At 46.1% G+C, this 104,161-nt stretch carries 96 protein-coding genes, 1 tRNA gene and 4 pseudogenes; 57 read left to right on the plus strand and 44 right to left on the minus strand.

Annotated elements, in window-relative coordinates; all coding sequences use genetic code 11:
* Positions 1–298: 298 nt before the first annotated feature.
* Positions 299–715 carry a MarR family winged helix-turn-helix transcriptional regulator gene (locus tag LEP1GSC061_RS12605; RefSeq protein ID WP_040508734.1) on the minus strand — a complete coding sequence of 139 codons (417 nt, stop codon included), beginning with the start codon at positions 713–715 and terminating at the stop codon, positions 299–301.
* A gap of 385 nt (positions 716–1,100) precedes the next feature.
* On the opposite strand from LEP1GSC061_RS12605, the gene LEP1GSC061_RS12610 reads away from it, so the two are divergent.
* Both LEP1GSC061_RS12610 and LEP1GSC061_RS12615 read left to right on the plus strand, forming a co-directional pair.
* Positions 1,101–1,688 carry a methyltransferase family protein gene (locus tag LEP1GSC061_RS12610; protein ID WP_269571859.1) on the plus strand — a complete coding sequence of 196 codons (588 nt, stop codon included), beginning with the start codon at positions 1,101–1,103 and terminating at the stop codon, positions 1,686–1,688.
* A 5-nt stretch (positions 1,689–1,693) separates the two neighbouring features.
* Positions 1,694–1,954 carry a hypothetical protein gene (locus tag LEP1GSC061_RS12615; protein ID WP_040508737.1) on the plus strand — a complete coding sequence of 87 codons (261 nt, stop codon included), beginning with the start codon at positions 1,694–1,696 and terminating at the stop codon, positions 1,952–1,954.
* On the opposite strand, the gene LEP1GSC061_RS12620 is transcribed toward LEP1GSC061_RS12615, so the two are convergent.
* Positions 1,925–2,998: an SH3 domain-containing protein gene (locus LEP1GSC061_RS12620; protein WP_016545839.1), complete on the minus strand. Its 1,074-nt coding sequence runs from the start codon at positions 2,996–2,998 to the stop codon at positions 1,925–1,927. The genes LEP1GSC061_RS12615 and LEP1GSC061_RS12620 overlap by 30 nt on opposite strands.
* Before the next feature lie 338 nt (positions 2,999–3,336).
* Positions 3,337–3,861 (minus strand): LIC10415 family protein, encoded by a 525-nt coding sequence (locus LEP1GSC061_RS12625; protein WP_040508739.1) that lies wholly within the window; start codon positions 3,859–3,861, stop codon positions 3,337–3,339.
* Between the two features lie 498 nt (positions 3,862–4,359).
* Between LEP1GSC061_RS12625 and LEP1GSC061_RS12630 the strand changes: the two genes are divergently transcribed.
* Positions 4,360–4,884 (plus strand): hypothetical protein, encoded by a 525-nt coding sequence (locus tag LEP1GSC061_RS12630; protein ID WP_016545837.1) that lies wholly within the window; start codon positions 4,360–4,362, stop codon positions 4,882–4,884.
* A 71-nt stretch (positions 4,885–4,955) separates the two neighbouring features.
* On the opposite strand, the gene LEP1GSC061_RS12635 is transcribed toward LEP1GSC061_RS12630, so the two are convergent.
* Positions 4,956–6,116 (minus strand): LptF/LptG family permease, encoded by a 1,161-nt coding sequence (locus tag LEP1GSC061_RS12635; RefSeq protein ID WP_052006548.1) that lies wholly within the window; start codon positions 6,114–6,116, stop codon positions 4,956–4,958.
* 147 nt (positions 6,117–6,263) lie between these two features.
* Between LEP1GSC061_RS12635 and LEP1GSC061_RS12640 the strand changes: the two genes are divergently transcribed.
* Positions 6,264–6,737, plus strand: coding sequence for a HEAT repeat domain-containing protein (locus LEP1GSC061_RS12640; RefSeq protein WP_016545902.1), 474 nt, complete (start codon positions 6,264–6,266; stop codon positions 6,735–6,737).
* A gap of 12 nt (positions 6,738–6,749) precedes the next feature.
* Positions 6,750–7,529, plus strand: a complete 780-nt coding sequence (locus LEP1GSC061_RS12645; RefSeq protein ID WP_016545871.1) for a HesA/MoeB/ThiF family protein — start codon at positions 6,750–6,752, stop codon at positions 7,527–7,529.
* A gap of 40 nt (positions 7,530–7,569) precedes the next feature.
* On the opposite strand, the gene LEP1GSC061_RS12650 is transcribed toward LEP1GSC061_RS12645, so the two are convergent.
* The 3 genes from LEP1GSC061_RS12650 to LEP1GSC061_RS12660 all read right to left on the minus strand — a co-directional run bounded on the left by LEP1GSC061_RS12650 (position 7,570) and on the right by LEP1GSC061_RS12660 (position 12,227).
* Entirely contained in the window at positions 7,570–8,877 is a 1,308-nt protein-coding gene (locus tag LEP1GSC061_RS12650; RefSeq protein ID WP_016545882.1) for a cell envelope integrity TolA family protein, read from the minus strand.
* A gap of 414 nt (positions 8,878–9,291) precedes the next feature.
* A complete protein-coding gene (lpxK, locus tag LEP1GSC061_RS12655; RefSeq protein WP_016545883.1) occupies positions 9,292–10,335 on the minus strand; it encodes a tetraacyldisaccharide 4'-kinase in 1,044 nt (347 codons plus the stop codon).
* A gap of 8 nt (positions 10,336–10,343) precedes the next feature.
* Positions 10,344–12,227, minus strand: a complete 1,884-nt coding sequence (locus tag LEP1GSC061_RS12660) for an ABC transporter ATP-binding protein (protein WP_016545887.1) — start codon at positions 12,225–12,227, stop codon at positions 10,344–10,346.
* Positions 12,228–12,236: 9 nt separating this feature from the next.
* Between LEP1GSC061_RS12660 and LEP1GSC061_RS12665 the strand changes: the two genes are divergently transcribed.
* On the plus strand, positions 12,237–13,739 hold the full coding sequence (locus tag LEP1GSC061_RS12665; RefSeq protein ID WP_016545856.1) for an ABC transporter substrate-binding protein: 1,503 nt from the start codon (positions 12,237–12,239) through the stop codon (positions 13,737–13,739).
* Here the strand turns inward: LEP1GSC061_RS12665 and LEP1GSC061_RS12670 are convergent.
* Positions 13,714–16,101: a transglycosylase domain-containing protein gene (locus LEP1GSC061_RS12670; RefSeq protein WP_016545878.1), complete on the minus strand. Its 2,388-nt coding sequence runs from the start codon at positions 16,099–16,101 to the stop codon at positions 13,714–13,716. The genes LEP1GSC061_RS12665 and LEP1GSC061_RS12670 overlap by 26 nt on opposite strands.
* 211 nt (positions 16,102–16,312) lie before the next feature.
* Between LEP1GSC061_RS12670 and LEP1GSC061_RS12675 the strand changes: the two genes are divergently transcribed.
* Entirely contained in the window at positions 16,313–17,230 is a 918-nt protein-coding gene (locus LEP1GSC061_RS12675; protein WP_016545863.1) for a class I SAM-dependent methyltransferase, read from the plus strand.
* A gap of 11 nt (positions 17,231–17,241) precedes the next feature.
* Here LEP1GSC061_RS12675 and LEP1GSC061_RS12680 read toward each other — a convergent pair whose 3' ends face one another.
* From LEP1GSC061_RS12680 to LEP1GSC061_RS12690, 3 genes are all read right to left on the minus strand, one after another.
* Positions 17,242–18,492: an NAD(P)-binding protein gene (locus tag LEP1GSC061_RS12680; RefSeq protein WP_016545891.1), complete on the minus strand. Its 1,251-nt coding sequence runs from the start codon at positions 18,490–18,492 to the stop codon at positions 17,242–17,244.
* Positions 18,493–18,582: 90 nt separating this feature from the next.
* Positions 18,583–20,421, minus strand: coding sequence for an OmpA family protein (locus tag LEP1GSC061_RS12685; protein WP_040508762.1), 1,839 nt, complete (start codon positions 20,419–20,421; stop codon positions 18,583–18,585).
* 122 nt (positions 20,422–20,543) lie between these two features.
* Positions 20,544–20,909: a DoxX family protein gene (locus LEP1GSC061_RS12690; RefSeq protein WP_016545869.1), complete on the minus strand. Its 366-nt coding sequence runs from the start codon at positions 20,907–20,909 to the stop codon at positions 20,544–20,546.
* A 663-nt stretch (positions 20,910–21,572) separates the two neighbouring features.
* On the opposite strand from LEP1GSC061_RS12690, the gene LEP1GSC061_RS12695 reads away from it, so the two are divergent.
* On the plus strand, positions 21,573–22,529 hold the full coding sequence (locus tag LEP1GSC061_RS12695; RefSeq protein WP_016545855.1) for a class I SAM-dependent methyltransferase: 957 nt from the start codon (positions 21,573–21,575) through the stop codon (positions 22,527–22,529).
* Positions 22,526–24,847, plus strand: a complete 2,322-nt coding sequence (locus LEP1GSC061_RS12700; protein WP_016545918.1) for an FAD-binding protein — start codon at positions 22,526–22,528, stop codon at positions 24,845–24,847. The genes LEP1GSC061_RS12695 and LEP1GSC061_RS12700 overlap by 4 nt, the downstream gene beginning before the upstream one ends.
* Positions 24,848–24,897: 50 nt before the next feature.
* Here the strand turns inward: LEP1GSC061_RS12700 and LEP1GSC061_RS12705 are convergent, their stop codons facing one another.
* From LEP1GSC061_RS12705 to LEP1GSC061_RS12720, 4 genes are all read right to left on the minus strand, one after another.
* Positions 24,898–26,037 (minus strand): glycosyltransferase family 4 protein, encoded by a 1,140-nt coding sequence (locus LEP1GSC061_RS12705; RefSeq protein ID WP_232218451.1) that lies wholly within the window; start codon positions 26,035–26,037, stop codon positions 24,898–24,900.
* Positions 26,038–26,213: 176 nt separating this feature from the next.
* Positions 26,214–27,287 carry a serine hydrolase gene (locus LEP1GSC061_RS12710; RefSeq protein ID WP_016545860.1) on the minus strand — a complete coding sequence of 358 codons (1,074 nt, stop codon included), beginning with the start codon at positions 27,285–27,287 and terminating at the stop codon, positions 26,214–26,216.
* Between the two features lie 83 nt (positions 27,288–27,370).
* On the minus strand, positions 27,371–27,727 hold the full coding sequence (locus tag LEP1GSC061_RS12715; RefSeq protein WP_016545912.1) for a DUF5329 family protein: 357 nt from the start codon (positions 27,725–27,727) through the stop codon (positions 27,371–27,373).
* Between the two features lie 83 nt (positions 27,728–27,810).
* Positions 27,811–28,587 (minus strand): class II glutamine amidotransferase, encoded by a 777-nt coding sequence (locus LEP1GSC061_RS12720; protein WP_016545838.1) that lies wholly within the window; start codon positions 28,585–28,587, stop codon positions 27,811–27,813.
* A 124-nt stretch (positions 28,588–28,711) separates the two neighbouring features.
* Here LEP1GSC061_RS12720 and LEP1GSC061_RS12725 point away from each other — a divergent pair, with 124 nt between their 5' ends.
* The 9 genes from LEP1GSC061_RS12725 to LEP1GSC061_RS12765 all read left to right on the plus strand — a co-directional run bounded on the left by LEP1GSC061_RS12725 (position 28,712) and on the right by LEP1GSC061_RS12765 (position 39,307).
* Positions 28,712–29,839, plus strand: coding sequence for a glycosyltransferase (locus LEP1GSC061_RS12725; protein ID WP_016545859.1), 1,128 nt, complete (start codon positions 28,712–28,714; stop codon positions 29,837–29,839).
* The gene (gene polA, locus LEP1GSC061_RS12730; protein WP_016545924.1) at positions 29,836–32,580 is read left to right on the plus strand and encodes a DNA polymerase I; all 2,745 of its coding nucleotides are present in this window, start codon (positions 29,836–29,838) and stop codon (positions 32,578–32,580) included. The genes LEP1GSC061_RS12725 and polA overlap by 4 nt, the downstream gene beginning before the upstream one ends.
* A 62-nt stretch (positions 32,581–32,642) precedes the next feature.
* A complete protein-coding gene (locus tag LEP1GSC061_RS12735; protein ID WP_016545934.1) occupies positions 32,643–33,602 on the plus strand; it encodes an aldo/keto reductase in 960 nt (319 codons plus the stop codon).
* A gap of 71 nt (positions 33,603–33,673) precedes the next feature.
* Positions 33,674–34,573 (plus strand): alpha/beta fold hydrolase, encoded by a 900-nt coding sequence (locus LEP1GSC061_RS12740; RefSeq protein WP_016545851.1) that lies wholly within the window; start codon positions 33,674–33,676, stop codon positions 34,571–34,573.
* A 107-nt stretch (positions 34,574–34,680) separates the two neighbouring features.
* Positions 34,681–35,502 carry a hypothetical protein gene (locus LEP1GSC061_RS12745; protein ID WP_016545920.1) on the plus strand — a complete coding sequence of 274 codons (822 nt, stop codon included), beginning with the start codon at positions 34,681–34,683 and terminating at the stop codon, positions 35,500–35,502.
* A gap of 117 nt (positions 35,503–35,619) precedes the next feature.
* Positions 35,620–35,976 carry a PilZ domain-containing protein gene (locus LEP1GSC061_RS12750; protein ID WP_040508743.1) on the plus strand — a complete coding sequence of 119 codons (357 nt, stop codon included), beginning with the start codon at positions 35,620–35,622 and terminating at the stop codon, positions 35,974–35,976.
* A 114-nt stretch (positions 35,977–36,090) separates the two neighbouring features.
* Positions 36,091–36,870: a GNAT family N-acetyltransferase gene (locus LEP1GSC061_RS12755; protein WP_016545905.1), complete on the plus strand. Its 780-nt coding sequence runs from the start codon at positions 36,091–36,093 to the stop codon at positions 36,868–36,870.
* A 170-nt stretch (positions 36,871–37,040) separates the two neighbouring features.
* On the plus strand, positions 37,041–38,135 hold the full coding sequence (locus tag LEP1GSC061_RS12760; protein WP_016545917.1) for a hypothetical protein: 1,095 nt from the start codon (positions 37,041–37,043) through the stop codon (positions 38,133–38,135).
* A gap of 131 nt (positions 38,136–38,266) precedes the next feature.
* Complete coding sequence (locus tag LEP1GSC061_RS12765) at positions 38,267–39,307, plus strand: DsbA family protein (RefSeq protein ID WP_016545893.1); 1,041 nt, start codon at positions 38,267–38,269, stop codon at positions 39,305–39,307.
* A gap of 23 nt (positions 39,308–39,330) precedes the next feature.
* On the opposite strand, the gene LEP1GSC061_RS12770 is transcribed toward LEP1GSC061_RS12765, so the two are convergent.
* The gene (locus tag LEP1GSC061_RS12770) at positions 39,331–40,788 is read right to left on the minus strand and encodes a flavin-containing monooxygenase (protein ID WP_016545876.1); all 1,458 of its coding nucleotides are present in this window, start codon (positions 40,786–40,788) and stop codon (positions 39,331–39,333) included.
* A 189-nt stretch (positions 40,789–40,977) separates the two neighbouring features.
* Here LEP1GSC061_RS12770 and LEP1GSC061_RS12775 point away from each other — a divergent pair, with 189 nt between their 5' ends.
* Positions 40,978–41,994, plus strand: coding sequence for a hypothetical protein (locus LEP1GSC061_RS12775; protein ID WP_016545884.1), 1,017 nt, complete (start codon positions 40,978–40,980; stop codon positions 41,992–41,994).
* A 3-nt stretch (positions 41,995–41,997) separates the two neighbouring features.
* Here LEP1GSC061_RS12775 and LEP1GSC061_RS12780 read toward each other — a convergent pair whose 3' ends face one another.
* Both LEP1GSC061_RS12780 and LEP1GSC061_RS12785 read right to left on the minus strand, forming a co-directional pair.
* A complete protein-coding gene (locus LEP1GSC061_RS12780; RefSeq protein ID WP_016545900.1) occupies positions 41,998–44,007 on the minus strand; it encodes a sensor histidine kinase in 2,010 nt (669 codons plus the stop codon).
* On the minus strand, positions 43,997–44,758 hold the full coding sequence (locus LEP1GSC061_RS12785; RefSeq protein ID WP_016545927.1) for a response regulator transcription factor: 762 nt from the start codon (positions 44,756–44,758) through the stop codon (positions 43,997–43,999). Before LEP1GSC061_RS12785 ends, LEP1GSC061_RS12780 begins: the two co-directional genes overlap by 11 nt.
* A gap of 130 nt (positions 44,759–44,888) precedes the next feature.
* Here LEP1GSC061_RS12785 and LEP1GSC061_RS12790 point away from each other — a divergent pair.
* Positions 44,889–45,611: pseudogene (locus LEP1GSC061_RS12790) on the plus strand (hypothetical protein); the annotation flags it as partial.
* 10 nt (positions 45,612–45,621) lie between these two features.
* The gene (locus LEP1GSC061_RS12795) at positions 45,622–46,038 is read left to right on the plus strand and encodes a hypothetical protein (RefSeq protein WP_016545865.1); all 417 of its coding nucleotides are present in this window, start codon (positions 45,622–45,624) and stop codon (positions 46,036–46,038) included.
* 124 nt (positions 46,039–46,162) lie between these two features.
* Here LEP1GSC061_RS12795 and LEP1GSC061_RS12800 read toward each other — a convergent pair whose 3' ends face one another.
* The 4 genes and pseudogenes from LEP1GSC061_RS12800 to LEP1GSC061_RS12815 all read right to left on the minus strand — a co-directional run bounded on the left by LEP1GSC061_RS12800 (position 46,163) and on the right by LEP1GSC061_RS12815 (position 52,832).
* Positions 46,163–47,188 (minus strand): LEA type 2 family protein, encoded by a 1,026-nt coding sequence (locus tag LEP1GSC061_RS12800; protein WP_016545908.1) that lies wholly within the window; start codon positions 47,186–47,188, stop codon positions 46,163–46,165.
* Between the two features lie 550 nt (positions 47,189–47,738).
* Positions 47,739–50,973 (minus strand): annotated as a pseudogene (locus tag LEP1GSC061_RS12805) (efflux RND transporter permease subunit); the annotation flags it as partial.
* A 366-nt stretch (positions 50,974–51,339) separates the two neighbouring features.
* A complete protein-coding gene (locus LEP1GSC061_RS12810) occupies positions 51,340–52,440 on the minus strand; it encodes a DegT/DnrJ/EryC1/StrS family aminotransferase (protein WP_016545921.1) in 1,101 nt (366 codons plus the stop codon).
* 176 nt (positions 52,441–52,616) lie between these two features.
* Positions 52,617–52,832, minus strand: coding sequence for a hypothetical protein (locus tag LEP1GSC061_RS12815; RefSeq protein ID WP_016545841.1), 216 nt, complete (start codon positions 52,830–52,832; stop codon positions 52,617–52,619).
* Positions 52,833–53,018: 186 nt separating this feature from the next.
* Here LEP1GSC061_RS12815 and LEP1GSC061_RS12820 point away from each other — a divergent pair, with 186 nt between their 5' ends.
* On the plus strand, positions 53,019–54,038 hold the full coding sequence (locus LEP1GSC061_RS12820; RefSeq protein WP_016545946.1) for a helix-turn-helix transcriptional regulator: 1,020 nt from the start codon (positions 53,019–53,021) through the stop codon (positions 54,036–54,038).
* 141 nt (positions 54,039–54,179) lie between these two features.
* On the plus strand, positions 54,180–55,442 hold the full coding sequence (locus tag LEP1GSC061_RS12825) for a M48 family metallopeptidase (protein ID WP_016545936.1): 1,263 nt from the start codon (positions 54,180–54,182) through the stop codon (positions 55,440–55,442).
* A 17-nt stretch (positions 55,443–55,459) separates the two neighbouring features.
* Here the strand turns inward: LEP1GSC061_RS12825 and LEP1GSC061_RS12830 are convergent, their stop codons facing one another.
* Positions 55,460–56,707 carry a DJ-1/PfpI family protein gene (locus LEP1GSC061_RS12830; RefSeq protein ID WP_016545849.1) on the minus strand — a complete coding sequence of 416 codons (1,248 nt, stop codon included), beginning with the start codon at positions 56,705–56,707 and terminating at the stop codon, positions 55,460–55,462.
* Positions 56,708–56,733: 26 nt separating this feature from the next.
* Between LEP1GSC061_RS12830 and LEP1GSC061_RS12835 the strand changes: the two genes are divergently transcribed.
* Entirely contained in the window at positions 56,734–57,840 is a 1,107-nt protein-coding gene (locus LEP1GSC061_RS12835) for an AraC family transcriptional regulator (protein ID WP_016545867.1), read from the plus strand.
* A gap of 16 nt (positions 57,841–57,856) precedes the next feature.
* On the opposite strand, the gene LEP1GSC061_RS12840 is transcribed toward LEP1GSC061_RS12835, so the two are convergent.
* Positions 57,857–58,288, minus strand: coding sequence for a VOC family protein (locus tag LEP1GSC061_RS12840; protein ID WP_016545931.1), 432 nt, complete (start codon positions 58,286–58,288; stop codon positions 57,857–57,859).
* A gap of 565 nt (positions 58,289–58,853) precedes the next feature.
* Between LEP1GSC061_RS12840 and LEP1GSC061_RS12845 the strand changes: the two genes are divergently transcribed.
* Positions 58,854–59,189 (plus strand): LIC10421/LIC12816 family protein, encoded by a 336-nt coding sequence (locus tag LEP1GSC061_RS12845; protein ID WP_016545932.1) that lies wholly within the window; start codon positions 58,854–58,856, stop codon positions 59,187–59,189.
* A 113-nt stretch (positions 59,190–59,302) separates the two neighbouring features.
* Here the strand turns inward: LEP1GSC061_RS12845 and LEP1GSC061_RS12850 are convergent, their stop codons facing one another.
* Positions 59,303–59,545: a hypothetical protein gene (locus LEP1GSC061_RS12850; protein ID WP_016545901.1), complete on the minus strand. Its 243-nt coding sequence runs from the start codon at positions 59,543–59,545 to the stop codon at positions 59,303–59,305.
* Positions 59,546–59,674: 129 nt separating this feature from the next.
* Here LEP1GSC061_RS12850 and LEP1GSC061_RS12855 point away from each other — a divergent pair, with 129 nt between their 5' ends.
* Complete coding sequence (locus tag LEP1GSC061_RS12855) at positions 59,675–61,228, plus strand: LA_3751/LA_3752 family putative glycosyltransferase (RefSeq protein WP_016545919.1); 1,554 nt, start codon at positions 59,675–59,677, stop codon at positions 61,226–61,228.
* A 222-nt stretch (positions 61,229–61,450) separates the two neighbouring features.
* Here the strand turns inward: LEP1GSC061_RS12855 and LEP1GSC061_RS22150 are convergent.
* Positions 61,451–62,095 (minus strand): annotated as a pseudogene (locus tag LEP1GSC061_RS22150) (Fic family protein); the annotation flags it as partial.
* 158 nt (positions 62,096–62,253) lie between these two features.
* Complete coding sequence (locus LEP1GSC061_RS21515) at positions 62,254–62,802, minus strand: hypothetical protein (RefSeq protein WP_198014269.1); 549 nt, start codon at positions 62,800–62,802, stop codon at positions 62,254–62,256.
* Between LEP1GSC061_RS21515 and LEP1GSC061_RS12870 the strand changes: the two genes are divergently transcribed.
* The 10 genes from LEP1GSC061_RS12870 (at position 62,711) to LEP1GSC061_RS12920 (ending at position 72,445) form a co-directional block, all read left to right on the plus strand.
* Positions 62,711–63,658, plus strand: a complete 948-nt coding sequence (locus LEP1GSC061_RS12870) for a helix-turn-helix transcriptional regulator (protein WP_016545930.1) — start codon at positions 62,711–62,713, stop codon at positions 63,656–63,658. The two genes, LEP1GSC061_RS21515 and LEP1GSC061_RS12870, sit on opposite strands and share 92 nt — an antisense overlap.
* A gap of 50 nt (positions 63,659–63,708) precedes the next feature.
* Positions 63,709–64,602 carry a 4-(cytidine 5'-diphospho)-2-C-methyl-D-erythritol kinase gene (locus tag LEP1GSC061_RS12875; RefSeq protein ID WP_016545898.1) on the plus strand — a complete coding sequence of 298 codons (894 nt, stop codon included), beginning with the start codon at positions 63,709–63,711 and terminating at the stop codon, positions 64,600–64,602.
* A gap of 10 nt (positions 64,603–64,612) precedes the next feature.
* A tRNA-Gln gene (locus LEP1GSC061_RS12880) sits at positions 64,613–64,688 on the plus strand.
* Positions 64,689–64,716: 28 nt separating this feature from the next.
* Positions 64,717–65,475, plus strand: coding sequence for a sugar phosphate nucleotidyltransferase (locus tag LEP1GSC061_RS12885; protein ID WP_016545886.1), 759 nt, complete (start codon positions 64,717–64,719; stop codon positions 65,473–65,475).
* Positions 65,472–66,410, plus strand: a complete 939-nt coding sequence (locus LEP1GSC061_RS12890) for a ribose-phosphate diphosphokinase (RefSeq protein ID WP_016545874.1) — start codon at positions 65,472–65,474, stop codon at positions 66,408–66,410. The genes LEP1GSC061_RS12885 and LEP1GSC061_RS12890 overlap by 4 nt, the downstream gene beginning before the upstream one ends.
* 19 nt (positions 66,411–66,429) lie before the next feature.
* Entirely contained in the window at positions 66,430–67,056 is a 627-nt protein-coding gene (locus tag LEP1GSC061_RS12895) for a 50S ribosomal protein L25/general stress protein Ctc (RefSeq protein WP_016545940.1), read from the plus strand.
* A gap of 42 nt (positions 67,057–67,098) precedes the next feature.
* On the plus strand, positions 67,099–67,662 hold the full coding sequence (gene pth / locus LEP1GSC061_RS12900; protein ID WP_016545840.1) for an aminoacyl-tRNA hydrolase: 564 nt from the start codon (positions 67,099–67,101) through the stop codon (positions 67,660–67,662).
* Between the two features lie 293 nt (positions 67,663–67,955).
* The gene (gene ftsH, locus LEP1GSC061_RS12910) at positions 67,956–69,929 is read left to right on the plus strand and encodes an ATP-dependent zinc metalloprotease FtsH (RefSeq protein ID WP_016545899.1); all 1,974 of its coding nucleotides are present in this window, start codon (positions 67,956–67,958) and stop codon (positions 69,927–69,929) included.
* Positions 69,926–70,405: an EVE domain-containing protein gene (locus LEP1GSC061_RS12915; protein WP_016545854.1), complete on the plus strand. Its 480-nt coding sequence runs from the start codon at positions 69,926–69,928 to the stop codon at positions 70,403–70,405. Before ftsH ends, LEP1GSC061_RS12915 begins: the two co-directional genes overlap by 4 nt.
* Before the next feature lie 129 nt (positions 70,406–70,534).
* Positions 70,535–72,445 carry a PP2C family protein-serine/threonine phosphatase gene (locus LEP1GSC061_RS12920; RefSeq protein WP_232218456.1) on the plus strand — a complete coding sequence of 637 codons (1,911 nt, stop codon included), beginning with the start codon at positions 70,535–70,537 and terminating at the stop codon, positions 72,443–72,445.
* On the opposite strand, the gene LEP1GSC061_RS12925 is transcribed toward LEP1GSC061_RS12920, so the two are convergent.
* The 8 genes from LEP1GSC061_RS12925 to LEP1GSC061_RS12960 all read right to left on the minus strand — a co-directional run bounded on the left by LEP1GSC061_RS12925 (position 72,420) and on the right by LEP1GSC061_RS12960 (position 80,544).
* Positions 72,420–72,797: a hypothetical protein gene (locus tag LEP1GSC061_RS12925; RefSeq protein ID WP_016545904.1), complete on the minus strand. Its 378-nt coding sequence runs from the start codon at positions 72,795–72,797 to the stop codon at positions 72,420–72,422. The two genes, LEP1GSC061_RS12920 and LEP1GSC061_RS12925, sit on opposite strands and share 26 nt — an antisense overlap.
* Before the next feature lie 150 nt (positions 72,798–72,947).
* On the minus strand, positions 72,948–74,447 hold the full coding sequence (locus LEP1GSC061_RS12930) for a polyamine aminopropyltransferase (RefSeq protein WP_040508750.1): 1,500 nt from the start codon (positions 74,445–74,447) through the stop codon (positions 72,948–72,950).
* 1 nt (position 74,448) lies between these two features.
* Positions 74,449–74,649, minus strand: coding sequence for a hypothetical protein (locus LEP1GSC061_RS12935; protein ID WP_016545937.1), 201 nt, complete (start codon positions 74,647–74,649; stop codon positions 74,449–74,451).
* A gap of 9 nt (positions 74,650–74,658) precedes the next feature.
* Complete coding sequence (locus LEP1GSC061_RS12940) at positions 74,659–76,632, minus strand: DUF4178 domain-containing protein (protein WP_040508752.1); 1,974 nt, start codon at positions 76,630–76,632, stop codon at positions 74,659–74,661.
* Positions 76,633–76,708: 76 nt separating this feature from the next.
* On the minus strand, positions 76,709–77,554 hold the full coding sequence (locus tag LEP1GSC061_RS12945; RefSeq protein ID WP_016545885.1) for an adhesin OmpL37 family surface protein: 846 nt from the start codon (positions 77,552–77,554) through the stop codon (positions 76,709–76,711).
* A 76-nt stretch (positions 77,555–77,630) separates the two neighbouring features.
* Positions 77,631–79,904, minus strand: coding sequence for a heavy metal translocating P-type ATPase (locus tag LEP1GSC061_RS12950; RefSeq protein ID WP_016545877.1), 2,274 nt, complete (start codon positions 79,902–79,904; stop codon positions 77,631–77,633).
* Positions 79,894–80,331, minus strand: a complete 438-nt coding sequence (locus tag LEP1GSC061_RS12955; RefSeq protein WP_016545858.1) for a hypothetical protein — start codon at positions 80,329–80,331, stop codon at positions 79,894–79,896. Before LEP1GSC061_RS12955 ends, LEP1GSC061_RS12950 begins: the two co-directional genes overlap by 11 nt.
* Before the next feature lie 9 nt (positions 80,332–80,340).
* Positions 80,341–80,544, minus strand: coding sequence for a heavy-metal-associated domain-containing protein (locus LEP1GSC061_RS12960; RefSeq protein WP_016545857.1), 204 nt, complete (start codon positions 80,542–80,544; stop codon positions 80,341–80,343).
* Between the two features lie 140 nt (positions 80,545–80,684).
* Here LEP1GSC061_RS12960 and cueR point away from each other — a divergent pair, with 140 nt between their 5' ends.
* The 13 genes from cueR (at position 80,685) to LEP1GSC061_RS13025 (ending at position 90,215) form a co-directional block, all read left to right on the plus strand.
* Complete coding sequence (gene cueR / locus LEP1GSC061_RS12965) at positions 80,685–81,095, plus strand: Cu(I)-responsive transcriptional regulator (RefSeq protein WP_016545875.1); 411 nt, start codon at positions 80,685–80,687, stop codon at positions 81,093–81,095.
* A gap of 87 nt (positions 81,096–81,182) precedes the next feature.
* Positions 81,183–81,569 (plus strand): MORN repeat-containing protein, encoded by a 387-nt coding sequence (locus LEP1GSC061_RS12970; RefSeq protein WP_016545850.1) that lies wholly within the window; start codon positions 81,183–81,185, stop codon positions 81,567–81,569.
* Complete coding sequence (locus LEP1GSC061_RS12975; RefSeq protein ID WP_016545843.1) at positions 81,566–81,844, plus strand: MBL fold metallo-hydrolase; 279 nt, start codon at positions 81,566–81,568, stop codon at positions 81,842–81,844. Before LEP1GSC061_RS12970 ends, LEP1GSC061_RS12975 begins: the two co-directional genes overlap by 4 nt.
* A 1-nt stretch (position 81,845) precedes the next feature.
* A complete protein-coding gene (locus LEP1GSC061_RS12980) occupies positions 81,846–82,949 on the plus strand; it encodes a TFIIB-type zinc ribbon-containing protein (RefSeq protein WP_016545842.1) in 1,104 nt (367 codons plus the stop codon).
* Positions 82,950–83,155: 206 nt separating this feature from the next.
* Positions 83,156–84,019: a hypothetical protein gene (locus tag LEP1GSC061_RS12985; protein WP_016545915.1), complete on the plus strand. Its 864-nt coding sequence runs from the start codon at positions 83,156–83,158 to the stop codon at positions 84,017–84,019.
* A gap of 303 nt (positions 84,020–84,322) precedes the next feature.
* A complete protein-coding gene (locus tag LEP1GSC061_RS21520) occupies positions 84,323–84,610 on the plus strand; it encodes a hypothetical protein (RefSeq protein ID WP_156844561.1) in 288 nt (95 codons plus the stop codon).
* A gap of 8 nt (positions 84,611–84,618) precedes the next feature.
* A complete protein-coding gene (locus LEP1GSC061_RS12995; protein WP_016545923.1) occupies positions 84,619–85,242 on the plus strand; it encodes an RDD family protein in 624 nt (207 codons plus the stop codon).
* Between the two features lie 88 nt (positions 85,243–85,330).
* The gene (locus LEP1GSC061_RS13000; protein ID WP_016545911.1) at positions 85,331–86,089 is read left to right on the plus strand and encodes an amidohydrolase family protein; all 759 of its coding nucleotides are present in this window, start codon (positions 85,331–85,333) and stop codon (positions 86,087–86,089) included.
* Between the two features lie 145 nt (positions 86,090–86,234).
* Entirely contained in the window at positions 86,235–86,867 is a 633-nt protein-coding gene (locus LEP1GSC061_RS13005; protein WP_040508756.1) for a low molecular weight phosphatase family protein, read from the plus strand.
* 63 nt (positions 86,868–86,930) lie between these two features.
* Positions 86,931–87,677 carry a type I methionyl aminopeptidase gene (gene map / locus LEP1GSC061_RS13010; protein ID WP_016545925.1) on the plus strand — a complete coding sequence of 249 codons (747 nt, stop codon included), beginning with the start codon at positions 86,931–86,933 and terminating at the stop codon, positions 87,675–87,677.
* A gap of 19 nt (positions 87,678–87,696) precedes the next feature.
* A complete protein-coding gene (locus LEP1GSC061_RS13015) occupies positions 87,697–88,230 on the plus strand; it encodes a hypothetical protein (RefSeq protein ID WP_016545945.1) in 534 nt (177 codons plus the stop codon).
* A 3-nt stretch (positions 88,231–88,233) separates the two neighbouring features.
* Positions 88,234–89,064 (plus strand): bile acid:sodium symporter family protein, encoded by an 831-nt coding sequence (locus LEP1GSC061_RS13020; RefSeq protein WP_016545913.1) that lies wholly within the window; start codon positions 88,234–88,236, stop codon positions 89,062–89,064.
* 83 nt (positions 89,065–89,147) lie between these two features.
* The gene (locus LEP1GSC061_RS13025; RefSeq protein ID WP_016545935.1) at positions 89,148–90,215 is read left to right on the plus strand and encodes a lipoprotein LipL41; all 1,068 of its coding nucleotides are present in this window, start codon (positions 89,148–89,150) and stop codon (positions 90,213–90,215) included.
* A 72-nt stretch (positions 90,216–90,287) separates the two neighbouring features.
* Here the strand turns inward: LEP1GSC061_RS13025 and ftsZ are convergent, their stop codons facing one another.
* The 3 genes from ftsZ to LEP1GSC061_RS13040 are packed head-to-tail and all read right to left on the minus strand — an operon-like array spanning position 90,288 to position 93,452.
* The gene (ftsZ, locus tag LEP1GSC061_RS13030) at positions 90,288–91,466 is read right to left on the minus strand and encodes a cell division protein FtsZ (protein WP_016545846.1); all 1,179 of its coding nucleotides are present in this window, start codon (positions 91,464–91,466) and stop codon (positions 90,288–90,290) included.
* An 11-nt stretch (positions 91,467–91,477) separates the two neighbouring features.
* Complete coding sequence (gene ftsA / locus LEP1GSC061_RS13035) at positions 91,478–92,704, minus strand: cell division protein FtsA (RefSeq protein ID WP_016545889.1); 1,227 nt, start codon at positions 92,702–92,704, stop codon at positions 91,478–91,480.
* A 4-nt stretch (positions 92,705–92,708) separates the two neighbouring features.
* On the minus strand, positions 92,709–93,452 hold the full coding sequence (locus tag LEP1GSC061_RS13040; protein ID WP_016545866.1) for a cell division protein FtsQ/DivIB: 744 nt from the start codon (positions 93,450–93,452) through the stop codon (positions 92,709–92,711).
* A gap of 138 nt (positions 93,453–93,590) precedes the next feature.
* Between LEP1GSC061_RS13040 and LEP1GSC061_RS13045 the strand changes: the two genes are divergently transcribed.
* The 7 genes from LEP1GSC061_RS13045 (at position 93,591) to kdsB (ending at position 98,703) form a co-directional block, all read left to right on the plus strand.
* Positions 93,591–94,394: an MlaD family protein gene (locus LEP1GSC061_RS13045; RefSeq protein ID WP_016545870.1), complete on the plus strand. Its 804-nt coding sequence runs from the start codon at positions 93,591–93,593 to the stop codon at positions 94,392–94,394.
* A gap of 63 nt (positions 94,395–94,457) precedes the next feature.
* On the plus strand, positions 94,458–95,561 hold the full coding sequence (locus LEP1GSC061_RS13050; protein ID WP_016545922.1) for a glycosyltransferase: 1,104 nt from the start codon (positions 94,458–94,460) through the stop codon (positions 95,559–95,561).
* Positions 95,558–95,782 (plus strand): flagellar FlbD family protein, encoded by a 225-nt coding sequence (locus tag LEP1GSC061_RS13055; RefSeq protein ID WP_016545853.1) that lies wholly within the window; start codon positions 95,558–95,560, stop codon positions 95,780–95,782. The genes LEP1GSC061_RS13050 and LEP1GSC061_RS13055 overlap by 4 nt, the downstream gene beginning before the upstream one ends.
* A 6-nt stretch (positions 95,783–95,788) precedes the next feature.
* Positions 95,789–96,571 (plus strand): motility protein A, encoded by a 783-nt coding sequence (locus tag LEP1GSC061_RS13060; protein ID WP_040508758.1) that lies wholly within the window; start codon positions 95,789–95,791, stop codon positions 96,569–96,571.
* A gap of 21 nt (positions 96,572–96,592) precedes the next feature.
* The gene (gene motB, locus LEP1GSC061_RS13065) at positions 96,593–97,420 is read left to right on the plus strand and encodes a flagellar motor protein MotB (protein WP_016545942.1); all 828 of its coding nucleotides are present in this window, start codon (positions 96,593–96,595) and stop codon (positions 97,418–97,420) included.
* A gap of 18 nt (positions 97,421–97,438) precedes the next feature.
* Positions 97,439–97,963 carry a flagellar basal body-associated FliL family protein gene (locus tag LEP1GSC061_RS13070; protein WP_016545906.1) on the plus strand — a complete coding sequence of 175 codons (525 nt, stop codon included), beginning with the start codon at positions 97,439–97,441 and terminating at the stop codon, positions 97,961–97,963.
* Positions 97,963–98,703 (plus strand): 3-deoxy-manno-octulosonate cytidylyltransferase, encoded by a 741-nt coding sequence (kdsB, locus tag LEP1GSC061_RS13075; protein ID WP_016545929.1) that lies wholly within the window; start codon positions 97,963–97,965, stop codon positions 98,701–98,703. The genes LEP1GSC061_RS13070 and kdsB overlap by 1 nt, the downstream gene beginning before the upstream one ends.
* Positions 98,704–99,417: 714 nt before the next feature.
* Here the strand turns inward: kdsB and LEP1GSC061_RS13085 are convergent.
* The 6 genes from LEP1GSC061_RS13085 to LEP1GSC061_RS13110 form a co-directional block, all read right to left on the minus strand.
* Complete coding sequence (locus LEP1GSC061_RS13085) at positions 99,418–99,756, minus strand: STAS domain-containing protein (RefSeq protein ID WP_016545844.1); 339 nt, start codon at positions 99,754–99,756, stop codon at positions 99,418–99,420.
* An 85-nt stretch (positions 99,757–99,841) separates the two neighbouring features.
* Entirely contained in the window at positions 99,842–100,048 is a 207-nt protein-coding gene (locus tag LEP1GSC061_RS13090) for a hypothetical protein (RefSeq protein WP_016545845.1), read from the minus strand.
* A 132-nt stretch (positions 100,049–100,180) separates the two neighbouring features.
* Positions 100,181–100,594 carry a c-type cytochrome gene (locus LEP1GSC061_RS13095; protein ID WP_016545909.1) on the minus strand — a complete coding sequence of 138 codons (414 nt, stop codon included), beginning with the start codon at positions 100,592–100,594 and terminating at the stop codon, positions 100,181–100,183.
* Positions 100,595–100,893: 299 nt separating this feature from the next.
* Positions 100,894–101,250: a Zn-ribbon domain-containing OB-fold protein gene (locus LEP1GSC061_RS13100; protein WP_016545861.1), complete on the minus strand. Its 357-nt coding sequence runs from the start codon at positions 101,248–101,250 to the stop codon at positions 100,894–100,896.
* 2 nt (positions 101,251–101,252) lie between these two features.
* Positions 101,253–102,416, minus strand: coding sequence for a thiolase domain-containing protein (locus tag LEP1GSC061_RS13105; RefSeq protein WP_016545910.1), 1,164 nt, complete (start codon positions 102,414–102,416; stop codon positions 101,253–101,255).
* A gap of 11 nt (positions 102,417–102,427) precedes the next feature.
* Positions 102,428–103,195: a glucose 1-dehydrogenase gene (locus LEP1GSC061_RS13110; RefSeq protein WP_016545941.1), complete on the minus strand. Its 768-nt coding sequence runs from the start codon at positions 103,193–103,195 to the stop codon at positions 102,428–102,430.
* 291 nt (positions 103,196–103,486) lie between these two features.
* On the opposite strand from LEP1GSC061_RS13110, the pseudogene LEP1GSC061_RS13115 reads away from it, so the two are divergent.
* A pseudogene (locus LEP1GSC061_RS13115) lies at positions 103,487–104,161 on the plus strand (RHS repeat domain-containing protein); the annotation flags it as partial.

The following is a 104,161-nucleotide window of genomic DNA, read 5'->3' on the forward strand; positions in this document are numbered from 1 at the left end:
ACACGCTTTTGCAAAATTCTCTGCCAAAACTGCGAAAACATGTCCTGGAACGGACGTTCCCAAAAAAATAGAGAATCTGTCGATTTTTTTCAGCTGCGCACAATAAAAATTTGTAGAGAGTTTGTAAGAAATGCCCCTTTAGGGATGTGCTTCGTTAAGCGAATTCGTTTTTTTGGGAACCTTAGGAGGGCAAATGGGTTCTTCGTTTATCTCAAATGGGATATACGAAAGAGAGATAAAAATACTTCGATCGGGAGAGTTAAACTTAGCAAGCAATCGAATTCCGGAGGTCGATCGCTTATTTTTTTAGCTGGGCTAATAGCGAAATGAGATATTTTCGATCTGCGGCCGACATGCCTCGATACAAGCGGGCGTTCATTTTTCTGCCTGCCCGAATTATTTTCAAACGCGTATTTTTTCCGGACGTCGTTAGTCGGACCTGGGATTCCCTTGCGTCAAGGGATGAACGTTCCTGAATCGCTAGATTTAAATCGACTAACTTTTGCACTAACGGAGTAACGCTAGACTGGTCTCTAAAAATCTGTTTCGCAATTTCCTTCATGGATTGCGGGCGATCGTTTTTGAGGGCACAAAGAACTGCGCCCATCGCAGGAGTTATATTCGTCAGCCCGAAGCGCAAATAATCTTTCTTCACTTCGTCGAGAATTTGATCTCGTAATCCCGTGATCAGGACTAGCAGCCTATCTTGTTTCATTCTCTTTCGGCTCCTCTACCGCTTTTTTAAGAGCAAGTTTTATACATACTATAATTACTTTGAATACCAAGCAATATTCTCGATTGGAGAGGAAGTTTTCGCGATTTATTATTTACGCCGACGATTTACGAAATTCTACCTTAACTGAGAATTTTTAAAAAGCTTTGGATGCCAAGCATCTTGGGAGGGAATTTTGTCTGTAGATAATATGTTTACGCGAATCGCTTATCTGATATTCGCCTTGATTTCTTATGTAATCTACCTCTTTGCAATGACGTTTTTCGTTTTCCGTTTACTCGATATCGAGCGATTCCTAAAGGTTATGACATTCGAGTTTCAAATAGGGATAGTCGGATCGATTTGTTTGGACGTTATGTTGGTGGCTATGTTCGGTATTCCTCATAGCGTCATGGCTAGGGCCGGTTTTAAGGAGTATTGTCGCCGAATCGTGCCGTCGCAGATGGAAAGGAGTCTTTATGTTCTTATAGCTAGTATTTCTTTGATCGTTCTCTCTTTTCTATGGCAGCCTATTTATTTTGAGATTTGGAGTATGAAAACGAATTTCGGAATATGCGCAGTATATTCAATTTTTTCAATAGGGTTTATTTTGGTCGTCGTCTCCACATTTTTGATAGACCACTTCGGATTTTTCGGATTACGACAGGCCTGGAATTTTTTTACAGGAACCGAATCGAGTAAGGGAGAATTCGTTACGCCTTCGCTGTATAGATTCGTGCGTCATCCGATGATGCTTGGAATAATTTTGGTTCTATGGAGTACGCCGTTTATGAATGTCGGTCATCTCATTCTCTCCGCTGGCATGACATTTTATATCATCATAGGAACATTATTCGAAGAAAGAGATTTGGCGCGTACTTTCGGGGAAAAGTATCTGCAGTATAAACGTGTCGTCCCTATGTTTTGGCCTACTTTACGCGGAAGCAAAGGATCGCAAAAGATTAAACTAGAGTAGACAATATGAAAGTAGATAATATGGTACTGTCCCAGAGATTCTGCGGCCCGCCAAAAACGGGCAATGGCGGTTTTACCGCCGGTATTTTGGTTGAGGCTATGGGAACTAATATGGCTGAAATACGTTTACTGGGGCCGACTCCTGTCGAGACATCCATTATTCTGGAATCGGAAAAGGGAGAACGGGGAACGATTTACGACGACTCGAAGAAAGTACTTGCAACGTTGAAATCGATCTTAACAAGCGTCTCCGGCACCGCGCAGTAATAATTGTAGCGTTCCGCTTCGGAGTTCGTAAAGACTTCTAATAGAGGAATCGTAACCTATATCCGTGAAAATCAAGATAGGAACCTGGTCTTCTTCCCTATAAATCGCTCCCGTCAAGTGGAAGCCGCCGCCGTACATTCCCAATTCCTCCGTCAATTTTTCCGACTTCTCGAAGGAAACGAGAACACGATCCGAACCGGATCTTCTGGAAAGAAGATATAAATACCGTCTTTCGGAGTTACCTTTTTTATATGCGATTCGACCGGATAAAAAAGTTTCCTTTTTAGGAGTTTTGAATAGATAGAGTTCGTCGATTTGGGAATGTAGCCATTCCGTTTCCGGGTATCCCCTGGCTTTCCAAATCGTTTCCGCAAGATTTTTGAATTGGCTGTATTCGATACTTGCCTTATCGATTTCGCTTAACGGGATCGATTTGATGGCTAGTTCCGGAGAGTAGACTAACAGTTCTCTTTTGGTGGATAAGGTAGAAGAAGGTTTCACTTTCAGAGCGGGAAATTCCTGGCATCCGTAAGTGGTACTCGCCGAGGCGGAGAAGGAAGGACCGTTTTGGCCTTCGATCAAAGAGACCGACGGGAGTGTCGCGTTGACGCCGCTTCTGAATTTATAATCGAATTCGTATTCGTCCTTGGCTTCCTGCCAACCGTTCTTGCTGAAGAATGCGAGAGGAACGAAAACGGGCAGGTCTTTCGGGTCGTAACTAGACCATACGAATCCGATCAATTTGTATTCGTCCAGAGTATCGGGAGGGGTCTGTCCAAGATATTTTCTCGAAACGTAACCTTGCTTTCCGTCTTCCGATTTGATTTTAGTCCAGTCGATAGCTCCGGACGCCGCGTCGGGAAGAATACGGACCTTAGCCCCTCTGTTCAAAGTGAATAGGATTTTGCCGTTTTCCGGAGTTTCTCTCACATTGAGAACGCCCGAGGTAATTAGAACATAATAAGAACCTTCTCCGGTCTGGCCGATAAGCGAAGTGCCGAGAAATAGGAAAAGAAGGGCGTTTAACAAATATCTGGCGGGCATCGATTGCCAAAGAATCGTCTCGAAACGGAGGTCGGCAAGCCTTTTTAGTCGATTCTAAAATTGACTCATTACCGATTCTTCCTGGGAGGTATCGAAAAAACTCCGTTGCGATTTGTGAGTTATAGATCTTTAAGTTATAGAAAAAATAAGATTAAGGCAAAGACTTTCAAAGCGTGCAAGATATTCGCGAAGCTTAAGTGATGTCAAACGGATAGGATAATTCCGGACCCCGCGATTTTATATTCTTCTTATAAAATGTGATCGGATGGGACGGGACAAAAGAGGACTCTCCCGGGAAGACCCCGGGAGTTTAAAATAGATTGGAATATGGATCCAAATTAGTCTTGGATCAATCGTTCGATGGTCTTCTCAGAAAGCTGCTTCATACGAATATCTTTTGCGGAAAGATCTTCGATGGATTTCCGGAAATTTTCCGGACTCTTGAGCATTCCGACGGAAAGTACGTTTTCGGATTCGACTTCGAATTTGCGGATCGAATCCGTCAATTGGTCCTTTTTAACTTGGACCTGTTCGCGTACTTGATTCAAGTCTTGGTTCGGGTTTTCCAGCAATTCGCGGAAAAGAGGCGTTTCTCCGAAAAGGATATGAATCAGATCCTCTTTCGGGGTATTACCTTCGTCCAAGACTCCGAGTTTCATCTGTTCCTTGGAAAGTTCTTCTTGGAGATTTGCCAGGGTCTCCTGAACCTTCAAGTATCTAGAGGTCAATCCGCTAGAAAACTCGGTTTTGTCGGGGGCATTTTGGGCTTCTGAGGGCACTCCCGTACGTCCCGGTACGGAAGATCTCTTATCGCGGAGAAGTTTCTCTGCAGATGAAACGAGATTTGTCAGTTGAACGTCCATGTTCTTTACCCTCCTTTCGGGTGACCTGCGCGAGTCTCGGAAAATCGGTAGATAAAACCGATTCTTCTTTTTCCGGACCGTTTATGTCGCATCTTAGGGGTCTTCCCGTAGGTTTATCTGTACTCAGTATCGGAAAAAGATCTTAGAACCAATGAATTTTTTTTCCAAGGACTTGGTTTTCGAGAAAAAAAATCCGAAAAACAAAGATTCGGCCGAAGATATCCCGAGTTTGTTTCGGGGCTTTTCCTTGTGTTAGGGGAGAGGCCGTCTTAAGTTCCCGGACAATTCGCAAGAGAAATCTATCCATTTATAGGTTCCTCCGGACATTCGGTTTTGATTTTTTGGAAATAAATTTCCTAATTTATGCAGGGGAGGGAAGGACCTGTGTTTCGACGAACCCTTGACTTAAATCCGGTACTTTTCCACCATGAAAAAAGTTATTCCCAAACGATTTCACATTGTATGGGAGCGACGATAACCATTCACGGAGTATGACTGATGAAAAAACAATACCGTCTTACGAAAGCGGTTGCGACGTTAATATTCTTTTTGAGCCTTTTTCCCTTAGCCCTCTTTGCGGAGGAAGACGCTCATTATATTCAACCCGACGATTTCTTCGTTTCTAGGGAAGAATACAAAGACCAGACTTATATCAACGTTTATATCGCCAAAGAACTGACTCCCGCGTCCCCTACCAAGACCAAAGGAGAAGGCGAGTTCCTACAAGTAACGGACGGAAAGAAGCTTTGGACCAAAAACTTCTATCTGACTCGTATCGCTACTGATAAGGATCTAAAAATCGGCACGAACGTTATCATGTTCGATATGGGAACGGAAGACGGTTATCGTCCTCCTCAATCCAAGGACGAGGCGAGAACCGGAAATTGGTTCCTGGCAAAAATTACCGACGTTTCGGATTTGTTCAAAGGAATCATCACCGTTTCCGGAGGCTACAAAATCCAGAAAGAAGCGGTTCGGGTCATTCTTCCCAAAGCTACTGTGACGCCTAAAGGCGGAAAATAAGATTCTTATTTTCGAAATCGTTTAAGAAGATGAGAAGGCTTTTTCGAAGAATATCGAAGAGGCCTTTTTTATTAGAGCTTCATTCTTTTGTAAACTATGAATAATACGGATAGGAATATCGTAGGCGTAATCCAAGATGCGAGCCAAATAGGTATCAACCCGTTTTCCCCGATCGCTTTAAAGGAGGGATTCATGATAAGATATACTAAAGCCACTATGATACTCACTCCTAGAGAGGCGACCACTGCCATTCTTTTCGTGAAATAACCGCTCACGCATCCTACTAGAGTTACCACTACTATAAAGAACGGGTTTGCGAATAGAGCGTGCCTCGCTATATCCACGTCTCCGTAAGAAAGCCCTTTCTTTACCCGATTTTCCTTTTCTTCCAGAAGTTCGAAGAAGTTCATTTCTTCCACCGAGCCCTTCGGCTTCTTGAAATACTCCGGTTTTTCGGGCAGATAGTATTCTTTCGTAGGGAATTTTCCCACGGAGACTACGTTCAAATTCTCGTCGAACTTGGTTTCTTCGACTCCCGTTAAAACCCAGATGTCCCTGGCCGGATCGTATTTGGCTTTCTGCGAAGTGAGTACGTAATCCGGAGTTTGTTCCGGACGGAGTTTGATATAATTGAATCCGCCCTTGATTTCCTCGTCTTTCGGATCGTAATAATAAATATAATAAAATCCTTCTTTTCCCTTGAAATGGAATTGGTATACGATTCCGCTCAGGTGATTTCCACTTCCTTCCTTTACGATCTTATGTTCTTCGTTGGCTTTGGCGTTCATCGGCGCTACCAATAATTGGGTGAAGAAAAAAGTTCCGATCCAAAGGGCGAAGCTGAAGACTATGATAGGAGTCACTATTCTTCTAAACGAAACTCCCGCCGACATCATGGCCACGATTTCCTTGTTTGCGGAGAATTGTCCTAATGTGAAGGATACCGCGAATAATTGGGAAAGGTTGACCGAATAATTTACCGCTATGTCGGGTATGGAATAGAGAATGTATAACCAGGCGTGAAATTTCGGAGCCTTCGTGGCCTTGAGATCGTTGCTGATATCGTTGTATTTCATCATCAACGCCAGAAAGGTGATGGCGATGAAGGTTCCCAAAAAGGTCTTAATGAATTCCGAAAATAGGTATTTGTCCAGGATCCGAGGAGGGAAAAAGTCCTCTTTTAAGTCCCGGAGAATTTCTTTCGGACGAATCTGCGAGAGTTTCAATTGCATATTCGGAATTCCATGATCCGGAAGGCGACGGAATTCTACGACCCCTTTTACGGCCTCGCGCAAGGGGAGAAGGATGTTCCGAAACTTTTATTTGGATTGACGGTATGGGGCGAACGGCCGAAGATTTCTCGGTTACGGGAGGAATCCATGCAAAATCGCATTTTGGTGCTTATTACTACGACCCTATTACTCGCGGCTTCTTCCGCTTATGCGGAAAAAAGCGTCGAGGATCATATCAAGACTCTTTCCAGCGGATCCGAGTCCGAAAAAATCGAATCTGCCCTGTATTTAGGAGACAAAAAGGAAAAATCGGCCGTTCCCGAACTTATCAATCTTCTGAACCGTTCCAACGATCCAAAAGTTGCGGTCCCGGCTGAAATCGCTCTGGGTCAAATCGCAGAACCGGGCGACGCTACCATCGCTTTGAAAAATAAAATCATCAGCTCCGATAACGGAGATATCGTTTATACCGCTTTGGCTGCTTTATTAAACATAGTAATCAAAAGCGAGACGGTGGAAGACGCCACGAAAGAAGCGGTCGAATACGCGGATAAAAACCGCAGATCCGACGAGTTCGTTGCGGATTTCCTGAACGTATTGAACAAGAAACTCGGTAGATAATTCTCTCTTCGGATGTTGAGTCCGGAAGAGCTCAGTCGTTATTCTCGGAACATTCTGCTCGACGAGGTCAGAAGGTCCGGACAGGAACGGCTCAAACAATCCACTGTAACAATCGTGGGGGCCGGCGGTTTAGGATCGCCGGCTTTATTGTATTTGGCGGCCGCCGGAGTCGGAAATATCCGAGTCGTAGATTCGGATACTTTGGATACCACGAATCTGCAAAGGCAGGTTCTCTATAAACATTCGGATATTGGTTCCGGCAAGGCGTTCTCGGCAGCGAAGAATGCGACGGAATTGAACCCTTTTATCCGAATCGAATCGATCCCTCTCCGAATCGATCGCGAAAACGCCTCGGATATATTAAAGAATTCCGATCTTGTATTGGAAGGTTCCGATAACTTCGAAACCAAATTCTGTGTGAACGACGCCTGCATAAACGAGCGGATTCCTTTGATTACCGCGGGCATACTCAGATTTGAGGGAATGGTATTCGGGATACGTCCGGGAGCGGACGCTTGTTTTAGATGCGTTTACGAATCGAGTCCGGCTGCGGAAGACGTTCCTACTTGTGCCGACGCGGGAGTGATAGGGGGAATGGCTGGCATCATAGGTAGCATCCAGGCTACGGAGGCGATCCAATTTCTTTTGGATCCGAATCGATCTCAGACCGGTGTCTTCGGTAAGATTTTACAATTAAACGCTAAGACTATGGATTTCAGATCCGTTGTCGTGAATAGAAGAACCGATTGTGAGATATGCGGATCTGTCCAAGCGAAGAATTTCCCGAATTGAAGTAGAAGTCATTTCCGCGCAAGGGGAATACAGAAGCGTTTTACTTGGAACCGAAGTCGTAGGCGTAGGATATACCGAATAAGATCGAGGTGGCCTTGGTTTCCTTTAGGAACATGGGGCCGATTATATCGTTTATTAAAAACTTGGCTTGTATTGCGTCTTGGACATTGGTTCCATTCGTTCCACCCGCTCCGAAATTCACATTTCCGTCGCTTATCTTGTATTCTAAATTCATAGAATTGATTCCTATCCAGAAATTCACTCCGTGTTTCCACTTATACAAGAATTTCAGATCGACCACCGCTCCTTTTGCCGCCCATCTGTTTCGGATTCCGAAACTGGAAGAATCGGAATTACTGGATCCGCCGGAGACGTAACTGTTCTGTTGGAAACTTCCGTCTCCTTTTAAGCTTAAAACTTCCAGAGAAGATCGGATCTCGAATTGTTCGGTTATTTTAACATCGTATTGGAGTCCATAGGAAATCCCTTTTAGACTTTCGGCTACGGAGAAGGGAATATTACCGCCTCCGGACGGAATGATCGCAAACGGATTTGCGTCTTCGGTTTTGATCCAGAAACGTTGTATTCCGATTACGGGTCGAATATCGTGTTTTGGGTGAGGATATACGGAGAAAGACAGATTCGCATACGCTTGCTTTAAGGAATTCTGATAGTCTCCGGAAACGATTTTAGGGTAAAGACCTGTACTTTGGGAACTGTCCTGTCCGATTTGAGTATAATTGGAACCGGACCGTATGGAAGTCCCGCCTACTTGGCCCACGAATCTATTCCAGGAATAGCGTATGCTTCCCGCATATGAGTTCCCGGATTTGCCGTTCGAAAGTATTGGATATTGCCATTTGCCGTTCGAATCGCTGGAGGAACTGCCGATCGAAATAGTATTTTGATAAAAGCCGGGAGATTGGTATTCCAAATTTCCGGATCCCGCTCCTAAAAACACTTCCAAGTGATTGCGTTTTGCGGCTTCTATCTCTTGCTTTCTTTTCTCGGCTTTTTCGTTCGCTAATTGTTGCTTCTTGGATTCTTCCTCTTTTTTTTGCGCTTCCGTAATATCCGGCGCGGTTGTAGTAGGAGGTGTATCCTTATTTTCCGGCGGTTTGACCGGCGCTCCTTTGAATGCGACCCTTCGGATCTCTTGCTTTTGGATTTCCTTTACGGTTCCGTCCTGCAATTTCAATACGATCTTAGTTGCGGTTTGGGAAACGATCTCTCCTACCAAGGTCCTTCCGTCTCTCATGTAAACGATTTGGTCGTTCGCAAGCAAGGAGATTGAAATCGTCATGGCAAGAAGAATGGAGAGTAGGAGTTGGATCTTTTTCGAATGCATTCAAGTCCCCTAGTTCGGAAAGAAATAAAAACGCGTTCGCATATATTTATAAGAAGAAAATCGAGGTTCAAGCAATAAATTGACCGAACGGTAAACTTCCGGGAAACCCGAAAGAAAACTGTAACAAATACTACAGCTTTTATCGAGCGAGCTAAAAATTTTCCTCCGATCCGAAGTTGATTGCCTTGGAAATTCCGAATTGTACCGAATTCGCCTTAGTATTTCCTCTTCCTACGAGGCTTGCATATAGATTTCGGGCAAGATTGTGATGAGTGCCTGCTCGGACTGGGATATGTCGTCGCCCGATTTGGCGGCTAGCGCGAAGTTGTCTCCTTGGAAGTTGTAATTCCTTTGATATGTATCGTAGGAAATCCAAAGGCCGAATCCGATATCAGATCTGTTGGGAAACTCTCCCTATCCGGTCAAAGCGTGAACGGATTCTAACAGAATGCTTTCTTCTTCCAACTTGGTCGTGAGTTTTAGATAAAACCAACGTTGCGATTCCGATGGTGGGACAAGCCCGACGAGTTTCACCGCGTCCTTCTCCGTACATACGATATACTCTTTTCCCTTAGCAAGTTCTAAGATTCGGAGTATATCTTCCTTCGAGTATTCCCGGTGATCTGCAAACGCCTTACATGCGAATTCTGCTAAGTTTAATTTTCGTAAGGAAGACCAAAAAGGTTCCGGATTTCCCAATCCGCAAAATGCGAAAACGGATTTATTTTTCAGAGATCCAGGGGACAAGACTATTTTCGAAGCGACGATGGGCTGTAACGCTTCAGGAACAAAATAAAATCGTAATATTTTCTTCGGTTTGTATTTGGAAAGCCATCGTTCCAGCGATCTTTCGAATTTTTCCTCGAATTTGGAGGCGACTACGATATCGGCCCTATTGACGGATCCAAAGGATTCTCTTAAGAGCCCGAGGGGTAGAACGAAATCCTTTTTATCCAGTCGGGTAGAATCGATCAGCACTATATCCAGATCCCTTTCCAATGCATGGTGTTGGAATCCGTCGTCCAAAAGGACGAAGACTTTTCGGTTTTCGGGAATTCCTAGAACCTTTCTGAATTCGAAATAGGATTCGTATCTGCTTCTTCCTACGAATACTTCGGTGAAAGGCAGATTCTTCTTTATGAGTAAAGGCTCGTCTCCTACTTCATTTGCTTCGGAGTCGACGGAGACTCTTCTCGTTCCGGATCCGGAAGAACCGTAGCCTCTGCTCAATACTACGATAGGAAAATCGGGAAAATTCATAGTCAGAAGTTTCGCGAGGTGCAGGATGAAAGGGGTCTTTCCCGTTCCTCCTACGCTGAAATTTCCCACACTGATTACGAAAGCTTGAGGAAGTTTTTTCTTCCCGGTTCGTAAGCGATCCAAGAAAAATAAGATTCGATAGAGAATACTTAAAGGAAATAGAATAGGGAAGAGAATCAGTCGGACGAACGGATGCATTTTCGACCTTAGACGGGGGACTCGGCGAATTGCATCTCGTAAAGTTTCTTGTATTTTCCGTCCAAGCGGATCAGATCCGCATGACTTCCGGATTCGACCACTTTCCCCTCTTCCATTGCGAAAATCGTATCCGCGATTTGAACGGTCGAAAGACGGTGTGCGACTACGATTACCGTCCGATTCTTGTATAGTGATTCCAAGGCTTGCTGGACGATTCTTTCCGATTCGGTATCCAAGGCGGAAGTAGCCTCGTCCAATATCAGAATTTCTGGATTATTGATAAGTGCTCTAGCGATGGACAATCTTTGTCTTTGTCCTCCGGAAAGCATTACGCCTCTTTCTCCCACAATCGTATCGAAACCGTCCTCAAAGGAGAGAATGAAATCGTTTGCGAAAGCCAGTTCGGCGGCTTCTCTCATTTTATCTTCGGGAACGTTATCGGTCCCGTAACATATATTCTCCCGAATACTTCCGTTAAATAGGAACACCTGTTGGTTGACGATGGAGATTTTTTTGCGGAGAGAAGGGAGGTCTAGATTTCTAAGATCCGTTCCGTCCCAAACGATTCTCCCTTCCGTAGGATCGATCAATCTAGGTATCAGATCTACGATCGTGGATTTTCCAGCACCGGAAGCTCCGACTAACGCAATCGTTGCACCTTTAGGAACTCTCAGGTCCAAACCGGAAAGGGCGGGAGTCCTCGCTCCCGGATATGTGTAACCCACCGATTCGAATCTTAGTTCGTCCGAAAGTCTTTTCGGATACACCGGATTCTTAGGCTGTTTGATATCGGTTTCGCTGTCCAATAATTCGAAGACTCGGTTTCCTGCGGCTACGGCACTTTGGATAGAATTGGAAAGCATCCCCATCTGCTTGAACGGTCTGGTTAGAAATACCAAGGTAAGGAAGAATACCATGAAGTCTCCCAGAGAGAATTGTCGGAGTTCCATCAAATAGGCTCCGAAGCCCAGGAAGATAACTGCGACGATGGAGCTGGATAATTCCACTAAAGAAGGACCGATCTGGTGGTAAAAATGTCCTTTGAAAGTCTTTTCCGCTAAGTCGTTATTGATTTCCCAGAACCGATCCGCCTCCGCTTTCTCCATAGAGAACGCGCGAATCACTCGTATTCCTGAGATCACTTCTTGCAGATGCCCGTTCAGAGAAGATAGACGCTCTTGTTGGCTTCGGGTCGCCTTTCTGATTCTATCGGCAAAGGATGTCACGGGACCCATGATAAGAGGGACTACTACGATCACCGCGACGAACATCTCCCAACTCAAGAAAAGAAGAATGAGCAAATGCGTGATTATATAAAAGAAATCCACGATCGCGTCTTTGAGATCCGAGCTGATTAGTTTGGCCAGGACTTCCACGTCGTTGATGATACGACTCATGAAGATCCCGGTTTTTTCCTGCACGAAATGATTGAGAGGAAGTTCCTGAGCCTTGGAATAAAGTTCCAATCTCAGATCGCGAACGGCAAGATATCCTCCGGAATTAATGCAATATACCGCGCCTGCCAGGAACAGAAGTTTGGCAAAATAGATGGGAAAGATGAAAAGACAGAACATCAGAACGAGTTTGTCCTTAGGCAAGGAAATCAAATAGGCGTTCAAGCTCAGCTTGCTCTCTGCAAGGAGTAGTTCGACTTTTTCGAATCCCTCTAAGGATTCCTGTTTCTCCTTTTTCTCCAAGACAGCTTTGTCTTTTTTCGTGAGTGAAATCTCGAAGTCGGCTTTTCCGCCCTTGCCGATAGCGTCGAAGATGGGGATGATACTGGTGAGAGAGGCTCCGTTCAATACGGAGACTAGGAAAGATAATACTATCCCGGTGATTAATCTGTATTTGTACTTGAAGGAATACCCCAAGAGGCGTCTATAGACGTTCATAGGTCCGGAATGTTTTATCCTAGGTTTCTAGACGTGGCTCCGGATCCGAATGTAGGAGTTCCAAAACCAACTCTTACCTTTTCCCTGGCTTTCCTTCTTTTGTCCCTTCTTTTTTGGGGTTGCCAAAGAGAGCCCAAAAAACCGGGAGAATTGGTATTTTCTCTCGCTTCGGATCCGATCTCTTTGGACCCCATCCAGTCCACGGATCTCTCTTCAAGAATCGTCCTGAAATATCTGACTAGAAAATTATTCGAAACGGATTCGGAAGGTAAAATTCTACCCTCCCTGGTATCCAAATACTCCATCGCAAACGGAAAGCTCCCGAACACCAGAACTCTTGTTCTGGAATTTAACCGTAATTCTTCAAATTCCGTTCCGGTTTACGCAGAGACGGTCCTGCAATCCTTGGAAAAACTGAGAACGGTCCAAGGACCTAAGAGGAGCGCTTATTCTTTTCTAAAAGGAGGAAGGGTGCTTTCCCAATTCTCCCTAGAATTGTATTTCGAGGGAGGCTTACGGGAAGCCTTGGAAAAATTGTCTCTACCTCAAGCCTGGATTCTTTGCGAATCTCCGGAGAAGGCTTGCGGAGAATTTCGTCTATCGGAATGGAAACGAAATAACTTCATACGCATCGTTTCGAACGGAGAGACTTCCTCCGCGAAGGAAATATTATTTCGGATTCTTCCTCAGGCAAGTACCGGTTTGTTTCTATACTCCAAAGGAGAATTGGACTGGATGAAGTTACCCAATTTTCTTCTGAGGAATTCGATCGTGAAAGAAGAGGATATTTCCGTCAGAAAGGGAGGCGGAGTCCAATACGTTGCGATTAACTCCGGCGATCCTTGCTTCGATAAGAATTTTAGAAAAGCTTTAAATTATGCGGTCGATAAAAGGCTGATCGTAAAGGTTCTCCTGGAAGGTAAGGGAGAAGTTGCTGTAGGTCCTTTCCCCGGTTCCGTATCGTCGAGCTTGGGAAGAACGGAGGAATTCTATCCTTATGACGTGGATCTTGCGAAGGAATACTTAATAAAATCCTCATGTTATCCGGCCATATTGGAAAGGGTTCTTGATTTCAGGATGAGGGGGGACGAGGAGAATCAGGCGAACGGTGCCGCGATTGTAGAAAACTTGCGGGAACTAGGCTTGAAAATTAAAATCAATCCGATGGAAAAAGCGGCCTTATACAAGGAAAACGGGGAAAGAAAAGGGGATTTAACTCTTCTCTTTTGGTATGCCGATTTTCCGGGACCCTGGGCATTTTTGGATCCTCTTTTTGCCGGGGATAGATTCGGAAATGCGGGAAATCGAGCCTTCTTCTCCCACCCCGAAATGGAGAGAATATTTAAAGAGGTTCGATCCACCGATAAAATCGATACCAAGGAAAATGCAAAAAGGGCCCTTCTCGTTTTGGGAGAAGAAGCCCCTTGGATTTTTCTTTGGTCCCCTTATGAATTATATCTAATGGGAAAAGAATTAAACCTTCCGATCAATCGTCGTTTGGATCCGAACTAGTAGCCGGTAGATCCAATTCGACTGCGTCTTCATCGGATAAAGCGTCGGTACCTTCCGAACCGGACGCGGTGCCTTCTCCCTGACTCGTAGGCGTGGGAGTAGAAGAACTAGGTTGGTCTCCCACATAATAGTATTGGCCGAGTAGAGGGTGCTTGCAATTGGCTTCGTTGGACAATAGTCCTCCGGTCTCCGCGCATACGTCGACTTTCACATAATCTCCGTTAAACGGTGGAATGAGACTTTCTCCGAATCCTATGGTACGAGCGACGTAGGAGACGTATCGGAACCAGATATTTCCGCTGGTCCCGGATCCAGAGCCCGGAAACGGGGCTCCTATATCGTTGCCTACCCAGACGGTAGTTACTAGATTCGGGTTCACTCCCGCGAACCAAACGTCACGGACTCCCTTTCTTTTTCCCCAACGCTTTTGGGCCTCTTTAGGAGATTGAACGGTTCCGGTCTTGCCTCCTAGAGGAAATTTTTCCCCGTCTTTCAGGCCGACTTTCAGGGTTCCTTCTTCCGAAACCACGGCTTCCAAAAGATTTAAGGTCATGGCGCATGCGACCGGATCCAAGATTTGTTCCGCTTCCGCAGGATTGATCGGAGGGCTGGAATAAAGCTCCGAGCCTTCGAAATCCGTGATTCTTAGTATTTCGATCGGTTTCACCTTTTTTCCCAAATTGGCGATGGTAGCGTAGATCGTAGCCAATTCCTTGGGAGAAAGTTCTCCGGATCCTAAGGCGAGAGTTAGATTGGGTTGGAATCTTCGGTTCAATTCGGATCGATCCAGATCCAGGATTTTGCCTAGAGTGGAGAGAAAATCTCCTACTCCGATTTCATCCATGAATTTGACCGCGACTGTGTTGACGGATTGGGCGAAAGCTACGCGCACTTGCATGGCCCCTCTGTGCCCCTTGTACCAATTCTTGGGCGCGTATCCTCGGATCTTGATCGGTTCGTCCGTGACTATGGAGGTCGGGGTCGCGTATCTTTTCTCGAAGGCCAATAGATACACCAAGGCTTTGATCGAGGAACCCGGTTGTCGGACCGCGGAAACCGCCCGATTTAAACGGAATATATTAGAAATCTTGTAACTACCTACCATTGCCTCCACGTAACCGTTGGATGGATTGATGGAGATCAGACTTCCGTTCATATTCTCTATGATTTTTTTCTGGAGGGCGGCCTCTTCGTTGCTTCCCGCTTTTATGAATGCCGCCTTATCTTCCGTAAGTTTTTTACGTACGCTTTCGATTCCTTCTCTCAGGGAACGTTCCGCAGCATCTTGTTTATCGTAGTCGAGGGTGGTATATACGTTCATTCCGCGACTCTCTAGATCGATTTCTGAGAAATTATCGATTACGAATTGGCGAATCCCGAAATTAAAATCCGGAGCCAAATTGATCGTGAAGTCCTTATCGAATCCGTATTTTCCGATTTCGGAGCTGATTACGACTTTGTCGTCTTCTTCTTTCGTTTCTTCCACGGAGTAAGCGGCTCGGAACTTGCGAACATTCAAGTCCACCTTCTTCTCGAAATCCTTTTCGATGGATTTTGGATTGGGATGTAGATCCTTATTGGAACCCATGGCGGTCATCACCATCTTCTGGCGCTTAAGAGCGATCTTTGGATTTCGAACCGCATTGAAATTGGAAGGAGCGGGAATCGTTCCCACGAGTAAGGCGGCCTCCGCGGGAGTGAGTTCGTAGGCGGGCTTATTGAAATAATATCTGGAAGCCTCTTCTACTCCGGTATTTCCTTCTCCTAGAAAGATTCGGTTCAGATACATTGCAAGAATCGTATTCTTATCGAACTTGCTCTCCAGATAAAAAGTACAATAGAATTCGGTCAGCTTATTGAATACGTTACGCGCCCCTAGATCGAGAGTGAGTTTCGCCAATTGCTGTGTGATTGTCGATCCCCCTTGTTTGCGAAAAGTGGTGAGATTGACCACGATCGCCCGGGCTAGAGCGGTGAAATTCACTCCGTTATGTTGGTAGAAATCCCGGTCTTCGGAACTGAGAAGGGCCCAGATAATATTACCATGATGGGAAAGATTGTCCGTGCGGATAGGGCGGAATTTCCTTCTGGAAAATTCTCCGATTAGTTTTCCGTTTTTATCCAGAATCCGAATCGGTTTGATTTCGTTCGGATCGTAAGTATCGGATACTTCTCTCTGGAAAGTTTCCAGATTTCGAGCTACGTCTTCTTGTTTGGTAAGCCATACTACGTAGGATCCTCCGATTAGGAACGCGGCAACGACTATACCGCCGATGGTAGAATACTTTAGTATGGATTTCCAATTCTTCTTAGCGTATCGGTATAAGGAGGCTAGGAATGCGAAGATTCTTTCTTTATTCATAAGGTTCCGTCTGTAAGTTTTCCGGTTTAATAAGGGGAATGGAAAGGATTTTTTCCTCGTTTCCGGACCCTTTCGGACACATACCAATCCTACCCTGGGGTCAGGATGGGACGGACAGAAAGATATACGATTCTTCTCGACATTCGAAAGTAATCTGCTATAACCTTGGTTCGGCGAGAAGAGACTAAAAACCTCCGTCCGACGAACGATTATGGAAAGAGATCCGTCTCCTAAAGAAGTTTTCCGTTATTCCGGCGCTTTTCCTAGTTCCGATTCGGAAAAATCCGGATTTGCGGACGTGATTTCCCTTGTGAGCTCCGATGTGGGAGTTCCAACGGATCTTTCCCATTTATATTTGAATTCCGGAGGAGAGGCCTGGGCCAATCTGGGCTTCTGGAAAGAATCGAACCGCTATGGAGAAGCCTGCGCGGAACTGGCCCGTGTTCTGGGAAAGCTGGGAGAATTGTCGGAAGAATCCAGGGTCTTGGATCTAGGCTTCGGTTGCGGGGAGCAATTCCGAATTTGGCAAAGGGAGTTCGGGGTTCCTTTCGAGCATCTAACCGGTTTAAATATCTCGAAGCCTCAATACCAATTCGCTAAAAATAAATATTCGGATCCGAACCGGTCTCCCGAATTAATCTTAGGCGGGATCGAAAAATTGACCGCATTTCCGGATAAGCATTTCGATCGGGTAATCGCGTTAGACAGCTTTTATTTTTTCCCCAATAGGGACAAGGTGGTATCCCAGATCTTTCGGATTCTGAAACCGGGAGGGATTTTCTCTTCGACCGAGATATTTCTTTCGGATAGAAGGATCGGATTCTGGGAAAATGCTAAACGCTTTCTGATCGCCTGGGCCGCAAGAATGCCCAGAAGCGGATGGACCAGTGCGGAAAAGATCATCGAGTCCTATTCTTCCCAAGGGTTTCTGTTCGAGGCGTTGGAAAGGATAGATCCTTACGTTTTCGAAGGGTTCTCGGACTTCCTACTTTCCAAAACAAGAGAGAAGGATTCGGGTATGCCGGGCAGATTGAAGACCAGATATAAAATTCTGGCCGATTATCTAGGGTCGGAGGCCATCAAAAAACATTTCGAATATTGGATCTATAAGGTTCGAAGACCTAAATAAATATTCAAAAATTATAAACTTCGGTTTACCCAGTCCCTAACGTCCAACGCGGTGGAAACTCCCGCCTCCAATAAAGGAATGCCGTATCTGGCGTAGGAGCCGCATAACCATACCTTTCTTCCGGAAGTGTTTTGCAATTCTTTAAGTTCCTCTATGATCTTTTTGGATTTGAGATCGATCACTGGCCTTTCGAATTTGGATCTGCTGATGATATGTTCTGAACGCGGTTCTATCAATGGATTCCAGGTTTGGAATACCGCTCCTCCACGCATGGAAGGTAGAACCTTATTCAGTATAATGGTGGCGGTCGCAGCGGATTGGTCCTCGGAAAGGGAGAAGCACATGGGAGCCCAGTGTCTCTTGTCCTTGGGCATGAATTTGGAATCGGAATGAGTCACCACTTCGGAGGCTTCGTACTTCAGTTGAGCGATCAGCTCCTTTTCGCGGGAATATTCGTCCGGTAGGATAGAAACCGCCTGATTGGCTGGGGCCGCCACGACTATGCGATCGAAATATTCTTGGCCGTCCGAGAAATCCAAACGAACTTTACCGTTTTCCAATACGATTTTATTCGGGTGGGTGCTTAAGCGGACGTTCTTTGCTTTGGCAGAAAGCCTTTCGGTTACATCTCGAGTACCTTTTAGAGGCGTCAGAAAACGTAGGAACTTCAGGCCGCTGGAATGGTAACCTATGACGGCTTCCGCGGGATAATTCTTAGCGCTTTCGGAGGTGCAGGTATTGATGGTGGAAAACATGGGAATCAGATATAAATTCTCGAAGTCCTTAGAGTATCCGAACCTTTCCAAAAATTCGGAAATGGTGAGCTGTTCCGATCCGAGGGATTCCAATTCCTTACCCGAATCCTCGTAGAATCGAATCGCATCCGAAAGGATCCTTCTGGATCTGGCGTTGGAAAAGCAGACTAGATAAGGAACGGGTAGGAAATTTCCTCCGAATCCCCAGGTGGAAAATCCGAAATAAGTGGTACCGTCCCCGTAATTCAGGGAAAAGGAATAATCTACAGGACGAACTTCGATTCCGGCTTCTTTATAAAGTTCTAATAGACAAGGATAGTAATTTCTTTTAAAGGCTCGGAATGGGACGTCTATTCGGATCGAATTTCCCCCCGAGTTCAAATCGGTCCCGTGGGCATCCATTCCTACGAGAGGGTGTTTTTCCATCAGAACGACTTCGTGTTCTTTGCCTAAGTACCAGGATGCGCTTAAGCCGGCGATGCCGCTTCCGATCACAGCTATTTTCATTCGAATCAAGCTTCGGAGTTTCTAAGTAAAAGTTCAAGGTAAAACCGAACTCTTAGGAAAGAGGGATACAAAAAAGGAATCGAACGGAGTTTACTCCACGATTTGTAATACTACGCGACGGTTTTTCTGCCTATCTGCCGCCGTTTCGTTCGGAGCAACGGGCTGGCTATCGCCGAAACCTACGGTTCGGACCCGATCCTCTCCGATTCCGTGTTTGGTTTTCAGATATTCCGCGACCGCCTTCGCTCTATTTTCAGAAAGTTCCAAATTGTCCTTCTTCTTTCCTACATTATCGGTATGACCCTCGACTAAAATTTTGAGTTTAGGTTTCGATTTCAGAAACTGAGCCAAACGATCCAGCTCCGGCTCGGAGTCCTGAGAAATATCAAACTTCTTAGTTTCGAAGAAAAGGTTATTCAGAAGAATTTGTCGGCCGACCGCCAAGGTAGGAAGACGAAACTCAACTTCTATTTTTCCGTCCACATCCTTGGATTCCGTCAGATCCACATTCTTGGAAACGGAAAGATGTCCTTCCGTCTGAGCGTAGAATCCGTATTTTTCTCCGTAAGGAAGAATAAGACTGAAGGATCCGGTCTTAGCATCGCTTTTTGCGCTGCCTCTTTTTTCCAAACGTGTTAAGGATTCGTAATGTATATCGGCACCCAGAGGATTCCCTTCTTCGTCCAATACTTTACCGTTTAAAACTACGACGGGATTAGGGCGGAAATCTTTGGGAAGATAAGCCATGAATAATTGGCCTTCCTTGCTGACGAATGCCCAATTGCTGTTAGCGGGAATGGAAAAGAAATTCACGCCTTTCAGATTGGAGGAAACTTCGACCGGCTTGGTCCACTTGTCCCAACCGTCTCCGATTCGTTTCGTTACGTAGACGGAGAGACCTCTATGTCCGTCGCTGCAAAAATAAAGAGTGCGATCGTCTCCCGCCAAAAAGGGAGCGGTTTCTTCCTGTTCCGTATTGATGATTTCGCCCAGATTCTTTCCCAAAGGAAAGGTTCCGTCGTCTTTTTGGATGCTCACATAGAGATCCAATTTTCCCTTGGTATCGGGTTGTTGGACCGAATAGATAAGAATCCTACCGGAGGAGGAAAGAGTCGATCCGCCGAATACGGAGGCGTCGTTCTTGCGATATAAATTCGTAAAGTCGGGAAAATGTATGGGTTTGGGATAGGACCAGTTTCCCTTATCTTTATAACTCTTATATAATGGGACTCTATTCTGGGCCGCGTTCAATTTCCTGGTATATTCGTATCTCAGGTCCTCTATCTTAGAGAGGAATTCCCTATCGTCTTTGGTGGTTCTTGCGAGTTCCTTTTGTTTTTCGGAATATTCTTCTTGGATAGCCTTGAACACCTCGTCGTCTCCGAAGGAACCGAATACGAATAGTTCGTTATTGCTGGGAAGAACGGCGATCACCGCGGAATGCAGATCGTTGTTCAGAGGAGCGGACATTTCCTTACCGTCCAACCAGAATCCCTGCTCGTCCTTTTGAGAGGACCAAATTCTCTGGGTACCGCTCTTTCCTTTTTTTGCATATACGGTCCAATACAAGGATTGGCCGTCGGGAGTCACCGTTGGATTGAATGCGAACATGTTTCGGTTTACGTATCCCGGAATTCGCTTCAGGGTCCAGTCGGGAAGACCTCTAGCCTCCGAGAAGGGAGCGACTTCGTAACGAATCGGCTCACAGTTCTGACCCCTCATCTGGCAGAGAAGACGGACGGTGTGATTGTGGAGGCGGGATAATTCGGGGCTTAAATCGTTGGAAAGGATTTGTACGAATTCCTCTCCGGAATGGAGCATTCTTCCGAATTGTAGGAGCTTTCCTTCCAGAACTCTTTCCTCCGCATAGATACTAGAAGAGACGCAAAGTGCTACAAGAAACAGGGAACGGGAAAGAAAGCGTGTCATAGAATATCTTTCGGAGAATTTTATTCCGACCGGAAGGAGAGAAAAGAAAAAAAACCGAAAGAGCCGAAGCCAATAACGATCCTTAGGGCCTTTCGGCTGAAAAGGCCCGAGCAAAGGGTGCTTTAGTTGGTGAAAGTATAGGCCCAGTAGATCAGGACCAACTGCAAAGGAAGCCTCAAAATTAGGGCCCATGTAGGAGGATCCTTTTTGGTTCTGGATTGGAAATGGTAAAGATTTGCGGGAAAGACCGCAATTAGAAGGAGTACCACTCCCCAGGCGGATAAGATTCTTGTAGGAGGAAAGAAGAGTCCTATACCCAAGGCGATTTCCGCGATGCCGCTCAATTGCACCATGAGCTTGTGATAAGGGATCCAAGGCGGCATGATCCTAAGATAAAATTTAGGGATCACGAAGTGAAGAATACCGGCGATCGTATAAAGAGTCGCCATGATCCAAAGGCTAATCGTTTTAGAATCCAAGCTTTCCATGGAAAGCCATGATAGGATCCCTAGGGGAAAGAGGTCTGCCTTTTTTCTCTGTTTTTGTTTCTAAACCTTTTTTGTCGGGATAACGAGGACTTGCAGGCGATCTTTAGGGAAACGAGATATTTTTCTCGTGTGGAGAAGGGTTGATTCCTTTCCGACTCGGTGCGGGAACCGGGAAATTTCAGCATAGGCGAGTACCTCTTGCCGTAGAATTTGCAGGTCATTATAGGACGGGAAGGGAAAGTACAAGCGAAAAAAAGATTCTTTAGAAAAAATCTTTGTTACGATATGGGCGCATCCCTTGCCTTAAGTTTATGAAACGAGGATGGCCGAAGAGATCGGCAAGGGTCGGTCTCCTCCGAACTCGCGAAGTCTCGCTCGGTCCTTCGGACCCGCTTCGCGGTTCTACGGATACCTTGCGCTTTTCCCCTCGATACAACGCTTCGCGTCACTCGGGGACCGCCCCTCGATATAAACTTGGTGCTGCCTGATGTGACGTTTTGTTGAGTGAATTCTTTTAGACATTTGGGAGGCGGGGAGTTAAGAATTTTTTTCTATTCCTTTGGGGAATTGTTTCGTGCTTTTTCGAGTTTTTCTCGACTTTGTTGGCAAGGTTCGTTAACTGATGCGATACATTCCATACATATAAAGGAAGTAACGCATCTCATGCAAGAAATCAGTCGAAAGAGATTCCTTAAATCCGTTCTAGTTTTATTTGTGGCGGGTCTGGCTCCCCGTTTGCTCGCGGAGGCTGAAGCGGGAGCGGATCCTAAATCCAATTTCCAATCCGTATATCTGAATGCGAGCCTAAGGGAGGAATTTTATCTTTTTTTAAAGAATGTATACCATCTCTATCCCGAAGATCAGTTTCATAGCCTGATACTGGATATCGTAAAATCCAAAAAAAACGACGCGGAGATCTATGCGGCGATTCTTTCCAGGCTTCCGGAAATCAAACCGTTCATTGGCGTTATCACTTACGCTCTTCCTTCCCTGAAAAAGCAAAAACAGGAAATGTCCCGGCAGACTGCGGCAATACTCGGAAACAAAGGGAAATTCGACGGTTATTTAGAGATCGGAACCACAGGAAGATATGTAAAGGATCTCAAGAAGAAAGTCGGAGTGGGCGGACAGATTTATATCTTAAACGACGTGGAGCCCAAATACCGTGCCGAGGATCTTGTCGAAAGAGGGCAATTCACTAAGGCGGGAAAGTTCATACAATTGGGGATTTACGATCCGATTTCTCCCGAACATATCAAGACTGAGAGCCTGGATCTGGTCACGAATTATATCGGTTTTCACCATTCTCCTGCCGAGAAACTTGACGGTTTCCTGTCTTCGATCGCTAGGGTGATCCGGCCGGGTGGAAAACTTGTATTAAGAGACCATAATGTATATTCGGAGGATTTGAGATACATCGTTTCTCTGGCACACGATGTATACAATGCGGGTTTGGAAATTCCCTGGACGGAAACCTCGACCCAAATCCGGAATTTCACATCGGTGGAACAAATCCAGGAAAGGCTTCATAAATACGGATTCAAATCCGTAGGGAACCAATATCTCCAGAAAGGAGATCCCACTAAAAATACTTTGATGGCATTCGTTAAAACAAAATGAAGAAATTCTTAATCTTATATATCGCCCTTGTTTGGGCCGCATACGCAAGTCCCGTCCTGGTGAATGATGTGACTCAGATCAACCCCATTCCTGTATATAGGGTGGAGACTCCTAAAACTATAGAAGAGATCCAAATATTGGTAAAGGAGCATAAGGGGCCCGTTTCGATCGGTGGAGGCAGATTCTCCATGGGTGGGCAAATCGCCACAGAGAATGCTCTCTTCTTGGATATGAGATCCTTCAACAAGATACTGTCCTTGGATGCTCAGAAAAAAAGAATCGTAGTTCAATCCGGTATCACTTGGAGGGATCTTCAGGAATATATAGATCCGCATAATCTTTCCGTAATGATTAAACAGACTTACTCCAATTTCACGATAGGAGGGTCCTTGAGTGTGAATTGTCACGGGAGATATATAGGATACGGACCTATGATTCTTTCCGTGGAGTCCATCCGAGTCGTATTAGCGGACGGGAAATTGGTAAATGCAAGTCCAAGTGAGAATTCGGAAATCTTTTACGGGGCGATAGGCGGATATGGCGGAATCGGAATCATCACCGAAGCGACCTTGGAATTGGTAGACAATGTGGCGGTGGCCCGGTCCGTCCAAAAGATGCCGATTACCGACTATAAGAGATTTTTCTTCGAGAATATCAGAACCGATTCCAAAGCCATCTTTCACAACGCGGATATTTATCCGCCGGCTTATGAGAATGTGAACGCAGTCACTTGGTCCCAAACCGAAGAGCCCGTAACCGTTCCGGATCGATTGGTACCGGTAAAGGAAACCTATTGGTTGGAAAATCTAGTCTATTTCTGGCTCACGGAATTACCTTACGGCAAGGAACTACGCGAATACGTTTTGGATCCGCTCTTAACGAAAGGAAAAAGAATCGTTTGGAGAAACTTCGAGGCCAGTTACGACGTAAAAGAATTGGAACCCCCGAATCGTATTTTTAGCACGTACGTGCTCCAGGAATATTTCGTTCCCGTGGAGAAATTCGACGAGTTCTATCCTAAGATGAGGGAGATCCTACAAAGACACGACGCCAACGTGATGAATATTTCCATACGCCACGCTTATAAGGACTCGGGTTCTTATCTGGCCTGGGCTCGTTCGGAAGAATTCGCATTCGTGATTTATTATAAACAAAGGACTTATCCGGCCGCTAAAAACGAAGTAGGGGTCTGGACCAAGGAACTCGTGGATGCGGCCGTTTCAGTAGGAGGAAGTTATTATCTTCCGTATCAACCCCATGCGAGCCAGGCACAATTCTTGGCGGCTTATCCTAATTCCGAAAAATTCTTCGATTTAAAAAGGAAATTGGATCCCGAGTATAAGTTTAGAAATAAGCTTTGGGATAAATACTATTATCCCAATCCTAAGGACCAAGCGATTCGATTGGATTTGGAAGCGAATAAATCCTATGCGCGTAGCGAAGACCAGACCTTTTTAACCCTTCCGGAATGGTATATAGTATTCAGTTCGGACGAATACGCCAAATTCCAAAAGCATTCTCCCCCCAGCGAGTTTCCTTATTTCGGGAGTATTTCCCAATTTTGGAAAATGTACGGTCATGTGATCTCGGAAACTTCAGGTTACGAAACCAATTGGGGATATCACCTCATGATTTGCGTGATAGGAGTCAGTTATTCCGGAGAATTGGCTCTCAAGAGTCTGTATGAAAATACGATCGGAGTCCTGACGGAATGGATAGACGGTAGGAAGGAAATCACTTCCGACCGAAAAGTGGAAGCGTATATGCAATGGGTCGCCCAGGATTACACCGATTTCGTAAGATTTCGTCCTTGGTACGAATATCCGTTTTATGAAAAGTTTATAGAGTTCAAAGGAATCCAAGACGGAGACTCGGCAGGATTCATTCGACGTTGGGAGAGACGATTCTTCTTTTCTACGGAATTATTGGTGAAGGCCGCTTACGGTTGGTTGATCGGACTCGGGACCGGTGCCGTTTACGAAGCAGAGAATTTTCAAATTCTCGCCTGGGTGAATGATAAGGGAGAGAGCAAGGTCATTTCCATTCCTAGATACGAACCGTTTACCAGAGAAGTTCCCGAACTCGTAAAAAAAGGAATCTCCTTTAGAGAGATCGCGGGGAATCAAAAAATCGTAATGACTGTGATCGCTCCGGAAGATAAAAAATGGGAGGGCAGGGACATTCTATACAGTTGGCCGATTCTTACCGAGCCGGGATTATACAGGACCGCTCTTATCCTTCCCGTTAAGGAATTGCATACCGTGATCTTGGATTGCCAGAAGAACGGAATCCAGATAGATCATATTTTCGATTATTGAAGACGGATCATCGGGGAGGGATCCTTTCTCCCCGATAAATTTATAAAATTCTAACGTGCGATGGCGACTTTAAGCCTCGCCGCTTTTTTGGATCTTTGTCTCTTTTTCTGAGAGAGGGAGACCTTGGAATAAATCATTTCCAAATGATCCGTCACGTCTTCCCAACTGCAATGGACTGCGGCTTTTCTGGCGCTCGCGCCTATCTTTTTCGCGAGAGAGGAATTCTCCGCAAGAAGGCAGGCCTGCTCTACGAATTCCTCTTCCTTATCGAATGCGGATAAGAGTGCCGATTTTCCGTGCTTCAGGTGTTGGTTGGCTGCGGCATAATCGTATGCTACGATAGGAAGTCCCGAAGCCATGGCTTCCACAACCACGTTTCCGAAAGTTTCCGTCAGACTCGGAAATAGAAAAAGATCGCCGGTTGCGTAGTGTTTCGCTAACTCCTTTCCTTTTTGCATTCCTCTAAAGATGAAATCGGGGTGAGCCGCTTTTAATTTTTCTCTGGAAGGACCGTCGCCTACCAGAATCAGCTTAGCATTCGCTTTCTTGGATTGGATTTTTCGGAAGGCTTTTATGAGCAGATCCAAATTCTTTTCGGGAGCGAGTCTTCCCACATAAAGAACCGCTAAATCGTTCTGGTTTAGCCCCCATTCTTTTCTGAGTTTGGAGTCTTTTCTTGCGGGATGAAATAGATCCGAGTCGATTCCTCTGGAAACCACTTTCACATTTTCATATCCGGATGCCAAAAGAGTTCCTTGGATTTGCTGTGTAGGTGCGAGAGTCGCTTGGGTTCTATTATGCAATCCTCTCAAATAATTATGAACGAGTTTGCCTGCGAATCCGAATTTATAGTATTTAGCGTAAGCATGAAAATTAGTGCGAAAATCGCTCACTACGGGAATTCCCACATGTCTGGCCGCTCTTACAGCGGACCAACCGAGAGGCCCTTCCGTAACGACATGGACTAAATCCGGTTTTTCGAATTGTATGAGTCTGCGTAGAAGGTACTTCTCCGGAAATCCGAATCTCAGGTCCTCGTAAAAAGGAATCTTAGCGCCTCGGACCAGAACTTCTCTATAATTTCCGTTGGCGGTGGCCATATCGTTCGGGGTTTGCTTCGGTCTTACCAGGATAATTTCATGTCCTCTTTGGAGAAGGTCCTCCAACATACGGTGTAATGTCTTTGCCACTCCGTTGATTTCGGGGGGGAAGGTTTCCGTAACCACTAAGATCCGGAAGGGTCCCGCTTTGGGGACGCTAGTTGGAAAAGCCGATGGAATCATCGGATTTAAAGTGTAGGAAAATCCTGTATCTAAACTGTGAAGGAGAGATTACTTTTTCGTTACAGAGTAAGGTCGACTCGAGGCTACTGAGCGACACCCGTCTGGAACGCTTTGCGTAATAAACGCCCACAATAAACGGATTGCAGATAGGCCAACCCGGAAGTCGAGTATCTCGCCAGTATCCCGTAAGTGGAATTAGAAGGATCGATCCAAGGATAGAATCCGAATTTTCCCGGACTACTATAGGATCCGTCGTTTCCGGTGGAATCTTCTATCCAATGTCCGTAGGAATAATGCGTTTCTTCCTGGGTAGCTGTGATGCGAAAAGGAGAATAGGCCGCGGCGGTCGGATTCTTATCCGGATGAGTGACTACGGGATCCGCCCCCAAATAGCTTCCCATCGTGATATCCGAATTCAATATTCTTCTCAGGAAAGAAGCGTACACGGAAGCGTTAGTGATCACTCCTCCTGCGGGTTGCGGAACCGCATAGGATATGCCGGGATTACTGCCACTAAAGAGAGTATTCGCCACTTCCGCAGCCAACTGTGCTCGGGTGAAATTCGTGAGAGAAGGAGTTAAACCGCTGGGGTTCAAGACCGCATACGCTTGGAAATGGCCGCCGTTATAGTAGTACTTGTTTGCGTTTGCCGAATCCAAATAATTGTTATTATTGGTGCCGTCGTTTCCGGGACCTGCGGTAAAACATGCGTTAACCGTCAGAGTGAGATTGCAGGAACTGTCCGAAAGATTATCATAATTCGATAACATCCGCAGATAGCTTTTTTCGTTAGTTCCAGGAGTTCCCACTTTCTGCAAAACGTAAGCTCCCCATATCCATTTGGATGCGGAAGCGATGAGCATAGAGGTACTCGCATTCGTAGATCCGGCTACGGAGGAAAATCCGTAACTGCCGTTCTTATCTCCGATTTCCCAATAAAAAGAACCCAAGGCGGTGCAGAATGCGTTCGTCGTCGCGGTTTGTTCCACTGCATCCAATTTCGCCTGCTGTCCTGTGGCGACTACCGTAAAGGGAGTCGGAGTCTGCTCCGACGAAATGGAAAGTAAAAGTGCTGCGGAGTCCATGGGGTTGGAATTAGGAGAGGAACAGCCTAGAATGGAAAGAATCAGAGCGAGAAAAGCGAGTTGGGATCTCATGAAAAGAATACCACCGAATTATAGGACGAGGGACGCCTAAAATGTATAACCGATGAGAAAAGGTCAAGATTCTCCTTTTCAGCCTATTTTTTGGGGGATTTGGCTCGGATTTCCTTGAGTCTGTCGAAAAGCCATTTTTCGGATTCCATTTCTTTTCCGTCCGCGGTTTTGATTTTGTAGGGAGTTCCCGTGATGGACGATTTACTTGCGACTCCTAGAATGAAATCCTCCGCGCTGTGGATTTGCTTTTTGGCAGCCTCGTATTTGCGTAAAAGATGGGCCTTGGCTTCCGGAACCTTGTGCTCGGATCCGTTTCGGATAAAAATGCAATTTTTGCAGGAATCCAAACTGGAAATCAACGCCTGGATTTCGGCTTCGGGTTCCTGAGCGGATGCGGAGAATGATAAAATTAAAATAGAGAAGAATAGTATCTTTTTCATAAAGCCGATCCTAAGCAAATGCGAGAGAACTCTTGTAAGCAAGAATTTTATTTAAGATCCGAAGCTTCTCTATCCGGAAACTTTCAGGCATAACGTAAGATCAGTTTTCCTTCTTTCCATACTTGGAATTCTCCGGGAAGGAAACTGGTCCAAATCTCGTTTTGTGTCAAAGGAGTGGTTGCCAGTACCGTCACCACATCCTTCTGCCCGGTATGTTTTCTGAAATCCACGGTCATATCCGCGTCGATCAGTCGCGCTTCTCCGAAAGGTGCTGTTCGGGTGATATAAACCAATTTCGTGGAGCAATAGGCGAATAGAAATTTGGAATCGGAGAGTAGAATATTCGAAACGCCTTTTTTGCCAAGCTGAGACAATAAAATTCGTATCTCGGAAGAGAGCAGATTCTCGTCTTTCGGACGGGTGCGAAACTTCTTCTTTAATTTAGATAGGATCCAGCAAAAAGCGTACTCGCTGTCCGTTGTTCCTACAGGGAGATAATCTCCCAAAGCTTCCTTTTTAATCCCTTTCAACTGGCCGTTATGAGCGAAGGTCCAATAGCTTCCCCAAAGTTCTCGAAGGAAAGGATGGGTATTTTTCAGATCCACCTTGCCCCGATTCGCTTTTCGGATATGGGAAATTACGATATGACTCCGGATCGGATAGGTGCGAACGAGTTCCGCCAGAGGAGAATCTACGCTGGGTTGGGGATCCTGGAAGACTCTGCATCCCTTACCCTCATAAAATGCGATCCCCCATCCGTCTTTATGCGGCCCGGTTTTTCCTCCTCTTTGGGCAAGACCGGTAAAGCTAAAGCAGATGTCTGTAGGAACATTTGCGCTCATTCCGAGCAATTCACACATATCTTTTCCTCTGTTATAATGAAATAATTATCACTAAAGTGAATTTCACTTGTCCAGGACTTTTTTCCTTAGGCGGAAAGACGTAATCCTTGCCGAATTCTCGCTCCAGGACCAATTTGATCGGGTGATTCTTCATATCGACACGGAAACCGGCTGGAGAGGAGGAGAAAGGCAGCTTTTTCTTCTGGCAGAAGGTTTAAAAAAACGCAAAATTTCTCAACTCATACTTTGCCGTCCTGGTTCCGCTTTGGAATCGCGCTGCCAAGAAGTAGGACTTCCTACAGTTACTCTCCCTTTAAAAGGAGAATGGGACTTCGGCTCCGTAAAAGCGCTCCGGCAACTGATCGCCGAAAAAGGGATCCGTCTTATTCATGCGCATACCGCAAAGGCGCATTCCATCGCCTGGATGGCCAAAGATAAACTGCCGGATGTTAAGCTCGTCGTTTCCAGAAGAGTGGACTTTAAGATCAGAAAGAACTGGTTCAGCAAAAGAAAATACGTTTCGGATCGTGTGGATCTTTTTCTCTCCGTTTCGAATAAGATCCGAGAGATACTTTTGGAGGGAGGAATCGATCCTTCCAAGGTAGTGACCGTTTATAGCGGTGTCGATCTGGCCCAGTCCAAGAAGCAACCGGATCCGTCCCTCTTGAGAAAGGAATTCCGGATCGAGAAGGACGAGATCGTGATCGGAAACGTGGCCGCGTTAGTCGATCATAAGGACCAAAAGACGCTATTGAACGCTCTCTCTCTGATACAGACGGATAAGAAGTTCAAGGTATTGATCGTGGGTGAAGGACCCCTTAGGAAAGAGTTGGAAGGAATCGCATCCGAAAGAAAGCTTTTGGATAAGGTGATTTTTACGGGGTTCCGGGACGATATTCCGGAGCTACTTTCCCTATTCGATATCTTCACTCTGACTTCCAAGGAGGAAGGACTCGGGACCTCCGTATTGGATGCGATGGCTACGGGATTGCCCGTCGTCGCTACCAGGGGGGGAGGCATCGCCGAAATGCTGACCGAAGGAAAGGGGGCTTTTCTTGCGTCCGTGGGAGATTCGGCCTCTCTCGCAAAACATTATAAAATTCTATTAGAAGATCCTAAATTAAGAAAGTCTATGGGAACCTTTAACAAGGAATCAGTGAAGAGATTCTCCGTGAAGAATACAATTAAGAAGACGGAATTGGCGTACTACAGTCTTTTGGGAGAGGAATTGTATTCTTCTTCGAAGAATAAACCGGGAGCCGCAGCATGAAGAAGTTACTCATTATCGACGGACACGCGTTCGCGTTTCGGGCCTATTATGCCTTTGCCGCCTCCAATTTGAAGAATTCCAAAACCGGGCAGCCTAGCGGCGCGGTTTTCGGATTTTTCCGGATGCTATTCAAACTATTGGAAGATTATACTCCCACTCACGTCGCCATGACTTTCGATCCGGGAGGACCCTTGGAGAGAGGGGGGCTATTCTCCGCATATAAAGCGAACCGAAAACCCATGCCTGAGGACCTACGTCCTCAATTGCATGAAATCATGGACACCCTTAAGGTTTTGGGCTTCAAGATACTGAAAATGGACGGACATGAGGCCGACGATATCATCGGAACCTTAACCGAGACCTATAAATCCAAGGCGAAGGAAGTCCTAATATTCTCCGGAGACAAAGACTTATACCAATTATTAGAAAAAAAGAATATTAAAATGCTCCGAGGAAAGAAAGGAGTCACCGAATTCGTGGAGATCGATTCCGGATGGGTTAAGGAAGAACTCGGAATCGACGTGAAACAGATTCCCGATTATATGGGGATTGTCGGAGACACTTCTGATAATATTCCCGGCGTAAAAGGAATCGGGGAAAAGGGAGCGTCCAAGCTCATCCAGGAATATAAGAATCTGGAAGGAGTCTACAAGCATCTGGACGATATCAAGAATCCGGGTATGAAGACCAAGCTGACCGAACACAAAGAAAGCGCCTTTCTCTCCCGACAGCTCGCGACTATTCGCAGGGATTTAGATGTGGGGATAAGAGAGGAGGATCTCAAGGTTCCCGATTATACTTCCGACGATTCCATTCGTTATCTGAAATCCCAAGGATACAATGTGCTATCCAGGGATCTCGCCAAATCCGTCGGAAAGGAACCTCCTACAGATGAGCCTGAGGCGAACGATTCGAAAAAACCCGCGGCTAAAAAAGGAATTTATAAACGAGTAGAGAGTATCGAGGAACTGGGAAAATTGGCCCGAGCCTGGAAAAAATCTCCCATACTCGCGGTGGATACCGAAACGACCTCCCAGTATCCTTTCGACGCGGAGCTTTTGGGGATCTCTCTTTGTAACCAAGAAGGAACAGGTTTTTATATTCCTGTCACTCATTCCCAGGGATTGTTCAGCGATCAACTTCTTCCCCTGGACCAGGTTCGTGAAATTTTAAACCCCGTACTTTCCGAACCCTCGATACCCAAGGTCGGGCAGAATATAAAGTACGATATGATCGTCCTAGAGAATCACGGCTTCCAAGTGGAGAATATAGTATTCGATACTATGTTAGCCTCGTACGCTCTACAGCCGGAAGGCCGTCGCCATAATATGGACGATCTGGCCATGGATTATCTGAATTACAAGACCATTGAATATTCGGATCTGGTAGGAACAGGGCGGAACAAGAAGAATCTTTGGGAAGTGGAATTGGAAAAAGTTTCCGAATACGCTTCGGAGGACGCCGATATCACCTTAAGATTATATAATGTTTTTAGAAAGTCTTTGAAGCAGTCGGGCGTCGAGTCTATTTTTAAGGATATAGATATGCCTCTTCTTCCCGTGCTTACGGAGATGGAAAAGGCGGGGATCGCGATCGATACCTCCTATTTTGCGGAACTTTCCAAGGATTTTCAGAGAGAGATCAAGGACTCGATCCGCAGTATTCATAGGCTTGCCGGAAAGGAATTCAATATCTCTTCTACCAAGGAATTGCAAAAGATTCTTTTCGAGGATCTTGGCTTAAGAGTGGTCAAAAAGACGCAAACCGGTTATTCCACCGACCACGAGGTTCTGGAGGAATTACTAGGCGAGCATCCCATCATTGAGAAATTATTGGATTACAGAAAATACACCAAACTTCTCTCAACTTATGTGGATACCTTGCCCACCATGGTTTCCCCTAAGGACTCGCGTATCCATACCAGCTACAATATGACGATCGCTGCGACGGGTAGACTTTCTTCCACGGATCCTAACTTACAAAATATTCCTATCCGGGAAAAGGAAGGCAGGTTGATCCGTAAGGGATTTATCGCCGGGGTCAAGGACTTCGAAATTCTGAGTCTGGACTATTCTCAGATAGAGCTTAGGATCATGGCGCATATCTCCAAGGATGCCGCCATGGTCGACGCATATAAGAAAGGAATCGATATCCATAAGCGAACAGCGGCGGCGATCTACGGGGTTTCGGAAGATCTGGTTACCCATGAGATGCGGGACAAGGCCAAGGTAGTTAACTTTTCCGTAATATATGGTGTGACTCCTTACGGACTGAGCCGTAATCTCCGAATTTCCAGGGAAGAAGCCAAGAATTTTATCGATCGATATCTGACCCAGTATCCCGGCGTACAGAAGTACATGGACGATACGATCGCATTCTGCGAAAAGAACGGGTATGTGGAGACGTTAAAAGGAAGAAGGAGACCCGTTCCGGATATCGTATCCACGCATAGGCAAGCCAAGGAGGCCGCAAAGAGGGTGGCGATCAACACTCCTATCCAAGGCACTTGCGCCGATATGATCAAGATCGCGATGATCCATATCCACGACGAAATCAAAAAGAAAAAGTGGAAATCCAAGCTTCTGCTACAGGTTCACGACGAACTCGTATTCGAGGTTCATAAGTCAGAGAAGGACGAGTTTATGAATCGGGCCAAGGAACTTATGGAGAATGCGATGCCTTTGGACGTGCCGATTAAGGTGGAAGGTAAATTCGGAAAGAATTGGGACGAGGCTCATTAGATATCAGAATTCCGTGCTTGTAAATCGGGCCGGTGTATGCCTTAAATAATTCCGGAAAAAAGATGGAATCGCCTCTGGACCGAAAAGAATTTTTGAAGAGGTCCGCTGCAGTTTTTCTAGGACTTGCGGCGAGCGGTAGTTCGTATCGATCCGTATTTGCCCAAACGAAACAAGGAGCTCCTTCCATGCTGAAACGGAAAATTCCTAAAACGGGGGAAGAGATTCCTGCGATAGGATTGGGAACTTGGCAGACTCTGGACGTGGATCCGGATCCTTCTTCTCTCGCTCCATTGCAGGAAGTGATTTCCGAATTTATCCAAAGAGGCGGAAGGGTTTTGGATTCTTCTCCTATGTACGGTAGATCCGAGGAGATCTTCGGACTTTTGTCCCGGAATTTGTCCGAAGAGGATCGTAAAAAATTCTTCTTGGCCACCAAGGTCTGGACTCGGGGAGAAACTTCCGGTAAGTCCCAGATAGAAGCGTCCTTCCGGAAGATGAAGACCGATAAGATAGATCTATTCCAAATCCATAATTTACTCGATACCGAGGTTCATCTCAAGACTTTAAGGACCTTGAGGGACAAAGGTCGGATTCGTTATATCGGGCTAACTCATTTTACCTCCTCCGCTTTCGGAGAGATGGAGAGAATCGCAAATAAGGAAAAGCCGGATTTTTTACAGATCCCGTATTCGGTCATTACTCGAGAGGCGGAGAATCGGATTCTCCCCTTCGCGCAAGAGAACGGAATCGCGGTCCTAATCAATCGCCCTTTCGAAGAAGGGGCGTTGTTCAGAAGGTCTAAAGGTAAGACGGTGCCGGAATATTTTCAACAATGGGATTGCTCGAGCTTTGCTCAGATTTTTCTGAAATATCTGCTCTCTCATCCCGGGGTCACCTGCGTCATTCCCGCTACCGCGAAGATTTCCCATCTGAGAGACAATTTGGGTGCCGGGATAGGAAAGTTTCCGGAAGGCAAGGAAAGGAAAGTTTTCCTAGAAAACCTTTTGGATGCCTTGGATTAATCCTTATTTTGTTTTCCACTTTCCAAGTCATAAGAGTCCGAATACAATAGTTCCGCTTTCGGGAGGCAATCATGTCGCAACAATCTCTTTGGAGAACCCACGCTTTGGCCTGGAAGGCAGCGGGCTCATTCTTCGAATGGAAAAGAAAGAAACTATTCTATAGAACCTCCGGAGAAGGAGAGGCTCTCTTATTATTGCACGGATTTCCCACTTCTTCTTGGGATTGGAAGGATATCTGGGAAGAATTATCACATTCTTATAAATTGTTCGCGTTCGATTATCTGGGCTTCGGATTCTCCGAAAAACCCAAATCAGGAAGGTATTCCATCTTCGAATACGCCGACCAGGCGGAAGACTTCCTACAAGAAATGGGCGTGGAGAAAGTGCATATTCTCGCCCACGACTTGGGAGATACGGTGGCTCAGGAATTGATAGCACGTTATAGGGAAAAACTTTCCGGACAAAGAATAGGCGGTCCAGAATTAGCTTCCGTATTTTTATTAAACGGAGGGATCTTTCCCGAGACACATAAACCTAGAGCTGTGCAGAAATTATTGAACGGTCCTTTCGGTTTTCTCTTTAGTCGTCTGATCAATAAGGCATCGTTTCGTAAGAGTTTTACGGAAATCTTCGGTGCGGCGACAAAGCCCAGTCAGGAAGAATTGGACGGTTTTTGGGAATGCGTCAGTAACGGAGGAGGAAATGCGATTTACCATAAGCTGATCCGTTACATGAGAGAAAGAAAAAGTTTCAGGGATAGATGGGTGGGTTCCATTCTAGACTGTCCCGTTCCTTTCGCGTTCGCAGACGGTCTTGCCGATCCGGTGAGTGGAAAGCATGTTGTGGATCGACTGAGAGAGTTTCGACCCGAGTCAAAGATCTACGAGTTTCACGGTATCGGTCATTATCCGCAAACCGAAGCGCCTGACTCGGTACTTAGAGCATACAAGGACTTTAGAACGAGCGTTTAGTTTCGCTCGTTCCTAGAATTGATAATTTCTAGGTCGGATTCTCTCGGTATTATTTCCTTGAAAAAAGGGTGAAATCTGACAGGCTGTGAAGAAAGCGAAAGATCCTCATGGCTAGAGTTGCGTACAATAATCCGCGTTTCTTCGATTTCGTTTACGACGACTTCCTTTGTGCGGCCGTGGACTCTCATATGGCCGATTCCGGCGTTCTATTCCATTCTCTTACTAGGGAAAGCGTCTGGGAACTCTTCGAAATCACCGGAGTCATATCCGAGTTAAAGAAGAGAGGTTACGATTCTCTTTCTTTGGAGTTATCCGGAAGCGACGATACCTATCAGAAGGTGACACTCTCCTGGCAGAACGAAATTCTAGTCCATCTAAGATTGAGCATCCAGGAATATAGGATCAGTATCAACGATTACTACTTCAAGGAAAAGTATCTGGTCATCAATTGGCTACAGACACGTCATCCGAAACAGAAGGGTAAGGAGTTGACTAGATTATATCCCGGGCAGGACGTTCCTGGGCTCGGGATTTTTCAGGAGATGTCGGATCTGATAGGATTCCTGATTATCTCTTTGAGATTGAACGGGGCCGTGATTCGTCCCGAGTATTTTCACGACGCTGTTCTATTCTCACGCAAGTTCCATTTTTTGGAACCCGAATCCAAGGCGATGTTCTTGGCTCTGAAGAACGCGTTTCCCAAACATTCCATTCGTGCGATCTCCACTCTCTTGCAAAGCGGTAAGATCATGGATGCGAAGAGAGGGATTCTAGAATGGAAACCGATAGAGATGATTCTCTTTTTGGAAAAGACTTTGAATTTCTTCGTATTCAATCGCAAGTTCCAGAAGAAAGTTCAGAAGCTCGCATCTACTTATAAATTGTCCCTATTGGAAGGGGCCGAGGACGAATTAGGACTAAACACTTAGGACTATTTCAAACGTCCGTTACGGAATTATTTTTGCGCGGGATCCGATTTTATTCTCCCGTCATATTTAAGAATAGCGTAGGTTTGGCTATTATCCTTGTTTCCGGAGGATCCTTGGATGGATAAGAGACAGCAAGTTAGGGTAGTCCCTTTCCCAAAACAGCCCGTCCAGTTGCAGTTGATGGGCAACGGTTTCTTAGAAATTCTTTTAGCCCAAGACGTGAGCCAAGGCGGTATGGCGGTTCGGGTTCCGCATAAATTCTCCGGATACGATATCCATTCTTCCGTGGAATTGGTCGTTTCTCTTCCCGGATATAAACCTTTCAAAGCGATGGGTCTTATCAAACACTTAAGCGCTTCCAAAGAAGCCGAAGGAATTTTCGGTCTACAGTTTACGCAAGTGGACGCGAAAGGAAAACAATTCCTAGGCGATTATGTCCGTAAATTGGCTTCTTTGCGCAGAATGGCCGGCTGATTTTTCGCAACGTTCCCATAGCCTAGTCACCGGAATTTCTTTCCCACGTAATCCAAATGTAACGATTCCCATGGATAGATAGAACTATCCTACTATAAAAGGAAAAGGACGACAATGGGATCAGGAACAGTCCAAAAAAAGGAAAAAGTAGAGCGTAAGCTTGAAGTAAGAATAGCGGAGAATCAGTTGGAGATCGAAAGAACTCTAGCTTTGCGTTACGACGTATTTAATTTGGAATTGGGAGAAGGATTGCCTCAATCCGCGGCGACCCGTAAGGACCGCGACGAATACGATTTATTTTGCGATCATTTGATCGTTGTGGATAAGAACCGCGACGATATGATCGTAGGAACTTATCGCATTCTCCGCAGAAGCGTTGCGAAAGCCAATATCGGCTTTTATTCAGACAACGAATTCGACATCACTAAAATCTATGAACTGGAAAGAGAACCTGCGGAAATCGGACGCAGCTGCGTTCATCCCGAATACAGAGACGGATCCGTGATCTCTCTGCTTTGGGCAGGACTGGGGCAGTACATGAAGAAAAATAACATCGGTTATCTTTTCGGATGCGGATCCGTTCACAGCACCGATGCAAACTCCGCTAACGAGGTCTTTGCATTCTTGAAGGAAAAGAGCGCTCTTGCCGACGGAACTTTCGACGTGACTCCTCTCCGCGGATATGAAATGCCCGGTTTCGATCGGAATTATCAACCCGCAGATATAAAAGAAGTCTCCAAGAGAATTCCCGCTTTGATCAAAGGCTATATTCGAGCAGGATCCTTGATCTGCGGAACTCCAGCTTTGGATTCCGTATTCAAGACCACCGATTTCTTTATCATCTTCGATATTAAAGACATCGAAGCTCGATACAGCAAACACTACCTAGAGTAGAAAACATCCTTTGATCTCTCAAACAGGCCTCTAAACGGGGGCCTGTTCGATTTATTTCCCTTCTTTATTTCGATCGGAGCCCAAGGGTTCCCCTTGACCGATTTCTCCCTCGTTATTTTTCTATACTAAACCATCTCTCAAACGCGGTTATTCCGGAGTTTGAGCCGTTCATGAATCAAATCGATTTCCAACATCCCAGTTTTAAAGACCAGATCCGATTCTATTCTTTGGTGATTCTGGCCGGACTTATAATGGCAGTCGGATACTATCTGGGGATTTCCTCCTATTTTCTGGGATGGTTCGCTTTCTGTATTTCCGCGTTTTCCGTCGCGGGAAACGACGCAGTACAGACTGTAGGAACTTTTATAGAAAGTAAGAAAGCAGTGCATTGGTTTCCCAAAATCGCAGCCTTGGGGAGTCTATTGGCCGCCGTTTTCACGTACGCTTGGTTTACCGGAAACGGAGAGGTTCATTTCAATCGTTTGGATCATTTTCCTCCCACTACGGAATTTAATCTGATCCAGTTGATTGCTCCTTTGATTTTAGTGGCGATCACTCGCATGAGGTCTCCGATCTCAACGACCTTTCTTATTCTCGGCCTTTTCGGCGGACAGAATATAGAGAAGATGCTTACGAAATCCTTTTTGGGATATATGATCGCTTTCGGTACCGCATTGCTCGTTTGGGGAATTCTAGTAAAAGTCGATCCTAAGGAATATTACGACGACCATATGCCCGATCCTAGAACGGAAAGAAAATGGGCGATCTTACAATGGTTCTCCACACTTTTTTTGTGGGGCGCTTGGTTGGCCCAAGACGCGGCCAATATAGTCGTATATCTTCCCAGACAATTGAATTTTTGGGAATTGGGATTAGCGGTTTCGGTACTCGTTCTTGCATTAGGAATCATATTATATACCAACGGCGGAACCATTCAGGAAATCGTCACGGAGAAATCCGATATCCAATGGTCCAAAGCCGCGACGATCGTCGACATGGTATATGCATGTATTTTAATATTCTTCCAGAAGATCAGCAATATGCCCATGTCCACCACTTGGGTTTTTTTAGGGATGCTTGCGGGACGGGAAATCGTATTGAATTTTCTCACCTATAGGGACGCGCCTTATCTGGAGACTTTTCGTAAAGTGGGTAAGGACGTTTTTCTAGCTTCCTTGGGAATCGCAGTCAGTATCCTGATTTTTCTTTTAGCCTCCCAGATTTATCCGGAAAAGACTTCCTTTCTTCCCCGGTTTTTCCAATAGGGATCGGACTTTATTCGAAAGGGAATAAAACCCGACTTCCTTCTGTCTCGAATCTTCAAAAAGCATATATATAAGTTGATTGGAGAAAATTCCGACAACTTCATGTAGGAACTATCTTCACTGGATTTAGAATGTACCGAAATTTTAGAATTTTTATCGTATTCTCCTTACTCTTGGTCGTCGGCTTTGCGAATTCTTTCGCGCAAGCTCCGGTAAAAAAGAACGATTCGAAGTCCGACTCTCCTTACGTCCAAATCGATGGAAAGAAATTCACCCTTTCCGATGTGGAAAAAGAAATGAGTAGGGAATACAAGCAGTTAGTCCAAGAGACACAAGAGCGTTTATTTCGCTTACTCCTCGATTTAGGCGTGCAAAAATTAATGCGTATGGAAGCTAAAGAAAGAAACGTTTCCCTCCAGGAGTATTACGGTCAGATCGACAAGAGCGTGTCTCCACCTACGACCGAAGAATTGCAATCCCTGTATGCTGGGCTAAAGCAAGGCGGACAATTGAGCGAAAGCTTCGAAGATGTTCGGACGCAACTCGGCGATTACATTCTTTCCGAAAAAAAGGAAGAAGCCAAACAAAAGGAAATCGAAAGACTAAAGAAGAAGTTTCGATTCGTTTCTAGTAGGGAGGATCGATCCGTTTCGGAAGTGAATATCCAGGGAGAACCTTTCAGAGGAAAGGCCGATGCGCAGATTACGATAGTCGAATTCTCCGACTTCGAATGTCCTTTTTGTAGAAGATCCCAGGCAACCGCACGACAGTTAAGGGCCAAATACGGAGATCGTATCAAATGGGTTTTTAAGGACTTTCCGTTGAGCTTTCACCAAAGAGCGATGGATGCACACATTTCCGCAAACTGTGTACATAAACAGAGTAAGGAAAAATACTGGGCCTATTTCGATATTCTATTCACCGAGAATCGGACCTCGGATATTCTCACTCCCGATTGGCTGGATGCAAGGGTGAAAGAATTGGATTTGGATCTATCGAAATACAAGGCCTGCGTTGCGGACGATGCGATTCGAAAGGAAATCGAAGAAGACATGGCCGAAGGAGTTCGCTTGGGAATCGAAGGAACTCCTACGTTTTATATCAACGGTCGCAAATTGGTCGGATCCATGCCGATCGAATCTTTCGAAGAACTCTTGGAATCGATCCGATAAAACCCCGACTCGAATATTCGATATCAGGCTAAATCGAATTCGGAGAGATCGATTTCTTTCGTCCGTCGGCTATATTCGTAAGTGTGGCCCGGCCAGTTATTGGTATTCTTGCCCGCCTCGTTGGTATACCAATTCGTGCATCCCGTATCCCAAACGAATTTACCGAATCTGACATTTAGTTTTTCGTTATATTTCTTCATTGCCTGGGGCTTCGGAGACAAGGCTCGGAATCCTTTTTCGGCCATCGTGTTTAGTGCGGATAGAATGTATCTGACCTGGGACTCTATCATGTATACGATTGAATTATGACCCAGGTTCGTATTCGGGCCGTATAACATGAAAAAGTTCGGAAAGCCTGCAACCGAAAGTCCTAGATAAGCTTCCGCCCCGTTTTTCCAGACTTCGTTCAGATTCCTATCGTCCTGTCCTTTGATTTCCATGGGAGATAGGAATTCCGTGGCCTTAAATCCGGTTCCGAACACCATCGCATCGAAAGAATGTAATACTCCGTCCTTGGTTTTGATTCCCTCCGGAACCACTTCCTCTATCGAATCGGAAATTACCGTAACATTCGGTTTCGCTAATGCTTCGTAGTAATCGTTGGATAGAAGGATACGTTTGCAGCCTACGGGATAATCAGGAGTCAGGATCGTTCTGACCTTCGGATCCTTAATGAACTTTCTCATATGAGAAGTCGCCATCCATTTCACGATCCAATTCGCGGGATTGTTTTTTTGGAATGCCATGAGTCGGATCTCGTTCCAAATGTAGATTTGAAATCTGTGTAAAAGCCTATACCCGGGAAGATATTTGAAGAGTACCTTTTCTAGGCCTAAATACTTTCTATCCGGTTTGGAAACGACCCAGGGGGCCGTTCTTTGGAATACGGTGACTTTCGCACCTGTGTTTGCGATTTGGGGAATGAATTGTATAGCGCTTGCACCGGTTCCGATGACGGCCACTTTCTTTCCTGAGAAATCGTAGCTCGAATCCCAAGCGGCGGAGTGGAATAGCTTTCCGGAGAATCGATCTAGCCCCTTCAATTTTGGAAAAGCGGGGCGATTCAATTGCCCTACGGCAGAGATAAGAATATTGTACTCCGCCGTTTCTCCTTGGGAGATATGAATTTTCCAGACTCCCTTGTCCGAATCCCATTCCGCACTTTTGATTTCTTTTCCGAATTTGATTTTGGGGACCAGATCGTATTTAACGGCGCATCTTTCCAGATAAGCGAGAATCTCGGGCTGAGGGGAATATTTTCTAGGCCAGTCGGAGTAAGGTTCGAAGGAAAAAGAGTATAAGTGGGACGGAACGTCGCATGCCGATCCGGGATATGAGTTTTCTCTCCAGGTTCCTCCTACGGAATTCGATTTTTCGAAAATCGTAAAGTTTTCGAAACCGTTCTTTTTCAATTGGATGGCCGCACACAACCCTCCGAATCCGGTTCCGATGATTGCTACAGATAATTCCGATTTCTTCATATTCTTAAACCCTTTGGGATCTTTTATTTGCGACGAATCATATGATGAACTATTGTTCATTTTGTTTGATGCGTCATACGGATAAGTTAGGGGTATGCTTGTTATGAAAGTATTTTGGGCAAGCCGATTTTTTACACGGTTTTGAACCGGAACCATTAATATTTATCATGAAAAGCCGACAGAAACGTTATGAAAAAGATAGGAATCCTTTTACTATTCGTTCTTTTGATCGGAGTTCCTCGATTGTATTCTAAGAACGATCCGACGGATCCGAATCTAAGTAACAAAGAAAGGGACGATATCATACGGAATCAGGAGAATAAATGGGACTTCAAGCCTGCCCATGAATCTTCCTCCGTTTCAAAGGATGCGCTTCCTAAAATCCATAGTTCTATCCGATCCACGGGGCAAACCGCTTATCTAACATTGGGTCCCTTGGAGGTCTATATTCCTTCCGGCGCTTTCGATGGATTCGGAGAGGTGAAAATCGAAACGATCGCCCTTACTAAACATTCGGATTTTATTTTCGCAGGAATTCCAATGGAAATCCAAGGTAAAGAACCTATCATTTTGGAATCCGTGGGAATGTTTCGGATTGCGTTCTTGGATTCCAACGGCCGTTCTTTACGGCCCCAAAAGGAGATCTCTGTCGGGATGAACCCTTTGGATAAGACGGATAACGCAAGAGTTTACAAGCTGACGGGAGATGTCTGGAAAGAAACTTCTAAATTGCAAAAGTCGCAAAGAAACGACTGCGAAATAGAATGTGCCGGGTATATAATCTATTCTTCCATTCAATCCGAAGGCTGGTGGAATTTTGATAAACCGCATAAGGAATTTACATGCTTGAAAGGAACTGTGGACGTTCCAGTCGGATCCGGCATATCTATCTCCTCTGCGGGAGTGGATTATTACGGTATGAGTTATGCCCATGTTCGATCGGACGGAAGTTTTGAAATCAACGTTCTGAAGAATCGTAAAGTAAAAGTATTCACGACGAATTTAAACCCGGGAAGTAAAAGTAAATTCTCAAAAGGATATTTAGGATATCTTCCCACATTGCAGACTCAAGACAAGGTTGCATTCGCTACGAATGATCCGAAGAAATGCCAGGATATCGGGAAGATCCAAGTTCGTTCCGTATCTTCTTCTCTAATGGAGGACCGGGCGGCTTTTCTCAAAGCCATTGATATGCCCGATAGATGAATCCTAAGGTATGGGAATCGTGATACTTACGATTGCAATTTTCTTATCTTGGAATTCAAGATTGAGGCCGGCTCCGAAGATTTTCAGTAAAGCGCTATGGATCTTTAAACCTTGTCCCGTGGATTCGCCCTCGGAATTCGGACGGACATCATTCTTAATTTCGATTCTTAAACCGCTTTTTTGAAAAAAGGAAATCGAGATCGCTTCTTTGGAGCTCGAGGAAAACTTGACTGCGTTCCGCAAGGCTTCTCTAAAAGAATAATATACCGCTTCTTGTAAATCGGGAGGGAGCTTATCCGCTAATTCAGGAAAACCCGGTTCTATATTCAGGATTATATTCTCTTTGGAAAAATCGGAATCCAATAGATTTTGAAATACCGGAATCATACCAATACGAGCTAGTTCGGATCGGATATCGGGCAATTCTCTTAAGAATCCCGAAATCTTTCCGTGCAGTTCCGTTAAGCTTCGAAGATGTTCCTTTATTTTTTCCCGGCTGCTATTCTCGTTTAGGTTTAAAATTCCGGAATGTAATTCCGGAAGGATTTCGTCGTGCAGAATCTGTCTAGTCTTGTGATCCGAGATCCTTTGTTCACGGATATGTTTTCGCTGCAATTCGGAGAGAGTCTGGTTCGTTTCCAGTTGGAAGATTCCGTTCAGAATCCAAACCGTGGCTGTTTTGGCTAATTCGATTTCCTCTTCCGCATATAATCCACCGTCCAGCTTCGGACCTAAAAATAAGGTACCTTTGATTCCGTTCGTTTCTTCGATAGCGACGGCAATGGAATACTCGAAAGAATCTTCTCCGCTCATATAGAAAATACTTCGTTCCGGATCGAATATTCTATGCTGGAGTTTCGGTTCGTAGGTTTCTTCGACGTTCGGATAGGAAAGAGTTATTTTCGATAAGAACGGACCGGAAGTTTCGGAGATTAAAAGTGATTTAGAGGAATTTAATATTCTTTGGCAGACGAAATCGAATTTCTCCTCGAAAACCGTACGGTTTTCCGGGAGGGATTCGAAGAATAATATGGACTGTAAGCTTTCGTTTCTTCGGAAATTGGAGAGTTTGGACTGCCTGAGTGCAAACATTCTGGAAAGCAAAAAGGAATAATTGGAGGCGAGCAGGATTTCCGCGACGCGGAATCCTAAAAGCGAAAAGACTATATAGATTACGGAGACGGATCCCGCTAGTAGTAGGACGATTCTCCATTCTTTTTTTAGGCCGATTTGGGGAAGGATTCGGCCCGTTAAAAATTCGTAGGAAACCAGAGTTTGTCCGAGAAGTAGAATCGCTATAGTCACTAGTATTTCTATTAGAATTAAATAAACGTATAACGGATTAGGGTTCGATAAGGATAATACGACCGGATCCTGTGCGATTCCCAGGGGCTCTCCTAAAAACAGGAGAGATACGCATCCGATGACTGCGAGGAGTAGAAAACAAACCGCTTTTAGATAAGGCACGGATCTATATCTTGCGATTTCCGTGAATACGCGGGAAGTTACTTTGAAATTCAGTAATCCGACTAAGGATAAAATTACGCAGAGAAAAACATAGATTATGTAGGACGATCGAAAAGAGATCGGTATGGAAATCCAGAAATCGTAGATGGAAACTTCCCATCCGTAATACGAACCTTTTAGGAATATCAATATGCCGGCGAAAATCTGCGAGATTCCTAATATATATGTAAGAACTTTATAAAATGTACGCCCTTGCATGAGTCCTAGAAACCAAACAATAATGAAATACCATCCGTATGGAATAAGGATAAGTAAGAATATCGCGGGATAAAAGAGTCTAAACGGAAGCCGTGAGATAGATAGCAGATTTTCCTGACCGATCCAAGAGAAGAATGCGAACAGTAAGGAGGTCAGAGCTAGCACTCCGATGCTGAAGTAAGCGTATAGATTTTTCTTCTCCAGGTTGATGACCGTGGTGGAGGCTAACCATAAAAGTATCCCGGAAAGAAATAGGAATAGGGAACAAATAAACGGTTCAGGTGACAAGATTCGATTTCCAAGGAGTCCATTCGCCGGACGAATTTCTGTAAAAGACTTTTCCATCTTCTTCCCATTGGAGAAATCGATCGGAGATTACGATGAGAGTTGCACGCGTTCTTGCGACTTTTTCGTCCGCACTGGTTTCGTTCAAATCCCAAGCGGCATAGATCTGGCCGTTGATTCTGCTTACGGTTCTTTTGTCTTTGAATCCCAATTTTGCCGCAATTTGTTCGTTACTCATTCCTTGGGAAAGCATCTCGGCTACGATTCTTTCGTTCGGTTCCAGTATGGACAATGGGGAGTTTTCGTCCTTTTCTCTCACTTCCGATACCCTGGATTCTATCTCCGGATCTATGAAACTTTTTCCGTCGGACGCCAAGAGTAGAAGAGGCCTGACCATGGAAGGAAGAAGGTAATTGGATTTGCGGACATATGCATAATGACTAAGAATGCCCGATCTTCGGAAGCTTCTGAAATATTCGTCGCTGTCTTGTATGGAATAAATGACCACCGGCTTTCGGGGAAATTCCTTTCGAATATTGACGATCGTATCGATTCCATTCCATCGACCTTCCAATTTGACATCCAAGAGTAACGCATCCACATCTTCCCGCAGACAATATTCGTAAGCTTCTTCGCCGCTACCGCAATCGCTCACGATATTTAGATCCGAAAACTCCTTTAGACCCGAGATCATGGCCCGTCTTAATTTTGCATTATCTTCCACGACAAGAATTTTGAGAGGATGCTCGGACATATCGATTCTCCGAATCGTACGACTTTCGTATGCTCACGGTCAAGCACTTGAGTGCGTAAGAGAACGCACATAGGGGGTGGAGAGCTTATGAATTTTTGCATAGAATGCGAGTATGAAACATATCGTAAGAAAGAAGCCGAAATTCGGTTGGAAGAAGTGGGCGGAACATTTCCGAAAAAACGCCGAGAGACCTTTACCTGAGATACACGAGCAAGTTATCGGCTTCATTCCTCAGAAGAGGCTTCCGGTCGCCCGTTCTCTTGCCGTCTTCCGACTGGGAGAATCGGGAGAGGGGAGAATAGCGAAAGATATCGATCGAGTCCGTATCTACGGAGTCGACGAGGATTATAGGGAGGCTCTAAAGCTTTTCGTAAAAGAAGAAGGAAGACACGCTAGAATTTTAGGAGAATGTGTTCGGGCTCTCAGAGGAGAATATATCGACTCCAATTGGACGGAGAAGCTTTTTCACTTCGGAAGGAGACTCTTGGGGATCCGGATGAAACTACTCGTGCTATTAGTAGCCGAAGTGGTGGGAATCTGCTTTTATAAGAAGATCGCGGAAAAGATTCCTTATGGATCCGTAAAATGGGCTCTCCAACATATCGCGGAAGACGAGGAGAAGCATCTAGTTTTTCACAGTAGATTCTTTCGTATTCGACTTCGAAACCATTTGAGTCGGCTGGTATTCAGGATTTGCTGGAGAGTTCTTTCTATTGCCGCTTGTGTCTCGGTGCTTTTGGATCATAGAAAGACTTTCCGGGCCTTGGGAATCTCCCATTCCGATTCTATCCGGAAATTCAAGGAAATCGTTCTTTCGACCGAGAAAGCCATCTTGAGAACGGTCTTGAGTTAGGGAAATCCGTATGAGAATCGTGCTGGTTTTTCAAAGAAGGATCCACGGATTTAGAGCAGTCTCTTCTGAGAAAGCTCGGTATTTGCAGGAGAACCTCTTGAGAAAGAAGTTATCTGAGTATCTAAAAGAAAGCGGAATCCGGGTAGAATCTATTGTGGAGAAAACAATCCTTTCCACCAAAAAGGTAGAGATGTTTCTGGGGTTTGTTCCGGAAGATTCCACTTTTGGTGACGGGAAGCTTGCGGAAGATTTCGTTGAAACAGGCAAGTATCTGAAGGTCGGTCGGAGGGCCTATGCAAACCATCTTGAAGACTTCAAAAGAATAAACGCTTACATGAAATGTAATAATATCCGGACGGACGGGACAATCGTTAAGTGGAAAGATTCGAGAAGAATGGGACGAATCTATTTCAGAATCTCTAATTGATTGTACTAGAATATTCTGAAATTAGAAATTAGGTCCGCGCCACGGATCGTAGCGGAAATCCCGCGGAGCGGATTGGAGCGGAGAGCCGGGTGCTAGCCGTAACGGCTAGCAGGCGCCCCTAATATTATTTCCAGCCGAAGGAACCGGATTTGTCGAATTTAAAAGGAATAGGACCGGTGCCGATTTCCGGAGCTTCCGTCGTCGCTTTTCCGACTAAACGGAAGGCAGCCGATTTTTTGGTGACCGCGTTTGCGATTCCTTGGGTTACGGATCCTAACGGAAAGGATGTGCGGATACTTAAAACGGATTCCTGTCCTTTGTTCTCTATCTTAGTGGGCTGGCCCGTTAGGAATTTTTCCTTTTCCAAAGAAAGTTCGAACTCGAATTCGGAGAATTGAAGACGAGAGCTCGCTCTATTTTTCAGAATGATATCGAATTCGGTATCCACCTTTAGATCCAAAGCGGACAATCCGGCGGCGACCGCGGAGCCAGGGCTTTTTTTCTGAGAACCGAGCAGCGAGTCCAGGAAGCTTGTCGCCTTCTTGGCCAGGTCTTCGGTTCCGGCGGAACTTAGAATGGTAGAAGGATCCGGTTTTATAATTCTGAAATTCCGAATTTCAATGTCGGGAAGAACAGCCGGAATTTGACGTTCTTCTTCAAAAGGAAAATCTAATGCGTCTCTTCCCGCTACGGACTTGTATTTTTCGGGAATCGGAAGAGAAACGGTTCCTTGCACTTTTACCATTAGATCCGTCTTACCGGGAACTTTTTTGTATAATTCAGCCAAGTCGTTATAAGAGAAAACGAGATCCACAGGAACCGCTTTGTTGGAGTTCCCACCTACGGAAGGAATCTTGGTCTTGGCTTTTGTGAATTGCTGGCCTTCGATCAGAATGTTCGTGTCTAGATTGGTGGCGGGTAGCGGGACAGGATACGGATTCTTGACTTTGGAATCCACTTTTAGACGGATCTCGTTCAGATTGATCTCGGCTATGGAGACTTTTTCGAGAATAAACGAAGGCTTGTCGATTTCCTCGATCTTTTCCTTCACTTTCTTGAGATCCACCTTTTGTAATTGGGCGCAACCCGCTGCCAGGATCCAAAATGCGGTCAATATTATCGTAATAGAAGAAGGGCGAAATCCGCTCATAATAGCCTCCAAAAAGCCGAAGGAAACCTTATCCTTTTTCGTTCTTTAAAGAAAAGTAAGTTTTGGAGTTCCTACAAAAAAAGAATAGAATATAGAACGGTACATTCGGATTCGTCTAATCGATTATACATTACATTAATTTAAAATTTCCTATAATTCCTCGGTTAGAGATAGGAAAAAATCGGGTATAGGACCTAGAATTAATGAGGCGGAATAGAAGCTCCATTCCAATGTTTGGGTAGATTTTAGCTATTGCAGATTATCGCAAAGTATGGTAGAGTGAGCTTTATCGTCGGCTTGCGAACACCACCGCACCGGCCCCCACCCAAAAAAGGGTGGGGAGATCTAAAAACCGTTTCCGACCGCCTAAAAAGCTCCGAACGCGCAGTCCGCATCAAGGAGGCTTTCTTTTGCGGGCGGATTTAGGCGTTCTATTTTTTCTTCTTGGTTCCGCCCTTTTTCGGATTGGATTCCACGCCTTTCGCCCATTCCTCCAGAGAAGAATTAGCGGATACGTTATGCGGATCTATTTCCGGATGGCCGGATATTCTCGCCGTCATGTCAGGGCGGAATTGGGTCTCTATCCACTCTCTGAACTTATCAATTCCTCCAAAGATGGAAGGAACCACGATTAGAGTTACCAATGTGGAGAGGATCAAGCCTCCTATGATTGCGATACCCATCGCGGTCCTGGACTTTGCGGCTTCTCCCAATCCTAATGCGATGGGAACCGTTCCCATGATCATCGCGATCGAGGTCATTAGGATCGGACGGAGACGAATCAGTCCCGCCTCAAAGATCGCCTCGTTTCGGCTGATCCCTCTATCGTGGATCGCCTGCATTGCATAATCCACGAGTAGGATCGAGTTCTTGGCCACGAGTCCCATGAGTAGGATGAGCCCGATCATGGAGAAGATATTCAACATCTCTCCCGTCAAGAAGAGGGCGAAGAACGCTCCGGAGATCGCAGGAGGGATTGCAAATAGGATCGTTACCGGAGTGATGAATGACTCGTATAAGGATGATAATACGAGATAGATGAAGATCAGAGCCAATCCGAAAGCGATGATCACGTTCAAAAAGAGTTCCTTCAAATCTTCCGACTGTCCTTGGAAATTGAATCGGATTCCCGTAGGAGGAGGAAGTTCTTTGGTAAGAATCTTTGTAGCCTCGTCCATGGCGGTTCCGATCGCTCCTCCCGGAGCCAGGTTTGCGTTGATCACCACAGCTCTAGCTCTATCGATACGGTTGATCCGGGACGGTCCCAGGTTTTCCTTGCCGGAGCTGATCGCGGTGAGAGGAATCAAGCGGTTCGCTATATTCGGGACCTTGGTCTGGCCATAAGCGGCTCTCAGGTTTCTTTGCTCCGGTCTAAGCCTCATTCGGACCTCGTACTCCAAGCCCTTATCGTAGAATTTGCTGACCTGGTCCCCCGCGATCTGATATCTCAGTTCCGAACCGGCTACTCCGGGCAACACTCCCACAAGTTGCATTCTGGAATTATCCAATACGATCTGGTATTCGGGTTTTCCTCCTCGGAAATCCGAGTCTAAATCCGCCAACTCTTTGATCGTCTTCAAGCGTTCTATTAGTTTTTTAGAATATGCTTCGATTTCTTCCAGGTTATTGCCTTTTAGAACCAACTGGAACGGATATTGGACCCCGCCTCCCACTGCCGAATAATCCGAGACTGCCGGTCGAGCATAATCGTATGCCTTCAGCATCTTACGGATTTCTTCCTTGATGGATGTAGTATCCTTGCTTCTTTTTTTGGAGGAAACTAAGGCGATTGCGAGAACCGCAGTATTCGGTTCTCCTCCGTCAGGCTTACCGATGGTGATTGCGATTTTATCCATCTCGGGGAACTTTTGGAGTTCCGCGAGTACCTTATCCGAGACTTCCTTGGTTCCTTGCAGACTGGTTCCCGGCGGAAGGTCCAGGGTCACCATGAATTCTCCCTGGTCGTTCGCTGGTAAGAAGGTCTTTTTCACGAAAAAGCAATTTACGAAACCGGAAAGTACGAATATCGCCAGCGTTAAGAGGATGATTTTTCCGGGATGTGCGAGAGCATATTTCATGATGATCCCGTACATCCTCTCCAGCCAAGTCTGGAAACGATCGAATGCCTCCACGGCTCGGTTCTTTTTGTCGTGAGTCAGTTTTCCGGCAAAGTAAGCGGAAAGCATGGGAGCCACAAACAATCCGTCGAAGAGGGAGATGATCATGGCGAATACCACGGTCAATCCGAACTGCTTGAAAAATTGTCCTACGATTCCGGAGAGAAATCCTACCGGGAAGAATACGGCGATCACAGTTAAGGAGGTCCCGATTACGGCCAACGCCACTTCCATGGTTCCTTTCTCTGCGGCTTCCAATACGGTGGCGCCTTCTTCCAATTTACGGAAAATATTCTCTCGGACCACGATGGCGTCGTCCACCAACAGACCCACGGCCAACGACAAGGCCAAGAGAGTCATAACGTTTATCGTGAAACCCATCACCCACATGATGATAAAGGCTCCGAGTAGCGAGTTGGGAAGAGCGAGTCCCGTGATCACCGTGGACCTTATATTTCCTAAGAAGAAATAGACCGTGATGACCGCGAGTAGGATCCCTAAAACGATGGCTTCCGTCACGTCTTCCACGTTATAGCGTATCCATTTGGATCCGTCCCGAATGAGTCGGATTTTGGGTTTTCCCGCTAAAGGTTGGATGTCTGCGTTGAGTTTATCGATTCTCTTCAACACCTCGTCGGCCACGGCGACCGTATTCGCTCCGGATTGTTTGTATACGTCTATGAATAATGCCGGTTTCAATTCCCTTTCGGTCACGGGTTCCTTGGCCCCTGTGATTTTACCTATGGTTCTCTTGATTCTTCCCGGGAGTTGTTTCATCCAGAGGAAAGGGTGGTTCAATAGACCGGCTTCTTCCTCTTCGATTTCGTCGCTTTTCGGAGCCCATAGATATCCCAGGGTTTCCTCGTCCTCAGTTCCGTCTCTTACGGAGCCGAGTTCTTTGATGAGAACGGAGTTACCCACGTCCCCGCCGAAGGAAACGATCGTGTTCTCGATCTGGGAAAGGGATTCGTATCTTCCCAGAGTTCTATAAGAAGTTTCTTTATTACCTAAATCGAATTTACCTACGGGAACGTTCAATCCCGCGGTCTTAAGGCGGTTTGCGATGACCACCATCGGCATTTGGTAGGCTGCGAGTTTGTTTCGATCCAATTCGATCTGGATCTCCCTTCTCGTTCCTCCCACGAGTTTTACCGAACCCACTCCCGCGATTTGTTCCAATTTCGATTTAACGGTTTCCTTAGCTAGGTCGTAGAGTTTTGCCTGATCCAAATCCGCGAATACCGCTAATCGAATGATGGGTTGGTCGGCGGGATCGAAACGAACCACCTTAGGTTCCTTGATCCCGTCCGGCAACTTAGGACGGACCAAGGCGGTTTTATCACGGAATTGTTGCTCTGCGTATTTGATATCCGTGGAAAGTGTGAATTCTCCGAAAACCACGGAGACTCCTTCCTGGTTTCGGGACGTGATCTTCTTTAATCCTGAGATGGAGGAAAGTTCCTCTTCGAGAGGCTTGGAAATCAATTCCTCGATTTCCTCCGGTCCCGCTCCGGGATAGATCGTGGTAACGGACACGACCGGGATATTTACGTCCGGAAAGAGATCCACACCCATTTTACTGAGGGAGAAGATCCCTGTGATCAACATCAGAATGACTAAGCTTGTGATAAAGATCGGACGTTTGATGGAAAGGAGCGCTATATTCAAGTTGCCTCCGGAGGTCTTAGGATCCGGGAATCAAATCTCGGAAGCCGACCAGGACCTCAAGGAATCCAATTAGACCGGTTCCCGAATTTTCGGAAAGAAATTCGTGAACAGGAGTCGGGAAATTTGGAAGAAATGGTTTTAAGCCAGGACTAACTTACTCGGAGGAAAAGAATTCGGCGCCTTGGATTCTTATCCCGAACCGGCGAGTTGGCAGACATAAGCGAATTCCGTTCGGAATTTTTCGCGATCCGCTAAACGAATACGATCCTTACCGGTGCTTGGAGACCGGGATCGATCCGATGAAAAAATCGGCTTCCGATAGTCGCCCTTCGAGAAGAGCATCAGAAAAATCTAAGATAAAAGCTCTTAGTAGATTCTACGGATCGCTTGGGAAATTCTCTGGATATTATCCTTGGTCAGGTTAGGATAAATCGGAATGCAATGTCCCCTCTGATACAATCTTTCTCCGTTAGGAAACTCGGAATTCGGAAGATCCAGAATATGATGGATGGGTTCTGAAACGGTTCTACGAGTACCGATTTGCAGGGATCTAAAATATCTCTCAACCTGCTCGTAATTTCCAGGGGCCACGATTACGAAGCGATTGAAAGTCTCCGTACTAGGATCGTTGAAATGAGAACCTACCTGGGAACCTTGGATAGATTGCAGATAGACCTGCGCGATTTTCCTTTTTCTCTCCAGAATCACTCCCAAATTAGAGAGCTGTTCGATTCCTAGAGCCGCTTGGTAATCGATCATATCGTAATCCAGTCTAGGTTGCCCTTCTCTTCGAGCGTAAGGTTCTTTGCCGTCCTTGCGGGCGCGGATCTTTTTGGCGATGGAATCGTCGTCCGTACAGATCAGAGCCCCGTTTCCTGTGGTAATTAGGAATTCTACGGAAAGACCGCAAATGGAAATCTTTCCTTGTTTTCCTGGAGTGAAGGTTTCCGTGCGGGCACCTACCGCCTCGGAGAAATCTTCGATTACCGGTCTTCCTTTGAAGTCGTACTTGGAAAAGTCGATCAGGGAACCGAAGGTATGATCCACTATGACGGCTTTAATGGAATCGTCTTCCAAGGACTTAGCGAGTTCCTGAGGACAGACATGAAAGGAATGTTTTTCCAGATCCAAAACGGCGGGCTGGGCCTGGATTAAAAAGATAGCATCTAAAGCGGCGAGAGGAGCGAAAGTGGAGAGAGCTACTTTGTCTCCCGGTTGGATCTCCAACGCCAAAAGAGCCAGATGATAAGCCGCAGTCAGGCTGTTTGCGGAGACGACTTGCTTGGTCCTAAAAGTGGAAGAAAACGCTTTCTCGAATTTATGAGTCACCGATCCGGAAGAAAGTTGGTCTTCTACCAAAGCCTCCAAAACGGTTTTCAAGTCTTCCCGGGAGAGGGTAGGTTTATTGTACTCAATATCCGTTTTTTTTCGGTTTGGTTTCTCTAAAACTTCTGTTTCCGCGCTCATTGGCCTTCTCAGGTTCTAATAACTTTATTATGTCGCATTATAACCGAAGTACAAGGCCAGTAAAGATATTTTTCGAAAATACCCTTCACCGGCCTGGATCGGTAGCTACCGCGACAGGTTTCGATTATCTATAGAATTGTCTAGACATTTTTAGTACAAGAAAAAAACGTCCCCGATCAGTTTCCCGTGATCTTGTTTCGGATTCCGATCCAAATCTCGGGCAAGTACGCTCCTATAAAAATCAGGGCGAGTCCGGTATAGGTCCATTTATTGAAATAGGATTCGCCGGTGAACCGAAGGGTAGCGACGTTAATGATGGTGATCCACCATCCGAATACGATGATGCCCGCACCGATTAGATTGGGGAAGATGAAGCCTAGAATTTTTGACATGGCAAAGGTTTCCTGAATTGGATTTGGCTCCGAAGTATCGAGGAAAGGATTTCCAATTCAAGCCGTTTTTCCGAAACCCCTTTTTCGGCTTAAGAAAGACTAGATTTCTGGTTGCGACGAATCGGACTCGGATGAGTACTTTCTATCGGGAAGATTCCGGACCGATATAAAGGGTCTTCGAAAAACATGAAAGAAGAACTAGACAAAGATTTAGACCCGGAAATCGAACCTAGGGAGATGAATCCCACCGAGTATAGACTTCTTACATTATTGTTTCATTTTTTCCGTTTTCCGGACGGGCTGACCTTGAGTTCTCTTCGCAAGATCATGGAAGGCTTTTACGATAACGAGAACAAGGACTCGGATCGCAGAAAACTTTCCAGAGACATCGAGGAATTGGAATCCTTAGGATTTCATATCAAATATTATCCCCAAAAGAACGGAAAGGATTTCGTATATGTTCTCTCCAAGGATCCTCTTTCCAAATCTTTGCAATTCTCGGAAGAGGAGCTAAGAGAGATATCCGCGCTTCTGCTCAAAGGATTTTCCGAATCTCCAAAATACGAATTGTACACTGCCGCTCGAAAAATATTCGCGGGAGATCTGAGTTATTATCCGGAATTGGGAGATTCCGCATCCGATTCGGAGGAAGAAGCGGGAGAAACCGCTTTTGCCGTGCTCGACGCGCTCAAGAACAAGGTGCCTATCCGAATCCGATATTATAAGAATTTTCCCGAAGATTCCTATCTGAGGGAGGTGGACCCGATCCGACTCATCCGAAAGAGAGGCTCGGACCATTACCTACTCGCATACGATAGGGAAGACAAGGAAAGAAAGCGTTTCATTCTGCCCAAGATACAATCGGTGGAGGTCCTACAAGGGGATTTTCTTTACCAGTCCAGGGGAGCCAAGCGGGAAACCGAGGAGGACCTGATCGTTCATGCGGCCTTGTTCCCGGTGCATGGGCCCAAGGAAGTGCAGTGGATTTGCAAGGAAGAGGGGCTTGTCAAAACCAAATTGTTCCTGAGCGGAATCGAATATAAGGAAGAAGGAAATCGACTGTCTTTCCGATCCACGAACCTGGAAGGATTATTACCTTTTCTTTGGCGATGGCCCGAGGCGATAGAGACGATCTCCCCTCCGGAATTGAACGAGCTATATCAAAATTCCATAAAACAGACGTATAAGTTGTACGAAACCGTATAGATTCGGGCCTCATCCTCACCTAGGATCGGACCGGGCTGGCTTCGACAAATTACGTTGCGAAAAAAGTCCTAAGGTTGCGTGAAAAATCCTGATTTACGTAAAAAACTATAAACCCATTCTAACGAAAATCCAAAGAAAACCATGAAATTAAGATTCGTATTCCTGTTACTATTCTTCGCCCAAATCCTTTTCAATCTCGTGATGAAATATCTCTCGTACCAAGGAGATCCTTCTCCGGAATTACATGAAAGAATCCTAAAGTATTTCACCGAAGCCGATATCCAAGCCGGAACGGAATACGACAGAAGAGGATTTTTCGTCTCCATACTTTCCTCTTTGATCGATTTTGCAATCGCGGGTCTATTCGTATTCACCCCTTTGGCCGCGCGATTGGAGGCATTATTAGAATCCAAGATGAAAAGCAGATTCGAATTCTTAAGATACGTGGCGGTCGTTTTTCTATTTTTCAGCTCATTTTATCTCTTGGATTTTCTGGTTTCCCTACCTTTCAGCTATTATTTCGGATTCGTTCTCGAACATGAGTTCGAATTCTCTAAAATGACTTTCGGAGATTGGGTGATTCTGAAAGGAAAATCCTTCTTGCTGAGCTGGTTGTTCGGTTCGATCGGAATCCTGATCGTATCCCTGGTCTTGAAGTATTTGCGTAAGGCTTGGATCTTCGTAATGCCGGGAGTGTCTCTCGCCTTCGGGTTAATCGCATCCGTACTTTATCCGGTGGTTATCACTCCCATCTTTTACGATTTTCATCCCATCCAGGAAGGAAGTTTGAAATCCAAAATCCTATCGCTTTGCGATCACGCGGGCATCCGAGTGGAAAACGTTTTCGTAATCGAAGAAAGTAAATATTCCGGACACACGAACGCCTATTTCACAGGATGGGGAGAAAACCGGAAAATTTTCCTGTACGACACGCTCATCCAAAATCATACGGAAGAGGAAGTGGTGAGCGTGCTCGGACACGAGATCGGGCATTGGGTGCATAATCACCAGCTCATAGATATTACTCTTAGCACGTTCGAAGTCTTTCTACTTTGCTTGGTGCTTTCCTATGTTTTCCGCAAAGCCAAAGAAGAAGGGTCTCTAACGTTAAAGGAATTCTATTCTCCTTCCAGTTTTCCTTTTCTTTTTCTGGTGCTTTCCGTGATCGGGACCCTTACCCAGCCCGCCTCCAGTTCTCTTTCCCGGAAGTTCGAAGTCGAAGCGGATAAGGAGGCTTTGGTGCTTACTGAGGACAAAAAATCCTTCATCAGTACCGAAATCAAATTGGCCAGGGACAATAAATCCCGATTGGATCCTCATCCTTGGGAAGTATTCTATTATCATTCCCACCCGACCGCTTTGGAGAGAATCGAATTTGCGGAAGCTTGGAAGCAATCGGATTAATCCACGATTTCTTTCGTCTACCTCCAGGCATATTCTATTTGTAAGGCTACGAAGGCCGCTGTAGTTTTTCCGAAACGTTCCGCGATTTCCAACAAGGCACGATCCAAGGATTTATTCGCAGGAATAGAGTTATAATATTCTAATGCGGTTTCCGAAGGATCCAGATCCTTCCGGTCTTTATCCGGATGCAAGATAAGTCCTCCTTTCGTGCGGATTTGTTTCTTATTCTCGGACACGGAAATCGCGGCACTACGATAAGTGCGAGAATAAGCATCGGCAACCAAGGCGAGACTGACCTCGTCCGCATTTTCCGAAACTATTATGGGGATTTCTTCGTGGGACCAGAAGGAAAGAGTATTCTTTACAACGGTCCAAATCGAATCCGATCCTAAATGAAAATCCTCGCTCTTGTGATTTCTATCCCAGCCCGAAGCTCCGAATTTTGACGCAATAGACAGTGCTTTTTCTTTTCCAACAATGGCTTCCACTAAGGCTAGGGATACGGGAATCGAAGCGGTTACTCCCGTAGTTGTAATGATTTTTCCGTCGATCACATAGCGACGGTTGCGGATCCATTTCGTGGACGGGAACTTCTTTTCCAGATCCGGAAAGGAATACCAATGTCCTGTCGCGGCTTTTTCTTGTAAAAGACCGGAATGGGCGAGAATCCAAACCCCATCGCAGATTCCTATAACGGTCGCGCCCTTGGAGGCCTGGGACTTCAACCAAGAAGACACAACGGGGTTTTCGGAATTATGCATAGCCGGAACGACCACATAATCCGCTCCTTCAGGATACTTGGAATCAAAATAGGAAAGAGTCTCTCCGGTTTCCAGAACCAAGGCGGGAAAGAAACGAATCGGACCGGGGTTCGTAGAGAGCGCGTGTACATCCGCAATCTCCGCCTGCTTTAAAATTCCGTAAGGAACCAGAAAATCGGTTAGCTCCGTATACTCGTTCTCACCGATCACCGCAATGACGGGGCGTTTGCGACCGAACCGACTTTTATAAGATTCTATCTTCTCGGTTCCTTCTTTAATTGTAGGAACCGGATCGGAGGCAAGGACTTCGCTACAATTCCAGAGTAGGATAGAGGAGAAGGCTAAAAATCCGAGACAAATCCAAATCGGACAAAATGTTCTAAATGGGGGAAAAGATTTTGCTAAGAGTTTCATACCCGCATTCTCTCCCATTTTCGGGGTCCCGTCGTCCGTCCGGATACGGAAGGACCTAGAAAATCCAAGATCGGAAAAAAATCTGGACATCCTTCCTGAAACGAAATTCTTATTTCATGCTTTCCTTCCTTGCTTTCGGAGCGGGTCTTTCGTTTTTAATGGCTCTTGCCAATTGGTTCTCAAGATTTCGAGTAAGTCCCCATAAAAATAGATCCTTCAATTCTTTCGGAAAGATAGGAAATCTCCGTTTCGATCCGGTTCCATGGTTATTCTTTTCCGTTTCGATCGTGCTTTGTCATCTGTATCTTGAATTATCCGATTCCATTCGGGTACTTCCCTGGATTTACGGGATGCACATTCCGTTCTTGTTTTGGATCGGGCCTTTGAATCATATGTATTTGCGGGTTCTAAGCGGGCAGGGATCCGGAAGGTTTGGGACTCTACACTTTCTTCCTCCCGTTTTAGCGATCTCGGTTCTAAGTCCTTTCTTCTTTTCATCTTCCGAGATAAAACTAAAGCTCATAGAAAGTCCGAGCGATTCGCAGTTTCATTTTATTCTACTCTGCTTACTGATCCTGGGCACTCTTTCAAATTTCATTTATCCTACTTTGCTTCTGCGAAAGATCTGGGGATGGAGTTCTAAGAGTGAAGAGAAGAATCGATCCGCCTTCTATCCTTTTCTTTTTCTGTATTCTTTTACGATCTTAGTGCTTCTATTGTTCGTGATCGCTCAGATATTCTTTATGCCTTTTTTTCCGATTGCGGGAGGGGCGTTGAGTTTGCTCGTATGTGCGATTTTTCTAGTAGGGGCCGCAAATCCGGATCTGCTCTCCCGGTTTCGAACGGAATCCAGGGAAGCCAGTTATTCGGAGACTAGAATCAAAGGATTGGATTTGGATTCTATCTTGTCCAGGATGGAGATCCTAATGGGAGAGAGAAGAATGTTCCTGAACGAAGATCTGACTCTAGGAGGTCTTGCGGCCGAACTTGGGATCGGATCCCACCAACTTTCGGAGATTCTGAATACCAAGATCGGCAAGAGTTTTCGGGAATATCTAACCGAATTCCGTTTAGAAGAAGCGGCATCACTTCTTCTCTCCGAGCCCCAGAGATCCGTACTATCCGTTCTTTATTCTTCCGGATTCAATTCCAAATCCGCATTTCACAAACTCTTTCAGGAGAGATACGGACTCACTCCTACCGAATACAGATCTCGTTCTTAATTTATTCTAGAAGAATCTACCATTCTCCCGTGTTCGCCATGCTCTTCCACGGCTCAGCGATTTCCAACGGCTTCCCTTTTTGCAGCAATTCCACGGATATTAAATCAGGAGAACGAACAAAAGCCATACGTCCGTCTCTGGGAGGACGATTGATGACGACTCCCTTGGATTGCAGATTCGCGCAGGTCTCGTAGATATTCTCCACTTCGAACGCGAGATGTCCGAAATTTCTTCCGAAGGTATAGGCTCCATCCTGGTCCCAGTTATAAGTAAGTTCGATTTCGGGAGAATCCGAATGAGCTTGTCCCGATTCGGATAAGAAGACGAGAGTGTATCTTCCTTCCGGATGATCGTGTCTTCTCGATTCCTTGAGTCCTAACTTATTACAGAAAAAATCCAATGCCTGATCCAGATCTTTTACTCGAATCATTGCGTGAAGGTATCTCATTCGTTAATCCTTTGTGGGTAAATTTCCCTTTGCAGGGCTAAAAGAACGGCTCTTCTTAACAGGAAGCTCGGGAACTGGCCCCTGACAAGCCAATTCAATCACCCCTTTGTCCAATTTCCGCTATCCTGAAGAATCCGGGAAAACCCCTAAAAAGACCGATTTTTGGCCTCTTTTTGCATATACAGAAGGCAAAGTGCTTAATATTTGTGCTTAAAAAATAAGCATATTCAATATTTCTTTTACGGTTTTTCATTGAAAAAATGAACGTTTCAGTCGATGATTGTCTTAATCGAGTACATATCTTTTGGAACTCGTCTTGATGCGCTGCTTTTATGCTCAATGTGAACCCTATAAGAGCTAGTCGCGGAATAGTGCGAAAGATTATGCAATTCTAATTAACATAAATGTTATGCGAAGTGGCTATGAGTTCGTTTAACAGAAAATTTTAAATTTTTTTCCTTTCGGAATTTTTTTTGTTCCCTTCTCGAACTCGTAGAGGTCATATGGATATAAGCGAAAACGAGAATTAAAAACATAAACAAAACAACCATGAGGTTTCAATTCTATGAAAGTTAACAAACTCACTTCTCTTCTTCTTGTAGCAGGTTTTCTGGCAGGTTCTTCTCTCTTCGCAGTATCTCAAGATACCGAAGATCGTCTTCTCGAGCAAGCTCTGGTTTCCGCAGCGGTTACCAAAGAGCAAAAAGTTGCGGTAGGGACTTACCTGAGAGCATTGGCTCAACAAAAAACCGAAAGAGCCGAAGAGTTAAGAGCATTGGCTAAACGTTCTACCGGAGGAAAATTCCTGGCTAGCAACGCTCAGTCTCAAAAGTTCCTGAAACAAGCTCAAGCTCTCGAAGCAGAAGCTCAAAGAACTCAAGAGTTTTTGAATAACCTTTAATAGTTAGTCTCAAATCCTAAAAAATCCATCAACCAATGGGCGCTCTCGGGCGCCCTTTTTTATTGTACTCGAACGAGAGAATCATTCGGATCCTAGGTTAAATAGCGGGCGGATTATTTCGTGATCGGTTTTTCTTTCGGAAAGCAGCTCATGGAGAAGCCTTCTATCATATAGCAGATCGCATCCTTGGCTTCACAGCGGAGTGCGTCATTATAAGTGGTTCCCTGGATAACCAGGTCGATCTTATCGCAGACCATTTTTTCCTTTGGTGAGGATTGGCTTTGGCTCGTATCCTGGCCTAAGAGGGAAAATCCGTATACCAAAGCTAAGATAGGCAGGAATCTAAGGCGTTTCATGAGAACGGCGCTCCTTGACCGGTATGATCTCAGATCGTTTCTAAATTTCCCTTCCGCGTCAATCGATTTGGTCGCTTTCTAAGGGCGAAAAACGATTGAGAAAGTCGGCTTCCTTCCTAATTTGCTCTCGTGAGTTTCGGAAATATTTCTCTCGTTAAGCGAACCCTTTTATTTTTCCTAATTTTACTTCCGCTTTCGGTTCCCATTTTGCTGAAACCGGGAGAACAATTGTATTCGGATCATCTGGGAAAATTCGCTTTAGGCCATTCCGTATTGGAGAACGGGTTCCGATCCGGAAACTTGGTCCTGCCTTCCAAGGAAATGGATCCGGAGGCGAAATATTGTCCTACCGAGTGCATTCGGATCGGAGAAGAATGGATCAGTCCCTTTCCTGTAGCCCTCGGATATGTGTATGCACTTGTGCTTCCTTGGGCAGGGATCGACGGGGTCTATTGGGTGGTCGCGATTTTAGTTTCACTCTCCCTTCTTCTCTTGGGAATCCTTTGGAAATGGGATCCGTATTATCTTGGGACTCTTGTCCTAGCTTCTCCTTTTATGATCAATGGATACTTCTTTCCGGATGTGGGGATCGCCGCTTTCTTATATATCTTCGGTTCCTTTCTTTTGCTCTCGGATTCTTCGAAAAGTTCCTTGGGAGTCTCCCTATTTGCGGGTTTCGTATCGGCCTTGGCGGGTTGGTTCCGGATCGAAGCCCTGGTCTTTCCCGGTTTCTTTTGCTTCTTGCTAATGATCAAGAATCTCCGATCGCTTGAGGAGAGGAGAAGAATTCTCGGTTATGGATTCGGAATTTTAATCGGGGCGGGGATCTTATTAGGCATCCAGTATTTATTGTACGGACATCCCATGGGTCCGAGGTTCGCTTTCAATCAACCGGGAGTCTTTCTGGCTCCCTGGAAGAAATGGGAGATCTATTTAGGCCTGTTGTTTGCAAATCCGAATCGGTTGGGTTTTTTCGGATACAGTCCCTTCTTCCTGGTCTTATTCTTATTCGGTTTGTATCGGATCTTTTTTCGCACCGATCTTTTGGGCAGAAAAGAAGAAGCGTCTCCGAGAGATTTGTTTTGCTTTTCGGGTATGTTGGCCTTTGCGGCCTTGGTGCTTACTGCTCCGAACGACGGGATCATAGATTTCGGATCCAGATATTTGCATTTGAGTCTTCCCGCATTTGCAGGTGTGTTCCTACTTTTTCTGGACTCCATTCCTGAGAAAAGGAAGAAGTTCGTTCGATTAGGGTCGATCGCGATTCTTCTATTCTCCGTATATATTACGTTTTCTTATACCCGGATTTTATCAAAATACGGACGAAAAACCACCAAATTGAATCGGATTTATTTGGAGCAAAAGCCGGATCTAGTGGTGGTGCAGATACGCACCTATTCTCAGATCTTGGGCAAATACTTCTTCCAGACTCCCGCGGTTTGGTTGATGAGAGAGCCCGACGTAAAGGATTTCTTTTCCAGAAATTCTCCCGACAAATTCGATAAGATCCTATTCGTGGAGACTAAGGCCGCCATTCTGCAATCTATTTCGCATTCGGATCCGTTCTTTAAAAATGAGTATTATAAAAGTATTGTGAACGTATTGGGTCCGGAATTTGAAAGGACCTATGTCGACAACCGAGAGGATGTGCTTATCTTCTCTTTGGAGAGACGGAAACGATAGGAGCTTAAGTCGGGCAGGATTTTTAACGGGGAAAGAGACTTTCCCAGCGAGCATTTCTACCTCGACCCGTATTGCGAACGGCCAAGGATCGTTCTTTGAAGAATGCCAATGTTGAGAACTTTCTTCCAGAGTATCATAATATCGTTGTTTATTAATCTCGATATGCTTCTCGATGCTGATATATCGACCGATATGAAAACCTAAGTGATACAGTTGAAGTAGCAAGAGAATCCGAGAAACTCTACCATTTCCGTCCCGAAACGGATGGATACAAAGAAAATCCAGGTTGAAGGCTGAAAGGAGGATCAGAGGATGGATTCGCCTTTCTTTGGTCATCTCTTCCCAAGAGGTGATTAAATTCTGTAAAAGAATATCTGTGTCTTTAGGCCCCGGAGGATGAAAGCGAACTCTTTCTTCTCCGGTTGGAAGTTTTTCGGTAATATCAACTTGCTTTTCTTTGAATTTTCCTGCGTCCCATACGTCGCCTTTACATAGTTTATGCAATTTGAGAATCGTTTCAATGGAAAGGGAAATTTTCGAGTTTTCCTCATGAACCCAACGGAGCGCTTGTTGGTATCCGCGAACTTCCTCTTCATCTCGATCTCTAAGTAAAGAATTTCCGAAGACCACCGTTTCTATTCTCGAACGAGCTATATTGACGCCTTCCATACGATTTGAAGAAATAGAACTTTCTATAAGTGCATGCTCTTTTAGAGTCTTGAGTTTCTGCGGTGACTGCTTTTGGTAAAGTTCCTGTTTACCCTTGAATACATCAAGGGGAGACAATTGCCAAACTATTCCTGTTGGAATACTTTCCAAGGATTGCAGCAATTGTAGGGTGCTTGGTTTACCTGATTTATTACCCATATATGGGATGAATACCTATATTCTCTAATTTATATGGGAAGCCTTCAAATGTAGGAGAATTCGTCCTTTGCGGGAGGAGCGCCTGGCAGGAAAGAAAGTCGCGGGCGTAGTTTGGACCGACTATCGGATTGCCGATCGTTCCCGCGCTTCGAATTTTTTTATCCGGGAAGTTCCTCTTCTAATTCCAGTTCTAATTCGCAGAGCGTGGGCGAGAATCGGGAAGGTATCTCTTTTCTGAATTTTACGATTCCGGAAAAGGGAAAGAAATTCTTAAATCGAAATCCGTAAACGGCTCCCGTAATCGCATCTCCGCTTGCTTTGGAGATTTTGGAATCCACAAAGAAACGTAGGAACTTCTTTCCCACGGATTGAGCGGTAGCAAAGAAAACGGATTCGGAGTCGAAGACTTCCACGTAAAATTTCGGTCTAAGGACTCCCGGCTTTTGGACAAGTAGGCTCGTAGTCATGGGTGAATTGTATTCTTTCGACTTATCCGATCTGTGACGACTGGATTTCAAGTCCGGTTTTTCGGTTACGATCCAGTAAAAAGAAGCCTTCGTAAAAACTGCCTTTTTGGGATTGAAGCTCTTCTTTTCTTTTTTCAGAATGTCCGGAATGAACCCGAGTACTAAAAAGCTCCAGACCAAATTGGCCGTGATTCGACTCTTGCAGGAAAACAAGAGAATGAGTCTGGAGGATCTCTCCAAGTATTCCGGGATAGAGGATATAAAGGATCTTAAGAAAGAATTGGGAAAACTATATATGGTGGGAACTTATCCTTATACCCCCGACCAATTCATAGAGCTGGACTATGACGGAGACACCATCGGGATACGTCTTCCCGTGAATTTGGAGCAGGGCCTGGTCTTAAGCGTGAGAGAATGGGCCGTTCTTCGAAAGCTCTTTCTGGAGGAGGAATCTCGAGAGGTTCGTCCGGATCGTCAAAAGATTTTTAAATCTATATTACAAAAAATTCATACAATTCTTCCTTCCTCGGGAATCCAGAGTGAAAGCGATCTCAAACAAGGCATCCGAGATGCGATTCTTGCCGGAGAATCCTTGCTTCTGGATTACAGAGCTTCCGGCGAGGAAAATGTGGAGTCTCGTAAGGTGGACCCATGGGCTTCTTTGAGTTTTAGGGAGGAGTATTTGATCGGGTATTGTCATTCCAGAAAAGCTCCCCGCACTTTTCGATTGGACTCCATCGTCAAAATGACTCGAACCGGAGAAAAATCCCTGCATGTTCCGGACGAGGAAAGAAAACAGGCCATTCTGCGCCTGAAAGAATTTTTGGATCGCTCAGAGATAGAAGATTCGAATTTCGCGGAGATCTATCACACCGCGGAAGTGTATTTCAATCTGCATTCTCGAATCGGTCTGGAGAGAACTTCGGAGTCCATTCTTCTGGATGGAGTTCGTTATCATCTTTCCAGGGCAAAAATCAGAAACGAAGAATGGTTCCTCTCCGAGATCAAAGGATTCGGACCCAATGTCATCGTTCGCGCTCCCGAAGATCTTAAAAATAGAATGAAATCCTACTGGCTCGCTTCCCAATCCGCTTAATCCGTTAATGGATTGACTGAGAAACTTTTACGGGCGAAGTAGAACGTATCTTGCTTTCTCCCGCAAAAATCAATCTGGGATTAGAAATCCCTTACAAAAGGCCGGACGGTTTTCACGAAATCCGTAGCGTTTTTCTAAGATTGAATTGGGGGGACGATATCCTTATTGAACCCATCGATCCGGGGAGTTTCCAACTCGTTTCCCAAAACGAAATCATCTCCGAAAAAAGGGAACTTTATGAAGAAGTCTCCGAGAGAGGAGATCTTTCTAAGAACATTCTCTTCAAAGCTTTTACCAAGATTCGGGCTCATTACAGAGAATTGCCGGGTGTTCGGATCCATTTAACAAAAAGAATTCCCCCCGCAGCCGGCCTGGGTGGAGGTTCCACTAATGCGGCCTCTCTATTGTCTTTTTACCTGGGCTTAAAACCTGAATTTCATTCCGACGATCTCTTCCAATTAGCTGCCGAGATAGGGGCGGATGTTCCCTTCTTTCTTTCCGAGGACCACGCCTTTGTGACGGGTAAGGGAGAAATCATGAGGGAGATTGAGGTCCATTCCGGTCAGGGGATCTTGGCTTTAACTCCTCAGATTCTCTCCACTGCCGAGATGTACGCAGGTCTCAAAAAGCCTTTACAAGACGACCCACCTTCGAAAAAATGGATTTCTCTAGGCAATGAAGTCGAATTTTTCTTAAAAGAGGGAAATTGGGCGGCCTTGAGAGGAAAGCTCGTAAACGATTTCGAGCCCCTAGCTTTCCGGAAGTTTCCCGAGTTGGAGAGATTGAAGGAAAGTTTTTTAGCAAATGGGGCTAGTTACTCCTCTTTAACCGGTTCAGGATCTTGTATTTATGGATTGGTGCAAGGGTTGGAGATCCGGGAAGAGCTGTTTGCTAAAATGCAAACTGAGTTTCCGGAGATTAGGTTTATCGGCTTTAATTATTAAAGATTGAAACTGGGCCGTCGCCAAGTGGTAAGGCAGCGGTTTTTGGTACCGCCATTTCATAGGTTCGAATCCTATCGGCCCAGCCACTTGTTGTTGATTTCACCGGATTACTGAATGGACGCCAAAAAGGAAGCTGTCGCCGTAGTTCTAGCTGCGGGCAAGGGAACCCGCATGAAGACGGAGCTACCCAAAGTGGCGGTTTCCTTAAACGGAAAGCCGCTCCTAAATCACGTCATCGATCATCTCCGCAAGGGAGGCGTCGAGGACGTAGTCATCGTTGTAGGCTATAAAAAAGAAGAAGTCCAAGCTCTCTGCAAAGGCATTTCCGGGATTCGATTCGCGGAACAGAAAGAGCAATTGGGAACAGCTCATGCCGTTCTTAGCTCCGAAGAGTTGGTCAAGGACCATACTGGCCCCATCTTAGTCGCCTGCGGGGACGTTCCTATGATCACAGGCGAAACCTTCCGTTCTCTTGTTTCCACCCATATCCAAAACGGATTCTCCGCTACTTTACTTTCCGCCAAAGTGGATAATCCCGCCGGTTACGGTCGCATCGTTCGCAATTCTTCCGGAGAAGTAGTCGCCATCGTAGAAGAAAAGGATGCCGATCCGGAACAAAAGAAAATCAACGAAATCAATACCGGGACTTATGTTTTCAGTTCCGAAGGGCTATTCGATTCTTTAAGAAGAATTGGAAACAGCAACGCACAAGGAGAATATTATCTCCCGGATCTAGTCGAATTATATAAAAAAGAAGGAAAGAAGTTGGGCGCAGTCATTCTGAAGAATAGTGGGGAAAGTCAGGGAGTGAATTCTCCGGGCGATCTGGAAAATCTATCCGCCATACTAAACAACGAGGCGGTCGTGAAATGAGTTCGAATATAGCGGTATTTTCCGGCTCTTCCAATCGCACGATTGCAAACGAGATCTGCCAAGAATTGGGAATCGAACCCGGCAAGATCAATCTACGCAAATTTTCCGACGGAGAAATCGCCGTCAAAATCGAGGAGAACGTAAGGGGTAGGGACGTCTTTTTGATCCAGTCCACTTCCGCTCCCGCCAACGACAACTTGATGGAACTCCTTCTCATCATGGACGCGTTACGCAGGGCCTCCGCGAAAAGTATATCGGTCGTCGTTCCTTATTACGGATACGGGCGCCAGGATAGAAAGGCCGAGCCTAGAGTTCCGATTTCCGCGAGAGTGGTCGCGGACCTGATCGAAGCACTCGGGCCGACCCGAATGATCGTAATGGATCTACACGCGGATCAAATCCAAGGCTTCTTCAAAGTGCCGGTGGACAATCTCCACTTTAGCCCGGTATTAGTAGAATACATTCTGAGCAAAAAATTCGAGGATCTAGTCATCGTTTCTCCGGATTCCGGCGGAGCGGAAAGAGCCAGATCCTTCGGTAAGAAAGTGAACGCCACTTTGGCGATCATCGATAAGCGTCGTCCGAAAGCGAACGTATCGGAAGTGATGAATGTCATCGGAGATATCGAAGGAAAGAACTGCATTCTTTTGGACGATATGATCGATACTGCCGGAACCATCTGCAAGGCGGCCGACGCTCTTTTAAAGAACGGCGCTAAATCGGTATATTGCGCGGCGACCCACGGAGTTCTCTCCGGAGAAGCCATAGATCGTTTGAACGCGACTCCTTTCACCGAAGTTGTCTTGTCCAATACGATAGAGATTCCGGAGTCCAAGAAGATCTCCAAATTGAAAACTCTCTCCGTGGCGCCTCTATTCGCGGCGGCCATCCAAAGAATTTCGACCAATCAATCGGTCAGCGATCTATTTATATAGGATAACAAGGGTAAGAACCATGAGTCACAAAATCGTCGTTAAGAAAAGGACGGAAACCGGAAAGAACGTAAACAATCGTCTCCGTGCTTCCGGACAAGTGCCTATCAATATCATCGGCGGTGGAAAGGCAGCCTCCGGTGCGGTTAATGAAAAAGAGTTGGATAAACTCGTTCATTCCGGAATTCGTCAGTCCACTCTGATCGATCTAGATGTGGAAGGCGAGGGCGTTCAAAAAGTCTTCGTAAAAGAAATCCAAAGATTTCCAGAAATCGACAGAATCCGTCACGTGGACTTCTACAAAGTCGAGCCAGGCAAAAAAATCATCACTAAGATCGGAATCCGTACCGAAGGAACCGCTAAAGGATCCAAAATGGGGGGTCAGTTCGACCATCTCATCCATGAAATTCGCGTGAAGACCGTTCCCGAAGATCTGCTGGAAACGCTGGTTTTGGACGTTACCGATCTGGATGTGGGAGATTTCATCAAGGTAAGCAACCTGAAAGTTCCCGCTAGCTGGGAAATTCTGGTAAACGGAGATCCGATCGTGGCTGCCGTTCTGAAAACTAAAGCGTTACTTGCTCAGGAAAGAGCCGAGGCTAAAGAAGCTTCCGGTGCCAAAGGAAAAGACGGTAAGAAAGGGAAATAATTCCCCTCTCTTGAGATCTAAGAATTTGGAAAACGGTATTGTATGAAGCTAATCGTCGGACTGGGAAATCCCGGAGACAAATACAATAATAACCGAGCGAACATCGGCTTCAAGATTCTAGACGTTATTGCCAATAACATTAACGTAGAGATCAAGACCAAGAAGAAGAAATCACTGATAGGAAGAGGCGATTTCGAAGGAGAAGAAGTAGTTCTTCTCAAGCCTCAGACTTTCAGCGATCTCTCCGGAGAATCCGTTCTCTATATCGCTTCCTTTCTGAAGATCCAAGTTCAGGATATCCTGATTATCCACGAGGATTGGACCTTGCCCTTGGGAAAAATCGTCGTGGACAAAGGAGCTAACGGGAACGAGAATCCCGGAGTCAAATCCATAGTCCAATCGCTTCGTTCTCCGAATTTCATCCGTATTCGTATCGGCATAGGCAACGACGAATTCGACGGAGGAAATTTGGAGAGCTTCCTGAAGGAGGATTTCCAACCTTTGGAAAACCTCAGCCTCATTCAGATCATCAACGACGCGGAAGCGGCGATTCGATCCATCAGTCTCGGAGATATAGAGGATGTGATCGAAAAATATAGATTATAAAAACCTCGGACTCGACCGGGGTTTTTTTCCTTCTTCTTTTTCTCTCAATTTTCGAAACTTTCCTATTTTTGGAATTTTCGGGCAATCCTTCCGCCATCCACTATTACGAACGAAAACTCCTTTACTTTTCGGGAAAAAAAGGGACTCTGAATATGGGGAACTTTTTCGACAGGATTGGTTTCCAAGCTATATCGATACCATTTGGATTTCCGGGCGGTTTTCAGAACTTTTCGCCGAGTCTAAACATACGGGAAGAGGAACTCCGAGAGAGATGCGGAGTTTGGGAGTAATATATGAATAACAATAATAAAGGCTTAAGAATACTGATTTTATTTATCATAGTAATCTTGGGCATTTCGTTTTTTTCCACCCAGATTCGGGATGTTTTGGGAAAGAATCCTAGACAGATCGCATTCTCTCAATTCATGACCATGTTGGAACCGGAAGGAGGTTCCAAGCCTATCGGTAAATTGGTTTCTAAGGATTCCAAGGTTCCGGGTTGCGACAAACTCGTGATGGAACGGGACGTGATTCGCGGTTGCTTCGAACCTTTTAGCGGGGATTCCAAAGAACCGGTCAAGTTCGAGACTACGGTCGCTCCTATCGATAAGGATTTTCTTTCTTCTCTCAAGAGGTCCAATATGGATCTAGAAGTAGTTTCCGCGGAAAATAGCCACGGACTGGGAATGCTTAGCTCCTTCCTTCTTGTCGGCGTGATCGGAATTTTTATATTTTACTTTTTCATAATGCGCCAGGTGCAATCCACCGGCAATAAGGCATTCTCCTTCGGAAAATCCAAAGCAAAGATGACCGTGGATCCGAAAGTGAAAGTTAGCTTCGCGGACGTAGCAGGTTGCGAAGAAGCCAAGACGGAACTCGTCGAAATCATAGAATTCTTAAAAGATCCTAAGAAGTTCCAAGCCATGGGTGCTAGAATTCCCACAGGAGTTCTTTTAGTGGGTCCTCCGGGAACCGGTAAGACCTTGCTTGCAAGAGCCGTTGCGGGAGAAGCAGGTGTGCCATTCTTTAGTATCTCCGGCTCCGACTTCGTAGAGATGTTCGTGGGTGTGGGAGCTTCCAGGGTTCGCGACTTATTCGAACAAGGTAAGAAAAATTCCCCTTGTATCATCTTTATCGACGAGATCGATGCGGTAGGTCGTTTGAGAGGAGCCGGTTGGGGCGGCGGCCACGACGAAAGAGAGCAGACTCTGAACCAGATGCTAGTCGAGATGGACGGCTTCGAGAAGAACGAAGGTGTCATCGTGATGGCCGCCACGAACCGGGCAGACGTACTCGATCCCGCTCTACTCAGACCGGGACGTTTCGATAGACAAGTGATGGTGGATCTTCCCGACTTAGTAGGAAGAGAGCAGATTCTTAAGGTGCATTCCCGTAAGGTTCCTTTAACGAGCGATATCTCCTTGAACTCCATCGCAAGAGGAACCCCCGGTTTTACGGGTGCGGATTTGTCCAATTTGATCAACGAAGCGGCCCTTCTTGCAGCTCGTAAAAACAAGAAGAGAGTCACCCAAGACGAGCTTGAAGAAGCTCGAGACAAGGTGATGATGGGACCTGAGCGTAGATCCTTCTTCATTTCCGAAAAGGAAAAAGAAGTTATCGCTTATCACGAGGCAGGCCACGCGATTTTAGGAACTCTTCTGGCTTATACCGAGCCCGTTCATAAGGTTACGATCATTCCTAGAGGTAGAGCTCTCGGACTCACCCAATCTCTTCCTACCGAAGACAAACATATCCATACCAAAGCGTATTGGTTGGATCAGATCGTAGTTTGTATGGGAGGATTCATCGCGGAAGAATATAAGTTCAAGATGACTTCCACCGGTTCCAGCAACGATATCCAACAAGCCACCAATATCGCCAGAAGAATGGTCTGCGATTGGGGAATGTCCGAAAAACTCGGAACCATCAACTACGGTAGCGGACACGAAAGTCCCTTCTTAGGCAGGGATATGGGCCAAAGCAATAAGGCTTATAGCGAAGAATTTGCCGCGATGATCGACAAGGAAATCCGCGATATCGTTCAGACTTGCTTGAACAAAGGAAGAGAACTGGTCCGTAAGAATTCCACTAAGTTCGAGAATTTAGCCAAGGCGCTTCTCGCCAAAGAAACGGTTTCTCATGAGGAACTGATGGCCATCGTGCATCCCGCGAACGAGGAGCCTAAGAAGAAGGCGGAAAAATCCGCTAAGAAGGAAAAATCCGGGGAACTACCCGGCAAGCCGGCCTATTCTACCGGTGTGGAATGAGATACTGGCTCTTTAAAACGGAACCGGACGTATTCTCCATCGATACCTTGAAATCCTCCCCGGGGAAAACCGCTCCCTGGGAAGGCGTGAGAGGATACCAGGCTAGGAATTACCTGAGGGATGAAATTAAGAAAAAGGATCTGATCCTATTCTACCATAGCAGTTGTAAACCTCCACATGTGGCAGGTTTAGCAGAGGTCGCAAAAGAAGGTTACCCGGACCATTTCGCCTTCGATAAGAAACATAAGTATTTCGATCCCAAAAGCGATCCTAAAAAACCGACCTGGTTCATGGTGGATGTGAAATTTAAGGAAAAATTTTCTCGCCCAATTTCGCTAGAAGAATTAAGATCCCACGGGCAACTAGAAGGAATGGTGCTTTTGCAACCCGGGGGAAGACTTTCCATCCAGCCGGTTAGCAAGGAGCATTTTTACTATATTTGTGAGTTGGCCGGGGCCAAGAGTCTCCCCGGCTAGGGAGAACTTGGGGTGAATCTTTTCCGAAACATTCGAAATACTTTTCTTCTTTGTGTTTCGATAGCCGTTCTTCCTTTTTTCTCCGCTTACGCCGAAGAACGGATTTCTGTATTCCCGATAGCGGGAAGCATGTCCGGTGTTCCTTTAAATACTTACATGTCGGTGCGTGCGGTTTCTCCGGGAGAGCATTTCTCCCTCCAAAATCTAAACTCAGGATCCTGGTACGGTTTAGATAAAAATAGCGTTTCCTATAGCTTTACGGAAGACGTCTTCTTGGCTAAGCTAAGCGTCCAATCTCCTCCTAAAGAAGGTACGATCTCCTGGTATTTCGTTCTGAATAATACAGGCATGGAAAATCTGACTCTTTATCGCAAGGTCGCAAAGCCGGAAGGAGTCGTTTGGGCGGAACTTTCCCGGGACATGAGAATGTCCTATATCCAACCTGCGTTTTTGATTGAGAGTCCTCCGAATAAGGAAGAGGAGTTTCTGGTCCAGGCCTCTAGCCGAAGATCTGTCGTCCTAAATTTCCAGGCTTGGGCCCCTAAAGAATTCGCGGCGCATATCCAATCCGAAAATCTTCTCTTGGGAATCTTTTTCGGAGCGATCGGAATCATGTTGGTGTACAACGGCTTTGTCGCCTTCGTAGTTAAGGATTCCAGTTACTTCTTTTACGTTCTTTATCTTCTGTTCTATGCGTTATGGCAATTGTCGGTGACCGGAATCGGCGCGCGATTCGTGGTCCCGGCGCCCGCCACATCTTGGAACGATTATCTGACGGGATTCGCTTTCTTATCCGTTGCATTCTCCCTTTTGTTCACAAGGGCATTCCTTCATATGGAGAGGGAAACAGGCTGGAAGAATATAGCCTTTCTGGTTCTCGCCGGTTTCGCTTTTTTAGGATTCTTCGCTTCTTTGTTCCCGAGCATCTACCGTCCTATGATCCGGGCGGTTTCCTGGTATCCTTTTATCGCAGCCATGATGGTGGTTTATTCCGCTGCGGTTCGATTGATCAAAGGGTATCGTCCTGCCAGATACTTTCTCATCGCTTGGTCGGTCTTGATCATATCGGTACTCGTCACTTCTCTTCGCAATCTTTCCTGGATTCCGGATAATTTCATCACTCATTGGTCCGCTCCTTTCGGAGCTCTGATCGAGATGACCTTCCTCTCCTTCGCCTTGGCGGATAGAATCAAGACTCTGGAAAAGGATTCTCTCCAGGCTAGACTGGAAAATTACGAGAGCCAATTAAAGTTAACCGAAATTGAGCAGGAACTGAAGATCGCGAGAGAACTGCAAGAGTCCATTCTACCCGAACGCGTGCCGGAAGTGAAGAATTTGAAACTTTCGGTACGAAGCGAATTCGCGAGCTCCGTAGGAGGAGATTTCTACGATTTCCAATATTTGGATTCGGGTAAATTGGGAATCTTTTTGTCCGATGTGTCCGGCCACGGAATCCCGGCGGCAATCATCGCTTCTATGGTTAAACTCGCATTTTCCATCGAGTCCAGAAAGAACGACGATCCCGCCGAGGTCCTAAGAAGCATCAACCGGTCCCTCAGTGGAAAATACGGAAAGCACTTTATTACCGCCGCTTATCTTCTTGTGGACGGAGAAACCGGAAGAGTCGTGTATTCGAACGCGGGACATCCTCCCGTGGTTTCCATCGCCCGAGAATCGGGAGAGGCAAGAGAGATCTTCCTACCCGGATGGATCATGGGAATGGATCCGAATCTGAAAAATTCGGTTATCGATTTCCAAATGAAACCCGGAGATAGATTGGTGATTTATACGGATGGGATCACGGAGGCGAGAAGCGTTGCAGGAGAAATCTACGGCTTCCAGAAATTTTATAAATTGCTCGAGGAGAATATTTCGATCTCCGGCGAGAAACTTGCGGACCTATTGTTCAGCACGATTCGCAAGTTTGCCGGAAACCGGAAGCATTTCGAGGACGATCTGACTCTGATCATCCTAGACTACCAACCGGTTTCCGAAAGTCAGTCCAAAAGAGAAGTTACTTCGACGCTTTCAAAAAACTGATAAGTTCGTTCGGGACCTGGATCGGTCTTTTGCGATAACTCTTTTTGTACTCCTTTTTATATTCCTTATGGCAGTTCTTACAGGAGGATTCCAGGTCTCCGCTGGCGATCGCCGCATCGCTGATTTCCTTCCACTTGGCTTTTTGATCGTCCAAGGCGAAATTAGGAACTTCCTTTAGGATTCTTTCCAGGGCGGCCTTGTCCCCTTTCTTGGCCTTCTTGGAGGCGGGCTTAGTATAATCTTCCATGAAATCATGGAGAGTGGTCTCGGTGGTGCCGGATTGCGCATAAGCGCTTCCCAATCCGATGATAAAGACGAAGGAAATTGCGAGAATTTTAGATACACGGTTCATTGAGGAAACCTCTGATTTTTTCCCCATTCTTGTTTTTATTTCGGATCGGGAAAGTCCTTTCTGGATTTCGAATATTGATTCGTTTCACGGAAAAAATCCGGGAGAGAAGAAAAATTGGAATCGTTTTGAGGGGACTCAGGTCATGGAAAATCAATCCAAGAGACGATTCCACTCCTGGTCGTAGTATCTCACCAAACTTTGGTTGTCCAATCGGTTCGGCTCCGTCGGAACCCGGGACATGTCCAACGGAAATTCGGATAATGACTCTAGCTCGCTCGCATTCAGAAATTTTAATCCTTGGGGAAGAGCTTTTCGATAGGCAGGAATTTTTTCCGTTCCCGCCAGGACGAATCCCCATTCTCCGAAAGAAGGAACATAAACATGCAAAGCCTTAGTGGAGAATCCGACTTCTTTCAATGTGGCTTCTATGCACCAGAAGGACATCCTGGCGAATAGGGGAGAAGTGGACTGTATCTCCACGACGGAGAATCTATTTAGTCTACGCTTTAAACTTTTGTAAAATGCTGTACTGTACAACTTTCCGATCGAGAAATTGCTGGGATCCGGAAAATCGATCAGAACCACGTCGAAGACCTTATCGGATTCTTCCAACCATAGGAATGCGTCCGTGTTCACTACTTTCACTTTCGGATGCTTGAGACTGGATTCGTTGATGTCCGTGAGCACCTTCTGCTCCGAGAATAATCGGGTCATCTCCGGATCGAGATCCACCAGAGTCACATCCTCCACTTCAGGGTGCTTTAGGATTTCTCGGACGGCGAGTCCGTCCCCTCCTCCTAACACTAGTATGTGTTTGGGATGAGGATGGGCGAGAATGGCCGGATGAGCCAAGGTCTCGTGATAACGATACTCATCCCTGGAACTGAATTGTAAGTGTCCGTTCAGGAAGAGTCTCAATTCGTTCTTATACTTAGTGACCACGATCTTTTGGAAATGAGTTTGCTTGGAATAGATGATCTCGTCGGTAAATAGACTTTCTTCGCTATAGTAGGTGATCATCTCGGAGAACGCGAATCCTAGTCCGAGTAGCGTCAGAACGAGCGCCGCCTTGGCTCGTAGACTATTCTTATCCTTTTCGGATAATGGTAGTACGAACGTACCCCAGAGTGCGGTTCCCGAATTCAGTATCCCGAAAAATAAGGAGGTCTTGATCATCCCCAATTTAGGAGCGAAAAAAATAGGAAATGCCAGGGACGCGAGAAGCGCTCCCGCATAATCCAAGCTCAGAACCTTGGAGACCATGTCTCGGAATCCTAATTTGTTTTTTAGGATGCGAAGGAGTAAAGGGATCTCCATTCCTACGAGAGTTCCTACGGCCACTACAATTACGAAGAGAGGGATTTGAAAAATTCTGGTCTGACCGAAACTTAGGAATAGAAGCGAGGCGCTGAAACCTCCTATCAGTCCGAGAGCCAATTCCACATCCAGGAATTTGGAGACCAGGTCCTTTACGAGATATCGGGAAAGCCAACTCCCGATTCCCATGGAGAATAAGTAGACCCCTATAACCAGCGAGAATTGGGTAACGGTTTCTCCTAATAGATAGCTTGCGACGGTGCCTGCGAGCAACTCGTAAACGAGCCCGCAGGAAGAGAGTATGAGTACGGAAACGAGAAGGGCTCTCTGCAGTTTATTTTCCTCCGGGAAATTTGCGCAGGAAGCTGGCGTAATGGGAGCGATAGATTCCCGGATTCTGTCTTACGGTTTTAGGAACATTATCCACTTCGTCGAAGTCGGCGCTCGCTCCTCCCGACGAGTACTGGGAAAAGAATCCTAGGGCCATGGAAGCTGCGAATAACGGATAAACGAGTCCTTTTAAAAAATTCCACATAGATCTCTCCTATTCCCTCATGGATTCGAAGGAGTAACTCCTAAAGAAGGTGTAAACCAATGGTACCCAAAGTAGGATGGCGAACAGGAAGAACGGACCTACCCCGATCACGTCCCGAACCACTTTGACTTTGTAGTCCGCTCCCGACCCCGGAGGAAAATCGGATTGGCTTTCCAATCTAAGGTAATATCTTCCTGGAGGGATCGCCGCCAGGGACTTGGAATCGGATCTGGATCCTTCGGACCAGGATTCTCCGTCGTCTACTCCGCTATAATAACTGTTTTCCACGGAGGTATCGTAAGCGACATCCGTATCCGCGTTGATTAAGGCCACGGAAAAGTAGATATATTTATTGTCCAAGCTCGGAGTCTCGATTTGGATTTCCACGTTATCCTTCTCTTCTCCCGGCATGTCGAAGATTTCCGTTACGAAGGAATTGTCCCTGAAATTAGGGGAACCGATATCCGTATTTCTTTCCGAAGTTTGGGTATAGGAGAAATCTCCCTGGAATACGGTCAGGTTCTTGGCCTTGGAACAGCCGTAAATCTGAAGAGCTAAGAATAGGAAGGACAATCCGGCCGCGATCCAAATGTTTCTTTTCAGACGGATCTTGAATGGATTGGGTTCGCAAACTCCTACGGAGTCGGACTTTCTCAACTTGGACGCCACTTCCAAGGGAACGGAAGCCTTCATCACCTCGAAAGGCACGAAAGTTCCTTTGGACCAGAATATTTCGTTTTCCGTTCTCTCGGAGGACAACATGAAAGGCGGAGAGATGAAGTCCTCTATGACCGCTTTTTCTCCTGCGGTAACCTTCCAATAGAATTCGCCCAGAGCGAAATCGGTATCCGAATCCGAACGGGAGAACCAATCGAATTTTTTCTTACCGAAGATGCGTTTCATTCCGGAGGTCCATTTTGGAACTCCTTGTAAGGGTTCGAAATAAGTCCAATTGCCTCCGTTCTCGTTCAACCAGGCATAACCCCCGGAGAATCGGAGGAGATAATCCGTCCACTCGAACTTCTCCCCGTCCACCCGAGTGGATTTTCGTAGAATCCCTAAGACTTTGGATTCGGGGCGTTTCGGTAATTTTACGACCGTGCCGAGAGGGAGAAACACTCCTTTCTTGGAGACCTTATCGAACTTAGAGATGATCTGCAATTCTTCCCTTTCCGTATCCATTACGGTTCCGCAATATTCGCAGGCTATAGATTTGGAAAAATCGGGGCTAAGTAGGCTCAGTGAGGCACCGCAACCCATACATTGTACGGATCTCGCCGGAATCTGAGCGGTCGCAAAGGAGACTTCTTCCTGTCTTACATTTGTTAAATTAAGTTCTTCTAATGTTGCAGAGGTTCCGGAGAATAATAGGGGGGGATCTTCCGAATAATCGACTGTTCCGAACAACCCATCCTCGTTTGCAAGATCGAGTAATACCGCGGAGTATCCCGTTTGGAATCCGATCGGCAATTCTCCCTCTCCGCCGACACAGGTTGCGGTCATGATCTCCTTTAGGGTCCATTCCTTTTCTAAAAAGAAACTGTCTCCCGGAGTCAGTTGGTCTCTCGTCTTACTTAAGGCTTCCAGGATTTTAGGGCGGCCGGCCGAGTCCGTTTCCAGCTTGGGAAAACGATCCTTGGGAATATCGCCTTGCAGTTTGGTATAATAATACGTTCCTTGGGCCTCTCCCAACCAGGCGGAACTTCCGTCCGCTTCCGCCACATGCCACTCGTTCCAGAATCCCAGTTCGAATTTAAGTTGGATCCTTCCCAGGACTCGGAAGTTTTTTCCGAGATAGGTGCCTTCGGTTCCGATCTGAACGATGGAATGATCGTCGGCCAATTCTCCCGCTAGGCCGATCTTTTCCAGATTTACGTCCTTTTTTACGGAGAGAGTCTTGCAACTGGAACAAACGGCGTACACGGACGCTTTGTTTTCGATCGGTACGGGGGCTCCGCAGTTGGGGCAACTCAGTTCGGGCACAAAGAAAGGTGTTATATCCGCAGGGGAACCCTGTCAATCCTGGTTTTCTTCCTACAAAAAGAAATTTCCTAAATTTCTATTGGGAAGTCATAGAGCGTTTCGCCATCCTTCTCGCACGATCGGATGCCGGATCTATATCCCCCAAGGCTTTTTCCAATTCCTGCAGTCCCGGATTTTCCCAGGTGGATTCGTACAGATTCTCTGCGTTGAAGATGTGAAAATGATTATCGAAATGAATTCTCACGTAATGATCCGCCTTGGAAAACATGGCCCGATTGATTTCGTTATAGATTTCTTCGAATTCCGTGGTTTGCAGATCCGGCTCGAAATCCGAGAGGAATTTTAGGGAAAGCAGGACCACGTATTCTCGGGACTGCTTCAGCAGTTTTAGCGCTTCGTAAAGATATTGTGTCTTGATACCGGGAAGATAAGGGCGGGTATTTAAGGCGATGGTCTTCTTTAAATTGGAAGCGCCGAATTCCCTATAACCCATTTCCAAATGTTTACGCACCTCCGCATCCTTGGTGCGAAGCGCGAATTTGGAAAGATAGTCCAATTCTTTTCGTACTCTTTGTCCGGAGGACTCCACAACCTGAGAATACAATAATACCAGCAATCGTTGGGTCTGGCGCATCTCGTCGTAGGAATGGCCCAGGTCGAATTGCAAATATAGAGTGAAGGTCTCTATATGATGCTGTAGGCATCTTCTATACAGAGCCTTATCCGCTTCCGTTCCGTAATTGGAAATCGTACTATTGATGGCTTTTAGATGGAATTCGTTCTGTTTCAGTCCTCTCTCGACTCGGATTAATGCGGTGGCTCGGTTGCTATCCAGGTCCGCGCGAATCGACAAGGAAGGAAAAAGGAGAATCGAAACGAACAGGATGATGATCGTCGAGCGGTAAGAATATATTCTCCTCATATAAGGATTTTCGGAGAAGAGGGGGGTTCAAATTGAACCCCGTTATAAGATAAAAAACGAATCCCTTTTTTTCCGCTTATGTCCGCTTTCTCAGCCGCAGAGCATTAGCGACTACTGAAACGGAACTGAATGCCATCGCGGCTCCGGCGATCCACGGAGAAAGAAGACCTGCGGCTGCGATCGGAATTCCGAGACTATTATAGGCCAGAGCCCAGAAAAAGTTTTCCTTAATATTCTTAGTGGTGGCCCTGGCGATCCGGATCGATTCTGCGAGCCTGGAAAGATCACCTTTTACTAATATGATTCCGGCGGCTTCCATTGCGACGTCCGTTCCGGTTCCCATTGCAAATCCTACCTCTGCCTGAGCCAAAGCGGGGGAATCGTTGATGCCGTCTCCCGCCATTCCGACTCTCTTTCCTCGGTTTTGGAATTCCTTGATCCGATCAGCCTTGTCTTTCGGCAGAAGGGAGGCATGGATTTCGTCTATCCCGACTCTTTCCGCTACGGAGAGAGCGGTGGTCTTGCGATCTCCCGTCAATAGAACTGCCTGGACTCCGAGCTCTTTGAGCTCTTCCAAAGCCTCCTTGGCTCCTGTTTTGATCTTGTCTTCGATTCCGAATACGATCCAAGAGGTAGAATCGAATATTCCCCAAACGGTGGTTTTTCCTTTTTCCTCCCAGGATCTGGATAGGCTTACCAGTTCAGTAGGAAGAGTTTCCTTCTCGGCTAGAAATTCCTGTTTTCCGATCCGGAAGATTTTGCCTTCGATTTTGGATACGACTCCCTTGCCCGGTTCCGTTTCCAATTCTACGGTAGGCTGGAAAGATATTCCTTTTTCTTTGGCGAAGCGAACGATTGCCTTGGCCAATGGATGAGAAGAAGAAGCTTCCGTAGCACCCGCGGCTCGGAGAAGAATGGACTCATCGCCTAATACCCGATAGTCGCTTACGATCGGATTTCCTTCGGTGATCGTTCCTGTTTTATCGAAAGCGATCAGATCCAGTCGAGCTGCCGTTTCGAGAGACTCCGCATTTCGGAAGAGAATCCCTTCTACCGCTCCTCTGCCCGTTCCGACTAAAATCGAGATAGGTGTGGCGAGTCCTAATGCACAGGGGCAAGCGATGACTAAAACCGCGATGGATTTTTCCAAGGCGGAGCCCAAATTGCCGGGTTCCAAAATCAAATACCAGAGTAAAAAGTTCAACGTGGAGATGGCGATCACGATAGGAACAAATACCGAGGAGATTCGGTCCGCTACCTTCTGGATGGGGGCTCTGGAATTCTGCGCTTCTTCCACGATCCGGATGATGGAAGAAAGCACCGTATCCGAACCTACCGATTTCGCATTTACGATCAATACTCCGTTCCCGTTGACAGTCCCTCCTAACACCTGATCGCCGGGCTTCTTATCTACGGGCAGACTCTCTCCAGTAAGCATGGATTCGTCCACAGAGCTGAATCCTTCCGTCACCGTTCCGTCCACGGGGAATTTTTCTCCGGGAAGAATTTGAAGGACGTCCTCTTTCTTTACGTACTCGGAAGGAATTTCCGTCCAAGTATCTTCCTTTTTGATTCTTGCAGTATCCGGTCGCAACCGCAATAAGGAGCGAATGGATGCGGAACTTTTTCCTTTGGCCAAGGCCTCCATCCATTTTCCTCCCAAGAGAAAAGTGAGAAGAACCGCGGAAGTCTCGTAGTACAGAGGAGGAAGAATGAAGTGATGAGCGTGCCCGTTCAACGCCGTTCGAAAGAACAAATCCCCTTCTCGCAGACCGTATATAACGCTTAACGTCAGGCTGTATCCGTAAGCGGCGCTTGTTCCCAAGGCCACTAACACGTCCATATTCGGAGAAAGATTCCGCAAGGCCCTAAAGGCTCCCCTATAAAAAGGGAATCCTATCCAGAATTGCACCGGAGTAGCTAATAGAAATTGCACCCAGGGATGGGAAAGAACTCCCGGATTCGGCAGGAAATTCAAAAACTCGAAATGCGAAACCATCGAGTAGAAAAGAGGAAGAGATAGAGCCAGAGAAGAAAAGAATCGGAATTTTAATCCGGCGATTTCCTTTCCATGAACTTCTTCCGTGCGTTCCAAGGATTGCGCGTCGTGTTTCGAGGCGGAGTATCCTAAGGATTCCACTTTTTTAATTAACATTTCCGGTTTTAAGTCGGAGGAGAATCTTACGAAAGCGGTTTCTCTTCCGAAGTTGACCCTGGCTTCCTCTACTCCCGGGGTTTTTGCAAGACCTGTTTCTATTCTTCTAGCGCAGTTGGCACAGGTCATTCCGAATAGATCCAGAGTGATTTCCTGTTCCTTGTCTATCCCTTTAGAGAGAGTATTATTCTCCATGACGATGCACTTCCCTATGAGAGTTCATTTCGGATTTAAGAAGGGGAAGATCGTATCTGACTTCCATACCTTTTACGGATGATCGAACGGGTTGGAGAATTAATTCTCCTTTCGAGTCCGCGGACAGAGCATCCGACTTACATAGAAAATAATTCCGAATCGGAGAACATTTTAGTTCCTTCTCTCCTTTGTCTGTCTTGATTCTTGCGGAAATCGTAGAATCCGAAACGGTCGGATTCTTAAAATCCATATCCAACAGAAATATCTTATATTCGTTTTCTTTGGAACGAACCACTTCCGTATGGAAGGGGCCCGGCATGCGGATCTTACCCGAATTGGGTCCCGGGATATCCTCTCCATGAGGGTAAAGAGAGGAGGAAAGGAAAAGCGTGAGAATGCCTATGAAGCAAAGCCCTTTGGAGTTCATGGGCTTCTCCTATAGCTTTCGGGTGGAAACGACAGAATAACCGGAGTCTTCTATCGCCTGGGATATCTTTTCGATATCTCCGTTGTCCACCGTGACCTTTTGGGTATCCAGATCTACGCTCGGTTTCGAGGATGGCTCCGCGGAAAGCACCGCTTTTTCGACGGTCTTTGCACAATGACTACAGGTCATTCCTTCCAATATTAATTCATACATAACGTACTCCCGTATTCTTTCGAACTGAGTCTATTCTAAACCTTCCCATAATGGTAAGGTCAATGCCCCGTATCAAAAAAAATACGAAAATTCGAAAAAATATTTTCTAAACCTTCCAATAATTAGAAGGTTGTAGAAGAATGAATATCGGCGAACTTTCCAAAATTTCCGGAGTCAGTGCCAAGCTCGTAAGACATTACGAATCCATCGGACTGATTCCAAAAGCTATCAGAACCAATTCGGGTTACAGGGTCTATGGGGAAAACGACGCGCATTCTCTGATTTTTATCAAAAGAGCCAGAAACCTAGGATTCTCCCTGCCCGAGATCAAAAAGCTGCTCGGACTTTGGAGGAACAAGACTCGGGCGAGTTCCCAGGTCAAATCCCTGGCCTTGGGTCATGTGAAAGAGATGCAGTCCAAGATTTCGGAACTACAGTCCATGTGCGATACCCTGTCCAATCTTGCGAAACATTGTCATGGGGACCACAGACCCGATTGTCCTATCTTGGAGGATTTGGAAGGACGTCCTACAAACAGGAAGAAAAAGTAATCCTTCCTACGACTGTCCCCTTAATTTCGTTATAGAAAGGCTGGCTATCCGAATCGCGTCGGAAATAATTCGGAAAATCGGCCTTCTATGAACAAAACCTATTACCCTCTGATTCTACTCCCTTTGCTTGCGTTCGGGGCGTATTATTATCTTTCTCCCGAATGTTCCCAAGGCGATTGTAAGAACGGTTTCGGAATAGAATCCCTGCCGGGGAGATACAGATTCGAGGGAGAATTCAAGAACGGGCTCGCCCATGGTAAGGGTAGGTTGGAACTTGCAAACGGGGAATATTACGAGGGAGAATGGAAAAACGGAATCAAGGAAGGGAGAGGCCTGCAGCGTTTTTCGGACGGAAGATATTACGAAGGTTTCTGGAAGGAAAATAAGGAGAACGGGAAAGGGATCCTGAAAAATTCCGACGGAGTCGTTTTGTTCGAAGGAGAATGGAAAGAAGGAAAGGCGGCGGCTCCGTGAGATATTCTATTATTACTATTTTATTATTTTCTTTTACTTTATTTGCCGAGGAACCTAAGGCCGACGTGACGCAGTCGGAGTCGGGGGTATATGCCCATACTTCCTTTCGTTCATTGAGCGGAGAATTTTTACACTCGAACGGATCGATTCTGGATGCAAGCAAGAGAGGGATCCTGGTCGACACCGCCTATATGATTCCCGGGCATGAGGCTTGGGATGGTAAGGAAGCCTTTGCGAGAACCCTGAAACTCTTAGAAAACATTAAAAGAGATTAATATGAATTGTCCCCGTTGCCGGAACGAACTCACGGAATACCGCGAATCGAGCGGTCTGTATTTGAAATGCACCTCCTGCGGGGGTATCCTAGGAAATCTATCCGTACTTCGTAGAAGATCCAAAAGGTCTGCAATCGAAAAGATCAAAAACGCGATTCTCACCGGGGGATCCAAATTAGGAAAGCTTCCCTGCTCGGTTTGTCATAAGCCGATGTTAACCCTCCGGTATACGGATGAATCCAGTAGAACCATGGAGTTGGATTTTTGCAAACAATGTCATTTTATTTGGTTCGATGAGAGCGAGTTGGAAAGAATTCCCCGCGAAACTGGAATCGAAATCTCTAAAGAAAGAAAGCCTGAGATTCCGGAAAGATCGCCGGAATATGTGATGGATAGTCGTTCTTCAGAAGATCTGATCCTTCCGCCTTTCGGACACCAGGGTTCGATAAAAATCCCGGATTCGAATTCTGCGTTCGGGTTGAGCGGTCTGCCTAGATTCGTTTATCAAACTGCCGATTATTTCGGAGTCTATGTAGTTTGCAGCTTGGCCTTTCTGTTCTTCGCCTATTTCGATTTTGAAGAAAACGATCCGTTTTTATATCGCATGGCTTTCCATCCGGATCGACCTTTTAAATATAATGGAATCGGAATCTTCTTATCCTTTTTTGCCCACGATGGGATTCTCCAAGCCTTGGGTAATGCGGTATTCTCCCTATTATTCGTCAAGCGGGCGGAAAACATGCTCGGCTCCTTGCGTATCATCGGCCTTCTGCTCCTAGGACATTTTACCGGTCTCTTGACCGACTACTTAACGATTTGGGATGACGATATTTATACTATGGGAGCGAATGTATCCCTATCCTGTGTGGCCGGCTTTCTGCTATGGAAGGTTCCCGGAGATTATCTAGGTTTCGATACGGACGACGATCCTTGGGTAAACAATCCGCTTTTCTTAACTTATCCGGTCGCTGTTTGGGCGGTCCTTTGGTTCATTTTGCAGATTCCGTTTATAATGACTGCGGACGGAACGGTCAACTTCTTGTCCGTTATCGCAAGTTCTTTCGTCGGATTTCTTTTGGCATTCGTTTCCTCCAAAATCCGTTGAATACGGCTTGGCGAAAAAAATAGAACTGATCCGACCGAGTTTTTGGACAAGAATCCGGTGGGTCAGGTTCCTCTGTATATTTTACTTTGGATCAAAAAGTGAAGAAGAAACCCGGTTTCGTGCCGATTTATTGATGTCTAATTCTTCCGGGGAACGAATCTCGATTTTTAGCGTCTCGAATCCCTTGATGATAAGGTATATCCCATATGAAAAAGTTCGTCGTTTTAATTATTTCGTTTATCATTTCGCTTCCTATTTACGCCGAGAATTTTTACTCTCTTTACGGTTTTCGCATAGACCAGTCCATGAAGACTGCGGAGAAGGAACTGGGAGAAGTCGCAAAGGAACACGTTTTCGAGGACGGATACAAAGCATTCTTCTTTCGTAAGAAAGGACATATAGTAGTTTTAGAGACCGAGCCGTCCCAACCGGAGAGAATATGGAGCATTCAGGTAGAAGGGGAAAATGTTCCGTCGGATCGGGGCTTGAACGGAGTTATTCCAGGAGATCCTAAGTCCAAAGTGATATCCACATTCGGAACTCCCGAACAGGAAAAGAAGGCAGTCAACAGTATGGACCAAAAGGAGAGTCCGAATACTTCCATTTTAACATACTACCAAAACGGGAACTTTAGCTTCGAGATTAAGGATGGAAAGGTATCCAGTATTAAACTCGTGCTTAGATTGGAAAAATCTCCCAAAGAGACTCCCGATCCTTGGGACTTTATCTCCGCCTTGAAAAGCAAAAATGAATCTCTACAGATACGTCTTCTCGCCGGAGATCCGGTATTTAACGCGACCGGAACGGAATTATATCCGCAGGAATCCATGCTTACATTCTTAAGAAGAAAGGATATCAGGGACTTTCTATATTTACCGGGAGGAGTCTCCGAATTGACCGAGGCGGATCTATTCAATTCCAATATGAGATTCTTCGATAAGGGAGGGTTCGGCTGGGTAATACGTTATGCACGAAATCGCAAGGTCTTCGAATTCGTGTATGTCAAGCCGTATGACGAATGGTTATTATGGGAGATCAACACGTTCTCAGACGAGACAAATTCTCCTTGATTCCTGTCTTTTGCTTTGTACTTTACCGAGAGCCGGATTCTCGGTCCTTTCGGTCAGATCATGAAATCGTGGATTTTCAAAGTCGGGCGCCTTCCTTATTTAGTAGGTTTTCTTGCTTTGTTGATCCCGGTCGTAGTCATTTACTATCGCAAGTTTGATTTTTCTAAGCGCCCTTTCTTTGCGGACCGATTCGAATATAGAGGGTTGACTCGAGCCGATGCGGAGAGTCGAGGGATATCGGGTCTTCCGAACGGGATATCCTCTTATTATCTAAAGAGATGCTCTTTTCGGAATTCTTGGATCGTGTATTCAAAATATAGTCTTAAGAACGATTCGCAAAGAGCGGAATTGATACGTAGATTTAGGAAGAATCCCGGTCTTAACGTAAGATTCGATTCTTATCCTGAAGACTGGCCCCAGGATTTCGATCGGGATTCCTGTAAACCCGATTGGTGGAGTTCCTGCCCAAAGGGAGAATGGGCGGAGATTCGAAAAGATCCCCCTCTTAAGAATCAGAAGGACGGATTCTATCTCTGCGAATCCGATCCGGAATTGAGATGGTTCGTGTTTCATTTTAGAGAAATAGAATAGGTATCGTTTTGGAAGAAAATCAGACCGAAATACAGAAGAAATCCGTAAAATACGCGGGATTAGGGACGAGACTTTATGCGCAGATCCTGGATTTTATCGTATTCAGTCCGGCATTAGTTCCTTATGCGCTGGCGGTTTATTATCACGATCGAACCTCTTATTCCATACTTCCTTTTTATACTGCGTTTCATTCCTTATCATATATCGCTTATCGATTCGTATCGCACGCAAAATTCGGTAGAACCCTCGGTAAGAAATGGGCAGGGATTCGCGTAGTGAGCTCCGAATTCAGAAAGATAAGTTGGAGAAAGTCCTTCTTGCGCATTCTTCCCGAATTATTACTTTCAATCATAACCATTCTGAAAGCATATTACGACTCCAGAATCTATCTGGAACATTTGCTGGAAATGGAAGGGCTTCCCTGGGCGGGAGTGGATCGTATTCTGAGAAGATTCAACCCTGTCGAAAGTGTAGCAGTTTGGGACTCCGTCGTTTATTATTCCCTTTCCGTATTCTTCGTTCTTTTTACGAGCAAGAAGAAGGCGATACACGATATGATCGCAGGGACCAGAGTGATTTACGAGGATCATAAGAATGGGCCGGGAAGGGATGAGGTTAATTCCGCGGTTTAAAGTCACTTCCTAATAGATTGCGATAAATAGGATTCTCCGCTATCCTCAATCTCTTGACCAGTTTTTATCGTAATGCTATACTAGGGGCATGCGGATCTTCGACTCTCACTTCCATATCATAGATCCTAAGTTTCCACTTGTGCCGAATCACGGTTTTTTGCCGGAGCCCTTTACCGTGAACGATTATCTTAACCGTACTCGGGCGCTCAAGATAGAAGGCGGGACCGTGGTCTCGGGATCTTTTCAGGCCTTCGATCAGACTTATCTTTTAGAAGCTTTAAAAATCTTGGGTAAGAACTTCGTAGGCGTTACCCAGTTGCCGGCGCAAGCGGACGAGCAAACCGTTTTATCTTTGGACAAAGCGGGGGTACGAGCTGTCCGGTTCAATGTTCGGAGGGGAGGTTCGGAGGAACTGTCCCGTATCCGCGAATTGGGAGCGATGGTATTCGATATTGCGGGCTGGCATGTGGAATTATACATAGACGCAAAGGATATAGACGATTTCCTAACCGAAGTACTATTATCTTTGCCTAAGGTATCCATCGATCATTTGGGCCTGACCCAGGGAGGTCTTCCTACGATACTTTCCTTGGCGGAAAAAGGAGTTAGAGTGAAGGCGACCGGCTTCGGACGTACCGATTTAAACGTACAAGATGCGTTACTCGGAATTGCCGAAAGAAATCCGGAAGCGCTTTTATTCGGCACCGATCTTCCTTGTACCAGATCTCCCGTGCCTTTTTCGGAAGAAGATTTGAATCTGATCCAGGATACGTTCGACGGAGAAATGTTAAGAAAAGTTTTGTATGAGAATGCGCTGCAATTCTACGGATTGAACGGAAAAAGATGACCTATTCTCCGCAGAAGATTCGCCTTGAGCCTGTCTTTACCGTTCGGAAAGGGAGAATGTAAAGAGATCCGAGGGGTCGTTAAAGACTCTCGAGAGATCGAAAAACCGCTTGCTAGCAAGAATAGACCTTCTAAATTCTTCGCCCATGTTCCCATTATTCTCTCCGTTAAAGCAATATTTGGATATAAGGCAAAAACAAACGGATCAAATTCCTCAAGAGAGGAAAGCGATACTGATCGGATTAGCGGATGCTATTCTTGCGTCCTTCGAATCCAAGCAGAAAGCCAATTTGATTTTTATCTGTACTCATAATTCCAGGAGGAGCCAGATCGCTCAGGCTTTCGGCGCTGCTATTCCTCATTACTTCGATTTGCCCGGCATTAAATCTTTCTCGGGAGGAACTTCAGTCACCGAATTTCATCCCACTGCAGTGGCCGCCTTGGAAGCTTGCGGCTTTCGTTTGGAAAACCAAGGTCCCCCTCGCAATCCTAAATACTCGGTTCGGTGGGCGGACGGAAGTCCGGCGTTGATCGCATATTCCAAGAAGTTCCAAGATTCTCCGAATCCGAGCTCGGAGTTCATTGCCGTTCTAGTTTGTTCCCAAGCGGATGAGTCTTGTCCGTATGTGAGCGGGGCGGAAGCAAGAATCTCCTTGCCTTTCGAGGATCCGAAGTCGGCGGACGATTCCCCGAATGCTTCCGTAAAGTATTCGGAAACCTGCGATCGAATCTCCACCGAGCTTTTGTTCGCTTTCGATCAGGTGCGAGTTCGTCTTTAATCGATGTAGGATATCCTACATTTATGGTTTGCCAAGCTTCGGATTCCGGAGGAATTATTCTTTATGACGATTCGAAACCAGGAAGATTTGGACAAGCTGAGAAGAGTGGGTAAAGTCACTGCCGAGACCCTTTCTATAATGAGAGAGGCGGCGGTTGTAGGTATCAGTACCAAAGAATTGGATCGCATCGGTTTCGAGTATTTTTCCCGTTTCCGGGCAAAAAGCGCCCCCCAACTTATGTATAAGTTTCCGGGGAGTACTTGCATTAGTTTAAACACGGAGATCGCTCACGGAATTCCGAACGATAGGGTTCTGAAAGAAGGGGACTTGGTAAACATAGACGTCTCGTTGGAACTAGACGGGTATTTCGCGGATACCGGGGCGACGCTCATCGTAGGACAGGATCGTAGAAACTTAAGCAATCTATTGGAAGTTTCCGAAAAGGCCTTGGGCTTGGCGTTAACGAAGGCTAAGACGGGAGAAAGATTGAACTCCATCGGGAAGTCGATCGAGCAGACTGCGAATCGAAACGGTTATAAGGTGATTCGAACATTATGCGGTCATGGAGTGGGTAAATCGCTTCACGAAGAACCTTTCGATATTTGTAATTATTATGAACCCAGAGACAGAAGGATCCTCAAATCGGGCCAAGTAATTGCGGTCGAGACTTTCGTTTCCACCGGAGCCGAAGACTTTATCGAGGATTCCGACGGATGGACGCTACGCACTCCCGACGGATCTTTTACGGCCCAGTTCGAGCATTCCGTAGTGATTACGGAGCGCGGTCCGTTGATTTTAACCGCGGCATAAAATTCTACAGGAGTTTTCTTTGTATCAATTCGCTTTAGCCACTTTACCGATTCTTATTTTTATCGCGGTCTTTTTCTTTTCCCTCCGGGATCGTAAGAAGAAGGAGACTTTCATAGAAACTTCTTTTATGAGTTTCTTGCCTGCGATTTTTACCCGCACTTTCTCCGGTCTTAGTATGGAAAAGGTGATTTCCCTGATCGAAGGAGCGGGTTATCACTCCAAACTTTCCGGAGAGAAGCTCTTTTTCCAAAACGCTTCCACTTTGGAAAAACATAGAAACTGGCTTTGGTCTTTCGGAGCGGTTTTGAAGAAGACCGACGGTTCCTTTCAGTGTAAGCTATACTTGAATCCCGGTGCCGTAATCACCGTTCCGGCCGCATTATTGGTGGTGATCTTTTACGGACTGCTCGTTCAAAATAATCTTCCTCCGGATCGTACATCCATATTCCCATATTTTTTTCTGGGCTTCGGAATCTTTTTCGCCGTATCCAGCCTGATTTCCCAGACGATCAAAGAACGTAAATACTTTAAGGAATACATTCTAAATCATTAGAATATGCTAATACGCCTTTCCTTAATTCTTCTGTCTTTGTCCTCTATGCTGAGCCTCGGGCTGAAGATAGACCGAAAGGAGATCGGTTCTTGGAGAAGTTCAGGTCCTCTGTTGGGATTCGCTTTTCTTTGGAATTTCGGCGTTCTTCCGATAGTCGCCATTTTTTTGGGCAAGCTTCTGCAACTCTCCGACTTGGCTACCGTGGCGATTTTTCTTTGCGCGTCCTCTCCCGGAGGAGCCTCGGGAGGGCTTTTCGTATTGAGAGGAAAAGGAAATCCGGTTTTGGGCGGACTTTTGATTGCGACTCTGAACGGTGCAAATACAGTCCTGACTCCATTCATATTCTCCGTATACCAAGGAGGGAGCGGATTCGAGACGGATTTATTCTTAAGATTATTGGCGATTGGATTCTTCCTACAAGGTCTTCCTCTGTTGATCGGACTAGTCGTTCGTTATTTCTTTCCCCATCCTGCCAGAATCTCGGAGGTTTGGGTGGAGAAATTCAGCACTTATTGTCTCGTATTTTCCATTTTGGTTTTAGTGGCACAATACGGGGACAAGGCGCTTAGTTTAGGCCCGATTGTTTGGTTGGCTGCGGCGCTTACCGTAGGAACTTCCCTTTTGCCGGGATGGTTGATTTGGAAAGGAAAGCAAGATACGAAAGCGTCTCTTTCCTTGGTTTCCGGTATTCGTAGTCTTTCTCTCGCATTGCTTTTGGCGGAATTGCACGTTAAGAATCCGGAGGCGCTTCTTACCATTCTTATGTATGGAGTATTGATGTACGGTCTTACCGCCCTGGCTGCACAATACTGGAAGGGAAGGGTTCGATACTAATCTGTTTTCCTGTACTTAGAAATAATTCGCGAATTCCATGGCTTTCGGATAGAATGACTACCGAATTTAGGTCAAACACTCTTATGAATCTCCGACTACTCTCTTTTATATCGATTCTAATCTTCTTAGGTTCCTGCAAAGGAGTGAGAGTGGAGTATCCGTTTTATCCTCCTACACCAGAAGGAAGAGATCTACGCATCTTTCTAAAAGGAGTGCGTAACGTAGGATTGGCCGTGGAGCCGGCCAAGGCGGATGTATGGATGGAGGATTACGAATTGAGTCGTTCCTTCATACTCATGGTTCCCGGGAAGATCTATGAGGCATTTGCGGAGGATTCCTATTTTAAGATGATCGATCTGAGCAAGAGGGCGGATATTCTAAACGAGGCTACTCTTTCTCTAACCGGTATCGTACAATCCAGGGTGAAATTGGGGAATTTACTCGGGGCGGAAGCGATTCTCTATGTTACAGTCGGGCGTCCCGTATCGGAATGTTCTATTGAGTTAAAAACCGATTATCTTGCGATGGGGATGACCATTCTACAAGCCGCTGCGGCCGCAAATTCCAAGAACAGAAGACATAGGGCGATTGCTCCTATTTCTCCCGCCCAAGATCCGGTAATGAAGCCTACGGGAGTCAGAAGGATTCTCTTGCCCATAGAAGCGAGTCTCGTTCGGGTCGATTCCGGAGAAACCAAGAAGGCGGTGATCTCGAGGCCTTCCGTCGTTTACAATGGAGTAGGCGATACCAGTTGTCCCGCTTTACTTCAATCATTATCCGTCGCATTAGAGGAAGCGATCCCGGATATCGAGGCAAGACTTTCTCCCAAAATAAAAACCGAAAGAGTGTCTATTTTCACGGAAGAGGAGGATCCCGAAGTTTCCGCATTCTTGGAAGAAGGATACGAGGAAATTAAGGGAGAGACTCCTAGTTTCAATCGAGCCAAGCAAGCCTGGGAGAAGGCGGACCAAAAAGCAAAAGGCAAATCCTGGGCCGCCAAAGCGAATCTTGCCACTTACTATTTTTCCCAAGGAGATTTTGAGAAGGCTTCCGAACTCTACGATCAAGCTTCGAAATTGAACGGTCCGGAAAAGGATTATCTAAACGATTTGAGAAGAATTTCCTCTGCCGCTGCCGAAGCGGTAGAATAGTCGATCGCCTCCATGAATAGGAGGATATGATTCGTAAAGCGGAGTCGGAAAAGGAGAAGTAAACTTCTCCTCTTAGCCTCTATTACGGTCGTTTCTTCTTAAGAAGGCGGGGATATCATAATCTTCTTTAGCGGGAGTTTGGGAACTTCTCGCCTTTAAACCGCGATACGCATCCGCATCAGGCAATCTTTCGGGTTCGGAACGGAAACTAGGACGAGGCTCTTCCGTTTCTTCCAGACCTACTACTTTTCTTTGGGGCTGCGTTTTTGTAGGAATACCTAAACCGGAAGGTCGTTTGTGGAAACCCGTAGCTATTACTGTGACTCGAATCCTTCTTTCCAACTCCGGATCTTCGGTAAGCCCCACGATGATATTCGCATTCGGATCCACTTGAGAAGTGATGATCTGAGAGACTTCGTTCCAGTCGGAAATGGTCAGATCGGTGCCGCCGGTCACGTTGATCAGAAGGGAGGTCGCTCCTGCGATGGAGCGGGAATCCAGGAGTGCGTTATCGATCGCGTAGTTAACCGCTTCAGATACCTTATTCTCGCCGCTGCCTTCTCCCACCCCCATGACGGCGTCTCCGGTATCCTTCATGATGGTCTTCACGTCCGCAAAGTCCACGTTGATGAGTCCCGGATTGTTTACTATATCGCTGATTCCTCGGACCGCGTTGAGAAGAATATCGTCTATGACCCGAAACGCCTGGTCGATCGGAGTGTTTCTATCCACAACTTGGAAGATGGACTCGTTATTGACTAGAATGAGAGTGTCCACATGCGCCCGAAGTTGTTCCACGCCTCGTTTCGCCAACTCCATTCTGCGTTTACCCTCGAAGGAGAACGGGATGGTAACCACTCCTACCACCAGGCATTTCATTTCCTTTGCGATCTTTGCCACGATAGGAGCGGCGCCCGTACCGGTACCTCCGCCCATCCCCGCCGTTACAAATACCATATCGGAGCCCTGGATTGCGGAAATGATTCTCTCCCTATCCTCTTCTGCAGCCTTGGTGCCTAGGTCCGGATCTCCTCCGGCTCCCATTCCTCTAGTGGTCTTGGAGCCCAGGGTGATTTTATTTTCTATATTAGAACGTCTTAATACTTGCTCGTCGGTATTCATGATGACATATTCCACTCCTCTCAGACTGGAATTTGCCATTCTAGCGACTGCGTTCATCCCGCCGCCGCCGATACCTAACACTTTTATGATCGCAGGGCTCGTTTTTTCCTCTTCTTCGAAACGTAACATGTTTCACTCCCTTAGAGGTTTTCCTCTATCCATCTCCGAATCTTTTTGCTCCAGGTCTCGCTTCGGTCCTGGGATTTTCTTTCCATGTCTCCCAATCGGGAGGCGTATTTAATGAGTCCTACGGCGGTTGAAAATTCGGGGGAGGAGACTCTGTCTGCGAGTCCGCTTAATCCCGCAGGTCTTGCTCTCGTTACCGTTAGGCGAAACACGTCTTCGGCGAGGCCTTCGATTCCTTCCAAAAGGCTTCCGCCTCCGGTAAGAATGACCCCGCCTGCTAGAAAGGATTTCTTTCCCGATTTTACGAGTTCCGCATCCACCATTTCGAAGATTTCCCGCATACGGGGTTCGATTACGTGCACCAATTCTTCCCGCAGAATGGTTCTTGCCGGTCTTCCGCTGATCGGAGGAATTTCCACTGTTTCCGTAGGATCCATGTCTTCCAGAGAGCAATGCCCGTATCTTTTTTTAACCAACTCTGCGGTCTCTATCGTCGTCTTTAATCCGATGGATAGATCGGAGGTAACATTATATCCTCCGAATGGAATCACCGCCGAATACGAGATTCCCCCGTCTATATATACGATAAGATCGCAGATGCCTGCTCCTATGTCCAAAACGGCAGTCCCTAGATCTTTTTCGCCGGAAGTGAGTACGGCTTCCGAAGAAGCAAGACTTGAGAGCACACGAGTTTCCTCCGCGAGTCCTGCGGCCTCTATGCATTTTTCCAAATTATGAAGAGCGGTAATACCTGCGGTAACGATATGTACTTCGGCTTCTAGTCTGACTCCGGTCATTCCGATCGGATCCTTGATGGAGCTTTGATCGTCGACGGAGAATTCCTTGGACAGTACGTGTAGAATTTCCTGGTCCGCGGGAACTCTTACTGCTTGAGCGGCTTCTATGACTCTTACGACGTCGGGTTCGGTGACCGCCCTGTCCCTGTTCGTGATCGCAACGACTCCTTTAGAGTTGTCCGCGCGGACGGATTTACCGGTAACGTTAACCACCACATAACCGATTTCTAAACCACACATGAGTTCCGCTTCACTCACCGCCTCTATGATGGATCGGGTAGTGGCTTCGATATTCACTATGGATCCGTTCTTGATTCCGGAAGACGGAAAGGAACCGGTGCCTATGATTTCGGTTTCGTATTCGGATACGGGACGGCCCACTACCACCTTTGTCAGGGAGGAGCCCAGGTCCAGAGCTACGATTGTTCTTTCAGAAGATTCCATATTCTTAATGGTAGACCGCGTCTTCTCCTCGTATATCCACGAGTTTGGGTCTTACTTTTTCTTTTTCAAGATATGCTAATACTGCGTACAATTTTCTAAACTGTTCCGTCTGGAATAATGTTCCGATCTGTACTCGGACCGGGATGGGAGTATCGGCATATACGAATATTTCCCCGTCTTCGTGCAAGGAGACTTCCGAAACTCTGGTCTTCAAGGCAGGATAGGATCTAAAAGCGTTCTCTACGGAGGTATGCAGATCCTTGAACGCGGCCCCGGACATATGGCCTTTTTCTCTAGGAAAGGTTCCGGAAAGAACCGTGAGGCCTGGAGTCCGAACATCGTCCATAGAAAGGATTTTTAGCTCGGAGTCTATTTCGAACAAATGGCCGTCAGAATTTATGAGATAGGTCGGCTTTCTTTCCGTGATTTCCACGAGTAGCTGGTCGTCGGTCTTTTTTTCCAGTCTAGCGGATTTGATTCTGGGGTGAGAATTCAGTCGGTGTTCCATTTGGCCGAGGTCGTAGTTTTCGAAAGAGGTTCCCGGTTGGATACCCATTATCTGAACGATTTCTTCCGTCTTAAGAGTCTCGTGTCCGGTCAGTATGAGCTTATTCAACTCCTGGGGAAGGGAACCCTTCTTATATCCCCAACCCAAAAGGCTAACGAGTAGGAAGAGGAGACCCAGAAGCCACCAACTAGTTCTTTTTTGGATGAATTCTTTCAAAAAGTCAATTATATTATGTCTCATACGACCGCATACTGGCTTTTTTCTTCTTCTTAATACAAGTATCGGGTGAATCCTAAAAATTTCATTCTTCTATTTTTAGAGTCTTTGGGGATTTAGTTGCCCCCTTTTCCGATCCGAAGTTTCTAAGAAAGCAAGACCATGAAGCTGCCTCTTCCTTCCCCCATTTATTTAGGCATCGCCTTTTTTTGCGTCTTCTTGATCCTAATGTACCAGTCAGTCATAGAAAGAGCAGGATCGGAGGAGGATTATCCTTATACTTTAAAGATCTATTATCCTAAATCCCAGGGGATTCGCCCGGGGATTCCTGTGAGTATTTTAGGAGTGGAGAGAGGTGTGGTTCGGGACGTGGATGTGGTGTCCATTGAAGAGGTTCCGGACAAGAGATTTTTGGATCCGAATCGGACCAAGGCGGTGGAGATCACCATTCGATTGGCGGAACCGATTACACTGTATTCTAATTATAATATCAGCTTTCGTACCGCTACGGTCTTGGCGGGTAGGACCATAGACATCGATCCCGGAAACGCGGAGGAGAATCCCAAACAGGCCTTCTTCAATCCCACATACAAGGAAGCCGAAGGTTTTCGTCCCGACTTCGCTCCTTCCGCAAAGTATTACGACGATTTCTTTGCGGCGTCCACCGGGGTTATCCGGGAGAATAAGGAGGATATCAATCTTGTCTTCCGCAATCTCATGGACGTTTCCTATAAGTTGCAAGGGCATACCGGTTCCGTACCTAGATTCATCAACGATTCCGACACATACGACGCCTTGGCCGAGACCGCTTACGATATGAGGGTTTTGGGGGACGGAGCGAGAAGGTATGCGGAAGGCTATCGCAAGATCGAAAGAAGCGCTCCTATTCCTTTTTCCATCAATCTTTATAGAAGGACCACTCTACTCGGAGATATCTCTAGCGACTTCTATCTGAATCGACTCTGAGTTTCGTTTTTCCGGTCCGAAAATACGAGGACAAACGGGAGCGGTCTGCCGATCCTAGCCCCAATGAGAGTCGCAGTGATCCACGATTGGTTGAACGGTATGAGAGGAGGGGAGATAGTCCTCGATTCCATTTTGAAAATTTTCCCGGAAGCCGATCTGTTCACCCTTTTTTATGAAAAGGGAAAGTTAAACGAGAGAATAGAGAACCGCAGGATCGTTACGGCCTTTACGGATCGCTTGCCATTCAAATCCAAGTATCGTTGGTATCTTCCCTTATTTCCCACGGCCATAGAATCTTTGGACCTTAGAGGATACGATCTTATTCTTTCCTCTTCTCACTGCGTGGCCAAAGGAGTCATACCGGATCCGGATGCGATTCACATTAGCTACGTACATTCTCCTATGAGATACGTTTGGGATCTGTATTACGATTATTTTCCGGCAAGAAGCGGTTTGAAATTTTTCGCCTTCCAGTTGGTTTCGAATTATCTCAGGACTTGGGATGCGGCATCGGCGAATCGGGTGGATTCCTTTTTATGCAACTCCGCCTTTGTTTCCAGAAGAATTCGGAAATTCTATAGAAGAGACGCGCAAGTTGTCTTTCCCCCCTGCCTGCCCGAGGGTTTCCGGGTAAAGAGCGCAAAGAAGGAGAATTTCGATCTCATAGTCTCCGCATTCGCTCCTTATAAGAGAATCGACCTCGCGATCGAGGCCTACAGAAAGAACGGGCGGAGCCTCAAGATTTTGGGGAGCGGACAAGAATATAAGAAATTAGTAAAGGAACTTCCTCCCAATGTGGAGATTCTTCCCCATCGTCCTCGTAAGGAAGTGGAGGAGTATCTGGAGAAGGCCAGGACGTTCATTTTTCCCGGAATGGAGGATTTCGGGATCGCTCCCGTGGAGGCGCAGGGGTATTCCACGCCGGTAGTGGCTTATGCCAAGGGAGGAGCCTTGGAAACCGTGGTCTCCGGAAAGACCGGGGTGTTCTTTCGGGAGCAGACCGTGGACTCCTTGAACGAAGCGATCTCCGAGTCGGACCGGAAAGAGTGGAAAACCAAGGACTTTCAAGCCTCCGTAAGCCGTTTTACCGAGGAAAAATTCATTATCCAAATCTCGAAGGAGGTCGAGACTATAAACAAGAACTCTCGAGGAAGGAGGGGCCTTTGATTACCCTGCACCGATTGAAGGGAACGGAATTCGTTCTCAACGCCTCTCATATCGAATGTATCGAGGCCAATCCGGATACTACGATTACTCTGTCTAACGATAGGAAATACGTGGTTCAGGAACCTATTCCGGTCGTGATCGAGAAGATTATAGAGTTCAAAAAACGGATCCTGGTGTTTCCTTTGGGTTCCGCGCCGGATGAATTTAAGAGGGCTGATTAAACTGCAATGGATATAGCTACAATCATAGGTCTTGGCTCTGCAATTACGGTGTTCATTTTCGGGATTCTTTCCGCAGGATTGAATCCGATAGATATCGTGGACATTCCTTCCGTTTTGATCACTTTCGGAGGTGCGACGGCCTGTACCGTTATGGCGGTGCCCTGGCAGAATACCCTGGACCTTGGTAAGGTGACCCGTAAGGCTTTCCGGGAAGAGAAAAGCGATCTTATAGGTTTGATTAAAACCCTCGTATCCTTCTCCGAAAAAGCGAGAAGGGAAGGTCTTCTTGCTTTGGAAGACGACGTAAACGAACTTCCGGAAGAATTCCTACGAAAAGGGATTACTCTAGTCGTCGACGGTACCGACCCGGAATTGGTTCGGAATATTATGGAAACCGAGATGAGCAATATCGCCTCTCGTCACAGTGCCGGAAAAGGCTGGTGGGAAAACTGGGGAGCTCTCGCTCCCGCATTCGGGATGATCGGAACTCTGATCGGACTCGTACAGATGTTGAAGAACCTCGGATCCGGAGACGCGAGTGCGATCGGAACGGGGATGGCTGCGGCTCTTATCACCACACTTTACGGATCCATGGGTGCGAACATGGTGGCCATTCCCATCATGAAAAAACTCATGCGTAAATCCGAGGACGAGCTGTTGGTTAGACAGATTATGATAGAAGGAACTCTTTCCATCCAGTCCGGAGACAACCCTCGTATCGTTAAGGATAAACTCGCGAGTTATCTTCCTCCGGGAGAACGGGGCGTCCTTAAAGACGAAAACGATTAATCGAGGATTCGGTAGAAGATTATGGCTAAGCAGAAATGTCCTGAATGTATCCAGAATATTCCCGAGTACATGTTGACTTACGGGGACATGGTGACCCTTCTTCTTTGCTTCTTCATCATGCTATATCGTACCGGTAAGACGAATGCTATCGAGATGCAGATTATTCTGTCCGCATTCAAGACGACCACGGGCTTCTTTGACGGAGGTCAGACTCTTTCCAAGGGTAAGTTGGAGGAAATGGGAATGAATATAGAAAGCCTTCCTTCCATGACTACGGGAAAGGCTCTCTCCAAATCCAAGAAGACCGCTACGGAATTATTCAAGCCCGAGATAGAAGCGGGAAAGGTAAGAGTCACGGAAGACGAGAGAGGTTTGGTGATTAGTCTCGTCGGGGCGGATTATTTTAATCCCGGCTCGGCCATATTGCAGGAACCAATTAAGGCCACATTGAAGAAGGCGAGCGGACTCATTAAGGGATTGGAAAGATTCGTGAGGGTAGAAGGACATTGCGATGCCGACGCGGTCTTGCCCGGGGCTAACCCGAACCGAGAGGAACGTACTTATCTAAACAATTGGGATCTGGCGGGAGCGAGGGCCATCAATTCCACCGATTATGTGGTAGGAGTGGGAAAATTGGATCCGAGTTGGTTCCAGGCCGTAAGCTTCGGGTCCTATCGTCCATTGGTGGTGGAGAATGAAGGAACTCCGGAAGCCAAGGCATTCAACAGAAGAATAGACATCGTAATATTAACCGAGAAGTCCACCAAACGGAGCGAATACGAATCGAATTTCGGACTGCCTAAGAGCAGAGTACCGGGTTCGGAATCCTCCACGGAAAGCGGACTTTAATAGAAAAGGAGAATACCCATGGGTGATGCCGAAATAGACGAGGAAGAAGGCGGGTTACCCGCGGCGGACGCCGGTGCCGCCTCGTCTCCCCTTATCAAATGGCTGATCTATATCGCCGGCGCGGTATTCGGAATCATCATAGTCGTACTTGTCTCCATGTTCGTGGCGAAGCAGGCGGCGACTAGTACGTTCCGAGAGATGAAGAACGTAGCGCTCGTGAAACCGCCTCCACCTTTAACGACCTTCCAGTTCCAGGAAGAATTTAGGATCAATACCGCGGACAAGGGAGAGACTCACTTCGTGAAGATGAAATTATCTTTCGGAGTGGCGAGAGAAGACGCTAAGATCACTGCGGAACTCGCGGAGAGGATCGCACAGATGAGAGACTTGGTGAACCTGATCATAGGTAGAAAGACCAAGGACGATCTGATAGATGTGGAAGATCAATTGGATTTAAGGGAAGAGATTAAGGCTCAGATCAATCATATTCTTTCCGACGGAAAAATCCAAGAGGTGTATTTCACCGAATTTATCGTCAACTGATGACGAGTCCCAAGGTATTGGGGGTCATTCCCGCCAGATACGGAAGTTCCCGATTTCCAGGTAAACCCCTGGCTTTAATCGGGAAACTTCCTATGATTCTTTGGACATATAAGAATTCCTTAAAATCTTCCTCGCTTCGGGAAGTTTTAGTCGCGACGGACGACGAAAGAATTTACCGGACAGTAATCGAAAACGGGGGCAAGGCGATGATGACTTCTCCCGACCATCCTTCCGGGACGGATAGAATCAGGGAAGTCGCATTGCAATATCCCGATTACGGGGTGATCGTGAATATCCAGGGAGACGAACCGGGGATAGAATCCGAGCTGATAGACGGCGTTGCAAACCTGAAGATATCGAAGAAGGAATGGGCAATGAGTACTGCCGCCGTTCTGATCGAGGACTCGGATATCGGAGATCCGAATCGAGTCAAGGTCGTTATGGATCGTAACGGTAAGGCCCTATATTTTTCTCGTTCTCCTTTGCCTAGCCAATTCAAGAAGAAGGTTCCAGCATACCGTCACTTAGGAATCTACGGGTATGACAGGGACTTTTTACTCGGTTATCCGGATCTTCCCCCGAGTGCTTTAGAGGAATCGGAATCCTTGGAACAACTGAGGGCGATGGAAGCGGGCCATTCGATCGGAGTATATATTACGAAGCAGGCTGCATTGAGCGTGGACACTCCGGAAGATCTAGAAATTGTAATACAGGATTTCCGGAAGAAGGGACTGGTTTAAGATCGAATACACCGATTCATCGGCCGAATTACCCTCTCCTTTCGGGCCGATTGAAATTTGTAGAATCATAACTAATCGGCTTCTACGAAATAGGTCCGAGAAATCATAACCTTTGCGTGAACTTGTGAATGGAAATTCCGCTCCTCCGACTTAATCGTAAAGCTCGCCCCCACCCGTTCACGGGTGGAGGAGGCGGGTAACGAAGTGGGAGGAAGCCGGGATTTTCTCTATCAGAAATAACTGAAATTGACAAGCAATACCCTATATTTGCACGGAATTGTGATTCCAATTACGCGATATCGATCCTTTACAGTGCTAATTTTTAAAGAAGGGAAGAAGCGGAATTATTCGCTCAATGGAAACTATCTGTCCGGAGGAAACGCAATGAAGATTCCTGGACTTCCGGACCATTCATTAGGAAGCTATGAGTTCGATTGACCAAGAGAAAATCTTTCCTATTCTTCGGGATGCTTCTTTCGATGGAAAATTTTCCGTCATCGTCACCGGGTATGATTATCGAAGAAATCGGATCTAATATGGCATTGCTCATAATGATCCCATATTCGAAGTTAGATAGATCTAAGGAATGAGGGAGACTCGTTTCGCTCGTACTCAGATCGCCGAGCATCTGCCGCTCTACAAGAAAAGAAAAACTCGATTGGGTTTGCTATACATCCTCTATACCAAGGACGGGAAAAAAGTGGAAGGGGAAAATTACCCTAAAGCTTCTTGCAAGGTATTATGGATCAGCACGAAATCGGTAAGGCCCACGATATCCATGACCTTACGGAAATGATCGTTGAGACCGGCAAACTCGATTTTGGCGGAAGATTCGCTAGCCTTGGTGATCAAACTAATGAGCGTTGCAAGTCCGGCAGAATTGATATAGGAAGTTCCGTGGAAATTTAGTATAACTCTCGTTCTGCGAGGCTCGGGAATAGAATTGTATTTACCGAGGATCTCGTCATCCGCTTCGGAAGTGATCTCTCCCGAGATATGGATTACCGGAACAGCAGGCTCTAAATCGATGACTATTTTAAATTCGTCAGACATTTGCCGTATTTAGCACAAAAGACATTCTATATTTTGGACAGTCAATCCCGTTTCCGGATGAAAATCGAGTTCGGGTCTGCCAAAATTAGACGAAATGCTGCAATTCCTCCGGAGAGAGTTGGTCGAAAATTTGTCCGCATTTGGAGCATTGGAATTGGACTGCCGTTGGTTTGGAGGAAATTCCGAATAGTATCAAAAACCAGGCCCATTTTCCATAGGTCTTAACTTCTCGAGCGAGAGGGGATTTCCGGTCCGTTCCGCATTGGTCACATTGGGGTTTGGTTTGGCTCACGATTACTAGATTGTCAGTCGGGGGGAAAACTTCCAGAAGAAAAGCTGGGGTTGAGAATCTATTTTTGAATAAGCAGAATGACTCGGAAAGTGAGGGATCCGAGAGCCCTTGCGGGACTCTCGGAATAGAATCTTAGTTTTGATTCAGGTAAACCACGTATTTAGCTACGAGTTTTAATTTTTCATCTCCCAGGTATTGGTAAGCAACCATCGGGCTACCTGGAATACCTTTTTGAAGAGTTTTCAAAACGCCAGCTTCGGTAGGACCGTTTTTCCACTCGTTAGCCGGAGCCTTGTAATTTCTCGGTTTAGGATTCAAGCTTGCGGCCGCAGCTCCGTCTCCCGCGCCTTTCAGTCCGTGGCAAGCGGAACAATTCTGCTCAAAAATTTCTTTACCTTGCTCTAACTCTGGAGTCAAAGCTGGTGCAGCACTCGCAGCCGGTGCGGCAACTTCTTCTTTTGGTTTTTCTTTATCTCCGCAGTTCAGTAAAAGAAAGAGGGAGAGGATAGAAACGGAAAGGGAAATCAAGATTGCCCGAGTTTTCATGGATTACTCCTTTATATTGATTCCATGTTTTCCGTTTCGGAAAAGGGTGCAAAGAAAAATTTTGTCACAGTAGTGTACGATCACCTAAAGAGACAGAATGGAGTCGGGATCGAGTTTGGATTCTGTAGGAAGATATTTCGGATATGATTCTTATTATCGATTCGTTATATTGGAGCGCGTGGGGAAACCGCTCTTTCTGAGGTTACACGGGGACGGGGAATTTTTCTGATGCAGAGTCTTGATTTATATCAAGGAGAATGTTCCGACAGGGAAATTTCTTTCCCCGCCGGAAGGTAATCTTAAGCGGGTTGGAAAATAAACCCGGTTTTTTCTTCGGTTCTTTCGAAACGGACAGGCATATCAATGGCGATCGACTCGGTTACCGGTTTTCCTTGGTATTCTCCTTCGACGATTCCCATGGTCTTTGCTCCTTCTTCCAGAGCGATTACGGCTAATACATAAGGAGCTCTTGAGGCTATATGACCGAAGCCGACATGGACCACTGTGTAAGTGTAAACTTTTCCTTTACCGGAAAAAGTTTTGGGTTCCACGTTTTCCGATCCGCAACTCGTGCAGGATACAACTGGATCCGTTGCTTCGAATCCGCAGTCCTTACATTTTTTTCCAGTCAATGCGTTCAATTGTGCGGTCTCCATTTTTATTCGCCTCTCTGTAGAATGTGAACTATACTCACCGCTCCCGGTCCCCCCAGAACATGAGTTAGAGCGGTGCGAGCGTTCTGCACCTGGCGTTTGTCCGCCTGGTTTCTAAGTTGGAAAGTCATCTCCACTACTTGTCCGACTCCTGTGGCTCCTACCGGATGCCCTTTGGATTTCAATCCTCCGGAAGTATTTACAGGAAGTTTGCCTCCGAGACGAGTGTGTCCTTCTTGCGTGAAAAATCCGCCTTTTCCTTTTTCCACGAAGCCTAGATCCTCTATGTTGATGATCTCGGTGATCGTGAAGCAGTCGTGGCATTCCAAAACGTCGATGTCTTTTCTTTCCAGTCCGGCCATCTTGAAGGCTTCGGTTGCAGCCTGCACGGAGGCCGGGAAACTGACGGAATCTTTTTTAAGAGCCACATTGAAGTAGTCTCCTCCGATTCCGGATCCTTTAACCGTAACATAATCCTTTCTAAGGGATTTTGCCTTGTCTTTGGTGGTGATCACCACCGCAGCGGAAGCGTCGGTTACTAAGGAAACATCGTGAAATCCGAACGGAGTAGTTACCATTCTCGCTCTCATGATATTATTGAAAGAGATCTCCTTTTGCTTATGAGCGAAAGGATTCAGGCTTCCGTGAAAATAATTCTTTTCGGCGACGGTGGAAAGCATTTCCTTGGTGGTTCCGAATTCGTGCATGTGGCGCATAGCGTTTAACGCGAACCCGGAAGGCCCGGAGATGCAATATCCGCCTTCCACATCTTGGTCCTGACCTCTGGCTACGATTTCCATGGTAGTTTCCGGATCCAAACCGTTCATTTTTTCCACGCCTAGAACCAAAACCGTATCATATAGGCCGGAAGCGACCGCAAGAACTCCCTGACGCATCGCGATTCCGCCGGATGCACAAGCGCCTTCCGTTCGGATCGCGGGTTTGTCACCTAATCCGAGTAAGTTGGCGGCGTAGGAACCCATCGTATTCTGCGCGTTGAATTCGTTACCCGCATAATTTCCTACATATACGGCTTGGATCTCTTTTCTATCGATTCCGGAATCCTTGATTGCTCCGTTACCCGCCTCCGTGACTAGATCTCGGAGAGTTCTGTCCTTATGATTTCCGTGAACCGTTTCGTAGGCTCCTATGATGGCTACTTCTCTCATATTCTTTCTCCTTACATTCCGATACCGGCGCCGCCGTCCACTCGGAGGAAAGTTCCCGTGATATAGGAAGCCTTGTCGGATAGGAAGAATTCTACTGCGTTTGCGATTTCTTGCTGGGTTCCCGGTCTCTTGAGAGGAATGAACATAGGATCGGTCAGTTTTTTCTGAACCTCTTCCGGAAGAGAAGCGGTCATGTCGGTTTGCACGTAACCGGGGCAAACCGCGTTGACTAGAACGTTTCTACCGGAGAATTCTCGAGCGGCCACTTTGGTCAGAGCGATAACCGCAGCCTTGGAAGAGGAATAGTTTGCCTGTCCGGGTTGGCCCGAAAGACCGGAAAGAGAAGAAATATTTACGATTCTTCCGGAAGGAGCCTTGAGAAGAAGTTTGGAAGCGGACTTAGTCATCAAGAAAACGCCTTTCGCGTTGACGTCCATCACGAAGTCGAACTCTTGCTCCGACATGCGAATGAAAAGATTATCCTTTAGAACTCCTGCGTTATTCACCAAGAAGTCTAGTTTACCGAATTTTTCTTTTACCGCGGAAATAGCCGCGTCGCAATCCTCCGGCTTGGTTACGTTTACCGGAAATCCCAGGGTTTTAACCCCGAATTCCTTTGCGATTTCAGCGGCAGCCTGCTCGATTTGCTCTTTGTTTAGGTCTACTACAACTACGTCTCCGCCATCTCTTGCGATCGTATTCGCTATCGCTCTTCCTAAACCTCTGGGTGATGCGGCTCCGGTAACTAAAGCTACTTTGCCTTCGAATTGTTTTGCCATTGGATTCCTCTTTTATCCCTTAAATAGAAAATTCACTGATCATTTGAATCGGGGCATATGAGAAGCCCGACCGTAACAGAACGATTGTTCTGGTAAAAGATGGATCAAGGGCCGACTTCGACAAGGAAAATTCATATCGGGGCTATGCTCTGAAACACTGTTCGGTTTTTGTTGAACAAACGTTCTCTCCGATAAGGTAAATGGTTTTGGTCCGAACGATCGTGTTTGTATGCGATTTGATATGTCGCATTTCGGAATAGAGGAGATGTGTTCTCGTTTGGCCGCAGGGGAATGGCATTATATTATAAATATATAATTAATATGGGTAAATTCGTAAGATCGGGTAGAATCGTATATGACGGAAACGGAAGAGTGTCCAGAGCGGGGCAAGCCGACTGGGCGGATTCCGGAGAATTGGACAAATTCGTTCCTCATAACCAGGAAAGAAATCCGAGTTATTTCAAATACGATGCGATCGGAAGACAAAAACAGGCGATTTTCCCTCAGGCTGTGGGAGAAACCGAACCCACGACGATCACTTATATTTATAACGATCCTTTCGAAACGATCGAGACTCATAGCGGAGGAACGAGCAAGAGAACCGTTAAGGATGCGAAGGGGAATGTTCTCTATGTGGAGGATTTCGGTTCGGATTCTACCAGGTCTCAGATCGGATTCTGCTACGATCTTGCAGGAAATCTAATTCAGAAATCCGACCTGAATGACGGAGGATCTCTCCATTGTGATGCAAGCGGGATCAACATAAAAGATACCTCCGGTAAAAACCAGGCCTATTGGCTGTATGACGTTTTCGGAAAACAAAAAAAGCAAAGCGATCCGGATCTGGGAGTCAGCTCCTCTTCCTACAACGCTTTCGGAGATCTCATCCAAAGTACGGATGCGCGGGGAATTACGACCACCGTCACCTACGATTCTCTGGGAAGAATGGCCACTAAGTCCAATCCG

It is taken from the genome of Leptospira wolffii serovar Khorat str. Khorat-H2, from assembly GCF_000306115.2.
GTDB classification, from domain to species: Bacteria; Spirochaetota; Leptospiria; order Leptospirales; family Leptospiraceae; genus Leptospira_B; species Leptospira_B wolffii.

Bases quoted from the DNA above. Each gene is read 5' to 3' on its own strand.
- LEP1GSC061_RS12820 (WP_016545946.1), top strand. From the start codon at position 53,019: ATGAAAGAAGAACTAGACAAAGATTTAGACCCGGAAATCGAACCTAGG.
- ftsZ (WP_016545846.1), bottom strand. From the start codon at position 91,466: ATGTTACGTTTCGAAGAAGAGGAAAAAACGAGCCCTGCGATCATAAAA.
- LEP1GSC061_RS12685 (WP_040508762.1), bottom strand. From the start codon at position 20,421: ATGACACGCTTTCTTTCCCGTTCCCTGTTTCTTGTAGCACTTTGCGTC.
- LEP1GSC061_RS12625 (WP_040508739.1), bottom strand. From the start codon at position 3,861: ATGGACGTTCAACTGACAAATCTCGTTTCATCTGCAGAGAAACTTCTC.
- LEP1GSC061_RS12670 (WP_016545878.1), bottom strand. From the start codon at position 16,101: ATGAATAAAGAAAGAATCTTCGCATTCCTAGCCTCCTTATACCGATAC.
- LEP1GSC061_RS12635 (WP_052006548.1), bottom strand. From the start codon at position 6,116: ATGCAATTGAAACTCTCGCAGATTCGTCCGAAAGAAATTCTCCGGGAC.
- LEP1GSC061_RS12680 (WP_016545891.1), bottom strand. From the start codon at position 18,492: ATGAAAATAGCTGTGATCGGAAGCGGCATCGCCGGCTTAAGCGCATCC.
- LEP1GSC061_RS12620 (WP_016545839.1), bottom strand. From the start codon at position 2,998: ATGCCCGCCAGATATTTGTTAAACGCCCTTCTTTTCCTATTTCTCGGC.
- LEP1GSC061_RS12970 (WP_016545850.1), top strand. From the start codon at position 81,183: ATGAACAAAACCTATTACCCTCTGATTCTACTCCCTTTGCTTGCGTTC.
- LEP1GSC061_RS12755 (WP_016545905.1), top strand. From the start codon at position 36,091: ATGGGATCAGGAACAGTCCAAAAAAAGGAAAAAGTAGAGCGTAAGCTT.
- kdsB (WP_016545929.1), top strand. From the start codon at position 97,963: ATGACGAGTCCCAAGGTATTGGGGGTCATTCCCGCCAGATACGGAAGT.
- LEP1GSC061_RS12610 (WP_269571859.1), top strand. From the start codon at position 1,101: ATGTTCGGTATTCCTCATAGCGTCATGGCTAGGGCCGGTTTTAAGGAG.
- LEP1GSC061_RS12720 (WP_016545838.1), bottom strand. From the start codon at position 28,587: ATGTGTGAATTGCTCGGAATGAGCGCAAATGTTCCTACAGACATCTGC.
- LEP1GSC061_RS12795 (WP_016545865.1), top strand. From the start codon at position 45,622: ATGAGAATCGTGCTGGTTTTTCAAAGAAGGATCCACGGATTTAGAGCA.
- LEP1GSC061_RS12895 (WP_016545940.1), top strand. From the start codon at position 66,430: ATGAGTCACAAAATCGTCGTTAAGAAAAGGACGGAAACCGGAAAGAAC.
- LEP1GSC061_RS12615 (WP_040508737.1), top strand. From the start codon at position 1,694: ATGAAAGTAGATAATATGGTACTGTCCCAGAGATTCTGCGGCCCGCCA.
- LEP1GSC061_RS12715 (WP_016545912.1), bottom strand. From the start codon at position 27,727: ATGAAAAAGATACTATTCTTCTCTATTTTAATTTTATCATTCTCCGCA.
- LEP1GSC061_RS13110 (WP_016545941.1), bottom strand. From the start codon at position 103,195: ATGGCAAAACAATTCGAAGGCAAAGTAGCTTTAGTTACCGGAGCCGCA.
- LEP1GSC061_RS12700 (WP_016545918.1), top strand. From the start codon at position 22,526: ATGAAGAAATTCTTAATCTTATATATCGCCCTTGTTTGGGCCGCATAC.
- LEP1GSC061_RS12830 (WP_016545849.1), bottom strand. From the start codon at position 56,707: ATGTCCAGATTTTTTTCCGATCTTGGATTTTCTAGGTCCTTCCGTATC.
- ftsA (WP_016545889.1), bottom strand. From the start codon at position 92,704: ATGGAATCTTCTGAAAGAACAATCGTAGCTCTGGACCTGGGCTCCTCC.
- LEP1GSC061_RS13000 (WP_016545911.1), top strand. From the start codon at position 85,331: ATGCGGATCTTCGACTCTCACTTCCATATCATAGATCCTAAGTTTCCA.
- LEP1GSC061_RS13045 (WP_016545870.1), top strand. From the start codon at position 93,591: ATGAAGCTGCCTCTTCCTTCCCCCATTTATTTAGGCATCGCCTTTTTT.
- LEP1GSC061_RS12980 (WP_016545842.1), top strand. From the start codon at position 81,846: ATGAATTGTCCCCGTTGCCGGAACGAACTCACGGAATACCGCGAATCG.
- LEP1GSC061_RS13095 (WP_016545909.1), bottom strand. From the start codon at position 100,594: ATGAAAACTCGGGCAATCTTGATTTCCCTTTCCGTTTCTATCCTCTCC.
- LEP1GSC061_RS12925 (WP_016545904.1), bottom strand. From the start codon at position 72,797: ATGAACCGTGTATCTAAAATTCTCGCAATTTCCTTCGTCTTTATCATC.
- LEP1GSC061_RS12985 (WP_016545915.1), top strand. From the start codon at position 83,156: ATGAAAAAGTTCGTCGTTTTAATTATTTCGTTTATCATTTCGCTTCCT.
- LEP1GSC061_RS13085 (WP_016545844.1), bottom strand. From the start codon at position 99,756: ATGTCTGACGAATTTAAAATAGTCATCGATTTAGAGCCTGCTGTTCCG.
- LEP1GSC061_RS12640 (WP_016545902.1), top strand. From the start codon at position 6,264: ATGCAAAATCGCATTTTGGTGCTTATTACTACGACCCTATTACTCGCG.
- LEP1GSC061_RS12800 (WP_016545908.1), bottom strand. From the start codon at position 47,188: ATGAGCGGATTTCGCCCTTCTTCTATTACGATAATATTGACCGCATTT.
- LEP1GSC061_RS13100 (WP_016545861.1), bottom strand. From the start codon at position 101,250: ATGGAGACCGCACAATTGAACGCATTGACTGGAAAAAAATGTAAGGAC.
- LEP1GSC061_RS12935 (WP_016545937.1), bottom strand. From the start codon at position 74,649: ATGTGGAATTTTTTAAAAGGACTCGTTTATCCGTTATTCGCAGCTTCC.
- LEP1GSC061_RS12845 (WP_016545932.1), top strand. From the start codon at position 58,854: ATGAAAGTTAACAAACTCACTTCTCTTCTTCTTGTAGCAGGTTTTCTG.
- LEP1GSC061_RS12770 (WP_016545876.1), bottom strand. From the start codon at position 40,788: ATGAAGAAATCGGAATTATCTGTAGCAATCATCGGAACCGGATTCGGA.
- LEP1GSC061_RS12745 (WP_016545920.1), top strand. From the start codon at position 34,681: ATGGCTAGAGTTGCGTACAATAATCCGCGTTTCTTCGATTTCGTTTAC.
- LEP1GSC061_RS12675 (WP_016545863.1), top strand. From the start codon at position 16,313: ATGGAAAGAGATCCGTCTCCTAAAGAAGTTTTCCGTTATTCCGGCGCT.
- LEP1GSC061_RS13060 (WP_040508758.1), top strand. From the start codon at position 95,789: ATGGATATAGCTACAATCATAGGTCTTGGCTCTGCAATTACGGTGTTC.
- LEP1GSC061_RS12960 (WP_016545857.1), bottom strand. From the start codon at position 80,544: ATGTATGAATTAATATTGGAAGGAATGACCTGTAGTCATTGTGCAAAG.
- LEP1GSC061_RS12945 (WP_016545885.1), bottom strand. From the start codon at position 77,554: ATGAGGAGAATATATTCTTACCGCTCGACGATCATCATCCTGTTCGTT.
- LEP1GSC061_RS12785 (WP_016545927.1), bottom strand. From the start codon at position 44,758: ATGTCCGAGCATCCTCTCAAAATTCTTGTCGTGGAAGATAATGCAAAA.
- LEP1GSC061_RS13105 (WP_016545910.1), bottom strand. From the start codon at position 102,416: ATGAGAGAAGTAGCCATCATAGGAGCCTACGAAACGGTTCACGGAAAT.
- LEP1GSC061_RS12735 (WP_016545934.1), top strand. From the start codon at position 32,643: ATGGAATCGCCTCTGGACCGAAAAGAATTTTTGAAGAGGTCCGCTGCA.
- LEP1GSC061_RS12665 (WP_016545856.1), top strand. From the start codon at position 12,237: ATGTTTTATCCTAGGTTTCTAGACGTGGCTCCGGATCCGAATGTAGGA.
- LEP1GSC061_RS13070 (WP_016545906.1), top strand. From the start codon at position 97,439: ATGGGTGATGCCGAAATAGACGAGGAAGAAGGCGGGTTACCCGCGGCG.
- LEP1GSC061_RS13025 (WP_016545935.1), top strand. From the start codon at position 89,148: ATGAATCTCCGACTACTCTCTTTTATATCGATTCTAATCTTCTTAGGT.
- LEP1GSC061_RS12630 (WP_016545837.1), top strand. From the start codon at position 4,360: ATGAAAAAACAATACCGTCTTACGAAAGCGGTTGCGACGTTAATATTC.
- LEP1GSC061_RS12695 (WP_016545855.1), top strand. From the start codon at position 21,573: ATGCAAGAAATCAGTCGAAAGAGATTCCTTAAATCCGTTCTAGTTTTA.
- motB (WP_016545942.1), top strand. From the start codon at position 96,593: ATGGCTAAGCAGAAATGTCCTGAATGTATCCAGAATATTCCCGAGTAC.
- LEP1GSC061_RS13050 (WP_016545922.1), top strand. From the start codon at position 94,458: ATGAGAGTCGCAGTGATCCACGATTGGTTGAACGGTATGAGAGGAGGG.
- LEP1GSC061_RS12920 (WP_232218456.1), top strand. From the start codon at position 70,535: ATGTCCGGTGTTCCTTTAAATACTTACATGTCGGTGCGTGCGGTTTCT.
- LEP1GSC061_RS13020 (WP_016545913.1), top strand. From the start codon at position 88,234: ATGCTAATACGCCTTTCCTTAATTCTTCTGTCTTTGTCCTCTATGCTG.
- LEP1GSC061_RS12835 (WP_016545867.1), top strand. From the start codon at position 56,734: ATGCTTTCCTTCCTTGCTTTCGGAGCGGGTCTTTCGTTTTTAATGGCT.
- LEP1GSC061_RS12850 (WP_016545901.1), bottom strand. From the start codon at position 59,545: ATGAAACGCCTTAGATTCCTGCCTATCTTAGCTTTGGTATACGGATTT.
- LEP1GSC061_RS12840 (WP_016545931.1), bottom strand. From the start codon at position 58,288: ATGAGATACCTTCACGCAATGATTCGAGTAAAAGATCTGGATCAGGCA.
- LEP1GSC061_RS12690 (WP_016545869.1), bottom strand. From the start codon at position 20,909: ATGGAAAGCTTGGATTCTAAAACGATTAGCCTTTGGATCATGGCGACT.
- LEP1GSC061_RS12605 (WP_040508734.1), bottom strand. From the start codon at position 715: ATGAAACAAGATAGGCTGCTAGTCCTGATCACGGGATTACGAGATCAA.
- LEP1GSC061_RS12890 (WP_016545874.1), top strand. From the start codon at position 65,472: ATGAGTTCGAATATAGCGGTATTTTCCGGCTCTTCCAATCGCACGATT.
- LEP1GSC061_RS12740 (WP_016545851.1), top strand. From the start codon at position 33,674: ATGTCGCAACAATCTCTTTGGAGAACCCACGCTTTGGCCTGGAAGGCA.
- LEP1GSC061_RS12915 (WP_016545854.1), top strand. From the start codon at position 69,926: ATGAGATACTGGCTCTTTAAAACGGAACCGGACGTATTCTCCATCGAT.
- LEP1GSC061_RS12750 (WP_040508743.1), top strand. From the start codon at position 35,620: ATGGATAAGAGACAGCAAGTTAGGGTAGTCCCTTTCCCAAAACAGCCC.
- LEP1GSC061_RS12660 (WP_016545887.1), bottom strand. From the start codon at position 12,227: ATGAACGTCTATAGACGCCTCTTGGGGTATTCCTTCAAGTACAAATAC.
- cueR (WP_016545875.1), top strand. From the start codon at position 80,685: ATGAATATCGGCGAACTTTCCAAAATTTCCGGAGTCAGTGCCAAGCTC.
- polA (WP_016545924.1), top strand. From the start codon at position 29,836: ATGAAGAAGTTACTCATTATCGACGGACACGCGTTCGCGTTTCGGGCC.
- LEP1GSC061_RS12645 (WP_016545871.1), top strand. From the start codon at position 6,750: ATGTTGAGTCCGGAAGAGCTCAGTCGTTATTCTCGGAACATTCTGCTC.
- LEP1GSC061_RS13005 (WP_040508756.1), top strand. From the start codon at position 86,235: ATGTTCCCATTATTCTCTCCGTTAAAGCAATATTTGGATATAAGGCAA.
- LEP1GSC061_RS12885 (WP_016545886.1), top strand. From the start codon at position 64,717: ATGGACGCCAAAAAGGAAGCTGTCGCCGTAGTTCTAGCTGCGGGCAAG.
- LEP1GSC061_RS12775 (WP_016545884.1), top strand. From the start codon at position 40,978: ATGAAAAAGATAGGAATCCTTTTACTATTCGTTCTTTTGATCGGAGTT.
- LEP1GSC061_RS12815 (WP_016545841.1), bottom strand. From the start codon at position 52,832: ATGTCAAAAATTCTAGGCTTCATCTTCCCCAATCTAATCGGTGCGGGC.
- ftsH (WP_016545899.1), top strand. From the start codon at position 67,956: ATGAATAACAATAATAAAGGCTTAAGAATACTGATTTTATTTATCATA.
- LEP1GSC061_RS13040 (WP_016545866.1), bottom strand. From the start codon at position 93,452: ATGAGACATAATATAATTGACTTTTTGAAAGAATTCATCCAAAAAAGA.
- map (WP_016545925.1), top strand. From the start codon at position 86,931: ATGACGATTCGAAACCAGGAAGATTTGGACAAGCTGAGAAGAGTGGGT.
- LEP1GSC061_RS12955 (WP_016545858.1), bottom strand. From the start codon at position 80,331: ATGAACTCCAAAGGGCTTTGCTTCATAGGCATTCTCACGCTTTTCCTT.
- LEP1GSC061_RS12810 (WP_016545921.1), bottom strand. From the start codon at position 52,440: ATGAGCGCGGAAACAGAAGTTTTAGAGAAACCAAACCGAAAAAAAACG.
- LEP1GSC061_RS12825 (WP_016545936.1), top strand. From the start codon at position 54,180: ATGAAATTAAGATTCGTATTCCTGTTACTATTCTTCGCCCAAATCCTT.
- pth (WP_016545840.1), top strand. From the start codon at position 67,099: ATGAAGCTAATCGTCGGACTGGGAAATCCCGGAGACAAATACAATAAT.
- LEP1GSC061_RS12710 (WP_016545860.1), bottom strand. From the start codon at position 27,287: ATGAGATCCCAACTCGCTTTTCTCGCTCTGATTCTTTCCATTCTAGGC.
- LEP1GSC061_RS12870 (WP_016545930.1), top strand. From the start codon at position 62,711: ATGAACCCGAGTACTAAAAAGCTCCAGACCAAATTGGCCGTGATTCGA.
- LEP1GSC061_RS12765 (WP_016545893.1), top strand. From the start codon at position 38,267: ATGTACCGAAATTTTAGAATTTTTATCGTATTCTCCTTACTCTTGGTC.
- lpxK (WP_016545883.1), bottom strand. From the start codon at position 10,335: ATGCATCCGTTCGTCCGACTGATTCTCTTCCCTATTCTATTTCCTTTA.
- LEP1GSC061_RS12950 (WP_016545877.1), bottom strand. From the start codon at position 79,904: ATGGAGAATAATACTCTCTCTAAAGGGATAGACAAGGAACAGGAAATC.
- LEP1GSC061_RS12760 (WP_016545917.1), top strand. From the start codon at position 37,041: ATGAATCAAATCGATTTCCAACATCCCAGTTTTAAAGACCAGATCCGA.
- LEP1GSC061_RS12650 (WP_016545882.1), bottom strand. From the start codon at position 8,877: ATGCATTCGAAAAAGATCCAACTCCTACTCTCCATTCTTCTTGCCATG.